Origin of the sequence: Mesorhizobium sp. STM 4661 (assembly GCF_000359125.1) — a bacterium.
Taxonomy (GTDB): Bacteria; Pseudomonadota; Alphaproteobacteria; order Rhizobiales; family Rhizobiaceae; genus Mesorhizobium.
On sequence record NZ_CAAF010000049.1, the window covers coordinates 1 to 111148 of the forward strand.

Annotated in this window: 114 protein-coding genes and 3 tRNA genes (1 of these 117 cut by a window edge); 68 read left to right on the plus strand and 49 right to left on the minus strand. The window is 62.2% G+C overall.

From position 1 onward, the window contains the following. Nucleotides 1-79 precede the first annotated feature (79 nt). The 3 genes from MESS4_RS15695 to MESS4_RS15705 form a co-directional block, all read right to left on the minus strand. Nucleotides 80-724, minus strand: a complete 645-nt coding sequence (locus MESS4_RS15695; RefSeq protein ID WP_006332568.1) for a dihydrofolate reductase family protein — start codon at nt 722-724, stop codon at nt 80-82. 233 nt (nt 725-957) lie between these two features. After that, complete coding sequence (gene hemB, locus MESS4_RS15700) at nt 958-1989, minus strand: porphobilinogen synthase (protein WP_006332574.1); 1032 nt, start codon at nt 1987-1989, stop codon at nt 958-960. Nucleotides 1990-2078: 89 nt separating this feature from the next. After that, complete coding sequence (locus tag MESS4_RS15705) at nt 2079-2579, minus strand: pyridoxamine 5'-phosphate oxidase family protein (RefSeq protein ID WP_006332585.1); 501 nt, start codon at nt 2577-2579, stop codon at nt 2079-2081. Nucleotides 2580-2773: 194 nt separating this feature from the next. Between MESS4_RS15705 and MESS4_RS15710 the strand changes: the two genes are divergently transcribed. From MESS4_RS15710 to MESS4_RS15805, 19 genes are all read left to right on the plus strand, one after another. Further along, nucleotides 2774-3817, plus strand: coding sequence for an enoyl-CoA hydratase/isomerase family protein (locus MESS4_RS15710; RefSeq protein ID WP_006332588.1), 1044 nt, complete (start codon nt 2774-2776; stop codon nt 3815-3817). After that, a complete protein-coding gene (locus tag MESS4_RS15715; RefSeq protein WP_006332590.1) occupies nt 3814-4248 on the plus strand; it encodes a DUF6163 family protein in 435 nt (144 codons plus the stop codon). The genes MESS4_RS15710 and MESS4_RS15715 overlap by 4 nt, the downstream gene beginning before the upstream one ends. A 228-nt stretch (nt 4249-4476) precedes the next feature. Beyond that, nucleotides 4477-4992, plus strand: a complete 516-nt coding sequence (locus MESS4_RS15720; RefSeq protein WP_006332592.1) for a winged helix DNA-binding protein — start codon at nt 4477-4479, stop codon at nt 4990-4992. Nucleotides 4993-5330: 338 nt separating this feature from the next. Next, nucleotides 5331-6584, plus strand: coding sequence for a L,D-transpeptidase family protein (locus MESS4_RS15725; RefSeq protein WP_006332594.1), 1254 nt, complete (start codon nt 5331-5333; stop codon nt 6582-6584). Between the two features lie 142 nt (nt 6585-6726). Then, nucleotides 6727-8367, plus strand: coding sequence for a Na+/H+ antiporter (locus MESS4_RS15730; protein WP_006332596.1), 1641 nt, complete (start codon nt 6727-6729; stop codon nt 8365-8367). A 117-nt stretch (nt 8368-8484) separates the two neighbouring features. Continuing rightward, nucleotides 8485-9798, plus strand: a complete 1314-nt coding sequence (gene glyA, locus MESS4_RS15735) for a serine hydroxymethyltransferase (RefSeq protein WP_006332598.1) — start codon at nt 8485-8487, stop codon at nt 9796-9798. Nucleotides 9799-9859: 61 nt separating this feature from the next. Then, the gene (locus MESS4_RS15740; protein ID WP_036241447.1) at nt 9860-10444 is read left to right on the plus strand and encodes a hypothetical protein; all 585 of its coding nucleotides are present in this window, start codon (nt 9860-9862) and stop codon (nt 10442-10444) included. Nucleotides 10445-10585: 141 nt separating this feature from the next. Further along, complete coding sequence (gene nrdR, locus MESS4_RS15745) at nt 10586-11065, plus strand: transcriptional regulator NrdR (protein ID WP_006332602.1); 480 nt, start codon at nt 10586-10588, stop codon at nt 11063-11065. Between the two features lie 2 nt (nt 11066-11067). Next, a complete protein-coding gene (gene ribD, locus MESS4_RS15750) occupies nt 11068-12198 on the plus strand; it encodes a bifunctional diaminohydroxyphosphoribosylaminopyrimidine deaminase/5-amino-6-(5-phosphoribosylamino)uracil reductase RibD (protein WP_006332604.1) in 1131 nt (376 codons plus the stop codon). Nucleotides 12199-12210: 12 nt separating this feature from the next. Continuing rightward, nucleotides 12211-12828, plus strand: a complete 618-nt coding sequence (locus MESS4_RS15755) for a riboflavin synthase (protein ID WP_006332606.1) — start codon at nt 12211-12213, stop codon at nt 12826-12828. 52 nt (nt 12829-12880) lie between these two features. Next, the gene (locus MESS4_RS32295) at nt 12881-13180 is read left to right on the plus strand and encodes a DUF1778 domain-containing protein (RefSeq protein ID WP_006332608.1); all 300 of its coding nucleotides are present in this window, start codon (nt 12881-12883) and stop codon (nt 13178-13180) included. Nucleotides 13181-13183: 3 nt separating this feature from the next. Further along, complete coding sequence (locus MESS4_RS15765) at nt 13184-13696, plus strand: GNAT family N-acetyltransferase (RefSeq protein WP_006332612.1); 513 nt, start codon at nt 13184-13186, stop codon at nt 13694-13696. 249 nt (nt 13697-13945) lie between these two features. After that, nucleotides 13946-14440, plus strand: a complete 495-nt coding sequence (ribH, locus tag MESS4_RS15770) for a 6,7-dimethyl-8-ribityllumazine synthase (protein WP_006332614.1) — start codon at nt 13946-13948, stop codon at nt 14438-14440. Next, complete coding sequence (gene nusB / locus MESS4_RS15775; RefSeq protein WP_006332616.1) at nt 14437-14937, plus strand: transcription antitermination factor NusB; 501 nt, start codon at nt 14437-14439, stop codon at nt 14935-14937. Before ribH ends, nusB begins: the two co-directional genes overlap by 4 nt. Beyond that, the gene (locus tag MESS4_RS15780) at nt 14934-16154 is read left to right on the plus strand and encodes an MFS transporter (RefSeq protein ID WP_006332618.1); all 1221 of its coding nucleotides are present in this window, start codon (nt 14934-14936) and stop codon (nt 16152-16154) included. Before nusB ends, MESS4_RS15780 begins: the two co-directional genes overlap by 4 nt. Nucleotides 16155-16310: 156 nt before the next feature. Further along, nucleotides 16311-17222: an ABC transporter substrate-binding protein gene (locus MESS4_RS15785; protein ID WP_006332620.1), complete on the plus strand. Its 912-nt coding sequence runs from the start codon at nt 16311-16313 to the stop codon at nt 17220-17222. Between the two features lie 360 nt (nt 17223-17582). Next, on the plus strand, nt 17583-18746 hold the full coding sequence (locus MESS4_RS15795; RefSeq protein WP_006332624.1) for an ABC transporter permease: 1164 nt from the start codon (nt 17583-17585) through the stop codon (nt 18744-18746). Continuing rightward, complete coding sequence (locus tag MESS4_RS15800) at nt 18743-19681, plus strand: ABC transporter ATP-binding protein (RefSeq protein ID WP_006332626.1); 939 nt, start codon at nt 18743-18745, stop codon at nt 19679-19681. Before MESS4_RS15795 ends, MESS4_RS15800 begins: the two co-directional genes overlap by 4 nt. Then, entirely contained in the window at nt 19678-20427 is a 750-nt protein-coding gene (locus tag MESS4_RS15805) for an ABC transporter permease (protein WP_006332628.1), read from the plus strand. Before MESS4_RS15800 ends, MESS4_RS15805 begins: the two co-directional genes overlap by 4 nt. Nucleotides 20428-20450: 23 nt before the next feature. Here MESS4_RS15805 and MESS4_RS15810 read toward each other — a convergent pair whose 3' ends face one another. Next, a complete protein-coding gene (locus tag MESS4_RS15810; RefSeq protein WP_157385603.1) occupies nt 20451-20765 on the minus strand; it encodes a hypothetical protein in 315 nt (104 codons plus the stop codon). Between MESS4_RS15810 and MESS4_RS15815 the strand changes: the two genes are divergently transcribed. Further along, nucleotides 20764-21264, plus strand: coding sequence for a DUF2165 domain-containing protein (locus MESS4_RS15815; protein WP_006332632.1), 501 nt, complete (start codon nt 20764-20766; stop codon nt 21262-21264). The genes MESS4_RS15810 and MESS4_RS15815 overlap by 2 nt on opposite strands. Before the next feature lie 234 nt (nt 21265-21498). Then, a complete protein-coding gene (locus tag MESS4_RS15820; protein WP_006332634.1) occupies nt 21499-23640 on the plus strand; it encodes a sodium-translocating pyrophosphatase in 2142 nt (713 codons plus the stop codon). Between the two features lie 100 nt (nt 23641-23740). On the opposite strand, the gene MESS4_RS15825 is transcribed toward MESS4_RS15820, so the two are convergent. Then, complete coding sequence (locus MESS4_RS15825; RefSeq protein WP_006332635.1) at nt 23741-24265, minus strand: outer membrane protein assembly factor BamE; 525 nt, start codon at nt 24263-24265, stop codon at nt 23741-23743. Between the two features lie 115 nt (nt 24266-24380). Between MESS4_RS15825 and MESS4_RS15830 the strand changes: the two genes are divergently transcribed. From MESS4_RS15830 to MESS4_RS15860, 7 genes are all read left to right on the plus strand, one after another. After that, nucleotides 24381-24923 (plus strand): ubiquinol-cytochrome C chaperone family protein, encoded by a 543-nt coding sequence (locus MESS4_RS15830; RefSeq protein ID WP_006332637.1) that lies wholly within the window; start codon nt 24381-24383, stop codon nt 24921-24923. A gap of 11 nt (nt 24924-24934) precedes the next feature. Continuing rightward, nucleotides 24935-25483, plus strand: coding sequence for a YceD family protein (locus tag MESS4_RS15835; RefSeq protein WP_006332639.1), 549 nt, complete (start codon nt 24935-24937; stop codon nt 25481-25483). A 130-nt stretch (nt 25484-25613) separates the two neighbouring features. Then, the gene (gene plsX / locus MESS4_RS15840; RefSeq protein ID WP_006332642.1) at nt 25614-26684 is read left to right on the plus strand and encodes a phosphate acyltransferase PlsX; all 1071 of its coding nucleotides are present in this window, start codon (nt 25614-25616) and stop codon (nt 26682-26684) included. A gap of 9 nt (nt 26685-26693) precedes the next feature. Next, entirely contained in the window at nt 26694-27665 is a 972-nt protein-coding gene (locus MESS4_RS15845) for a beta-ketoacyl-ACP synthase III (protein WP_036241429.1), read from the plus strand. Between the two features lie 103 nt (nt 27666-27768). Beyond that, complete coding sequence (locus MESS4_RS15850) at nt 27769-28092, plus strand: integration host factor subunit alpha (RefSeq protein WP_006332646.1); 324 nt, start codon at nt 27769-27771, stop codon at nt 28090-28092. A 259-nt stretch (nt 28093-28351) separates the two neighbouring features. Continuing rightward, nucleotides 28352-28894, plus strand: a complete 543-nt coding sequence (locus MESS4_RS15855) for a MerR family transcriptional regulator (RefSeq protein ID WP_006332648.1) — start codon at nt 28352-28354, stop codon at nt 28892-28894. A gap of 121 nt (nt 28895-29015) precedes the next feature. Then, the gene (locus tag MESS4_RS15860) at nt 29016-29318 is read left to right on the plus strand and encodes a hypothetical protein (protein WP_006332650.1); all 303 of its coding nucleotides are present in this window, start codon (nt 29016-29018) and stop codon (nt 29316-29318) included. Between the two features lie 75 nt (nt 29319-29393). Here the strand turns inward: MESS4_RS15860 and MESS4_RS15865 are convergent, their stop codons facing one another. The 3 genes from MESS4_RS15865 to MESS4_RS15875 form a co-directional block, all read right to left on the minus strand. After that, nucleotides 29394-29669 carry a hypothetical protein gene (locus tag MESS4_RS15865; protein WP_006332652.1) on the minus strand — a complete coding sequence of 92 codons (276 nt, stop codon included), beginning with the start codon at nt 29667-29669 and terminating at the stop codon, nt 29394-29396. A gap of 269 nt (nt 29670-29938) precedes the next feature. Beyond that, entirely contained in the window at nt 29939-30133 is a 195-nt protein-coding gene (locus tag MESS4_RS15870; protein WP_036241431.1) for a hypothetical protein, read from the minus strand. Nucleotides 30134-30302: 169 nt separating this feature from the next. Continuing rightward, nucleotides 30303-30917: a hypothetical protein gene (locus MESS4_RS15875; RefSeq protein WP_006332658.1), complete on the minus strand. Its 615-nt coding sequence runs from the start codon at nt 30915-30917 to the stop codon at nt 30303-30305. Nucleotides 30918-31224: 307 nt separating this feature from the next. Between MESS4_RS15875 and MESS4_RS15880 the strand changes: the two genes are divergently transcribed. Further along, nucleotides 31225-31506 (plus strand): helix-turn-helix transcriptional regulator, encoded by a 282-nt coding sequence (locus MESS4_RS15880; protein ID WP_006332659.1) that lies wholly within the window; start codon nt 31225-31227, stop codon nt 31504-31506. 154 nt (nt 31507-31660) lie between these two features. Continuing rightward, nucleotides 31661-31737 (plus strand) — tRNA-Pro (locus tag MESS4_RS15885). A gap of 33 nt (nt 31738-31770) precedes the next feature. Here the strand turns inward: MESS4_RS15885 and MESS4_RS15890 are convergent. The 4 genes from MESS4_RS15890 to MESS4_RS15905 all read right to left on the minus strand — a co-directional run bounded on the left by MESS4_RS15890 (nt 31771) and on the right by MESS4_RS15905 (nt 36370). Then, complete coding sequence (locus MESS4_RS15890; protein WP_006332660.1) at nt 31771-33033, minus strand: O-antigen ligase family protein; 1263 nt, start codon at nt 33031-33033, stop codon at nt 31771-31773. Next, nucleotides 33030-34565 carry an undecaprenyl-phosphate glucose phosphotransferase gene (locus MESS4_RS15895; protein WP_006332661.1) on the minus strand — a complete coding sequence of 512 codons (1536 nt, stop codon included), beginning with the start codon at nt 34563-34565 and terminating at the stop codon, nt 33030-33032. Before MESS4_RS15895 ends, MESS4_RS15890 begins: the two co-directional genes overlap by 4 nt. A 95-nt stretch (nt 34566-34660) precedes the next feature. After that, entirely contained in the window at nt 34661-35797 is a 1137-nt protein-coding gene (locus tag MESS4_RS15900) for a glycosyltransferase family 4 protein (RefSeq protein ID WP_036241434.1), read from the minus strand. Between the two features lie 9 nt (nt 35798-35806). Then, nucleotides 35807-36370, minus strand: a complete 564-nt coding sequence (locus tag MESS4_RS15905; RefSeq protein WP_006332663.1) for a polysaccharide biosynthesis/export family protein — start codon at nt 36368-36370, stop codon at nt 35807-35809. Between the two features lie 300 nt (nt 36371-36670). Here MESS4_RS15905 and MESS4_RS15910 point away from each other — a divergent pair, with 300 nt between their 5' ends. Then, nucleotides 36671-38848: an exopolysaccharide transport family protein gene (locus MESS4_RS15910; protein WP_006332665.1), complete on the plus strand. Its 2178-nt coding sequence runs from the start codon at nt 36671-36673 to the stop codon at nt 38846-38848. Between the two features lie 63 nt (nt 38849-38911). On the opposite strand, the gene MESS4_RS15915 is transcribed toward MESS4_RS15910, so the two are convergent. Beyond that, nucleotides 38912-40141 (minus strand): GNAT family N-acetyltransferase, encoded by a 1230-nt coding sequence (locus tag MESS4_RS15915; protein WP_006332666.1) that lies wholly within the window; start codon nt 40139-40141, stop codon nt 38912-38914. A gap of 90 nt (nt 40142-40231) precedes the next feature. On the opposite strand from MESS4_RS15915, the gene MESS4_RS15920 reads away from it, so the two are divergent. Next, nucleotides 40232-41290, plus strand: coding sequence for a polysaccharide deacetylase family protein (locus MESS4_RS15920; RefSeq protein ID WP_006332674.1), 1059 nt, complete (start codon nt 40232-40234; stop codon nt 41288-41290). A gap of 4 nt (nt 41291-41294) precedes the next feature. Here the strand turns inward: MESS4_RS15920 and MESS4_RS15925 are convergent, their stop codons facing one another. Then, nucleotides 41295-41510 (minus strand): DUF2842 domain-containing protein, encoded by a 216-nt coding sequence (locus MESS4_RS15925; protein WP_006332675.1) that lies wholly within the window; start codon nt 41508-41510, stop codon nt 41295-41297. Nucleotides 41511-41663: 153 nt separating this feature from the next. On the opposite strand from MESS4_RS15925, the gene MESS4_RS15930 reads away from it, so the two are divergent. Next, nucleotides 41664-42755: a COX15/CtaA family protein gene (locus MESS4_RS15930; protein ID WP_006332676.1), complete on the plus strand. Its 1092-nt coding sequence runs from the start codon at nt 41664-41666 to the stop codon at nt 42753-42755. Here MESS4_RS15930 and MESS4_RS15935 read toward each other — a convergent pair. Genes MESS4_RS15935 through speB form a run of 3 tightly spaced genes read right to left on the minus strand, consistent with a single transcriptional unit; the run spans nt 42745 to nt 45566 of the window. After that, nucleotides 42745-43590, minus strand: a complete 846-nt coding sequence (locus MESS4_RS15935; protein ID WP_006332677.1) for an aminoglycoside phosphotransferase family protein — start codon at nt 43588-43590, stop codon at nt 42745-42747. The two genes, MESS4_RS15930 and MESS4_RS15935, sit on opposite strands and share 11 nt — an antisense overlap. Before the next feature lie 11 nt (nt 43591-43601). Further along, complete coding sequence (gene argC / locus MESS4_RS15940) at nt 43602-44534, minus strand: N-acetyl-gamma-glutamyl-phosphate reductase (RefSeq protein WP_006332678.1); 933 nt, start codon at nt 44532-44534, stop codon at nt 43602-43604. A 30-nt stretch (nt 44535-44564) separates the two neighbouring features. Beyond that, the gene (gene speB / locus MESS4_RS15945) at nt 44565-45566 is read right to left on the minus strand and encodes an agmatinase (protein ID WP_006332679.1); all 1002 of its coding nucleotides are present in this window, start codon (nt 45564-45566) and stop codon (nt 44565-44567) included. Nucleotides 45567-45923: 357 nt separating this feature from the next. Between speB and MESS4_RS15950 the strand changes: the two genes are divergently transcribed. Further along, nucleotides 45924-46982: a glycerophosphodiester phosphodiesterase family protein gene (locus tag MESS4_RS15950; RefSeq protein ID WP_006332685.1), complete on the plus strand. Its 1059-nt coding sequence runs from the start codon at nt 45924-45926 to the stop codon at nt 46980-46982. A 265-nt stretch (nt 46983-47247) separates the two neighbouring features. Here MESS4_RS15950 and MESS4_RS15955 read toward each other — a convergent pair whose 3' ends face one another. After that, the gene (locus MESS4_RS15955; RefSeq protein WP_006332687.1) at nt 47248-48120 is read right to left on the minus strand and encodes an aldo/keto reductase family oxidoreductase; all 873 of its coding nucleotides are present in this window, start codon (nt 48118-48120) and stop codon (nt 47248-47250) included. 95 nt (nt 48121-48215) lie between these two features. On the opposite strand from MESS4_RS15955, the gene MESS4_RS15960 reads away from it, so the two are divergent. Then, nucleotides 48216-49124 carry a LysR family transcriptional regulator gene (locus MESS4_RS15960; RefSeq protein ID WP_006332689.1) on the plus strand — a complete coding sequence of 303 codons (909 nt, stop codon included), beginning with the start codon at nt 48216-48218 and terminating at the stop codon, nt 49122-49124. A gap of 159 nt (nt 49125-49283) precedes the next feature. On the opposite strand, the gene rpsI is transcribed toward MESS4_RS15960, so the two are convergent. The 5 genes from rpsI to MESS4_RS15985 form a co-directional block, all read right to left on the minus strand. Then, a complete protein-coding gene (gene rpsI, locus MESS4_RS15965) occupies nt 49284-49766 on the minus strand; it encodes a 30S ribosomal protein S9 (RefSeq protein ID WP_006332691.1) in 483 nt (160 codons plus the stop codon). A 1-nt stretch (nt 49767) separates the two neighbouring features. After that, nucleotides 49768-50232: a 50S ribosomal protein L13 gene (gene rplM, locus MESS4_RS15970; RefSeq protein ID WP_006332693.1), complete on the minus strand. Its 465-nt coding sequence runs from the start codon at nt 50230-50232 to the stop codon at nt 49768-49770. A 280-nt stretch (nt 50233-50512) separates the two neighbouring features. Next, complete coding sequence (locus MESS4_RS15975; RefSeq protein WP_006332697.1) at nt 50513-50911, minus strand: type II toxin-antitoxin system HicB family antitoxin; 399 nt, start codon at nt 50909-50911, stop codon at nt 50513-50515. 20 nt (nt 50912-50931) lie between these two features. Then, complete coding sequence (locus tag MESS4_RS34555) at nt 50932-51099, minus strand: type II toxin-antitoxin system HicA family toxin (RefSeq protein WP_244441142.1); 168 nt, start codon at nt 51097-51099, stop codon at nt 50932-50934. Between the two features lie 55 nt (nt 51100-51154). Then, nucleotides 51155-51610, minus strand: coding sequence for a PaaI family thioesterase (locus MESS4_RS15985; RefSeq protein ID WP_006332701.1), 456 nt, complete (start codon nt 51608-51610; stop codon nt 51155-51157). A 169-nt stretch (nt 51611-51779) separates the two neighbouring features. On the opposite strand from MESS4_RS15985, the gene MESS4_RS15990 reads away from it, so the two are divergent. The 7 genes from MESS4_RS15990 (at nt 51780) to MESS4_RS16020 (ending at nt 56880) form a co-directional block, all read left to right on the plus strand. Next, nucleotides 51780-52595: an enoyl-CoA hydratase gene (locus tag MESS4_RS15990; RefSeq protein WP_006332703.1), complete on the plus strand. Its 816-nt coding sequence runs from the start codon at nt 51780-51782 to the stop codon at nt 52593-52595. A 19-nt stretch (nt 52596-52614) separates the two neighbouring features. Next, entirely contained in the window at nt 52615-53037 is a 423-nt protein-coding gene (locus tag MESS4_RS15995) for a VOC family protein (protein ID WP_006332704.1), read from the plus strand. 10 nt (nt 53038-53047) lie between these two features. Beyond that, nucleotides 53048-53824 carry an AAA family ATPase gene (locus tag MESS4_RS16000; RefSeq protein WP_006332705.1) on the plus strand — a complete coding sequence of 259 codons (777 nt, stop codon included), beginning with the start codon at nt 53048-53050 and terminating at the stop codon, nt 53822-53824. Then, nucleotides 53821-54582 (plus strand): GNAT family N-acetyltransferase, encoded by a 762-nt coding sequence (locus MESS4_RS16005; RefSeq protein ID WP_006332706.1) that lies wholly within the window; start codon nt 53821-53823, stop codon nt 54580-54582. The genes MESS4_RS16000 and MESS4_RS16005 overlap by 4 nt, the downstream gene beginning before the upstream one ends. Beyond that, nucleotides 54579-55100, plus strand: a complete 522-nt coding sequence (locus MESS4_RS16010; RefSeq protein WP_006332707.1) for a CoA-binding protein — start codon at nt 54579-54581, stop codon at nt 55098-55100. The genes MESS4_RS16005 and MESS4_RS16010 overlap by 4 nt, the downstream gene beginning before the upstream one ends. A gap of 143 nt (nt 55101-55243) precedes the next feature. Next, entirely contained in the window at nt 55244-56524 is a 1281-nt protein-coding gene (locus MESS4_RS16015; RefSeq protein ID WP_006332710.1) for an O-acetylhomoserine aminocarboxypropyltransferase, read from the plus strand. After that, a complete protein-coding gene (locus tag MESS4_RS16020; RefSeq protein ID WP_006332711.1) occupies nt 56524-56880 on the plus strand; it encodes a cupin domain-containing protein in 357 nt (118 codons plus the stop codon). The genes MESS4_RS16015 and MESS4_RS16020 overlap by 1 nt, the downstream gene beginning before the upstream one ends. A 22-nt stretch (nt 56881-56902) precedes the next feature. Here the strand turns inward: MESS4_RS16020 and MESS4_RS16025 are convergent, their stop codons facing one another. From MESS4_RS16025 to MESS4_RS16040, 4 genes are all read right to left on the minus strand, one after another. After that, the gene (locus tag MESS4_RS16025) at nt 56903-57622 is read right to left on the minus strand and encodes a transporter substrate-binding domain-containing protein (RefSeq protein ID WP_006332712.1); all 720 of its coding nucleotides are present in this window, start codon (nt 57620-57622) and stop codon (nt 56903-56905) included. 23 nt (nt 57623-57645) lie between these two features. Further along, a complete protein-coding gene (locus MESS4_RS16030; protein WP_006332713.1) occupies nt 57646-58884 on the minus strand; it encodes a cytochrome P450 in 1239 nt (412 codons plus the stop codon). 94 nt (nt 58885-58978) lie between these two features. Beyond that, entirely contained in the window at nt 58979-60358 is a 1380-nt protein-coding gene (locus MESS4_RS16035; RefSeq protein ID WP_006332716.1) for an aminotransferase class V-fold PLP-dependent enzyme, read from the minus strand. Nucleotides 60359-60462: 104 nt separating this feature from the next. Next, complete coding sequence (locus tag MESS4_RS16040; protein ID WP_006332717.1) at nt 60463-61011, minus strand: hypothetical protein; 549 nt, start codon at nt 61009-61011, stop codon at nt 60463-60465. A gap of 376 nt (nt 61012-61387) precedes the next feature. On the opposite strand from MESS4_RS16040, the gene clpP reads away from it, so the two are divergent. The 4 genes from clpP (at nt 61388) to MESS4_RS16060 (ending at nt 66758) form a co-directional block, all read left to right on the plus strand. Further along, nucleotides 61388-62017, plus strand: coding sequence for an ATP-dependent Clp endopeptidase proteolytic subunit ClpP (clpP, locus tag MESS4_RS16045; RefSeq protein ID WP_006332718.1), 630 nt, complete (start codon nt 61388-61390; stop codon nt 62015-62017). Between the two features lie 294 nt (nt 62018-62311). Beyond that, nucleotides 62312-63586 carry an ATP-dependent Clp protease ATP-binding subunit ClpX gene (clpX, locus tag MESS4_RS16050; protein WP_006332719.1) on the plus strand — a complete coding sequence of 425 codons (1275 nt, stop codon included), beginning with the start codon at nt 62312-62314 and terminating at the stop codon, nt 63584-63586. A 270-nt stretch (nt 63587-63856) separates the two neighbouring features. Further along, on the plus strand, nt 63857-66268 hold the full coding sequence (gene lon / locus MESS4_RS16055) for an endopeptidase La (protein WP_006332720.1): 2412 nt from the start codon (nt 63857-63859) through the stop codon (nt 66266-66268). A 217-nt stretch (nt 66269-66485) separates the two neighbouring features. Then, nucleotides 66486-66758 (plus strand): HU family DNA-binding protein, encoded by a 273-nt coding sequence (locus MESS4_RS16060; protein WP_006201846.1) that lies wholly within the window; start codon nt 66486-66488, stop codon nt 66756-66758. A gap of 79 nt (nt 66759-66837) precedes the next feature. On the opposite strand, the gene MESS4_RS16065 is transcribed toward MESS4_RS16060, so the two are convergent. After that, nucleotides 66838-67860: an aldo/keto reductase gene (locus MESS4_RS16065; RefSeq protein ID WP_006332726.1), complete on the minus strand. Its 1023-nt coding sequence runs from the start codon at nt 67858-67860 to the stop codon at nt 66838-66840. A 188-nt stretch (nt 67861-68048) separates the two neighbouring features. Between MESS4_RS16065 and hxlB the strand changes: the two genes are divergently transcribed. Together hxlB and MESS4_RS16075 are read left to right on the plus strand one after the other, a co-directional pair. Then, on the plus strand, nt 68049-68615 hold the full coding sequence (hxlB, locus tag MESS4_RS16070) for a 6-phospho-3-hexuloisomerase (protein ID WP_036241452.1): 567 nt from the start codon (nt 68049-68051) through the stop codon (nt 68613-68615). Nucleotides 68616-68621: 6 nt separating this feature from the next. Next, nucleotides 68622-69365, plus strand: coding sequence for a creatininase family protein (locus MESS4_RS16075; RefSeq protein WP_006332731.1), 744 nt, complete (start codon nt 68622-68624; stop codon nt 69363-69365). 240 nt (nt 69366-69605) lie between these two features. Here MESS4_RS16075 and MESS4_RS16080 read toward each other — a convergent pair whose 3' ends face one another. From MESS4_RS16080 to MESS4_RS16090, 3 genes are all read right to left on the minus strand, one after another. Beyond that, nucleotides 69606-70523 (minus strand): carbohydrate ABC transporter permease, encoded by a 918-nt coding sequence (locus MESS4_RS16080; protein ID WP_006332732.1) that lies wholly within the window; start codon nt 70521-70523, stop codon nt 69606-69608. A gap of 11 nt (nt 70524-70534) precedes the next feature. Then, a complete protein-coding gene (locus tag MESS4_RS16085; protein ID WP_006332733.1) occupies nt 70535-71659 on the minus strand; it encodes a sugar ABC transporter permease in 1125 nt (374 codons plus the stop codon). Nucleotides 71660-71777: 118 nt separating this feature from the next. Further along, nucleotides 71778-73442 carry a hypothetical protein gene (locus MESS4_RS16090; protein ID WP_006332734.1) on the minus strand — a complete coding sequence of 555 codons (1665 nt, stop codon included), beginning with the start codon at nt 73440-73442 and terminating at the stop codon, nt 71778-71780. A gap of 292 nt (nt 73443-73734) precedes the next feature. On the opposite strand from MESS4_RS16090, the gene ugpC reads away from it, so the two are divergent. The 3 genes from ugpC to rbsK are packed head-to-tail and all read left to right on the plus strand — an operon-like array spanning nt 73735 to nt 76210. Continuing rightward, entirely contained in the window at nt 73735-74793 is a 1059-nt protein-coding gene (gene ugpC, locus MESS4_RS16095) for a sn-glycerol-3-phosphate ABC transporter ATP-binding protein UgpC (protein WP_006332737.1), read from the plus strand. 36 nt (nt 74794-74829) lie between these two features. Continuing rightward, entirely contained in the window at nt 74830-75282 is a 453-nt protein-coding gene (locus MESS4_RS16100; protein WP_006332738.1) for an RbsD/FucU family protein, read from the plus strand. A gap of 4 nt (nt 75283-75286) precedes the next feature. Continuing rightward, nucleotides 75287-76210: a ribokinase gene (gene rbsK / locus MESS4_RS16105; protein WP_006332739.1), complete on the plus strand. Its 924-nt coding sequence runs from the start codon at nt 75287-75289 to the stop codon at nt 76208-76210. Between the two features lie 58 nt (nt 76211-76268). Here rbsK and MESS4_RS16110 read toward each other — a convergent pair whose 3' ends face one another. Then, a complete protein-coding gene (locus tag MESS4_RS16110; RefSeq protein ID WP_006332740.1) occupies nt 76269-77054 on the minus strand; it encodes an ion transporter in 786 nt (261 codons plus the stop codon). Nucleotides 77055-77286: 232 nt separating this feature from the next. Beyond that, nucleotides 77287-77363: transfer RNA gene (locus MESS4_RS16115), tRNA-Asp, on the minus strand. A gap of 217 nt (nt 77364-77580) precedes the next feature. On the opposite strand from MESS4_RS16115, the gene MESS4_RS16120 reads away from it, so the two are divergent. Continuing rightward, nucleotides 77581-77656: transfer RNA gene (locus tag MESS4_RS16120), tRNA-Val, on the plus strand. Between the two features lie 16 nt (nt 77657-77672). Here the strand turns inward: MESS4_RS16120 and MESS4_RS16125 are convergent. Beyond that, on the minus strand, nt 77673-78488 hold the full coding sequence (locus tag MESS4_RS16125) for a hypothetical protein (RefSeq protein ID WP_006332741.1): 816 nt from the start codon (nt 78486-78488) through the stop codon (nt 77673-77675). A gap of 31 nt (nt 78489-78519) precedes the next feature. Between MESS4_RS16125 and MESS4_RS16130 the strand changes: the two genes are divergently transcribed. Beyond that, on the plus strand, nt 78520-78717 hold the full coding sequence (locus MESS4_RS16130) for a hypothetical protein (protein WP_006332742.1): 198 nt from the start codon (nt 78520-78522) through the stop codon (nt 78715-78717). A 9-nt stretch (nt 78718-78726) separates the two neighbouring features. Then, entirely contained in the window at nt 78727-79383 is a 657-nt protein-coding gene (locus MESS4_RS16135; protein ID WP_006332743.1) for a hypothetical protein, read from the plus strand. 25 nt (nt 79384-79408) lie between these two features. Here MESS4_RS16135 and MESS4_RS16140 read toward each other — a convergent pair whose 3' ends face one another. The 10 genes from MESS4_RS16140 to MESS4_RS16185 form a co-directional block, all read right to left on the minus strand. Beyond that, nucleotides 79409-80596 (minus strand): ATP-binding protein, encoded by a 1188-nt coding sequence (locus MESS4_RS16140; RefSeq protein WP_006332744.1) that lies wholly within the window; start codon nt 80594-80596, stop codon nt 79409-79411. A 218-nt stretch (nt 80597-80814) separates the two neighbouring features. Next, on the minus strand, nt 80815-81399 hold the full coding sequence (locus MESS4_RS34560; RefSeq protein ID WP_244441143.1) for a hypothetical protein: 585 nt from the start codon (nt 81397-81399) through the stop codon (nt 80815-80817). Further along, complete coding sequence (locus tag MESS4_RS16150; RefSeq protein ID WP_006332750.1) at nt 81338-82108, minus strand: SDR family oxidoreductase; 771 nt, start codon at nt 82106-82108, stop codon at nt 81338-81340. The genes MESS4_RS34560 and MESS4_RS16150 overlap by 62 nt, the downstream gene beginning before the upstream one ends. Nucleotides 82109-82121: 13 nt before the next feature. After that, nucleotides 82122-83117, minus strand: coding sequence for an ABC transporter permease (locus MESS4_RS16155; protein ID WP_006332752.1), 996 nt, complete (start codon nt 83115-83117; stop codon nt 82122-82124). Between the two features lie 155 nt (nt 83118-83272). Further along, nucleotides 83273-84310 (minus strand): sugar ABC transporter substrate-binding protein, encoded by a 1038-nt coding sequence (locus MESS4_RS16160; RefSeq protein WP_006332754.1) that lies wholly within the window; start codon nt 84308-84310, stop codon nt 83273-83275. Between the two features lie 39 nt (nt 84311-84349). After that, on the minus strand, nt 84350-85114 hold the full coding sequence (locus MESS4_RS16165) for an ATP-binding cassette domain-containing protein (protein WP_036241445.1): 765 nt from the start codon (nt 85112-85114) through the stop codon (nt 84350-84352). Nucleotides 85115-85152: 38 nt separating this feature from the next. After that, entirely contained in the window at nt 85153-86319 is a 1167-nt protein-coding gene (locus MESS4_RS16170) for an ROK family transcriptional regulator (protein WP_006332756.1), read from the minus strand. A gap of 171 nt (nt 86320-86490) precedes the next feature. Continuing rightward, on the minus strand, nt 86491-86694 hold the full coding sequence (locus tag MESS4_RS16175; protein ID WP_006332758.1) for a hypothetical protein: 204 nt from the start codon (nt 86692-86694) through the stop codon (nt 86491-86493). A gap of 119 nt (nt 86695-86813) precedes the next feature. Continuing rightward, nucleotides 86814-88118, minus strand: a complete 1305-nt coding sequence (locus MESS4_RS16180; RefSeq protein WP_006332759.1) for a M23 family metallopeptidase — start codon at nt 88116-88118, stop codon at nt 86814-86816. A gap of 161 nt (nt 88119-88279) precedes the next feature. Beyond that, on the minus strand, nt 88280-88777 hold the full coding sequence (locus tag MESS4_RS16185) for a peroxiredoxin (RefSeq protein ID WP_006332760.1): 498 nt from the start codon (nt 88775-88777) through the stop codon (nt 88280-88282). 94 nt (nt 88778-88871) lie between these two features. On the opposite strand from MESS4_RS16185, the gene MESS4_RS16190 reads away from it, so the two are divergent. Then, a complete protein-coding gene (locus MESS4_RS16190) occupies nt 88872-92255 on the plus strand; it encodes a DUF3971 domain-containing protein (protein ID WP_006332762.1) in 3384 nt (1127 codons plus the stop codon). Here the strand turns inward: MESS4_RS16190 and MESS4_RS33575 are convergent. Further along, the gene (locus tag MESS4_RS33575) at nt 92230-92502 is read right to left on the minus strand and encodes a hypothetical protein (protein WP_006332764.1); all 273 of its coding nucleotides are present in this window, start codon (nt 92500-92502) and stop codon (nt 92230-92232) included. The two genes, MESS4_RS16190 and MESS4_RS33575, sit on opposite strands and share 26 nt — an antisense overlap. 92 nt (nt 92503-92594) lie before the next feature. On the opposite strand from MESS4_RS33575, the gene MESS4_RS16195 reads away from it, so the two are divergent. The 3 genes from MESS4_RS16195 to MESS4_RS16205 all read left to right on the plus strand — a co-directional run bounded on the left by MESS4_RS16195 (nt 92595) and on the right by MESS4_RS16205 (nt 97272). Beyond that, complete coding sequence (locus tag MESS4_RS16195; RefSeq protein ID WP_006332765.1) at nt 92595-93038, plus strand: hypothetical protein; 444 nt, start codon at nt 92595-92597, stop codon at nt 93036-93038. A gap of 170 nt (nt 93039-93208) precedes the next feature. Then, a complete protein-coding gene (locus MESS4_RS16200) occupies nt 93209-94339 on the plus strand; it encodes a YcaO-like family protein (protein WP_081609754.1) in 1131 nt (376 codons plus the stop codon). 155 nt (nt 94340-94494) lie between these two features. Further along, on the plus strand, nt 94495-97272 hold the full coding sequence (locus MESS4_RS16205; protein ID WP_081609755.1) for an adenylate/guanylate cyclase domain-containing protein: 2778 nt from the start codon (nt 94495-94497) through the stop codon (nt 97270-97272). Between the two features lie 11 nt (nt 97273-97283). Here the strand turns inward: MESS4_RS16205 and MESS4_RS16210 are convergent, their stop codons facing one another. After that, nucleotides 97284-98603, minus strand: coding sequence for a M14 family metallopeptidase (locus MESS4_RS16210; protein WP_244441144.1), 1320 nt, complete (start codon nt 98601-98603; stop codon nt 97284-97286). Between the two features lie 341 nt (nt 98604-98944). Between MESS4_RS16210 and MESS4_RS32315 the strand changes: the two genes are divergently transcribed. Next, a protein-coding gene (locus MESS4_RS32315; RefSeq protein ID WP_085987821.1) for an IS5 family transposase occupies nt 98945-99705 on the plus strand; the annotation gives its coding sequence in 2 pieces (ribosomal slippage) (nt 98945-99278 and nt 99278-99705; 762 coding nt in all). A 49-nt stretch (nt 99706-99754) separates the two neighbouring features. Here the strand turns inward: MESS4_RS32315 and tyrS are convergent. Further along, on the minus strand, nt 99755-101008 hold the full coding sequence (gene tyrS / locus MESS4_RS16225; protein ID WP_006332776.1) for a tyrosine--tRNA ligase: 1254 nt from the start codon (nt 101006-101008) through the stop codon (nt 99755-99757). A gap of 257 nt (nt 101009-101265) precedes the next feature. Here tyrS and MESS4_RS16230 point away from each other — a divergent pair, with 257 nt between their 5' ends. The 4 genes from MESS4_RS16230 to MESS4_RS16245 are packed head-to-tail and all read left to right on the plus strand — an operon-like array spanning nt 101266 to nt 104922. After that, nucleotides 101266-101994, plus strand: coding sequence for a glycosyltransferase family 2 protein (locus MESS4_RS16230; protein WP_006332779.1), 729 nt, complete (start codon nt 101266-101268; stop codon nt 101992-101994). Continuing rightward, nucleotides 101987-102319 (plus strand): lipid-A-disaccharide synthase N-terminal domain-containing protein, encoded by a 333-nt coding sequence (locus MESS4_RS16235; protein WP_006332780.1) that lies wholly within the window; start codon nt 101987-101989, stop codon nt 102317-102319. The genes MESS4_RS16230 and MESS4_RS16235 overlap by 8 nt, the downstream gene beginning before the upstream one ends. A 38-nt stretch (nt 102320-102357) precedes the next feature. After that, the gene (locus MESS4_RS16240; RefSeq protein ID WP_006332788.1) at nt 102358-104001 is read left to right on the plus strand and encodes a glycosyltransferase family 39 protein; all 1644 of its coding nucleotides are present in this window, start codon (nt 102358-102360) and stop codon (nt 103999-104001) included. Nucleotides 104002-104055: 54 nt separating this feature from the next. Then, a complete protein-coding gene (locus MESS4_RS16245) occupies nt 104056-104922 on the plus strand; it encodes a phosphatase PAP2 family protein (protein WP_244441145.1) in 867 nt (288 codons plus the stop codon). 92 nt (nt 104923-105014) lie between these two features. Here the strand turns inward: MESS4_RS16245 and MESS4_RS16250 are convergent, their stop codons facing one another. Continuing rightward, nucleotides 105015-105692 (minus strand): FMN-binding negative transcriptional regulator, encoded by a 678-nt coding sequence (locus tag MESS4_RS16250; protein ID WP_006332790.1) that lies wholly within the window; start codon nt 105690-105692, stop codon nt 105015-105017. Nucleotides 105693-105704: 12 nt separating this feature from the next. Beyond that, on the minus strand, nt 105705-106379 hold the full coding sequence (locus MESS4_RS16255) for an alpha/beta hydrolase (protein WP_006332791.1): 675 nt from the start codon (nt 106377-106379) through the stop codon (nt 105705-105707). 238 nt (nt 106380-106617) lie between these two features. Here MESS4_RS16255 and MESS4_RS16260 point away from each other — a divergent pair, with 238 nt between their 5' ends. The 5 genes from MESS4_RS16260 to sufD all read left to right on the plus strand — a co-directional run. Next, nucleotides 106618-107781 (plus strand): cysteine desulfurase family protein, encoded by a 1164-nt coding sequence (locus tag MESS4_RS16260; RefSeq protein WP_006332795.1) that lies wholly within the window; start codon nt 106618-106620, stop codon nt 107779-107781. 240 nt (nt 107782-108021) lie between these two features. Continuing rightward, nucleotides 108022-109539, plus strand: coding sequence for a Fe-S cluster assembly protein SufB (gene sufB, locus MESS4_RS16265; protein WP_006332796.1), 1518 nt, complete (start codon nt 108022-108024; stop codon nt 109537-109539). Next, nucleotides 109536-109733, plus strand: coding sequence for a hypothetical protein (locus tag MESS4_RS16270; RefSeq protein WP_006332797.1), 198 nt, complete (start codon nt 109536-109538; stop codon nt 109731-109733). Before sufB ends, MESS4_RS16270 begins: the two co-directional genes overlap by 4 nt. A gap of 33 nt (nt 109734-109766) precedes the next feature. Then, complete coding sequence (sufC, locus tag MESS4_RS16275) at nt 109767-110522, plus strand: Fe-S cluster assembly ATPase SufC (RefSeq protein ID WP_036241455.1); 756 nt, start codon at nt 109767-109769, stop codon at nt 110520-110522. Nucleotides 110523-110547: 25 nt separating this feature from the next. Then, nucleotides 110548-111148: the beginning of a Fe-S cluster assembly protein SufD gene (gene sufD, locus MESS4_RS16280; protein ID WP_081609758.1), read on the plus strand. The gene runs 668 nt beyond the window's last position; the window shows 601 of its 1269 coding nt (coding positions 1-601); its start codon is at nt 110548-110550; its stop codon lies off the right edge, out of view.

Consider the following 111148-nt stretch of genomic DNA (forward strand, 5'->3'; position numbering starts at 1 on the left):
GCCGTGCGGGGGAGATGTCCGGCAGGACAGAGGGGGGCGCGAAGGATCGCGGCGCGGAGGGCTGCGCCCGCAATGAGAACTACGCGCGCTCGATGATGACATGCGTGGCATTCGGTGTCGCGATCTGCTCGCTGCAGCGGTAGCCGAGCCTGGGCATGTCGATGCCGGCAAAAAGGCTCTCGCCGGAGCCGAGCAGCATCGGCGAGATCGCCAGATGCATGTTGTCGATAAGCTTTTCCCTGAGGTATTGCCGGATGGTGGCGACACCACCGCCGAGCCGTACATCCTTGCCATCAGCCGCTGCTTTCGCCTTTTCCAGTGCCGAGTGGATGCCGTCGGTCACGAAATGGAAGGTCGTGCCGCCCTCCATGACGACGGGATCGCGCGCATGGTGGGTGAGCACGAAGACCGGCACGTGATAGGGCGGGTTGTCACCCCACCAGCCTTTCCAGCTGTCATCTGGCCATTCGCCGCGGATCGGCCCGAACATGTTGCGGCCCAGGATCCATGCGCCGACATTTTCGAAGCTGCGCGCCGCAAACGCCTCGTCCGTGTCCGTAGTCCCGCCTTCCTCACCGACCATTTGGCGGAAGGTGCGGGTGCCGACCATCCATTTGTGCAGGGCTTCCCCGCCGACACCCAGCGGGTTCTTCAGATCCTGGTCGGGACCGGCGCCGAAGCCGTCGATCGACAGCGTGAAAGCGTTGACGCGTAGCTTGGACATGATCGCCTCCTAAACCAGTTGTAATTTGCAAGCAGTTTCCTTTTAGCAAACCGATTGTGAATTGCAAGCGGTATTTTTTCGGCCAAACGCCAGAGGCCGGCAACAATTGTTGCTCGTCGCAGGTCGCAGCGGGCTGGATGGCAGCGCGCGGCCGAATTTCTTGAGGAGGCGTGGTCAGCAGCCCGAGGCTGCAGACCATCCGCTTACCGGGAACTGAGCAGGTAGCTGGCGGGCTATTCCTTCAGCATCGCCGCCACCTCAGGCGCGAAATAGGTGAGAATGCCGTCGCAGCCGGCGCGCTTGAAGGCGAGAAGCGATTCAAGCATCGCCTTTTCGCCGTCGATCCAGCCATTGGCGGCTGCCGCCTTGATCATCGAATATTCGCCCGACACCTGGTAGGCGAAGGTCGGCACCCGGAACTCGTCCTTCAGCCGCCGGATGATGTCGAGATAGGGTAGGCCGGGCTTGACCATCAGCATGTCGGCGCCCTCGGCGAGGTCCTGCTCGGCCTCACGCACGGCTTCGTCGGAATTGGCGTGGTCGATGTAATAGGTCTTCTTGTCGCCCTTGAGCAGGCCGGCGGTGCCGACCGCCTCGCGGTAGGGACCGTAAAAGGCGGAGGCGAACTTCGTTGCGTAGGACATGATCGCCACGTCGGAAAAGCCATTGGCGTCGAGGGCGTCGCGGATGGCGCCGATGCGGCCGTCCATCATGTCGGAAGGCGCGATGATGTCGGCGCCCGCCGCCGCCTGGATGACGGCCGCCGCCGTTACCTGTTCCACCGTCTCGTCATTGACGATGATGCCGTCGCGCAAAATGCCGTCATGGCCATGCGAGGTGAAGGGGTCAAGCGCGGCATCGGTGATGATGCCGATCTCCGGCACCGCGTCCTTGATGGCGCGGGTGGCGCGGTTGATGATGTTTTCCGGGTCGAGAATATGCGAGCCGGTCTGGTCGCGTAGCGAAAGCTCCACATTGGGGAAGGTGGCGATCGCCGGGATGCCGAGCTTCGCGGCGCGTTCGGCTTCCTTCACCGCGAGGTCGAGCGATAGGCGGAACACACCAGGCATGGCCGCGATCGGCTCGCGCACTTGTCTGCCGTCGACGACGAAGATCGGCCAGATCAGGTCGTCGACCGTGAGCCGGTTCTCCTGGACGAGGCGGCGCGACCAGTCGGCCTTGCGCATGCGCCGCAGACGGCGGCTGCCGGTGATCTCGTCGACGCTGCGCGCGCCGGCAGCCTTTGCGGGGGTGAATTTGTTCATCGCCTAAACTCCGGATCAGCAGCTTTTATCACGTGCCCATGCGGCTGACCAATGCGACACGTTTGTGCCAGGCCGTGGCTCGCTGGCAGCTACGGATTTGGCGGCCACGCAAGGTCGGGGCCGGTTCTGAAGAACGAGACGTTGTTGGTGAAAATGCTGGCCGGGGCAAGCCTGATCATGCGCCCGTCCGGATGTTCGATCTGCGCCACATTGTCGATGAACCATCGGTTCCAGCTTGCTTCTGGACCAAGATATTTGTGAAGCAGCCGTTTGAAGCGGTCTGGCGACATCGGTTCGATGGTGGCGGCGCCGCGCAGTCCGAGATGGAGCAGGATGCCGGCCTCGTTGTCGAAGTGGACGATTTCCACCGCGCAGCGCGGGTGCCGTTCAAGGTGTTTTACCGCGCTGGCTTCCGACGATCCGAGCAGCCAGATCGCACCGTCCTCCCAGATGAACCACATCGGCGCGTTGCGCGGTGCGCCGTCTGTGCCAACGGTCGCCAGATTCGCCATCAGCGGGCGGCTGAGGACATCGTCCGGGTCGAACTTTCGCGGCATCTCCCAGGCGTATCCCGACGTTTCAACGATCATGCGTTCGTCCCTGATTGCTGCATAGATAGCTGTCGCCTGCAATTCTGCGCCCGTTTGGCTCGGGCGCAAAGCATGACCTCTTTGCGCCCGTGAAAATCCAGATCGGCCTGCCGGCGTTTGGCCCGCCATTGACGGACCCATGCGCCAACCTTTAGCACTTCAGTCCCGCAGGCGCGGGGAGGGATTCTCTGGCGATGGATTTTGACGGAGGCGATGAAATTCGCTTCGAACATTTGGGCCGGGCTGGCATCGTCACGCTGACGCGGCCGCAGGCGCTCAATGCCGTCACGCATCGCATGGTCAAGGCGCTCGACAGGGCCTTGCACGCCTGGGAGCGGGATCACGAGGTCGATGTTGTCGTCGTCAAGGCCGAGGGCAGGGCGTTTTCCGCGGGCGGCGACATCCTCGACATCTACGAGGCCGGTCGCGCGGGAAAGCCGCCGGTCGAATTCTTCGCCGACGAATACCGCCTCAACGCCCGTATCGCCCGGTTCAAGAAACCCTATGTCGCGCTGATCGATGGCATCGTCATGGGCGGCGGCGTCGGCGTCTCGTTCCACGGCTCGCAGCGGGTCATGACCGAGAATGCCCAGTTCGCCATGCCGGAAGTCGGCATCGGCTTCTTTCCCGATGTCGGCGCCAGCCATCTCCTGCCGGACCTTGGCGGCAGCTTCGGCATGTATCTGGCGCTCACCGGCAACCGCATCCGCCATGGCGATGCGCTGTGGTCGGGCCTGGCGACGCATACGATCAAGGCGCTGGACCAGGCCGCATTTCTCGACCGGCTGGCGGCGTCCGGCGATCCGGAATCGGTGCTGCGCGGTTTTTTTGTCCCGGCCCGGCGCGAGACGGACAGGCCGGTGCTGGAAGCGATCGCCCGCCATTTTGCGCAACCCTCGCTGGCCGACATTGTCGGCAGCCTGGAGCGGGCAGCCGTCGCGGACGACTTCGCGGCAAAGACGCTGGCGACGATCCGCACCCGTTCGCCGACCAGCCTGCATGTCGCCTGGCGCCAGATCAGCGCCGGGCTGACGCTGTCCATGGACGAATGCATGAAGATGGAGTTCCGCATCCTCAACCGTATGCTGTCGGGCCATGATTTCTACGAAGGCATTCGCGCCGCCATCATCGACAAGGGCTCGACGCCGCTCTGGCGGCCGGCAAGCCTCGATGCGGTCGGCGCTGCCGACGTCGATGCCTATTTCGCGCCGCTCGATGAACGGGAACTCAAGCTGTGAGCGAGGTCACGTCGAGACGCGTCGTGCTGCAGCCGACGACGGTGGAGGTCATCTTCGCCTGGTTCCAGCGCATCATCGCCGGCTACTGCCTTCTGTTCGGCATATTGTACTGGATCCGGCTGATCGGCTTCTACCAGGGCCCGCTGTGGCGCTTCGACCTGATGCCCGTGCACTGGCAGGTGGCGGCGGTGATGCTCGCCGTTTTCTTCCCCTTCGCCGCCGCCGGCCTGTGGATGCTGGCCTCCTGGGGGCCGGTGATCTGGTTCATCTGCGCGGTGACCGAGACGGTCATGTATGCCGGCTTTCCCGAGCTCTTCGGCCACCGGCTGCTGATCGTCGCATCGCATGCGGCGGTGGCGCTGCTCTATATCGTCTTCCGCGTGGTGATCTGGCTGCAGAAGCGGCAAGCGCTGGCGCCGCGCGTTCCATAGGACGCGCTGAAACTTTGAATCGGCCAATTTCCGCCCGAAATCAGTGGCTAAATCTTTAGGTTAATTATCCTTGCTCGGGTGACCGATCGTTAAGCCTCTTTCGAAACCTCTTACCGGTAAGCTCTTGTTAGCCCTAGCGTTTAAGTCGAATTTTATGAGTATTCGATAGTGTCGCGATCAAGGTGAAAAACAAAAAATCACCAGGGCGACAAACGAGAGGCAAAGACAATGATCAATTCGCGTCCGGCGGCGAAGACCGCCAACGTATCCGACGACCGCCGCGAGGCAATCCGTTCGCTTTACATGGAATCGCTGCAGCTCGTGGAGCGTCTGCACCGCCGTCTGCTTGACGTGATCAAGGACGAATTCGACCGCAACGGCCGTTCCGACATCAACGCCATCCAGGCACTGCTCCTCTTCAACATCGGCAACGCGGAGCTGACCGCCGGCGAACTGCGCTCGCGCGGCTACTATCTCGGCTCGAACGTTTCCTACAATCTGAAGAAGCTGGTCGATCTCGGCTTCATCAACCACCAGCGCTCGCGCATCGACCGCCGTTCGGTCCGCGTCTCGCTGACGCCGAAGGGCAACGAGGTGGCGGAAGTTGTCGCCGGTCTCTACGAGCGCCATGTCGGCTCGATCGAGCAGGTCGGCGGCATCAACACCGACGAGTTCAAGCAGATGAACCGCGCCCTGCAGCGGCTGGACCGCTTCTGGAACGACACCATCGCGTATCGGATGTAATTCATCCGCCGCGTTCGAAGCCGCGCCACAGAAGCGCGGCCGGGGGCGCAGCCAATCAGGGACCGGTGCCGAAAAGCACCGGTCCTTGCGTTTCGTATGGGCCAGCCGATCCAAATCGCTGATAAGGCCACGTTGCCGCCATATTCCCCAGTGAAAGCGAGAGTGCGGGTGACGCTTGAGGTCAAAGCCATGAATTCACCTCGAATGCGCGTCACACTTTGCCTGTTTCACATCGAAGTGATGGGAGCGCTGGTTGGCTAATTGTTAACAATGCCAACTTTAGAGTGTGGGCGAGATCGCCCGGTGAAAAAATTGCTACAAGAATGTCTGGAACGTCCATGAGAACCAGCCGCCGTTTTTTTCTTTCCGGAGCCTCCGCGCTCGCAGCCGCAGTTGTCGCCGGCAGTGCCAGCGCGCAGGACGTGATCGGGGACATCCTGAAATCCTCGGGCCGCGGTAATTGGGACGACCAGTTCGACGCCCGCCCCAGCCAGGGCGGCAAAGTGGCCTCGACGCTGCCGATCTTCAGCCTGCAGACCGTTTCGTTTACCGAGCAGGCGGTGGCGCAATATCAGAACATCGTCGCCCAGGGTGGCTGGGAGCCGGTTCCCGATACCAAGAAATTGCAGCTTGGCGTCGATGACCCCGACGTGGTGCCGCTGCGCAAGCGTCTGATGATTTCGGGCGATCTGGCGCAGAGCGCCGGCATTTCGACGGCCTTCGATTCCTACGTCGACGCCGCGGTCAAGCGCTTCCAGGCGCGCCATGGCCTGCCGTCCGACGGAACGCTCGGCCAATACACCTTTGCGGCGATGAATGTTTCGGCACCAATCCGGCTCGGCCAGTTGCAGACCAATCTGCAGCGCCTGCGCGAGCGCGCCGGCACGCTGGGCAACCGCTATGTTCTGGTTGACATCCCGGGCGCCCAGATCGAGGCGGTCGAGAACGACCGCGTCGTGCTGCGCCATACGGCGATCGTCGGCAAGGTCGATCGCCAGACGCCGATAGTCAATTCCAAGATCAACGAGATCGTCGTCAATCCCTACTGGAATGCTCCGGTGTCGATAGTGCGCAAGGACATCATTCCGCTGATGCGCAAGGATCCGAACTATCTCAAGGACAGCAACATCCGCCTGTTCGCGCCGGATGGCAGCGAAGTCGATCCGCTGACCGTGGACTGGTCGACAGACGACGCCGCGAAATACCGCTTCCGCCAGGATCCGGGCGCCGGCAATGCGATGGCCTCGGTCAAGATCAATTTCCCGAGCCCCGATGGCGTCTATATGCACGATACGCCGCAGCAGAGCCTGTTCGGCAAGATGATGCGCTTCGATTCCTCGGGCTGCGTGCGCGTCCAGAACGTGCGCGATCTCGTCACCTGGATCCTGCGCGACACGCCGGGCTGGAACCGCCAGCGTTTCGAGGCGACGATCAAGAGCGGCGAGAGCGTCCCGGTGCAAGTCACCAATCCGGTGGCGGTCTATTTCCTCTATCTGTCGGCCTGGTCGACGGGGCCGGGCGTCGTGCAGTTCCGCGACGACATTTATGGCCTTGACGGGGCCAACGAGCTGCAGATCACCTCCGCGCTGTAACCAACTGATTCTTTTGCTGAAAAGGCCGCCATTGGGCGGCCTTTTTTGCTTTCAAGTTTCCGCCAACGCGTCTGTTATGTGCCTAGCTGGACGTTCCACCCGGTTTTGCGCATGGTCCTGAAACCTCGTTCGGAATCGCATCATGCAAGTCGCCGTCTTCATCCTCGTCGTGCTCGTCTTCGTTGCCCTTTCCGGCGCGCTGGTACGGCTCGTGCGCGTGCCGCTGCCGGTACTGCAGATCGCCATAGGTATAGCCCTTGCCTGGCCGGTGCGCGGCATCCATGTCGAGATCGATCCCGAGCTGTTCCTGCTGGTGTTCATCCCGCCGCTTTTGTTCGGCGACGCCGTTGCCGCGCCGAAGCGCGAACTGCTGGCGTTGCGCGGCCCGATCCTCGACCTTGCCATCGGGCTCGTCTTCTTCACCATCGTCGGCTTCGGCTATGCCTTGCATTGGCTGGTGCCGAGCATCCCGCTGGTCGTCGCCTTCGCGCTTGCGGCGGTGCTGTCGCCGACAGATGCTGTGGCCGTCTCCTCGATCGTCGACCGGAACGTTGTTCCGGCGCGGCTGATGCATATTCTGGAAGGCGAGTCGCTGCTCAACGACGCCTCGGGCCTGGTCATGTTCCGCTTCGCCGTGGCAGCGGTGCTGACCGGCAGCTTTTCCTTCGCCGCCGCATCGCTGGGCTTCCTCTACGCCGTGGCGGCCGGCATCCTGGCCGGCGTGGTGGCGGTGTTCGCCGCCGCCAAGGCGCTGCAATTGCTCAACCGCATCGGCGGTGTGCCGGCCGAGGCGCAGGTTCTGGTGATGATACTGATCCCCTTCATTGCCTATCTCGGCGCCGAGCATGCCGGCGCGTCCGGAATCCTGGCCGCCGTCACCGCCGGCGTGCTCACCAGCGGGTCCGGCATCTTCCGCTATCTCGGCGTCTCGGCGCGCATGCAGACCATGTCGCTGTGGACGACGCTATCCTTCATCTTCAACGGCGCGCTCTTCATTCTGCTCGGCCTGCAACTCCCCGACATCATCCGCAACGTGCCGCCCGAACTCACCAGCCGGCATTGGCTGATCGAGCCGGTTGCCACGGTGCTGATCCTCACTTTATGCCTGATCGCGCTACGCTTCCTATGGATATGGGTTGGCGACATAGCGGCGCGCCTTGCCGCGCGGTTTGGCAAGCGCAAGGCCGAACCGTTCGGCCTGCGCGTGCGGCTCGCCGGCTCGGTGGCCGGCGTGCGCGGCGCGATCACGCTGGCCGGCATCCTGTCGCTGCCGCTGGCCATGCCGGACGGTTCGCCGTTTCCGGCGCGCGATGTGGTGATCTTCCTCGCCGCGGGCGTCATCATCTGTTCGCTTGTCATCGCCAGCCTTTCCTTGCCGAAGATCGCGCGCGGGCTGGTCGAGCCGGGCGAGCATCCCGGTGCCGCCGAGGAACGCCGGGCGCGCGTCGGCGCGGCCAATGCGGCAATCGCCCGCATCGAGAGCGTCGCCAATGACGGCAGCGAAGGGGAGGAGGCCGGCGCCCGCCTGGCGGTGGCCGACAGCATCGTTGCCGGTTATCGGCGCCGCATTGCCGCCTCCGACGAGGCGGATGAAGCCCGCGCCGAGGCCCGTGAAGCCGGCCGGCTGGAGCTTGAGCTCAGGCTCGCCGGCATCGAGGCCGAGCGCGCCGCCGTGCGCGCCATGTTTCGCAGTCGCGAGATCAACGACCATACGATGCAGGCGCTGTTTGCCGAAATCACGCTCACCGAGGCCCTGCTGAAGGGCCGGCAGGCGAGAAAATAGGGCCTGCGGACCGGCGCTGGCGCAATCCGGCCAGCAAATTTCGCGCTGCAAACGTGGCGGGGGCAAAGCAACTGTGTTAATGGCGCGGCAGGCCCCCCGGATCAAGGATTTCAAGCCATGGCAACAGCAGCGGCAGTGTCGAACAAATTCGAATCCTTCTTCGAAACCACGCTTGAGGATGCCGATCCGGAGATCTTCGGCGCCATCCGCAACGAACTCGGCCGTCAGCGCCACGAGATCGAGCTGATTGCGTCGGAAAACATCGTCTCCCGCGCCGTGCTGGAAGCGCAGGGATCGATCATGACCAACAAATATGCCGAGGGCTATCCGGGCAAGCGCTACTATGGCGGCTGCCAGTTCGTCGACGTGGCCGAGGAACTGGCCATCGAGCGCGCCAAGAAACTGTTCGACTGCAACTTCGCCAACGTCCAGCCGAATTCCGGCAGCCAGATGAACCAGGCGGTGTTCCTGGCGCTCTTGCAACCCGGCGACACCTTCATGGGCCTCGATTTGAATTCGGGCGGCCACCTGACTCACGGTTCGCCGGTCAACATGAGCGGCAAATGGTTCAAGGTCGTCTCCTACGGCGTGCGCAGGGAAGACCATCTGCTTGACATGGACGCCATCGAGAAGACTGCCCATGAGACCAGGCCGAAGCTGATCCTGGCCGGCGGCACCGCCTATTCGCGCGTCTGGGACTGGAGGCGGTTCCGCGAGATCGCCGATTCGATCGGCGCCTATCTGATGGTTGACATGGCGCATATCGCCGGCCTGGTCGCGGGCGGCGTGCACCCGTCGCCGCTGCCCCATGCCCATGTGGTGACGACGACGACGCACAAGTCGCTGCGCGGCCCGCGCGGCGGCATGATCCTGTGCAACGACGAGGACATTGCCAAGAAGATGAACTCGGCGGTATTCCCGGGCTTGCAGGGCGGGCCGCTGATGCATGTCATCGCCGCCAAGGCGGTGGCGCTCGGCGAAGCGCTGAAGCCGAGCTTCAAACTCTATGCCGAGAGCGTCGCCGCCAATGCCAAGGCGCTGGCCTCCAGTCTGCAGGAAACCGGCCTCGACATCGTCTCCGGCGGCACCGACAATCATCTGATGCTGGTCGACCTCAGGCCCAAGAACGCCACCGGCAAACGCGCCGAGGCCGCACTTGGCCGCGCCAACATCACCTGCAACAAGAACGGCATCCCCTTCGATCCGGAAAAGCCCTTCGTCACCTCGGGCGTACGTCTGGGCACGCCGGCCGGCACCACGCGCGGCTTCGGCCGGGCCGAGTTCCGCGAGATCGGCAAGCTGATCGCCGAGGTGCTGGATGGGCTCAAGGTCGCCAATTCCGACGAGGGCAATGCGGCGGTGGAAGCCGTGGTGAAGGCGAAAGTGGCCGCATTAACGGATCGTTTTCCGCTCTACCCGTATCTCGGTTGACCTGAACGTCATTCGTTGTCGAGAAGCACCATTCCGGGCGGTTCGTGCGGGAGTCCTGATGATGTCGATGCGAAGTCTTGCCGGCGCTGGCGTCCTTTGTGCCCTGGCCATAGTGGCTGTCTTGCCGTTGTCCAGCGTCACCTGGGCGCAGACCACGCCCGCGACACCCAAGATGGAAACCTTCGGCAAGTGGTCGACCCTCGTGGATGAGGTCGACACCGGCGAGGATTTGCGCAAGACCTGCGCCGCCTCGACCGCCTTTCTCGACCCGAACGGCACCAGCGGCACGCTGACGCTCGCCATATCGAACGGCGACGCGCTGCCGCCCGATGGCTATCCGACCGTCGTTATTGCCATCAGGAACAATGACCTGCCGAAAGGCGACAACATTCCCGCAGTGTTCGGCGACGACAAAGGCAAGGTCAAGGCAAGCTTTCATCTCAGCGCCGATGCCGGCGGACAATGGATGATGAACAACAAGACCGAGACCACCCTGGCGCTGTTGCGCGCCATGCGCCGCGCCAGCGCGCTCGATGTCAGCTTCGCCGACATTCCGGTCGCGACCGTCTCGATGGACGGCTTCACCAAGGCCTATCGCAGCCTCGGCACATCATGCGGCTTCGCGACCGCCGACGTCGCGCCCTGACTGGTCGGCATTGACGGGCCTCGCAATTTTGCTCGCGCCTCGCTATCTCTGGCGCGCGAGAGGCCGTTCCCGACACTTTGCCATCGTTGCAAAAAGCTCTAAGCCTTTCGCTCCACGAGAATCGCGAACCGAAGGCTCTCCATGCGCTGTCCCTACTGCCAGTCCGAAGATACGCAGGTGAAGGATTCGCGCCCCGCCGAGGATGGCGCGGCGATCCGCAGGCGGCGCGTCTGCCCCGACTGCGGCGGCCGCTTCACCACCTTCGAGCGCGTGCAGTTGCGCGATCTCGTGGTGGTGAAGAAGTCCGGCCGCAAGGTTCCGTTCGATCGTGACAAGCTGCTGCGCTCGGTCGAGATCGCGGTGCGCAAGCGCAATGTCGATCCCGAGCGCATCGACCGCGCGGTGACCGGCATCGTGCGCCAGCTCGAAAGCTCGGGCGAGACCGAAGTCGCCTCCGGCGAGGTCGGCCGGCTGGTCATGGAGGCGCTGAAGTCGCTCGACGACGTCGCCTATGTACGCTTCGCCTCGGTCTATCGCAATTTCCGCGAGGCCAAGGATTTCCATGATGTGCTGGGTGAACTGAAGGGCGACGAGCTCAAGGGTGACGAGGACGCCGGCTGAGCATGGCAAGGCCCGAACGCAGCAAAACCGAACAAGAGAGCCTTGATCGTCGCTTCATGGCGGCGGCCCTCCGGTTGTCGCGGAAAAATGCTGGGCGGACCTCGACCAACCCTTCGGTTGGTACGCTGATCGTGCGCGATGACGGCGCTGGCCCCATGATTGTCGGCACCGGCGTCACTGCGGTCGGTGGCCGGCCGCACGCCGAGACCGAGGCGCTGGCCGAGGCAGGCGAACTGGCGCGCGGCGCCACGGCCTATGTCACCCTGGAGCCCTGCGCCCATCATGGCCGCACGCCGCCTTGCGCCAACGCTCTGGTCAATGCCGGTGTCGTGCGAGTGGTTGGGGCTGCCAGCGACCCCGATCCACGCGTGTCCGGCAAGGGCTATGCCATCCTGCGCGCCGCCGGTGTCGAGGTGGTCGAAAAGGTGCTCGCCGCCGAGGCGGCCGAGCAGATGGCCGGCTATCTGATTCGATCCCTGAAAAAAAGCCCGGAAGTGATTCTGAAGCTTGCACTTTCCAGCGATGGCAAGATCGGCAGGGAAGGCGAGGGGCAGGTCGCGATCACCGGTGAGGTCGCGCGGCGCGAAGTCTACCTGATGCGGGCCGAAGCCGACGCCATTCTGGTCGGCATCGGCACCGCGCTGGAGGACGATCCGGCGCTGACCGTGCGTTTGCCGGGGCTGGAGAACCGTTCGCCGGCACGCATCGTGCTCGACCGCCAGATCCGCCTGCCGGAGACCTCGAAGCTGGTTTCCGGCATCGACCGGGTGCCGCTCTATGTCGCCGCTTGCCTGGAGGCCGATCCGCACCGGCGGTCAGCACTCGAACGCGCCGGCGTTCGCTTCATCGGCACGGAAACGCATGAGGGCGGCATCGCGCTGCCTGAACTGCTGGAAGACCTGGCGGCGCTCGGCATGGCGAGCGTGCTGGTCGAGGGCGGCGCCAAGGTCGCCAAGACCTTCCTCGCCGAAGGACTGGTCGACCGCATCGTGCTGTTCCAGGGGCCGGACGCGATCGGCGAGGGCGGCATTGCGTCGCCCATCGACGCCGACCATATCCCGGCAGGATTTCGCAAATTGCGCGACATGCGTTTTGGCGAAGACAGCTACGCCGAGTGGGTAAGAGATATCTAGGATCGGGTCGCGATGTTTACTGGGATTGTTACCGATGTCGGCACCGTTGCCGCCGTTAAGCCGCTGAGGGAAGGGGTCGGCCTGCGCATCGACACCGCCTGCGATCCAGAGACCGTCGCCATCGGCGCTTCGATTTCCTGCGGCGGCGTCTGCCTGACGGTGACGGCGCTGCCCGAGCACGGCTCGAACGCACGCTGGTTCGAGGTCGAGGCCTGGGAAGAGGCGCTCAGGCTGACAACGGCAGCGGGCTGGAAATCCGGCACAAGGATCAACCTCGAACGGGCGCTGAAGATCGGCGACGAGCTCGGCGGCCACATCGTATCAGGCCATGTCGACGGCACGGCCGAGATCGTGGCGCGCAAGGAGGAGGGGGATGCCGTGCGTTTCACCCTCGAAGCGCCACGCGAACTGGCGAGGTTCATCGCGCCCAAGGGTTCCGTCGCCCTCGACGGCACCTCGCTCACCGTCAACAAGGTCGAAGGCACCCGCTTCGACGTGCTCCTGATCCACCACTCGCTGACCGTCACCACCTGGGGCGAGCGCCAGGTCGGCGACCGCGTGAACCTCGAGATCGACACCATGGCCCGCTACGCGGCGCGTTTGGCCGAGGCCGCCAAAGAGGGGCTTTAGGTGGCTTGAAGTTTCCGGCCATTGGCCGTACACTATCGGCTGGAGAACAACGATGACAGCACATGCACACTCACGTCGCAGCCGTGTCCGTGGCGAGCGTCTGGAAACGCGCGTCACGGCTGATCAGAAGAGCCTCATTGAACATGCCGCGGCCCTGCAGGGCAGGACGGTGACGGATTTCGTACTGACCAGTGTGCAGGAAGCTGCCCGCCGGGCCATCGAGGAGCATCAGCGTCTCGATCTTTCCGTCCGCGACAGCCGCGCCTTCGTCGATGCGCTTATCAACCCGCAACCGGTCAATGATCGTCTGCGCGATACAGTGCGACGGTATCGTCAGGCCACCGGCACCTGACGAGTGAGCGCTTCGAACGAGGATCCTTTTCGGGTTGAGGTGCTTGGCCCACAGCACGAAAGGACGTCGTTCGAGAGCGGCGTAGAGCCGCTCGATCGATATTTCCGAATGCAGGCTGGGCAGGACGCGCGCAAGAACATCGCGGCGCCGTTTGTTCTTGTCCTGCCGGACGGAGCCATCGCCGGCTACTATACGTTGTCGGCGACTGCCGTGGATATTGGCGAGTGGCCCACGCAGACCATCCGCAAACTTCCTCGCTACCCCCTCATTCCAGCGACGCTGCTCGGCCGCCTCGCCATTGATCGGCGGTATCGGGGGGCAGGCCATGGCCGCTATCTGCTGGCCGATGCTCTGTCCCGTTGTGTCAGAAGCGAGATCGCTTCGTTCGCCGTTGTAGTCGATGCCAAGGACGAAGATGCACGCCGCTTCTATCAACGCGAGAGCTTTCTGCCGTTCCCGGATCAGCCGATGAAAATCTTCCGGCCGATGGCCGATATCGCAGAGCTGTTCAAATGAGGAAGGAGCTTTAATGGACAGCAGGGAATTTCAAGAGGACAGCGGCTGACGCGCGAGGCATTGGCCGATGTGGATGAAGGCCGCGTGGTGGATCACGAAGCCGTTCTTGCCTGGGGTGAAAGCCTCGGTACTGGCCACCCGCTCTCGGCACCTTATCCAAAGATCAGATAGGCCCGCGGGACTCCAGCAATCTTCCGCTTGCGATCAACCCTGCTTCGGCCTAAGTCACCGGCGATCCCGGAGACATTTATGGCTGGCACATCCCAACACGGCAAAGCGTTCATCCGCCCGAAGAAGAAGGCGCACCTTCTCGTCATCGAGGCGCGTTTCCATGACGACCTTGCCGACGCGCTGCTCGAAGGCGCGACGAGTGCGCTCGACGAAGCGGGCGCGACCTATGATGTCGTCACGGTTCCGGGTTCGCTGGAAATCCCGGCGGTGATAACCTTCGCGCTCGACGGCGCCTCTGATGGCGGAACGGACTATGACGGTTTCGTTGCCCTCGGCACCATCATCCGTGGCGATACCTATCACTTCGACATTGTCGCCAATGAATCCAGCCGCGCGCTGATGGATCTGTCGGTGCAGGAAGCGGTCTGCATCGGCAACGGCATCCTGACCACCGAGAACGACGCCCAGGCCTGGACGCGGGCCAGGCGTTCGGAAGGCGACAAAGGCGGCTTTGCGGCGCGCGCGGCGCTGACCCTGATCGCGCTCAAGCAGCAATTGGGAGCGCCATCGTGAGCGAACCCGCTTCGCCCGGCCAGCCCGCGGTGCGCCATGCCAACAAGCGCGGCGCGGCCCGTCTGGCCGCCGTGCAGGCGCTCTACCAGATGGATGTGGCCGGCAGCGGCGTCTTCGAGATCACTGCCGAATATGAATTGTTCAGGCTTGGCAAGGAAGTCGACGGCGCGCTCTATCGCGAGGCCGACGCGCAATGGTTCCGCGCCATCCTCACCGGCGTCGTCGAGAACCAGAAGACCATCGATCCGGTCATCCGCCAGGCGCTGACCGACGACTGGCCGCTGTCCAGGCTCGATTCGACCCTGCGCGCCATTCTGCGCGCCGGCGTCTATGAGTTGATGAAGCGCGAGGACGTGCCGGTCGCCGTCATCGTTTCGGAATATGTCGACATCGCCAAGGCCTTCTACGAGGACGACGAGCCGAAGCTCACCAACGCCGTGCTCGATCGCGTGTCGCGCCGGGTGCGCGGTGAGGGACGCGGCAAGGACGTTTCATGACCGCCACGGCCATCGCCGCCGAGGCCGGCAAGGAGGCGCGCCGAACGGCGTTTATTCTGGCCGCCTCGCAGGCGATCATCGGTTCGGCCGCACCCATCGCCATTTCGCTCGGCGCGCTGGCCGGGCAATATCTGCTTGGCCCCGACAAGTCGCTGGCGACCGCGCCGGTCACCGGATTCAACATCGGCGTTGCGCTCGGCGCTCTGCCCGCCGCCGCCATCATCCGCCAGCTCGGCCAGCGCGGCGGCTTCATGACCGGCACGATCGTCACCGCGCTGGGCGGGCTGGTGGCAACGCTGGCGCTGTTTAATCCGAGCTTCTGGCTGTTTGCTTTCGGCCTGTTGGTGATCGGGGTTGGCGGTGCCTTCGTCCAGCAGTTCCGCTTCGCCGCCGCCGACAACGCGCCGCCCGAATTCAAGGCGCGCGCCATTTCCTTCGTGCTCGCCGGCGGCATCGTCACCGCCATCCTTGGGCCGCAGATCGTCATCTTCACCCGTGAATCCTTTGCGCCAGTGATGTTCGCCGGCTCGTTCGCTTCCATCCTGGTGCTGTCGGCGGTTGGCGCCGTCATCCTGTCGTTCCTGCGCATTCCGGCGAGAGCCGTCGACAATGCGGAAATCGCCGACAGCGATGCCCGGCCGCTCTCCGAGATCGTCACCCGGCCGCGTTTCGTCGCAGCACTTTTTTGCGCTGTCGGCAGCTACGCGCTGATGAGTTTCGTCATGACCGGCGCGCCGCTCGCCATGGTCGGCTGCGGCCTGTCGACGGACGACGCCACGCTCGGCATTTCCTGGCACGTCATGGCGATGTTCGCGCCGAGCTTCTTCACCGGATCGCTGATCCATCGCTTCGGTGCCGAATGGATCGTGGCAGCCGGTCTCGTGTTGCTCATCGGTTGTGCCGTGGTGGCGCTGTCGGGGCTGGCACTGTGGCAGTTCTGGACGGCGCTGATCCTGCTCGGCCTTGGCTGGAATTTCAGCTTCATCGGCGCCACGGCCATGGTTGCCGACAGCTACCGCCCGTCGGAAAAGGGCAAGGTCCAGGGCTTTCATGACTTTGTCCTGTTCGGCTCCGTCGCTTTCGCCTCGCTGATGTCGGGCGCGGTCTACAATGCCTGGGGCTGGGAGATGCTGAACTGGATCATCTTCCCGGTCACGATGCTGTGCTTCGTGGCATTGGGCGCGTTGAAGATGACGGGCTTGCGCCTCGCAAACTAACATCACGCTGTCGGGATGGCTGGCGTGGGATTGGGCCAGCCCGCACAAAATTATTGCGTCCATCCCCCTTGTTATGAAACCGTGTGCCCCGACTGGGGGTTGAAGCCATGCTCATATGCGGCAACCGCATTCCGGTTCACAGCAAGGGATTTCACCATGTTTTCAATCAAGCTTCTGGCCGGCGCGGCACTGGCGCTCGGCATCACAGCAGCGTCCGCCAGCGCCCAGGTGGTGGTGTCGTCGAAGATCGACACTGAGGGCGGCGTGCTCGGCAACATCATCCAACTGGTGCTGAACGCCAACAACATCCAGACGACCGACCGCATCCAACTCGGCGGCACCCCGGTGGTGCGCAAGGCGATCACGGCCGGCGAGATCGATATCTATCCGGAATATACCGGCAATGCCGCCTTCTTCTTCGAGAAGGCCGACGATCCGGTCTGGAAGGATGCCGCCAAGGCCTATGAGTCAGCGAAAAAACTCGATTATGACGCCAACAAGATCGTCTGGCTGTCGCCGTCGCCGGCCAACAACACCTGGGCGATCGCGCTGCGCAAGGAGGTCGCCGACGAGAACAAGCTGGCGACGCTCACCGACTTCGGCAAATATGTCTCTGGCGGTGGCCAGGTCGTGCTGGCCGCCTCGGCCGAATTCGTCAATTCGGCGGCAGCACTTCCGGCATTCCAGACCACCTACGGCTTCACGCTGAAACCCGACCAGCTGATCACGCTATCGGGCGGCGACACTGCCGCGACCATTGCCGCGGCCGCGAACCAGACCAATGGCGCCAACGCCGCCATGGTCTACGGCACCGACGGCGGCATCGCGCCCTCCGGCCTGGTCGTGCTCGACGACGACAAGGGCGTGCAGCCGGTCTACCAGCCGGCGCCGATCATCCGCGAGGCGGTGCTGAAGGAGCACCCGGAAATCGAGGCGCTGCTGAAACCGGTCTTCGCCAAGCTCGACCTGGTCACGCTGCAGGAACTGAATGGCCGCGTGCAGGTCGGCGGTGAGCCGGTCAAGGGCGTCGCCGAGGACTTTTTGAAGAAGAACGGGTTTTTGAAGTAGTCCGCCACCCGTGCGTAGCATTCCTCTCTGGCCTGCCTACCGTCTCCCCCTCAAAGTCATCGAGAGGGAGCGGTTGGCGGAACTGCCGATCTCCCCCCTTGCGGGGGAGATGTCCGGCAGGACAGAGGGGGGTGCTGTCCCGCCGGCCTATCAGCCAATCGTAGCCATGTCCTTTGTCGGGGTTCCTCTCAAGCAAGCCCACGCTCGAAAGTTGGCGATCCTTCCCACCCCCCTCTGCCCTACCGGGCATCTCCCCCGCAAGGGGGGAGATCGGATGGCACTTTGGCTTTCGCCAATCTCCAAGGCTGCTAGACAAGCGTTCTCCAAGAAGCTATCGATCCCCCCGTTCGGGAGGCTCCGATGACCCTCCGCTTCGACAAGCTCGGCGTGGTCATCGCCTTGATCGTAGCCTATGCGGCGTTCCTCGCCCCCTTCGCCACTTTTCGCGCCAATCGCATCGTGCCCGGCGAGGCGCGCTCGATCCTTGAATCTCTGCCGGTGGCGGTCGGCCCCTTGCTGCTGGCGATCGTGGTGATCGCGGCAATCATCGCGCTGCTCAAAACGTCGCTCCTTCTGCGCCTAGCGGCGAGCGTGGTCGCACTCGCAGCCCTTGCGATCCTGATTGGTTTTGCCGGCAGCTTCCTGACGCCCGAGGGCAATACCTTCGCGCGCATTTCGCCCGCCTCAGGGTTCTGGCTGCTCATCTTCGCCTTCACGCTTTTGCTCGCCGATGTGCTGACAAGGCTGAACTTGTCGCCTCAGGCGCGCGTCGGCGTCCTCGTCCTCGCAGCAGCGGCGATCGGCCTTCTGCTGGTCTCGGGAAGCTGGAACAGCCTGTCGATCCTCAAGGAATATGCCAACCGTGCCGACAGTTTCTGGGCGGAAGGCTCCAAGCATGTGACGCTGGCGCTGGGCTCGCTGGCGGCGGCGGTGGTCGTTGGTCTGCCGCTCGGCATCCTCTGCCACCGCGTCGAGAAATTGCGCGCCGGCGTGCTGAATGTGCTCAACATCATCCAGACCATCCCTTCCATCGCACTGTTTGGCCTGCTGATCGCGCCGCTCGGCTGGGTCGCCACGCATGTGCCGGGGGCGGCTTCCCTCGGCATTCGCGGCATCGGCACCGCGCCCGCCTTCGTCGCGCTGTTCCTCTATTCGCTGTTGCCGGTGGTGGCCAACACCGTGGTCGGCCTTGCCGGCGTGCCGCGCGCCGCCAACGACGCCGCCCGCGGCATGGGCATGACCGATCGCCAACGCCTGTTCGGCGTCGAATTTCCGCTGGCCTTTCCGGTCATCCTCACCGGCATCCGCATCGTCTTGGTGCAGAACATCGGCCTCGCCACCATTGCAGCGCTGATCGGCGGCGGCGGCTTCGGCGTGTTCGTGTTCCAGGGCGTCGGCCAGACGGCGATGGATCTGGTGCTGCTCGGCGCCGTACCGACGGTGGCGCTGGCCTTTGCCGCGGCCATCATCCTCGACGCAGTGATCGAAATGACCGCCACCAAGCGCAGGGTTGAAACGGCATGATCGAGATCGAAGGCATTACCAAGCGCTATGACGCGACGACCGTCGTCGACGACGTGTCGATGGTGATAGAACCACGCACCATCGCCGTGATTGTCGGCACTTCCGGCTCCGGCAAGACGACGCTGCTACGCATGATCAACCGCCTGGTCGAGCCGACCTCAGGCGTCATCAAGCTCGACGGCGCCGACAACCGTTCGCTGCCCGGCTACGAGCTGCGCCGCAGCATCGGCTACGCCATCCAGGGCCACGGCCTGTTCCCGCACCGCACGGTGGCGCAGAACATCGCCACAGTCCCGGTGCTGCTCGGCTGGGACAAGGCTCGCATCAAGGCCCGCGTCGAAGAGTTGATGACCCTCTACCAGCTCGACCCCGAGGCGTTCGGGCCGCGCTATCCGCACGAGCTTTCCGGCGGTCAGCAGCAACGCGTCGGCGTTGCCCGCGCGCTCGCCGCCGAGCCCAACGTGCTGTTGATGGACGAACCATTTGGTGCGCTGGACCCGATCATCCGCAACAAGGCGCAGGAGGATCTGCTGGCGATCCAGAAGCGCTTCGGCACCACCATCATCCTCGTCACCCACGACATGGAGGAGGCGGTGCATATGGGCGGCAAGATCGCGGTCATGGATGCCGGCAAGCTGGTGCAATATGCCAAGCCGGCCGAGATCCTGGCGAAGCCGGCCAGCGCCTTCGTCGAGACGCTGGTCGGCGCCAGCGAAAAACCGTTCCGCCTGCTGTCGCTTGGCCGCGTGCGCGACGCGGTGGAGAAGGGGACCGCCGAAGGCGAGGCGATCCCCGGCGACGCCAGCCAGCGCGACGCATTGGCCGAGTTGCTGTGGTCCGGCCGCCCGGCGCTGCCGGTGAAAGGCGATGACGGCAAGCCGCTCGGCCGCGTCACCGTGGACGGGCTGGTAAAGCGCGCGGCGAGGCCGGCATGAAGGCCTGGCTCCCATCGCTGCTCAGGCTTGCGCTGGTGGTATTGCTGGTCGCCTTCGTGACCAATCCAAGCTGGTTCGAACCGCTGCTGAAGCCGCTGACCGAGAACAACGCGCCGGCGATCTACAATCAGGGCAGCCTTTTGACATTGACGCTGCTGCATCTGAGGACGGTGCTGATCGCCACGGTCGCCGCGACCATCGTCGCGGTGGCGCTGGCCATCCTGGTCACCAGGCCGGCCGGCGTCGAATTCCTGCCGCTGTCGCGCAGCCTGGTCAATATCGGCCAGACCTTTCCGCCGGTGGCGGTGCTGGCGCTGGCCGTGCCGGCCGTCGGCTTCGGCGACAAGCCGACGCTGATCGCGCTGTTTCTCTATGGCCTGCTGCCGATCTTCGAAAACGCGCTGACCGGCCTGACGACGCTTCCCGGCAATGTGGTGGAAGCAGCGCGTGGCGCCGGCATGACCGGCTGGCAAAGGCTGATCAAGGTCGAGCTGCCGCTCAGCGCGCCGATCATCCTCGGCGGCATCCGGCTGTCGGTGGTTATCAGCTTGGCTACCGCGACGATCGGCTCGACGGTGGCGGCCAAGACCTTGGGTGAGGTGATCATCGCCGGCCTGCTGTCGAACAATCTCGCCTTTGTCCTGCAGGGGGGCCTGATCGTCGCGGCCCTTGCCGTGCTGATCTATGACGGGTTGTCGGCGATCGAGCGCTATACAGCGCGCCGCATGGGGCAGGAGACGGCGTAGCCTTTCGGCGCGATCCTATTGGTTCATTGTCCGCTCGAACGGGCCGGGTGGTCTAGCGTCAGCTCGAGCCGGACGCCGCCTTCGCCGACGGTCCAGCGGCGGCGGATGATCGCGAAATCATGTCGCGTGCCGGCTTGCACCAACGAGACAAGATCACCCGTGGCGCAATCGCTGCCGAGATCCAGCGCTTCGACAGCCTCGGCGATGCCTTGCTTGCTGGCATAATGTCTTGCGACGGCTGTGAGTGCGATGATCGCCGGCCCCCCCGTTGCGCAATCTTCGGGACTCGGCGATTGATTTGTCCGATGCCCCGATCTTTCTGCAGGAGTTCTCGCCATGACCTTGCGTTTCTCCAAGATCGTCATGTGTCTGTGTCTGGCGGTTTTCGCCTTCCTCGTCGCTTTCGGCAACATCACCGATTACGGTTCAAACTTTGCTTTTGTCCAGCACGTGCTGAGCATGGACACCACCTTTCCCGGCAACGCGCTGATGTATCGCTCGATCACCAACCCGTCGCTGTGGACGGCGGGCTACTGGCTGATCATCCTCGGCGAGGCGCTGACCTGCCTGCTCTATCTGATCGCCGCCTTGAATTTGTGGCAAGCGCGCAATGCCAGCGGGCAGGCTTTCAACGACGCCAAGAAATTCGCGGTCCTTGCCGCCACCCTGGGCTTTCTGATCTGGTACTTCGGTTTCATGGTGGTGGGCGGCGAGTGGTTCGCCATGTGGCAGTCCAGCATCTGGAACGGCCAGCAGAAGGCGTTCATGTTCTACATGACCATGCTGGCGGTGCTGATTTTCGTTATCCAGCCTGACAGTGACCTGCGCAAAAGCTGAGCAGGTCCCAGCTGATTTCAATCGATCTAATCGAGCGGCATCGCCGAAGGGCATGCCGTCCCCTACCACTTTTGGGCGAAAGCCGGGCAAAAACCGAACAATATCTTGACGTTCGCAGCCCTGTTTCGCATAAGCCGATGCGAAGGAAGCGGATTCCGCTTGGCGGAATCCGCTTCCCGTCTCAACGGCCCAGGGAGGGGTTCTTTTGGGCCATCAATCGAGGAAAATTCGGCAATGACCATCATTTCCGCCGTCATCGCCTGCGGCCTGCTTTCGGTCCTTTACGCCATCTGGGCGACACGTTCGGTCCTTGCGGCCGACCAAGGCAATGCACGCATGCAGGAAATCTCCGCGGCCATCCGCGAAGGCGCGCAGGCCTATCTGGCGCGCCAGTACACCACCATCGCCATCGTCGGCGTGGTCGTGCTGCTGCTCGCCTGGTGGCTGCTTTCGATCACCGCCGCCATCGGCTTCCTTATCGGCGCGGTGCTGTCGGGTGCGGCCGGCTTCATCGGCATGCATGTTTCGGTGCGCGCCAATGTGCGCACGGCGCAGGCGGCTTCCAACAGCCTCGCAGCCGGCCTCGAGATCGCCTTCAAGTCGGGCGCCATTACCGGCATGCTGGTTGCTGGCCTGGCCCTGCTTGGCGTTTCGATCTATTATTTGATCCTGACCCACTTCATGGGGCTTCAGCCCAACGACCGCATCGTCATCGACTCGCTGGTTTCGCTCGGCTTCGGCGCCTCGCTGATCTCGATCTTCGCCCGTCTCGGCGGCGGCATCTTCACCAAGGGCGCCGACGTCGGCGGCGATCTCGTCGGCAAGGTCGAAGCCGGCATTCCCGAAGACGATCCGCGCAACCCGGCCACCATCGCCGACAATGTCGGTGACAATGTCGGCGACTGCGCCGGCATGGCCGCCGACCTGTTCGAGACCTATGCCGTGACCGTGGTCGCCACCATGGTTCTCGCCGCCATCTTCTTCGGCGGCACGGCCGTTCTCGGCGCCACGATGCTCTATCCGCTGGCCATCTGCGGCGCCTGCATCCTGACCTCGATCGTCGGCACTTTCTTCGTCAAGCTCGGCTCCAACGGCTCGATCATGGGCGCGCTCTACAAGGGGCTGATCGTCACTGGCCTGCTGTCCATCGTCGGGCTCGGCGTCGCCACCTCGGTAACGCTCGGCTGGGGCGAGATCGGCACCGTCGCCGGCATGACCATTACCGGCAAGAACCTGTTCTTCTGCGGCCTGATCGGCCTGTTGGTGACCGGCCTCATCGTGGTGATCACCGAATACTACACCGGCACCAACAAGCGCCCGGTGAACTCCATTGCCCAGGCGTCGGTGACCGGTCACGGCACCAACGTCATCCAGGGCCTTGCGGTGTCGCTGGAATCGACGGCGCTTCCGGCGATCGTCATCGTCGGCGGCATCATCTCCACCTACCAGCTTGCCGGCCTCTACGGCACTGCGATCGCGGTCACCACGATGCTCGGCCTCGCCGGCATGATCGTCGCCCTCGACGCCTTCGGTCCGGTCACCGACAATGCCGGCGGCATCGCCGAAATGGCCGGCCTGCCCAAGGAAGTGCGCCACTCGACCGACGCGCTCGACGCGGTCGGCAACACCACCAAGGCGGTGACCAAGGGCTACGCCATCGGTTCGGCCGGTCTCGGCGCGCTGGTGCTGTTCGCGGCCTACTCGAACGACCTGAAGTTCTTTGCCGCCAATGGCGACAAATATCCCTACTTCCAGGGCATGGGCGAGGTCTCCTTCGACCTCTCCAATCCTTACGTCGTCGCCGGCCTGATCTTCGGCGGCATGATCCCCTATCTGTTCGGCGGCATCGCCATGACGGCCGTCGGCCGTGCGGCGGGCGCCATCGTCGAGGAAGTGCGCAAGCAGTTCCGCGAGGATCCGGGCATCATGGCCGGCACGTCGAAGCCGAACTACGCGCGTGCGGTCGACCTTCTGACCAAGGCGGCGATCCGGGAGATGATCATCCCGTCGCTGCTGCCGGTGCTGGCGCCGCTCGTCGTTTATTTCGGCGTGCTGCTGATCTCGGGCTCGAAGGCCTCGGCCTTTGCAGCACTTGGCGCCTCGCTGCTCGGCGTCATCGTCAATGGCCTGTTCGTCGCCATCTCGATGACCTCCGGCGGCGGCGCCTGGGACAACGCGAAGAAGTCGTTCGAGGACGGCTTTGTCGACAAGGACGGCGTCAGGCATCTCAAGGGTTCCGAGGCGCACAAGGCCTCGGTGACCGGCGATACGGTTGGCGATCCCTACAAGGACACCGCCGGCCCGGCGGTCAACCCCGCGATCAAGATCACCAACATTGTCGCCCTGCTGCTTCTGGCCGTGCTCGCGCACGGCTGACCACACAGGACTATCGGTCCAAACAAAAACCCGCCGGAGCGATCCGGCGGGTTTTTTGTTGCCTGATTCTGATGCCGCGCGGCGAAGCGCCGGGCAGGGATCACATGCCGGGCGACGATCCGCCGCCGGGGATGCCGGGTGCCAGCTTGCTGGCGCCGTTGATGATCTGGCTGAGGAAGTTCTGGTCCTTGCCGCCGGTCGGCGTGGTGCGCGAGATGAAGTCGAACACCTTGCCGTCCTTCATGCCGTAATTGGCGATCTGGGTGACGCGCCCGTCCTCGCCGAAATACACCGCCAGCACTTTCTGGTCGACCAGACGCGGCTTGTCGAAGGCGACGTAACGCTTGCGCGTCTGCGAAATGTAATAGAAGGCCTCATTGTCGAATGTGGCTGTCGTCGACGGCGTGCCGAGCGCCAGCAGCACCTGTTCGCGGCTGGAGCCGACCGGAACCGAGTCGATCGCCTGCTGGTCGATCACATAACCCTGAGTCAGCGTCTCGCTCGGATTGAGATCGCCGACCATCTTGGACGAATTGCAGGCGGAAAGCGCGGAAGCGACCACCAGCAGCGAAATCACGCTGGCGGACCTGGGCAGAAAAATCGACTTGAATTTCAGCGCGCGCAACAACAACTCCTTCAAACTGCCGCAACTTGCGCTGGGCCGCAAAACCGGTAAACCAGCTTGCTTGCCGATGCAACAAGGCCATTTCAACAAACGGTCCCCGGGAGACCACCCTCAAATGTTCCAGCGCCTTTTTGGTCGCGAACGTCACGCCAACCGCGCTATCACCGAGGCGCTTTACGCACAAATCGTGGCATCCGCGCGGCAAACCGTGTTTTATTCCGACTGGAATGTACCGGACACGCCGCTCGGCCGTTTCGAGATGCTGTCGCTGCACATGTTCCTGCTTCAGCACCGGCTGCGCGGTCAGCAAGGTGCTGCCGGAGAGGTCGCACAGGTGCTGATCGACGAGTTCTTCCTGGATGTCGAGCATTCGCTGCGGGAACTGGGCATCGGCGATGTCGGCGTGCCGAAACGCATGAAGAAACTGGCGAAGATGTTCTATGGCCGCACGGCAGCCTATGACGACGCCCTGGAACGAAACGACGACGACGCGCTTGCCGCCGCTCTTGCCCGCAATGTCAGGCCGGATGCCGGCGTTTGGCCGCAAGCCGCGCAACTGGCAAGCTACGTGGTCGAGGCCGACAGGCATCTCGCGGAACGGCCGGCCGAATCGATCGTTTCCGGTACGGTGACTTTTCCTGTGGCCAAATCAGGCTAAAGGAGAGGAAGATGAAAGATGCTGACACCCATAGCCCCGTGTCCTTCGTGGCGAATGTCGCCCGCCTGCCGCAAAAGGGGCTGCCGGTGGTGATCGACGCCGATGCCGGGCAGCGCGCGGCACTTGCCAGCGAACACGATCTGCTTTCGGTCGAAAACTACCGCGCCGACCTTCTGGTGACGCCATGGAAGCGCAACGGCGTGAAGGTCAGCGGTCGTGTCGAGGCTGACATCACGCAGGCCTGTATCGTCACCCTCGATCCCGTCGAGGCCCATGTCGACGAGGCGGTCGAGGCACTGTTTCTACCGCAAGAGTCCAAGCTCGGGCGGCAGGGTTTCGAGGGTGGCGGCGAAATCCTGCTCGACGCCGAAGGGCCGGACGGTCCCGAAACTTTTTCCGGCGACACGATCGATGTCGGGGCGCTTGCCGAACAGTTCTTTGGACTGGCGATCGACCCCTATCCGCGCAAGCAAGGCGTGTCGCTGGAGGCCGCCGGCGATGCCGAGCCCACGGAGAACGAATTCCAGCAAAAGCTGCGTTCCCTGCTGGGAAAATCCTAAAAGCCACTCCAATCGGAGAAAAGCCGGTTGTGCGGCAGCCCAAAAACGCTATTTTCGCCGAACCTTCGCGAGCCCCGAACCATCGCAAGCGCCAGGCGCTCGCTCAAGCAAAACGTGAGATGAATACCGCGTGATCAGGATTTCCATCGATGCCATGGGCGGCGATCACGGACCAAGCGTGGTTATCCCGGCGCTCATGACGGTCGCGACCCGGCGTCCCGACATCCGCTTCGTCATTTATGGTCGTGAGGAGGCGGTGCGCCCCGAGCTCGCCAAATTCCCCAAGCTGGCGCAGGTGAGCGAGTTCATCCACTGCGAGATATCGGTCAGGATGGACGACAAGCCGAGCCAGGCGCTGCGCCATGGCCGCTGGAAGTCGTCGATGTGGAAAGCGGTCGAGGCGGTCAAATCAGGCACCGCTGACGCCTGTATCTCGGCCGGCAACACCGGCGCCTTGATGGCGATGTCGAAATTCTGCCTGCGCACCATGGCGACGATAGATCGCCCGGCGATCGCCGCACTTTGGCCGACATTGCGCGGCGAAAGCGTGGTGCTGGACGTTGGCGCCACCATCGGCGCCGACGCGCATCAGCTGATTGATTTTGCGATTCTGGGCACCGGCATGGCGCGCTCGGTTTTCGGCATCGAACGGCCGAGCGTCGGCCTGCTCAATGTCGGTGTCGAGGAGATCAAGGGCCAGGAAGAGGTCAAGGAGGCGGGTCGCATGCTGCGCGAGGCCAACATGGCCTCGATGAACTACCACGGCTTCGTCGAAGGCGACGACATCGGCAAGGGCGCCGTCGACGTGGTCGTCACCGAAGGATTCGCCGGCAACATCGCGCTGAAGACGGCGGAAGGCACGGTAAGACAGATCGCCGGTTACCTGCGCACAGCGATGAACAGGACGCTGATGGCCAGGATCGGCTATATTTTTGCCAAGGGTGCCTTCGATCGCCTGCGTGAAAAGATGGATGTTGGCCGCTCCAACGGCGGCGTCTTCCTGGGGCTGAACGGCATTGTGGTGAAAAGTCATGGCGGGGCTGATTCGGATGGCTTCGCGGCGGCGATCGAGCTCGGCTACGATATGGTGCGCAACAATCTGCTCGACCGCATCGAGGCCGATCTCGACCTGTTCCATGCGCGCAATCCGCATGCCCAGACCAACAGGAAATCCGACGTCGTTGCCGACGCAAAGGAATAGGAAAAAGCATTGATCAGATCAGTCGTGCGCGGCATGGGTGCCGCGCTGCCCCGCCGCATCATGAAGAATGCCGATTTCGAAGGCATGGTCGAGACGTCGGACGAATGGATCGCTCAGCGCACCGGCATCCGCCAGCGCCATATCGCGGCCGACGACGAGACGACGGCTTCGCTCGGCGAGGCGGCGGCGCGCGCCGCCCTCGACGATGCCGGCCTGACGCCTGACGACATCGACCTGATCGTGCTGGCGACCTCGACGCCCAACAACACCTTTCCGGCGACCGCCGTCGAGATCCAGAACCGGCTGGGCATGCATCATGGCTTTGCCTTCGACCTGCAGGCGGTGTGCTCGGGCTTCGTCTATGCGGTGACGACCGCTGATCTTTATATCCGCGGCGGCCTGGCCAAACGGGTCCTGGTGATCGGCTCGGAAACCTTCTCGCGCATTCTCGACTGGAGCGACCGCTCGACCTGCGTCCTGTTCGGCGACGGTGCCGGCGCCATGGTCCTGGAAGCGGGAGAGGGAGCGGGCAGCATCGCCGATCGCGGCGTGCTGGCGGCCAGCCTGCGCTCCGACGGCACCCACAAGGACAAGCTCTACGTCGACGGCGGACCGTCGACCACCGGAACTGTTGGGCATCTCAGAATGGAAGGCCGCGAAGTGTTCAAGCATGCGGTCGGCATGATCACCGATGTCATCGAGGCGACGTTCTCGGCGGCCGGCATCACCGCTGAGGATCTCGACTGGTTCGTGCCGCATCAGGCCAATAAACGGATTATTGACGCTTCCGCTAAAAAGCTCGGGATAGCTGAGCAAAAGGTGGTGGTTACGGTCGATTTGCACGGTAACACCTCAGCGGCTTCCGTGCCGCTGGCCCTCTCGGCGGCCGTTGCCGATGGGCGCATCCAGAAGGGCGATCTGGTGCTGCTCGAGGCGATGGGCGGTGGTTTCACCTGGGGCGCGGTTTTGCTCCGCTGGTAAGTGCCGAACGGACAGGTTCGGTCCTTGACCTTGACGGATCAATTACTTAGGCTCTGCCTTTGCTTGTATCGATTTATGTTTTTGAGCTGATGGGACGGTTCGCATGGGGGGAAAGACACTTACGCGCGCCGACCTTGCTGAAGCCGTTTACCGCAAGGTCGGCTTGTCGCGTACTGAATCGGCTGAACTCGTCGAAGCGGTTCTGGACGAAATTTGCGACGCGATCGTCCGCGGCGAGACGGTGAAACTGTCGTCTTTCGCGACATTCCATGTCCGTTCCAAGAACGAGCGCATCGGGCGCAATCCCAAGACCGGTGAAGAAGTGCCGATCCTGCCGCGCCGTGTGATGACCTTCAAATCGTCCAACGTACTGAAGAGCCGCATCCTGCGCTCCCACCAGAGCAGCAAGGCCAAGGGCGGCAGATAGCCCGAAAGCGGCTGGTGTCCGTCGTCGTCGCGGGCTTTCAGATCCCGGATCGCTTCAAGCTTCGGTTGAAAACCGCTGCCCCTTTGACGCCGGGCTTGAATGTTGTTTCATAAACCGCTGAAATGGGGCCCGATTCGGCAGGACGGCCGGATCGGAATGGTTCTTTGTTGAGCATGATCGTGTCCGAAGGCCGGTTCCCCACTTTTTGCTACGCTGACCTTCGGTTCGGGGATCATGCTCTAGCGTGAGGATTTTGCCCATGGACAAGAGCCCCGATGCTTTCCGCACCATCAGCGAGGTCGCGGAAGATCTCGATCTGCCGCAGCATGTGCTGCGTTTCTGGGAAACGCGTTTCAACCAGATCAAGCCAATGAAGCGCGGCGGCGGCCGCCGCTACTACCGGCCGCAGGATGTCGAACTGATCAAGGGCATTCGTCATATGCTCTACGACCAGGGCTACACTATCAAGGGCGTGCAGAAGTTGCTGCGCGAGAACGGCAACCATTTCCTGGTCGCCATCGGCAATGGCGACATGGCGGCCGTCGAGGCGATCTCGCAGCGCAGGCAGGCCGACGCGGTGCCGCTGACGCCAAGCGCCCAGCCGCGCGGCGCGGACGACGAGATGCTTGTCGGCCAACCCAAGGTGAAACCGAGCCGCCGCTTTTTCGGCCTGGGCAAGAGCGACGAGGAAGGCCCGGTCCAGCCGGATACGTCGAAGCTCTCGCGCGACAATCGCGCTTTGCTGCAGGAGGCGCTGTTCGATCTTCTGGAATGCAAGCGCCTACTCGATCAGGTGCGCTAAAGCGCGTCGCATGAATCCGTTTGAGCGCGCCGCGCTTTAAGGGCCGGCGGCCGTCTCCCAAACCGGAACGGTCTTGGAGGTCATGCGTTACGATTCCTTCTGCAAATGAAGGAACCCTGCCATGGCATCGCTTTCGAACATCTCCGACATCGACCTTGAAAAGCAGGTCGCAGCTCTCTCCAGGGAACTGGCGGCGCTGAGGAAAGCCCTGTCCAGACGGGGCGGCGCCTATTACGAGGACGGGCGCGACGCCGCGTCGGACTACTATTCGCACCTTGCCGGATATCTCGGCGACGCTCTGCCCGCGATCAGGAAGCAAGGCAGGGCGATCGAGAAAACGGCGCGCGATCATCCGGCCACGGCAGCCGCCGTCGGGTTGGTTGTGGTCGGGCTGGTTGCCAGCTTGCTGCTCAGCCGACGCTAGCTCAATCCGGTAAAGGGCAAAAAGAAAATGGCGGCCGTCGCGCCGACGGCCGCCATTTCCGTCAGTGACAGTCGATCAGCGAGCGAGCTTGATCTTGCTCTTCGGGTCGACCTTCATCAGCTGGCTGCACTTGCCGTAGACGGTGCCGTTCTTGTCGGTGGCGTCGGTATAGGTTCCCTTGCAGTCGAGCTGCAGCACCAGACAGGGGCCGGAGCCCTTGCACACGGCGCCGCCGCCGCTCGGATGGGTGCCGTTGGCGAAGGCCGCGTTCGGCATGGAAACCGAGCCAAAGGCCGAGACGACGATGGCCGCGGCGAACGAGAGACGCTTGAAGTTCGAGATGTTGGTCATTTGAGCATTTCCTTCTCTGGATCGAGGATCGCCGTGCTGGCGTCCTTCTGGTTGGGGATCGCCTTCTTGGCGTCCATGCCGGTTTAGTGCGGCCCAGAGCGGAAAGGTTCACGCGTCGGTTCAAAAAAATCGCGCGATCGATATCGAGGCGGTTTCTCGGTGTGGAATTGAGGCTCTGCCATCATGCCGTGTTTGATACGGCAAAACCCGTCAGGAAGACCGGCTTTTGTCGAAAACCCAAGGCCGGCCTTCCTGTCGGGAAAGTCGGCTTAAGCCTTCTTCTCCACCATCTTCTTGTGGTGATGGTGGTGCCGGTGATGATGGCGGACGTGGTGGCGATGATGATAGTGGCGGTGATGCTTTGCATGCAGCGGCGCGGCATCGGCGCTGCTGGCGCCGATGATCGGCATCGAGACGGCAAGTGCGACTGCGAGTCCGAGAGCGGACAGAAGGGACTTCTTCATGACTAATTTTCCTTTTTGCGCGGACCGCGTTTCAACGTCACTGATTGAAGTCGGTGACTGAGCGCCGCGGCAGGACTATCGCCCCGGAATTTTTCGACAGTTTTTCCGGAGTGTAGAATTTTGTTTCTGGCTTGTGTCTGAAGGCCCTCCACCTTATGGGAACGACCCCTCACATCGGCGGGACGACACCGTTGTTTCCGACCACGACCCGGCTGGCAACCAGCGTGCCGTCGCTGCCGCGCCCGGCGGTGACGAAGACCATCGCACCGGGTTTGAGATCCGCCGGTGTCGCCGCGGCGAAGGTCACGATCGGCGTCGATTGCGGTATGGCGATCTCTTTCTTCTGGCCATTGTCGTAGGTCAGGGTCACCGTCCGGCCGTTGATTTCAGTCACGTCGGCAATGGTGCCGTTGGTCATCCGGCTGTTGGGCTGAAGATCCCAAGGACGATCGCCTTCGCCGGTCCCTTTGAGGGCAGCGGGGAAGATCACCACTTCGAGCGCCCCGCTGCCGCCATCCGCCTTCGCGACAGAAGCGATGCCGACGAAGTCGCCCTGCTTGATGTCTTCGGCCGACGCCTTGGCGACGCCGGAGATATTCCAGTTCGTGGCCAGCTTGATGGCGTCGGTGCCGCCTTCCCGTGTCTTCACGGTGAGCAGTGACGGTTCGAAACTGACCACCGTGCCGCGCACCCGTACGGTATCGGCCGCCCGAGCGGCGGCCATGGTGCTCCCGGCAAAGCCGGAAATCGTGCCGAGCACCACAACAATTGTCTTCAAGTCCATGGATCCGATCCTTTCAAAAAGCTGGCCGGAAATGGCCAAATCGTTGGCAAGCCAGCGACAATCGCCTAACGAGCGAGCGGCGCAAAACCGTTGAACAATTCGGCTCTCGACCCTTCAAAACAACTTGATCGGCATGGCACTCCATATCGGCGCCATGAGGTCGGTGCCGGCCGATTTTTCGGGCTGGCATCACGATGCCGTGACGGGTTTTTTGGTGCTTGGCAAACTGTCGATAAGAGGGCATTCTCCCGCCGTCTCAGGCAACAACATGATTTGACCAAAACTCTTTCAGCCCACGGAGTTGCCAATGTCCAACATAGCAAAACGCGATACCTTCTCCGAACTGGCGGCAACCGAGATTGCGCCCGATCACAGCGCCCTCCGAGCCATCCGGGAAACCAGGGGATACAGCCTGGAAGAGCTGTCCCTGACATGCGGCCTGTCCATCAATGAGATCGCGGACATCGAGAACGGCAGGGATGCCGACCCATCGAAGCTTCGGCGCATCGCCACAGCACTTCGGCTTCCGGAAAGTGCGCTGATCAATCCGCCCGTGCTGGCGCAACCCCCGGAAAATCGATCCGTCTGATAATTGCGACGCCTGGGGCCGCCTAAAAGCTACCTGCAGCGCTTTTGGATTTGAAGTTCTTTGCGGGGCTTCAAATCCAGCGCTGGACATTGGCGCGACAGGCGCCGAATTTGGTTGACCCCAAGCAGGTTATCAAGATACATCGCGACCGGTCCGGAGTGTAGCGCAGCCCGGTAGCGCACTTGACTGGGGGTCAAGGGGTCGTCGGTTCGAATCCGGCCACTCCGACCATTTTCAAGACTTGGACTTGCCCCCAAAAGTCCATCATGCCCTGGCCGCCACCGGTACCAAGCGCACCGCCGCCCGCAACTGCCGCTGATGGCGGTATTCCAGCGCAATCGCTCCCCAGATCAGTCCGAGCAGCAGATAGACATGGCGCCAGTGGTCGATGTCGATGAAGGTGCCGAGCCCGATATTGCCGATGAAGGCGACATAGGCGCACAGAAGATAGGGTTGCCACGGCCTGTCGCGCAGGAGAATGCGGAAGCCGGCTGATATGGTCCACAAGGTCAGCGTCAGGAACGACACGAAGCCGAGCCAGCCATAGTCCATCAGCATCTTCAGCCAGATATCGTGCGTATCCTCGCCATAAATGGTGCCGAAGACGAGCGGGCCGATGCCGAGCGGATGCTCCAGCGCCATCTGGAAGCCGATCGCGTAGCGGGCAAAGCGGCCGAGGCGGGCCGTGTCATAGCTCTGTTCCAACTGGGCGCGGCTGGAAAACATTTCCGAAACGCCCGGAAGCTGCAGGATGACGAGCATCGCGATGACCAGCAGCGCAATGGCCGCGATGGTCATGACGACGACGCGCAGCCGGAACTTGCCGCTGGCGCTCTGCAGGAACAGGGTGCCGGTGAGCAGGATCGCCGACACGCCGAACATGCCCCAGGCGCCGCGCGAGAACGAGAAAAAGATGCCCGCCGTGATGATCAGCAGCGGCACCGCCAGCAGGGGCATGCGCGAGACCGGCCCGGTCAGCAGGAGATAGAGCAGGTAGATGCCCGGCAGCACCAGGAACGGCCCGAACACATTCGGGTCCTGGAAGGCGCCGGCTGCGCGGTCGTATTTGGTGAAGATCTCCGCGCCGGGGAAGGCATGGAAATAGCCGGCGATACCAAGCAAGGCGGTCAGCACCGCCGAGACGACATAGGCCAGGAAGATCAGCCGGTAGAGGCTGGGCTCGACCGCGGTCACCGAGGCGAAGAACACCGCGGTGAAGGCAAGGAACAGCGAAACGCCGAGATAGAGCGGCGTGCCGGCGAGGTCCGACATCTGCGTCATCGAGATCATGCCGCCGATGTTCATGATCACCAGCAGCACCAGCAGCGGCGCCGCCGCGCGCGATATGCGCAGGCCGAACAAGGCCCATACCACCATCAGCCCGACCATATAGAGGTCGTATGGCGCCGGCTCGTCGATGACGAAGCCGGACAGGAAGACACCGAGGAAAACCGCACCCGACGCGATCAGCGCGATCAGCTTGGCGTTGACCGCGGCCGGCGGCAGTTCATGGGTGACGGCGCTCAATAGGCGTTTTCCGTGTTGAGCAGCCTAACCGGTGTCAGGAACAGGATCCTCAGGTCGAACAGCAGAGACCAGTTCTCGATGTAATAGAGGTCGTATTCCGTCCGCATGCGGATCTTCTCATTGGTGTCCATCTCGCCGCGCCAGCCATTGATCTGCGCCCAGCCGGTCACGCCGGGCTTGACCTTGTGGCGGGCGAAATAGCCGTCGACCACTTCGTTGTAGAGAAGGTTGTGCGACTGGGCGGCAATGGCATGCGGGCGCGGCCCGACCAGCGCCAGCGAGCCGAAGAGAGAGTTGAAGAACTGCGGCAACTCGTCGATCGAGGTCTTGCGGATGAAGCGGCCGACGCGGGTCACGCGCGGGTCGTTCTTGGTCACCGTCTGCTTGGCCGTCGGGTCCGCCTTGTCCGTGTACATCGAACGGAACTTGTAGACCTCGATGATCTCGTTGTTGAAGCCATGCCGCTTCTGGTGGAACAGCACCGGTCCCTTGCTGTCGAGCTTGATGGCGATCGCGGTCGCCAGCATCACCGGCGAGAACACGATGATGCCGATGATCGAGAAGACGATGTCGAAGGCGCGCTTGGCGACCGAATCCCAGTCGTTGATCGGCTTGTCGAAAATATCGAGCATCGGCACGGAGCCGATGTAGGAATAGGCGCGCGGGCGAAACTGCAGTGCGTTCGAATGGGCGGAGAGCCGGATATCGACCGGCAGAACCCACAGCTTCTTCAGCAATTGCAGGACGCGCGATTCGGCGGTGAGCGGCAGCGACACGATCAGCATGTCGATGCGGGCGATACGGGCGAACTCGATCAGCTCGGAAATGGTGCCGAGCTTGGGGTAGCCGGCGACGATGGGCGGTGAGCGCTTGTCGCCGCGGTCGTCGAAGATCCCGCAGATTCGGATGTCGTTGTAGGGCTGCTTTTCGACCGAGCGGATCAGGATCTCCGCCGTCTTGCCGCCGCCGACGATGACGGCGCGGCGCTCCATGCGCCCGTCGCGCGCCCAGCGCCGGATCAGCTTCGACATCACCAGCCTGAGACTGAAGATCAGCACGAAACCGACGACAAACCAGGTGCCGAAAAACAGGCGCGAATAGTCTTCCGACATCTTCATGACGAATGCCGTCAGCGCCATCAGGGCGAAAGTGCCGGCCCAGACCAGCAGCAGACGGCCGAAATTGGCGATCGGCCGCATCAGCGAGACGATCTGGTAGCAGTCGGTCACATCGAACAGCACCACGGCGAGAAGCGAAGCGGCGGCGATCGTCAGCGGATATTGCCAGGCCAGATAGGTGAAGAAGCCGACATAGTGGAAATAGACGCACAGGCCCGACAGCAACAGGAGCGCGAATTCGACCATGCGCAGGACGCCGCTGACCATGATCGGCGACATCGTATCGCGCCTGTATTGCGAAGCGACCTGACGGGCGACGTCATTCATCCCGCCGGGCGCATCGCGACCGGCCGGGCCGTCGAATTTGCGCACCGCGTCTATCGAAAAGCGGCGTGCGGGATCGATCTCGTTCATGGGACATCCGCTAGCTTCCCTCAGGTGAATAGCAAAAGAGAGCTAAGAAACCCTTGAAACAACAGGTGGCTTTGGAGCGGTCTGCGAGACTAGGATCAATGCCGGCGCCCGAGCGCGGCGAAATAGGCCTTCTCGATCTCGGCGGCCATGACGTCGGCGCCGAAGCGCGCCTTGAGGTCGGCGGCATCGGGCATCAGGCGCCTGTAGGCCTTGGGGTCGGCCAGCGCTTCGCTCACCCTGTCGCCAAGTTCATGCGGGTCTGGCCAGATCAGGGCAAGGGAGCCGGCGCCGAAGATTTCCGGTATGCCGCCGACCGCGGTGGCGATCATCGATTTGCCGGCCGCGAGCGTCTCCAGCACGATATAGGGCATGGCTTCCGCCCGCGAGGGAACGACAACCAGCTCGGCCAGCGCGAAGGCGGATCTGGCCGGCATCGGCGGCAGGAAGCGCACATGGCCGTCGAGGCCGAGCCGCTTCACTTGCGCGTGATAACGTGGCAGGTCGTCGCCGTCGCCGACCATCACCGCCTTCAACGGCCGGCCAAGCCGCGCTCCGGCAAGGACAAGGGCGTCGATGAAGATGTCCGGTCCCTTGAGGTCGCGCATCATGCCGATATAGAGGAGATCGGCCGCATTCCGCTCGGTCCGCACTGGCTCGAACTCGGCGGCGCGCAAGCCATTATAGACCAGCCTGTTCGGGATGGGCGGCTCGCCGACCTTCTTGCGGTAGATCCGCCTTTCATAATCGGAGACAAACAGAAGACAGTCGGTGAAGCGCGCCATGGACCGTTCGAGGGCGAAGAACAGCTTTCCCGTCGTAGTCGTCTCGTCATAGTGGAGAGAGCCGCCATGCGGCGAATAAAGGCGGGCTACGCGAGACCTGGATACCCGCAACAATGAGCCGAACAGACGGGCATAGGTGCCACCCTTGGCGCCATGGCCGTGCAGCACGTCCGGCCGCAATTCCTTGATAATCCTGAAGGTGCGCCATGCCGACGCGAGGTCGCCCGGTCCGACATGCCGCTGCATCGGTGTGCGGTGGATGCCGAGCGCCAGACTGTCTTTCATGTTTTCGAACAGGCCTTCCTCGAAATCGCCGCCCGTCGTCGAATCGCAGACGATGCCGACGGAATGACCGGCCGCGACCTGCGCCTCGGTCAGGTCGCGCACATGCCGGAAAATCCCTCCGACGGGTGAGCGAAAGCAGTGGACGATCCTGAGTGTGTCCGCCACGTGGCTGGTCTAGAACAGGCGTTCGCGAACGTAGACTGTGTCGCCGGGCAGAAGCGGATCGGAGGTTACCACGCGTCCGGTTATCACCTTGCCGTTGATGTCGCGGGTGATATCGACGCTTTCCTGGTTAGCGCGCGGCGTGAAGCCGCCGGCGATGGCAACCGCCTTCTGCACCGTCAGGCCTGGAACATAGGAATATTGGCCCGCCGCACCCACTTCACCCATGACGAAGATCGGCCGGTAACGGTCGATCTCGACCGAAACATCCGGATCGCGCAGATAGCCCTGGCGCAGCTTGTCGGCGATCGCGCCTTCGAGCTGCTGGGCGGTGTGGCCGCGTGCGGGAACAGCGCCGACGAGCGGCAATGATACGTAGCCGGACTGGTCGACATTGTAGGTGTTGGTCAATCCATCTTGCTCGAAGACCGTGACGCGGACGCGGTCGCCGGCGCCAAGGCGATAGGGCTGGTCGAGCATCTTGTGGAAAGCCGCTGGCGTCGGCCGGTAGCTGGAGCAACCGGCCAGCATCGACACGGCAAGCAGCGCACGGAAGAGGGAAGCAGTGCTTTTCATGACCGGACACGTACCTTCAATGGCCCGCGACTGTGGGGCAAACCTTAACGATCGAGGTCCGTTATCATCCTGTTAGGGTTAATGGGCGGTAAAGGCCTGCGACCGATACGGCGGCAAATCGACAAAGCAGGTTCGAGTTCACGGCTTTGTTTGCCGCCCGCCAGCAAAGCCTAACAGGTGCTTACCGTGATCTTAACGGCTGAGTTACCATAGTTGTTTACGGTGCGTGCTGACCAATGCATGTCGCGCAAAAGTGAATCGGCTCAAACGCGACGCGCTTCAGTATCGGAGTAGGGATGCATGTCCGTTCAGTCCGCGGCCGCAGATGTCGACGTTGATCTCAGGCAGCTCTTCGCTAGCCTTGCGAGTAACTGGCTGCGTATTCTTGTCGTTGCGCTTGTAGTGACCGGCCTGGCTTACGCGCTCGCCTGGCTCGCCACGCCGCATTACCAGGCCGAAACACGGATTCTGATCGAAACGCGCGAATCGGTCTACACGCGCCCCGACGGCACCAATGACAACGACAAGCCCATCCTCGACGAGGAAGGTGTGACCAGCCAGGTCGAAGTCATTTCCTCCACCGACATCCTCAAGCAGGTTGCGCAAAAGCTGAACCTGTCGCGGCTGGCCGAGTTCGACGAGACGGTGGGCATGTCGACATTGAGCCGTCTGCTCGTCATCGCCGGCCTGAAAAGCGACCCCAACGAGATTCCGCCGGAAGAGCGCGTGCTGAAGACGATGCGCGAGAAGCTCAACGTCTATCGCGTTGAAAAGTCTCGCGTTATCGTCATCGAATTCTCGTCTGAGGATCCCAGGCTCGCCGCCGAGATTCCGAACGCCATCGCCGATGCCTACATTTCGGTCCAGGGCGACGCCAAGACCGAATCCAATTCCGCGGCCACCGAGTGGCTGGCGCCTGAGATCGCCGATCTGTCGAAGCGGGTGAAGGATGCCGAGGCCAAGGTCGCGACTTACCGCGCCCAGTCCGACCTCTTGATGGGCGGCAACAATGCGGTGCTCGCCACGCAGCAACTTTCGGAACTGTCGAGCGAACTGTCGCGGGTGCGTGCTAGCCGCGCTTCGGCGGAAGCGACCGCCGACAGCGTGCGCAAGGCGTTGCAGGGCGGCGGTTCGCTGGATGCGGTGCCTGAGGTCTTGTCCTCGGAATTGATCCAGCGCCTGCGCGAGCGGCAGGTCGAACTCAAGAGCAACATCGCCGATCTTTCCACCACCTTGCTCGACAATCATCCACGCATCCGGGCGCTGAAGTCGCAGCTTGCCGATCTCGACCGCCAGATCCGCAACGAGGCGGAAAAGATCATGAAAGGGCTGATGACGCAGGCGCAGACCGCGCAGGCCCGCGAAAACCAGCTCGTCGCCGAGGTCAACACGCTGAAGGCCGCATCGGCGCATGCCGGCGAAGAGCAGGTCGAACTGGATGCGCTGCAGCGCGAAGCGACCGCTCAGCGCCAGCTGCTCGAATCCTACCTGACCCGATACCGCGAGGCATCCTCGCGCCAGGACCGCAATTATCTGCCGGTCGACGCGCGGGTCTTTTCGCGCGCCGTGACGCCGTCCGAACCTTATTTCCCGAAGATCCTGCCGATCGTCGGCGCGGCCTTCGTCGGCTCGTTGTTGCTCATGGCAATCGTTACACTTCTCAAGGAGTTGTTTTCAGGCCGCGCCATGCGGCCGGCCGCCGGTGCCCATTTCGAGCGGATCGAGCAGGTCGCCATGCCGGTTGCCCGACAGGAGCCCGCGGTTGCCGAAATCGACGAGGCCGGGGATTATGACGCTGAGGCCGAAGCCGAGCCGGATACGGTTTCGGCGGAGGAAGCCGCTGCCGAATACGAGGCTGCCGAACCGCCGCGCGTCACGCTCGGCGAAGTCGACATCGACAAGGCTGCGGAGAAACTGATCTCAACTGGTGCTGCGCGCGCCATATTCGTCTCGCCGGAAGGCGACGAAGCTGCCGCCTCGGCGGTGCTGGTGGCACGCGAAGTCTCCGACGCCGGTCTGCGTGTGCTCCTGCTCGATCTCACCGCTTCGGGCGCCGCCTCGCGGCCGATGCTGGACAGCGGGCTGTTCCCTGGCATCACCAATCTGCTCGCCTCCGAAGCGCAATTCAGCGACGTGATCCATCCCGATCTTTATTCGGACTGCCACGTCATTCCCGTTGGCACCGCCGATCCGGTGCGCGCCATGCGCGCCGCCGACCGTCTGCCGATCATCATGCAGTCGCTGACCACCGCCTACGATCTGGTCGTGGTCGAATGCGGCCCTGCCGATGCTCAAGGCATCAGCCGCCTGGTGGGCGAGGGCAGCGAGGTCTTCCTGTCCATGCTGGAGCCGGACGACGAGGTGGCGCAGGCCGCTGTCAGCTTGATCGAAAGCGGCTATCCCGATCTGACGTTGGTGACGCCGGTCGGCCACGTGACGCCGGGCACGCCAGTGCCGGGACGGCGTTCGGCGGCATGAAACCTCCGATAGTTCTACTCGGAGTGGAGCGAATTTCTGAAAGGTCTCAGATTTTCAGCGGTGTCAGTTATCGTCTTCGTTGGTGACAGGCGCGGCCTGTCCGACTGTCTTGCGGCGAAGCAGCTTGGTCAGCTTCCAGACCGTCGGGCTGTTCTTGATGAAACTCTTCAGCCGCGCGCCTTGCCGCAGCTCAAGCGCCAGCGCACGGCCCTTCAGCGTCAAGGGAAACAGCACCTCGAAATGCTGCGTCTCGATATCGCACCACAGCCGTTTGTAAGGTTCGTCGCCGACCGAAAAATCATAGATTTCGAAGCCCCTCTCACACGCCTCCTCGATGTTATCGAAGAACAGGAAGTCGCCGGGGCTGGTGTGGGCAAGATCGTCCTCGGCGATCGCTCCGAATTCGCAGATCAGGCGTTTGCCCGAGCGGCTCGACCCGGTGACGGCGCGAAGCTTGCCGGCGACTTCAAGCCCATGCAGCAGGAAGAACGACCTTTCCTCGGCAAGCGCTCCGATGAACAGCGCGCGGAAGAAAGCGCGAACCTCGGGCTCGCCGAAGACATTGGCGACACCCATCTTGCGGAAGCGGAATTCCTTCATCTCGAAGAAGGCGTCGAGCAGCCTGTTCGCTTCCTCCGGAGTTTTGGCCTCGATGCGGCGGTGGCTGCCGACGGCCTCGAACTTGCGCATCTGCGAGCGGTGCTTCTTGCGCCTGCGCTTGCCGATCGCGCGCGACAGCAATGCATCGAAACCTCCCGCCAGATCGGCTGCGAGAGACAGATTTGGGCTCGGAAAATGCGGGAAGGATGCAAGCGGATTGGCAATACCGTCCAGGTCTGGCAGCAGGCGTTCCAACGCGACGAGATCGATGTCCGGCCGCGCCTTGGCAATCGCAGTCAGCACCGATCGGATGGCCTCGCCATGCGCACTGGCCAGCCAATGCGGATCGGCGGCGGCAAAATTGCCGTTGGCATGGCGGCCGCCCACGAAACGGGCAACACGAAACGGTCCGCGGCGGGTGACTTCCAATGCCAGCGCAAAAACCGGCCGATCTCCGGAGCTTAGCGTCGCCATGACAATGTCCGGGCCGGTCTCGGCAGCCCAATTCAGGATCCAGGCCGCGCTCTGGGCCGGCGCGAACACGGCCGAACGGCAGAGTTTGGCATAGGCCGCAAGTGCTGCGCCGTCGGCGGCCGAAACGGACAGGTTGATTTTATCAATTGGCAGTGCACGCGGCGACGCCTCGCTGGCCGCGAGTCGATTGCCGTCAAATGACGCAGTGGCGTCAACCATACCTCAATCCTTGGGGCGTATTCATCGCGTTTTGGGGTACGCGCAGGCGCATTCCGTGCTTGGATGAGCCTAGGCGCAAAAGGTGAATGAATGATCGACGGGGGCGAGGCAATACGGAAACTGGCGCTCAACGTCGCGCGCTATAGTGGCCTTGCCCCGCTGGCGAAGCCGTTTGTCGGCGGCATCGGCGCCATATTGATGCTGCACCGGGTCACCGCCACGCCGGAAAAGCCGAATGGCGTCAACCGGCATCTCAACATAGCGCCCGGGTTTCTAGACGCCGTCGTCGCCGATATGAAAGCGAATGGCTACACCTTCGTCGCCATGGACGAGGCGATCGAGCGCATCAAGGCCGGTGGCAAGGGCGGTCAATTCGCCGCGATCACCGCCGACGACGCCTATCGCGACAACATGACCGAGGCGCTGCCCATGCTGGAAAAGCACGGCGCGCCGATCACCATCTATGTCGCGCCGGGGTTGATCGATGGTGCCGCCGATTTGTGGTGGGAAGTGATCGAGGACATCATCAACGCGCGCGATCGCTTGACGCTGATGACGCCGGACGGCCCGGTGACGATCGACTGCTCGACGCCGGGCAAGAAACTCCAGGCCAATGCGCGTCTGCACGCCCTCCTGACGCTGGAAGTCCGCGAGGAAGACCAGCGCAAGGTGCTGCGCGAGCTGGCCCGGTCGAATGGCATCGCGTTGGAAGGATTGCGCTCGAGCACGCTGATGAACTGGGACGAGATCCGCGCTATCGCCGCGCATCCGTTGGTGACGATCGGCGCGCATACGGTCAACCATCGCAATCTGAAGCGGCTTTCCGAAGCCGATGCGCGGCACGAGGTCGACGACGTCAGGCGCATATTGCAGGCGGAACTCGGCGACGAGCCGCGCCATCTCGCCTATCCCTATGGCTATGCCAGCGCCGTCGGCGGCCGTGAAGTCGGCTTTGCCCGCGACGCCGGCTATGTCTCGGCGGTGACGACGCGCCACGGCGTGCTGCGCGCCGAACATTCAGGCTTCCTGCACGCCTTGCCGCGCATTTCGATCAACGGCCGCTACCAGAGCGTCGCCCATATCCGCACCATGCTGTCGGGCGTGACGACGCCGCTGGCCAATGCCGGCAAGATGGTGGTTACGATCTAGCGCTTCAGGCTTTTGGGCGCGGCTCCAGGATCAGCCATTTGATGATGCCCATTGCCGGCAGCACCCAAAGCAGTCCGCTGAACAGGAAGAAAAGGAAATGGACAAGCGGTCCCGATTCCGACAATTGGGCCACCGCAAAGATCGATGCGACCAAGGCATAGACGATGACCAGCGCCACCAGCAGGAAGGTTCCGATCAGCTTTTTCAGGCGAATGGGCATGGCTCAGCCTCTTTTCAAGCGCCTCGAATAAGCCTTGAGACAGGGACGCGCAACCCGAGACAGGCGGCGCGACGGCGTGCCGCGCCGTCTGGTCTTGCCAGCCGGGTTGCGATGGTTCACCAATCCGCGACTTCAACCTGCCGGGACGAGCCCATGGCTGCCATATTAGCTGCCGCGCCTTACGTGGCCCGCGACCGCGACCTGCACAACCGGGCGCTGCTGCGCGGCTGGCTCTATGTCGTGCTTCTGGCGCTGTTTGCGCTGGTGCTGGTTGGCGGCGCCACCAGGCTCACCGATTCCGGTCTGTCGATCACCGAGTGGCAGCCGATCCATGGCGTCATCCCGCCGCTCAACGACACCGAATGGCAGGAGGAGTTCCAGCGCTACCAGCAGATCCCGCAATATGCCGAACTCAACAAGGGCATGAGCCTCGAAGCGTTCAAATCGATCTTCTGGTGGGAATGGGTGCACCGCATTCTCGCGCGCGGCGTCGGCGTGGTCTTTGCCCTGCCGCTTCTGTACTTCTGGGCGACGCGCCGCATCGAGCGCGGCCTTGGCCCAAAGCTCGTCGGCATTCTTCTGCTCGGTGGCCTGCAGGGTGCGATCGGCTGGTGGATGGTGGCGTCCGGGCTGGTCGACAGGGTCTCCGTCAGCCAGTACCGGCTGGCGACCCATTTGACGCTTGCGGCGCTGATCTTCACCGCGACCATGGTCGTCGCACGTGGATTGGCGCCGCACTCCGAACCCGCGGCTGACCGCTCGACGCAGCGTCTGGCCGGCTTCCTGGTGCTTTTGGCGCTGGTGCAGATCTATCTCGGCGGGCTGGTCGCCGGGCTCGATGCCGGCCTCAGCTACAACACCTGGCCGCTGATGGACGGCAAGCTCATCCCCGGCGATCTGCTCCTCCTCGAACCGGCATGGCGCAACTTTTTCGAGAACCCCAAGACGGTGCAATTCGTCCACCGGCTCGGCGCCTATGCGGTTTTCGTCGTGGCGCTGTGGCACATGATCGCGACGCATCGCCGCCATCCAGGTACGACACATGCCCGCCGTGCCACGCTTCTCTTCCTGCTGGTGCTTGTGCAGGCTTCGATCGGCATCGGCACGCTGCTGATGCAGGTGCCGCTGCACATGGCCCTGACGCATCAAGGTTTCGCGCTTGTCCTGCTGGGCTTTGCCGCAGCGCATTGGCGCGGCACCAAGGGCGCCTATCCACTGCCCAACGAGATAACGGTCAGAGGCTGAGCCGCACTGCCCGGATCGCCGTGGCAATGGACAATTCACGGTTCTCCTCGCTCTCGTTGGCATCTTCATAATGCCATGCGGCCGACAGGCAGCCATAGGCGACGGCGTGTTCGAGAATGGCGCGGGGTGTCTGACCGAGCGTCATGGCGAAGATGTTGGCCATGTGGGCAATCCGCTGCGGATCAAGGCAGAGATCGTCGCGGTCGAGCGGATTGTAGAACATGTTCGCCGCATCGAAGCCGGGATCGCCGAGCACGCCCTTCGGATCGATCGCCAGCCAGCCGCGCGGCCCGCGCATGATGTTGTCGTGGTGCAGGTCGCCATGCAGCGGCCTGACGTCATGCGGCTCGGCCAACAGCCGTTCGGCCGTCGCCGCGGCTTCGACATAGAGACTGGCATGCCCGGCATCGCGGTCGGCCCTGGCCTTGCTGAACAGGCTGGCGAACCGTTCCGCGAGCGGCTGAAGTTCCGGCGGGAAAGGGTAGTTCGACGGCGAAAACAGCTTCGTCATCACCTCGGCGGCGATTGCCGTGGTAGCGTCGTCGCCCTGTTCGGCAAGATCATGCGACAGGAGCCTGTCGCCGGCATATTCGAGGAGCATGCTGTGGCCATCGCGACCAAGCAGTCGCACCGTGCCTTCGCCGCGCCGCCAGGCGAGAAAGTGCTCGCCGCGCAATTCGTCAGCGACGTCGTCGAACGGTTTCAGCGCCTTGACGATCGCCGGCGAACCGTCGGCGCGAACAACCTTCCAGATGCGGCTGGAAAAGGTCTCGGCAATCAGCTCCGCGCCGCCGGCGAGCTTCCAGCGGCGCGGGAAGTTCGGCGTCGGACTCAATGCCCCCGAACTCAATGTTTGAGGCCGAGCATCAAATCCATGTTCTGCACGGCGGCGCCCGAAGCGCCTTTGCCGAGATTGTCATAGACGGCCAGCAGCAGCGCCTGCGCGCGTTTGTCATTGGCGAAGACGTAGACCTTCATCCGGTTGGTGCCGTTATAGGTTTCCGGATCGATCTCGGGCACGCGCTCCAGATGCGCATAAGGCGCCACTTCGACCACGCCGCCCTCTATGCCTGAGAAATGATCGGCGATCGCCGCATGAAGCTCGGCGCCGGTCGGTACACGGTCGAGGCCACCGAGTTGCAGCGGCACCACCGTGATCATGCCTTGCGCGAAATTGCCGACCGCCGGCTGCATGATCGGATCGTGCGAGAGCTTCGCGTAAGTCCTGAGTTCGGGCACATGCTTGTGCTGCAGGGTCAGCCCATAGGGCAGGAATTCAGACGCATCCTCGCCCTTGGCGACATAATCCTCGATCATCGGGCGGCCACCGCCCGAATAGCCCGAAATGCCGTTGACGGTAACCGGAAAATCCGGCGGCAACAGCCCGGCCGTCACCAGTGGCCGCAGCGTCGCGATCGGCCCTTGTGGCCAGCAGCCCGGATTGGCGACGCGCTTCGCCTCGGCGATCTTTTTCGCCTGATCCCTGTCCATTTCGGCGAAACCATACTCCCAGCCCTCGGCGACGCGATGCGCGGTCGAGGCGTCGATGACCTTGGTGGTGTCGTTGGCGATCAGCGAAACGCTCTCTTTCGCCGCGTCGTCCGGCAGGCACAGGATCGCGACATCGGCGGCATTGAGGAATTCAGCGCGTGCCTCCGTTTCCTTGCGGCGCTCGGTCGGGATCGAGATGATCTCCAGGTCGCCCCGCTCGGCAAGCAGCGCCCTGATCTGGAGACCGGTGGTGCCGTGCTCGCCGTCGATGAAGATTTTCGGTTTCATTGCCTGATCAAAATCCCTGATATTTCAAAGCTATATGCCGTGTCCGTGATTCACTGCAACATGATTGCCATTGTTCATCTCTTCGAGCCGGGCCTTTCGTTCCGCCAGGAGCCCGAGATAGTGCATGGCCACCATCGATCCGGCGATTGCCGTTATATCGGCGTGATCATAGGCCGGCGCAACCTCCACGACATCGGCGCCGACGATGTCGACCTGGGTGAGCTGGCGCAGCGCCGACAGGATCTTGGCCGAAGACGGACCGCCGGCGACCGGCGTGCCGGTGCCGGGCGCGAAGGCCGGGTCCAGGCAATCGATGTCGAAGGTGAGGTAGGTCTTCTTGCCTCCGGTGCGGTCGACTATGGCATAGGCGATGTCGGATGCGCGCATCTCCTCCACTTCATGACCGTAGAGGATCTTGATGCCGAACGTGTCGGGCGCGTGGGTGCGGATGCCGATCTGGATCGAGCGGTCGGGGTCGATGATGCCGTCCTTGACCGCGCGGCCGACGAAGGAGCCGTGATCGATGCGCTTGCCGTCGTCGGGCCAGGTGTCCTGGTGGGCGTCGAATTGCACCAGGGCGAGCGGCCCATGGATGGCGGCATGCGCCTTGAGCAGCGGCCAGGTGACGAAATGGTCGCCGCCCAGCGATAGCAGGAAGGCGCCGGATTTCAGGATCCTTGCCGCCTCGCGCTCGATCGTGCCGGGCGTCTTCTGGTGATTGCCGCTGTCGAGCAGGCAATCACCATAGTCGACCACGGCGAGGTGTTCGAACAGGTCGCGCGAAAACGGATATTGCGGATCATTGTCGAGGATGGTCGAGGCGCGGCGGATCGCCTGCGGCCCGAAGCGAGCGCCTGGCCGGTTGGTGACTGCGGCATCGAAGGGAATTCCCCACACCACGGCGTCCGCGCCCTTCACGTCCTTCGTGTATCTGCGTCGCATGAACGACAGCGCGCCGGCATAGGTCGGCTCGAAGGATGCGCCCGTCTTCGAGCGGGCAGTGAAGGCGTGGTCGATGTTTTGGTTCGCCATTACGGATCCTCGGTTTGTCGGGCTGCCACAACTACAGAACCGGCACGCAACACGCCAGTCACAGCTTGGCGAGACGAAATCGCGCCTCGCAAGTGCCCTGGCAAAACAGGATTTGTATCATCATGAGGCAGACCGCTTTTCTCCCATCGGCGTCTCGCTCGGAGAGCTGCTGACGTGGTTTCAGCATGATTCCATTGCAGGGGCGCGACAGGCGCCATGCGCCGCAACCGCACCATGCCGATGCGGGTGCGCTCGTCATCTTTGTGCAGTCGCGCAAAAGCCCATAGCCGGCTTCGTTCACCTGCCTGTCACGCGCATCGCCTAACCGGGTTGCGATCCGGAACGGAGTGATTCTCGATGCGGGCTATTTGGCAAGGCCTTCTGTTTTCCGCCGCGCTGGCCGCCTCCCTTGGCCACGCCGCGGCCGGCGAAACCCGCGCCCGGCAGATCCTCGATCGCTTCGAACACGCCAACCAATGGCGTGACCATGTGATGGTGGCCGCGCATCGCGCCGGCAGCATGCAGGCCGGCAAGACGCTTTACCCGGAAAACTCGCTCGCGGCCGTGGAAGGCTCGATCGCCATGGGCGCCGAGATCGTCGAGGTCGACATCAGGCGCTCGAAGGACGGCGAATTCGTCGTCATGCATGACAGCTGGCTCGACCGCACGACGACCTGCAAGGGCGAGGTGGTCGACTACACGCTGGCGGAACTCAGGAAATGCCGGCTGGTCGTGGAAGGCACCGGCGTCGTATCCGGCGAAACGGCCTCGACGCTGCGCGAGATGCTGATGGCGACCAAGGACCGGATCCTCATCAACCTCGACAACAAGCTCGACGTCCAGGCCCTGCCGAGCATGATCGCGATCGCCCGCGATCTCGGCATGGCCGAGCAGGTGATCGTCAAGGAGAATCTGTGGAATGCGGACAGGATCGCCACGGTCAAGGCGGCCATGGATGCGATCGGCGGCGGCTTCCAGTTCATGCCGATCGTCGCCGACGACGCCGTGCGCGACGCTCGCTTCGCCGAAACGGTCAGCCGGGCCTTTTCAGCGCGCGCGATTGAGCTGATCAACTGGCGGGCGGGCAGCGAGACGCTGACCGAGACCGGCGGTCCGCTGTTCAGCCCGCGCATGCGCGCGGTGGCGGTGAGGGGCGACTGGCACATCTGGGCCAATACTTACGCCATCGTCAACAAGCCGGGCGGCTTCCTTGCCGGCGGTCGCGGCGACGAGCTGGCGGTGCTGGCCAGCCTGCCCGCCGAGACCTGGGGTTTCTGGGCCGAGCGCGGCGCCACCATCATCCAGACCGACGAGCCGAAGGCCGCGATCGACTGGCTGGCCGCCAATGGCTACCGCATACCCTATACCGACGAGGCGCGGCCGGCTGAGCCGGCGAATACGGCAAGCATCAACTAGACGTGGGCGCTTCACCCCCACCCGACGCTTCGCGCCGACCTCCCCATCGAGGGGAGGTAGGGTGTCGCGCCTTACATTCAGACCATCGTTGCGTCACCCGGCCGGCCTTTGCAGTTTGCTCGGCGAGCGGGAACTGCCGCGACCTCCTACCTCCCCTTGATGGGGAGGTCGCGCCGCAGGCGCGGGTGGGGTGACAGCCGAGCACCCAAAGGTCGCCCGAAGGCGCCCCTTCGCTCATCAAGCTGCATCGCGTTTCGTCCGCCCCTCAGGCGGCCATAGCCACACCATCCAACTCCTTGACGACATCCTCCGACAGTTCGAGTTCGCCTGCCGCAAGGTTTTCCCTGAGATGCGCGACAGACGAGGTGCCCGGTATCAGCAGGATGTTGGGCGCACGCTGCAGCAGCCAGGCGAGCGCGACCTGCATGGGCGTGGCGCCAAGACGCGCCGCGACACCGGACAAGGTCGACGACTGCAACGGGTTGAAGCCGCCAAGCGGAAAGAACGGCACATAGGCGATGCCGTCGCGGGCTAGCTCGTCGATCAGTTGGTCGTCATCCCTGTGCGCCAGATTGTACTGGTTCTGGACGCAGACGATGTCGCATATGCGGCGGCCTTCCGCGATCTGCGCGCGGGTTACGTTGCTCAGCCCGATGTGGCGCACCAGGCCCTGCCGCTGGAGTTCGGCCAGCACGGTGAGCGGCGCCTCGATCGACCCTTCGGCGGGGCCGTGCGTGTCGAACATGATCCGCAGGTTGACCACCTCCAGCACGTCGAGCCCGAGATTGCGCAGATTATCGTGCACCGCCTCGGTCAGCGCTTCCGGCGAGAAGGCCGGCAGCCATGATCCATCGGCACCGCGACGGGCGCCGATCTTGGTGACGATGACGAGGTCGTCGGAATAGGGTGCGAGCGCCTCGCGGATCACCTGGTTGGTGACATGCGGGCCGTAGAAGTCGCTGGTGTCGATGTGGTTCACGCCGGATGACACGGCCTCGCGCAGCACGGCCAGGGCCGCGTCATGATCCTTGGGCGGGCCGAAAACGCCAGGCCCGGCGAGCTGCATGGCGCCATAGCCGAGCCGCTTCACGGAGCGGTCGCCGAGAGTGAATGTGCCTGACTTGTCGATGCTGGACATGGTCTGTCTCCTTTGAATGATGACACACAGATAGGCGTTGTCCGATCCTGCGATAACTGGGTACAATCGGCACAGGCTGTGCGGAGTAGCGAACAGTGAAGGTCGATCTGGGTGATCTGAACGCCTTCGTGGCGGTGGCGCGCGCCAAGGGCTTTCGCGATGGCGCGCGCGCCAGCGGCAGCAGCGCGTCTGGCTTGAGCGAGGCGGTGCGCCGTCTTGAGGCGCAGCTCGGCGTCAGGCTGCTCAACCGAACGACGCGCAGCGTCGTCTTGACCGAAGCCGGTCATGGCTTGCTGGAGCGGCTCGGCCCGGCGTTGACCGAGGTGGAGTCGGCCCTCGACGTGGTGAATGGCTTTCGCGATCGGGCGGCGGGCTCACTGCGCCTGAACGTCCCGGTCAGCGCGGCGCGGCTGGTGCTGCCCCACATCGTTCCACCGTTCCTCGCCGCCTATCCCGGCATCCGGCTGGAGGTGATCGCCGAGGAGAGCTTCGTTGACGTATTGGCGGCCGGCTGCGACGCCGGCATCCGCTACGAGGAGCGGCTGGAGCAGGACATGATCGCGGTGCCGATCGGGCCTCGCGTCCAGCGCTTCGCCGCCGCTGCTTCTCCGGCTTACCTTGATCGCCATGGTCGGCCCGAACACCCTCGCGATCTGCTGGAGCATGCCTGTCTGCGTGGCCGCTTTCCCAGCGGTGCGATAACGCCGTGGGAGTTCGAGCGCGACGGCGAGGTGGTGCGCGTCGATCCGACGGGACCGCTTCTCGTGACCCTGGGCGGAGGAGCGGATCTCGCCGTTGATGCAGCCATCGCCGGCGTTGGCATCGTGAAGCTGTTCGAGGACTGGCTGCGCCCGTATCTTGATAGCGGCGCCCTCGAACCCGTCCTCGAACCGTGGTGGCAGCACTTCTCGGGGCCGTTCCTCTACTACCCCGGGCGGCGCCTCGTGCCCGCACCGCTGCGGGCGTTCGTCGACTTCATCAAGGCATGGACTTACCAACCTTGACGTCTGCCGTCAGGCGCGCGAACCCACCTACATGGCAAAGCGGCCAGAATTGGTGGTGTGGCGGTTCGGCGCGAAGCGCCGGGTGGGGTGACAGTCAGCCGCCATTCGCAAGAAAGGCCGCCCGGGGCGGCCTTTCGATCGTCTGACGAAGCGTAGCGTTTAGCGCTTGGAAAACTGGAACGAGCGGCGGGCCTTCGCCTTGCCGTACTTCTTGCGCTCGACGACGCGGCTGTCGCGGGTCAGGAAGCCGCCCTTCTTGAGCACGGCGCGCAGCGTCGGCTCGTAGTAGGTCAGCGCCTTCGAGATGCCGTGGCGCACGGCGCCGGCCTGGCCGGAGAGGCCGCCGCCGATGACGGTGGCGACGATGTCGTACTGGCCGGCGCGGTTGGCGGCGATGATCGGCTGGTTGAGGATCATTTGCAGGACCGGGCGCGCGAAATATTCCGCGAACACCTTGTCGTTGACGACGATCTTGCCGGAGCCGGGCTTCACCCAGACGCGCGCGATGGCGTTCTTGCGCTTGCCGGTGGCATAGGCGCGGCCCGACTTGTCGAGCTTCTGGACATGGACGGGTGCCGCGGCTTGCGTATTGGTGTTGCCGGTGGCAGTTCCGAGTTCTGCGAGCGAGGAAAGCTCAGCCATCTTACGAAGCCTTCTTGTTCTTGGCGTTCAGCTTGGCCACGTCGAGGGTGACGGGCTGCTGGGCGACATGCGGATGTTCCGTGCCTGCATAGACGCGGAGGTTCTTCATCTGGCGACGGCCGAGCGGGCCGCGCGGGATCATGCGTTCGACGGCCTTCTCGACGACACGCTCGGGGAAACGGCCCTCGAGCAGCTGGCGCGCGGTGCGCTCCTTGACGCCGCCGGGATGGCCGGTGTGCCAGTAATAGACCTTGTCGGTGAACTTCTTGCCGGTGAACACCACCTTGTCGGCATTCACGACGATGACATTGTCGCCGTCGTCGACATGTGGGGTGAAGGTGGGCTTGTGCTTACCGCGAAGATGGTTGGCGATGACAGTGGCGAGGCGGCCGACGACGAGACCCTCGGCGTCGATCAGCACCCACTTCTTCACCACATCCGCAGGCTTCTGCGAAAAGGTTGTCATGGATTTCTGCTTTCGGTTCGGACCTTCCCATTTTCAAACATAGGAGAAGGGCGTTTCTTGTTGCTTGGATTGGCAATGAGCGCTAGCCCGCCGCCAATAACAAAACGGCGGCCTTTGCGGGCCGCTGCTTCGTGAGGGCTTATAGGAGAGGGCGGTGGTTGCGTCAAGGCACTTGAAAAGCGCATTGGCAAGAAAAGTTAAGCAAAAACAATCGGTTGATAAAAAGGTATTATTTTACCACACCAAAATGATACGACGTGGCTACAAAGCCCTTTCGAGTTTAATGCTTGGCCTCGATTTCCTTGCGAGCCGCACTGGAGAGGAATGCAGATCGCGTTATGCCACGTTCGCGCGCTACGGCATCGATTGCTCGCAAAACACCGCGCTCGAAGGTCACGTTGGCCCTGACGACGGCGCTGTCATTGTCGATGAGCGGCACCGAGACCAGATAGCCGCCTTCAGCAAGCGCACTGCGGATATCGGGAAGCGCAAGGATCGCTTCATGGCTCGACGGTTCGGGAACGGGCATGTCTTCCGCCCACAATTGCAGTGCTTCAACCGCATTCGGTACGATATCTTCCGCTTCGTCCGCAGCCGAAAAGCAGCCGGGAATATCCGGGAAGCGGATGCCGAAGGCACTGTCGGGATCTTTGTCGACCAAGGCGAAATAATTCTTCATTGCATGTCTCTTCGAACGTTTCAGATCGCTCTTATCCAGCCGGCCTGCTTGGCGATTGCGCGAGCGGTGCCGGCTGGCAGATCCTTCTCAGGATGGGGGACAATCAACACGATCGTACCTTTGCGGAATTTGTGATGCGAGCCGCGCACGGAAATCAGCTCGAAACCTTCATCCTTGAGGCGCTTCACGATCTTGCGGCACCTATGCGCATATATATACACATCGAACGAAAAAATACAATTGTCAGGACGACGTCCGTTTCGGCGGGATCGAATAGGTTCCCGTGGCATGCGCCACCGTATGTCCATCCGGCCCGGCGACGATATCGATGTCGAACACCATCAGGCTCTTGCCCAGCTTCAGGATGCGGCAATGGCCGTCGATCGGCCCGGCTTCGGCCTTGCGGACGAAATTGATGTTGAGGTTGATGGTGACCGAAAGCGCGTCCGGCCCGGCATGCGAAAGCACGCAGACATAGCCGCCAATGTCGGCAAGCGTGAACAGTGATGGGCCGGACACAGTGCCGCCGGGGCGCAGATGCCGCGCGCCGGCGTTGAGCCGCACCGTGCAGCCGCCGGGAAACACATCCAGCGCCTCGTAGAAGGTGAACTGATCGTTGATCTGGGGATAGATGGTTGCCATCAGCGCATTGACTTCCGCCGCCGTCAGCACCGGTTCGAGATTGTCTTGGGCGGACATAAGCGGTTTCCTATATGGAGGCGGTACGGGCTCAGGGTGGGGCGCCTGGGCCAATTGTCGGGTTTGAGAAAACACGTCTCGTGGCTGTTCTTCAATCGGCAGCGTGCTAGTTCTTTTGTTCCATGGCCCGCGAATCCGATGCCGCCGGCCGATGAAGAGGTTGGAGAACATGGCCGAAATCGTCGCCATCAAGCCGGCCGAAGGCCCGGTTGCCACCAGGCTGGATAGGAGTGTGCTCCGCCTGACGCTCGCCAGTCCGCCGGCCAATGCCTTGTCGCTGGCGGTGATGGCGGCGCTGACAGCCGAGCTGGACCGCGCGAAGGCTGACAAGTCGGTTCGCGTCATCATCCTGGCGGCCGCCGGAAAAGTGTTCTGCGCCGGCCACGACCTCAAGGAAATAACTTCGCGCCGCGCTGACGCGGACAAGGGCAAGGCATTCTTCGAACAGACATTTTCCGCTTGCGCGGCACTGATGCAGGCGATCGTGCATCACCCCAGGCCTGTGATCGCCGAGGTCGATGGCCTGGCCACCGCGGCCGGCCTGCAACTGGTCGCGAGCTGCGACCTGGCGATCGCTTCGCACGAGGCGACCTTCTGCACGCCGGGCGTCAATATCGGCCTGTTCTGCTCGACGCCAATGGTGGCGCTGTCGCGCAACGTCTCGCGCAAGCACGCCATGGAAATGCTTCTGACCGGCGAGACGATCGATGCGGCGACGGCCAAGGAATTCGGCCTCGTCAACCGCGTCGTGCCACGCGAATACCTGAATCAGATCGTCACCAAATACGCGCAAACCATTGCTTCCAAATCATCCTTGGTGGTCAAGACCGGCAAGGAGGCGTTTTATGCGCAGGCCGAGATGGGGCTCGCCGACGCCTACGCCTATACCGGCCGCGTCATGGTCGAGAACATGCTGGCGCGCGACGCCGAGGAAGGCATCGGCGCCTTCATCGGCAAACGCAAGCCGGAGTGGTCGGACGAGTAGGGTGGATGGACGAGTAGTCATGGAACCGCGCATCTCGATCATCACCATCGCCACCGACGATCTCGACCGCGCCGTGCGCTTCTATGAGGGGATGGGCCTGAAGCGCCATGCCGGGATCACCGACGGCGTTGCCTTCTTCCAGATGGGCGGCGTCATTCTTGGGCTGTTTCCGCGTGCAAGCGCCGAGGAGGATTCCGGCGTCACCTTCGGCAAGGGCATTTCGGCGGTCTATCTCGCCTACAACACCCGCTCCGACGCCGAGGTCGACGAAGTGCTCGCGGCGGCCGAGAAGGCCGGCGGCCGTATCGTCAAGCCGGCCGGCCGCGCCTTCTGGGGCGGCTGGTACGGCTATTTCGCCGATGCCGACGGGCATGTCTGGGAAGTGGCGCACAATCCGGCTTTCCAGATCGCGGAAGACGGAACGATCTCGCTGCCGGACTGATCGCTGCCGCATGGCTCCTCGCAAGCAATTGACGCGACTGAAGGCGCCCTATCTCAAGCGCATCCTGCTGGAGCCGTCGCGGGTCTCCGACTGGGAAAAATACCCCTGGAGCCTGCCGATCTTCCGCAGCCAGGAATTCCAGCTCGAATTCACCACGCCGATCACCATCATCGTCGGCGAGAATGGCACCGGAAAATCGACGCTGCTCGAGGCGATCGGCGCGCTCGCCGGTTACGACGAGGCCGGCGGCGGCAAGGGTTACATGCCGGTCGATCATTCGAACGCCATCGACAAGAGCGGCGCGGCGCTTGCCGGCACGCTGCGCGGCCACTGGCTGCCTAAGGTCACCGCCGGCTGGTTCTTCCGCGCCGAATCCTTTTACTCGGTGGCCCGCTATCTCGACCAAGCCGCGCTGGACGCGGGTGAAGCGCCGCCCGATTTCCTGTCCTGGTCGCATGGCGAGGGTTTTATTCGCTTCTTCGAGGAACGCTGCCGGCGGCAAGGCATCTACATCCTCGACGAGCCCGAAAGCGCGCTTTCGCCGACGCGCCAGATCGAACTGCTCAAGATGTTAAGGCGGATGGACCAATCGGGCATCGCGCAAGTGATCATGGCGACACATTCGCCGCTGCTGATGGCTTGTCCCGGCGCGCGGCTGTTCCGCATCAGCCGCTTCGGCCTCGATCCGACCGATTTCAGCGATACCGATCATTTTCGGATGCTGCGCGACTTCTGCATCGACCCCGAGGCGTTTATGGAGGAAGCGCTGAGGGAAGATGACGAATGACGGCGCGCGACGATGATCTCAACTGGCGAATGGAAGAGGCTTGCCGCGAAGCCTGGCCGGCGACTGCCGAGACTGTCGTCGATGGCTGGCTTCTCAGGCGCTCCGGCGGCAGGATCCGGCGCGCGAATTCCGCCAACCCCTTGCGTGGCAATAGGGGCGCGCCTGACGCGGTGCTCGACGCCGCTGAAACCTTCTACATCGGCCACGGCCAGACGCCATTGTTTAGGGTTCCCGACATCGCCGGTGAGTTGGAGACCGCGCTCGACCGTCGCGGTTACGATTGGGAAGGCGGGACGATCCATCTCCATGCCGGGATAGACGAACTGGCGGGAGGCCGTGACGGCCAGGCCGCGGTTTCACCGACGCCGGGCGAGGACTGGTTCGCGGCACGGTTCCGCATGGGCACCTATGACGATACCGAGCGCCGCGTCTTTCGCGACATGACGGGCCTGATATCAGGCGACAGGGCGTTCGTGTCGTGCGAACACGACAATGAAATTGCCGCCCTGGCCTATGGCGTCATCCGCAATGGGCTGCTTGTCGTGGAATCTGTTGAAACAGATAGCAGGTTCAGGCAGCAAGGGCTGGGCCGCAGGACGGTCGGCGGCCTGATCGACTGGGCGCGGCGGGCAGGCGCGTCGGCGGCGTGCCTGCAGGTGGTTGCCGACAACACGCCGGCCCGCGCGCTCTATGCCTCGCTCGGTTTCAGCCGCGAACTCTATCGATATCACTACCGCAGGAAGGCGATTGCCGCATGAACCACGATGCCTACGACAATGCCTACATCGCCGGCATCCTCAATTCGGTGAAGACCATCGCCATGGTCGGCGCGTCGGCCAATGATGTGCGGCCGAGCTATTTCGTATTGAAATACCTGCTGGCAAAGGGCTTTTCGGTGTTCCCGATCAACCCGGGACAGGCCGGCAAGGAAATCCTCGGCCGAACCGTCTATGCCAGGCTCGCCGATCTCCCTGAGCCTGTCGACATGGTCGACATCTTTCGCGGCACGGCGGCCGTGCCTGGCGTCGTCGACGAGGTTTTGCTACTCGATCCCTTGCCGAAAGTCGTCTGGATGCAGCTCGGCGTGCGCCATGACGAGGCGGCCGCGCGCGCCGAAGCCGCCGGCATCAAGGTGGTGATGAACCGCTGCCCGAAGATCGAATATGGCAAGCTGTCGGGCGAGATCGGCTGGACCGGCGTCAACTCCGGCGTGCTGTCGTCGAAGAAGCCGCTGATGCGGCCGGGATTCCAGAGTTTCGGCGTTCGCCAGAAGTAAGTAGTGAATAGTGAATAGTGAATAGAAGGATTTTTCTGGAAGGCGGGCAAAGCGGCATATGAGCCGCTTGCAATCAGGGTGGGGCTGGCCGACTTTGCCATCACCGTTCACCATTCACCATTCACCATTCAGGGAGGTTTTCGATGACCCGTACGCCCGGTTTCAACACGCTTGCCGTCCATGCCGGTGCCAAGCCCGATCCGGCGACGGGCGCTCGGGCGACGCCGATCTACCAGACGACCTCTTTTGTCTTCGACGATGCCGACCATGCCGCCTCGCTGTTCGGGCTGAAGGCTTTCGGCAACATCTACACCCGCATCATGAACCCGACGCAGGCGGTGCTGGAAGAGCGCATCGCCGCACTCGAAGGCGGCACGGCGGCGCTGGCTGTCGCCTCGGGCCATGCCGCTCAGGTGCTGGTGTTCCACAATCTGATGCAGCCGGGCGACAATTTCGTTGCTGCGACCAGGCTTTACGGCGGTTCGATCAACCAGTTCGGCCACGCCTTCAAGAATTTCGGCTGGCAGGTGCGCTGGGCCGACACCAACGATATCTCGACCTTCGAGAGCCAGATCGACGACAGGACCAAGGCGATCTTCATCGAGAGCCTGGCCAATCCGGGCGGCGTCTTCGTCGACATCGAGAAGATCGGCGACATCGCCCGCAAGCACGGCCTGCCGCTGATCGTCGACAACACGCTGGCCTCGCCCTATCTGGTGCGGCCGATCGAGCATGGCGCCGACATTATCGTCCATTCGCTGACCAAGTTCATCGGAGGCCACGGCAATTCGATCGGTGGCGCCATCGTCGACGGCGGCACTTTCGACTGGTCGAAGTCAGGCAAATATCCGATGCTGTCGGAGCCCCGTCCCGAATATGGCGGCCTCATCCTGCACGAAACCTTCGGCAATTTCGCCTTCGCCATCGCCGCGCGCGTGCTCGGCCTGCGCGATATCGGCCCGGCGATCTCGCCTTTCAACGCGTTCCTCATCCTGACCGGGCTGGAAACCTTGCCGCTTCGCATGCAGCGTCACTGCGACAATGCCGTGAAGGTCGCCGGCTGGCTGTCCGATCACCCCAAGGTTGCCTGGGTGAACTATCCTGGCCTGCCCAGCGACAAGAACAACGCGCTGCAGAAGAAGTACTCGCCGCTTGGCGCTGGCGCGGTGTTTACCTTCGGCCTGAAGGGCGGCTATGAGGCCGGCGTCAAGTTCGTCGAGGCGCTCGAACTGTTCTCGCACCTCGCCAATGTCGGCGACACCAAGTCGCTGGTCATCCACCCGGCCTCGACCACGCACCGCCAGTTGTCCGACGAGCAGAAGGTCAAGGCCGGGGCGGGGCCGGATACGGTCAGGCTTTCGGTCGGTATCGAGGATGTCAACGACATCATCGCCGATCTGGAACAGGCCCTGGCCAAGGTCTGATGGCCATGACCGCGCCGAAATTTCTGTCCGTCGATATCGAGAGCGTCGAGCCGGAACTTGGCGCACCGGCGCCGGATCGCCTGATTTCGGGCGATCCGAAGTTCCGCACCTGGAATGTCGAGGAACAGGGCGACGCCCTCTACGCCGGAATCTGGGAAGCGACACCGGGCAAATGGCGCATAGAATATGACGAGTGGGAGTTCTGCCACATCCTGTCGGGCGTCTCGGTGATTTCCGAAGAAGGCGGCGAGGCGCGCACCGTCAAGGCCGGCGACAGCTTCGTGCTGAGACCTGGCTTCAGGGGAAGCTGGGAAGTGCTTGAAACGACCCGCAAGGAGTATGTGATCAAGCTCTGATCACATACTCCTGCCGCCGAACTCACAAAAGCCGATCGACATCGGCGTCGGAAAATCCGTAGCCACGCATCATTCCTCTGTGCCAGGCGCTGCCAAGCAGATCATCCAGACATGAATCGATGCGCTGACGAAGAACGGCATTGTCCTTCGCGAGGGCAAATGCGCCGGCGGCCGGTTGTTTTTCATCGGCCGCAACGTCGATGACCTCGAGCGGCGCATCGGGCCGCCTGGTCAGGTAGCCTCGGTGCGCCATGGCGACACTTGCATAGGCATGCACCGCACCGGCCGCGACCGCGTCCGCCGCGCCTGCTTGCGTGGCGAATATCCTTATCCGCTCGGGCGCAACGCCATTTTGCAGAGCCGTCTGGTGTTGAACCTGGCCTGATATGACGCCGATCAACGCCCCCTCGTCCTTGGCGATGGATCGATAGCCCTTGAATTCGCGCGGATTGCCTTTCGCGACCAGCAGCCCGTCCTGCAACACCCAGATCGGTCGCGTGAAGTCGACGGATTTTTTGCGTTGGTCCGAAACGAACAGACCTGTCGTCATGTCCCACTGACCTTTGGTCAATCCGGGAAGCAGTTTGGCGAACTCGGTCTCGACAGGCGAAAAGTCTTCCAGCCCCAACGCCTGGCAAACCTTCCGTGCGAGCTTGGCGTCGCAGCCGGAGACATCTCCGGAAGCGTCAATGAAGCAGAAGGGCGGCTCCTGCAGAAAAGCGAATGTCATTTTTTCAGTCATGCGGTTCAGCCTAGGATCGCCTCTCAGAAGCCCACGGTGAGCGCTTCCAGCCCATGAAAATGATAGCTGTCGCGCAAGCGCGGCTCCTCGGCAAGATGGAGCCGCGGCTGCCGCTCGAACAAGGTCCTCAGCGACACCTGCAATTCGAGCCGGGCCAGCGGCGCGCCGATGCAAAAATGGATGCCGGCGCCGAACGACAAATTCTTCTGGTCGGCACGGCCGGGCCGGAAAGCAGCGGGTTCGGCAAAGGCCCTGGGATCATGATTGGCCATGCCGAGCAACAGGCCGATCATTTCGCCCGGCCGCACGGTAATCCCCGGCGCGGCCTCGATCTCCTCATAGGCATAGCGCAGGAACATGTGCAGCGGCGCGTCGAAGCGCAGGCATTCTTCGACAGTTGCGGCGGTTGCTTCCGACGAGGTGAAGAAGCGGTGGGGGTCGCCACCTTGCGCCAGGATCGAGCGCACGGCATTGCCGGTCTGGTGGACGGTTGCCTCATGGCCGGCATTGAGCAGCAAGATCGCCGAGGACACCAACTCGTCCTCCGAAAGCCTCTGGCCGTCCTCCTGTGCCGCGATCAGCAGCGACAGCAGATCGTCGCCGGGTTGCTTGCGCCGCTCAGTGACATAGCCGCGCAGAAAGTCGGAAAAATCCCGTGCGGCGCGATTGGCTGTCTCTTCCGTCTCGCGCGTGCGGCCATGCATGTACATGGCCACCATCCGGTGCGACCAGTCGAGCAGTTGCGGTCCCATCGCGACGGGAACGCCGAGCATTTCGGCAATGATGGTGATCGGCAAGGGCGAGGCGAAGGCAGGCAGCAGGTCGACCTGGCCCGGCTCGAAACGGTCGATCAGCTCGTCGGCCAGCGCCTCGACACGCGGCCTGAGACGCTCGACCTGGCGCGAGACGAAGGCGCGGTTGACCAGCATCCTCAGCCGCGTGTGCACGGGCGGCTCCAACTCAAGCATCGAATTGGCCTCGATGCCGTCGAAGGCGGTGAGATGCGAGCGGTCCTGGTCGATGCCGCGGCTGTCGGGGATGCCGGCCGGGTTCTGGCGCCCGAAGCGGCGGTCGCGCAGCAGCCGGCTGACGTCATCGAAGCCGCCAAAGCACCAGAAGCCATAGTTCTCCCAGAAGAAGGCGCTGGATGCGCCGTGCAGGAAGGCATAGGCCTCGTAAGGATTTTGAACGAAGGCCGGCTCGTGCGGGTCGAGGCGCAGACGCCGCGTGGCGGGATCGAAAACGAGATAGTCTGGCATCATCCTTGACCAATAGCGCATGACCCCGAAAACCGGAATCGGTTTTCGGAAAGGATCATGCGCAGATTCTAATTGTTAGAGCGTCCTTTGCGGCGGCTCAGCGATTGAGCTCGTCGGCGGCGGCAATGACTTCGGACACAATCGCCCGCACATCGTCTGTCGTGGTCCGGTGATTGACGAAACACGCCCGCAGCGCGAATTGGCCGTTGATCGTCGCATTCGACAGATACACCCGGCCGCGCGCAATCACGCGTCGCAAAATCGCTTGATTGTCTTTCGAGCGGTGGCGGAAACAGACCGCGCTCAAGGGAACGGGCGCAAGCAGTTCCATCTCGGGATGTGAGGAAATCATGCCAGCCAGCATCTGCGCATGGCGGAGATCGCGCGCGATGGCGTCGCGAAAGGCACGCCGTCCGTGATATTGTAGCGACATCCAGAGCTTCAGGGCACGGAAACGTCGCGACAGCTCGATCGATTCCTCGAAAAAAGCAAAAGCTTCCTCCGGGTCCTGGCTGAATATCTTCACATAGTCGCCACTGTGCGAAAAAGCTGCCTGCGCGATGCTTTGATCGCGATAGAGCAGGCAACCGCAATCGAGCGGCTGATACAGCCATTTGTGCGCGTCGAGCGACAGCGAATCCGCCAAGGACAATCCCTGGAATTTCTCCGGCACCGCCAGGGCCGCCAATCCTCCATAGGCGCCGTCGACATGCAGCCACAGCGCTTCCCTCCGGGCAATGTCCGCAATGTCTACGAGGGGATCGATCGCTCCGGTGGCGACCGCACCGACAGTGGCCACGATGGCGATGGGCGTATGTCCTGACCTTCGGTCGTCGGCAATGGCGGCCTCGAGCGCGCCCGTCCGCATCCGGAGCTCGTCGTCGACCGGGATCAAGCGAAGGTTCTTTCTGCCGATGCCCAGCAGCGCGACGGCCTTCGGAATGGACATATGCACCTGCTCCGAGGCGTAGATCACACCGGGCCGTGCGCCCGTTTCGTTGGCAGGGAGCTTGGCTTCGCGTGCCATCGCCAGTGCCATGAGGTTCGCCGTCGAGCCGCCGCCGCACAGGCTGCCGGTGAATCCGGCACAGCCGACCGCTTGCGCCAGCCATCCGATGACGGCTCGCTCGATCGACGTCGCCGCCGGAGCGGACCGCCACGACGTGACATTCTGATTGAGCACCGCGGCGAGCAATTCTCCGAGCGCAGCCACCGGTTCGCCTGAACCGACAACGTAGCCGAAGAATCTCCCGGTGGAAGGCCGCGCATGCTCGGTGACCAACTTGAAGTCCTGGAAGACATCACGACCCCGCCCATCCTCCGGCCAAGGCCGCGAGAAAAGCTCCTTCGTCTGTCTGGCGCTGGTCGAAGGATAGGCCGGGCGGTCCTCAAGCGACGTCCAGTAGCCTTTGGCGAGACTGAGCGCGTCGTCCGCCAAGTCTGACAGGTCCTGATTGGAGATTTCCAGTTCGCGCATGCCTTCAACCCAACGGAAGCTTCGCTGCGAAGCAGGCTATTCTCCTGGTTGAAGTCCAGCAATCCGCATTGTTGGATGCATTGTGGATGCTATCGGTATGCGCTCTAATACCGGCAATGCCGTGGGATATGCACCCGCCGCCAACTGGTCGAGCCTTCCTGCACCATCACCCGGCGCGCCACCCTCTGGTATGACGGCGCGATCTCAGTGATGCGCCGCCGCTCCGGTCGCACCAGCACTTCACGGGCAACGCTCTCATATTCGGCTGGGAGGACAACCCGTCGGGTGCGCTCGGGTTCAACGACGACTGTTTCGGCGACACGCGCGTAGCGGGCCTTGCGCCAGACCTTGCACAGCACCTTGCGGCCGTGGATGACGCGCCATTCCCAGGCATAGCCGCCATCGTCGACCTTGACCGTGAGGTGGACGGTGCGGGTGATGGCTGGAACGACCTCATAGGTGACGCGGGGCGGTGCGATCTGCTCGACGCGCTCAACCGTGCCATAAATCGGCGGGTCGTAGTCGACCACCTGGCCGCCGGGGCTTACCAGCACATTTTCATGGACGGTATCGTAGACGGCCGGCCTGTTGACCGGCTGATAGCATTCGACGGCGCGGCCACCGGCCGCCGTTTCCGACATTGTGCCGAGCATGGTCAGGCCGGCAATGGCGAAGGAAGAAGCTTCCTGGTCATGGCACTCCCCCTGTTTGAACTGCGTGAAGCGGGTTCAACGTTGAATTGTAGGGGAAGCCATATCGGGGGAAAGCGGATTCGCCATATTTCGTTAAGCGATGCGGTTAAGAAATTGCTACACTGTCCCAGACGTTTGAGACTGGACGGAGCCACCGGCATTGGCGCCGGGCTAGCCTTGCACGGAAACCTTGATTCCACTTAACCAGGTGGCTAGGAGAGGCGGCCTTGCGCTAGGGTGAGCCGGCATCCTATTTACATCCTAACGATCCAGAACCGATTCTGCCCGACTTGCTCATCTCCGGCGCCGGAATCCCACCTTCAATAAGGGATAGTCCATGAAGAACCCCGTCGAAACCTACATGAACCTCGTTCCGATGGTGGTCGAACAGACCAATCGTGGCGAGCGGGCCTACGACATTTTCTCTCGGCTGCTCAAGGAGCGCATCATCTTCATCACCGGCCCGGTCGAGGACGGCATGGCGACGCTGGTTTGCGCGCAGCTGTTGTTCCTGGAGGCGGAGAATCCGAAGAAGGAGATCAATCTCTACATCAATTCACCCGGCGGCGTCGTCACCTCGGGCATGGCGATCTACGACACCATGCAGTTCATCAAGCCGGCGGTGTCGACGCTGTGCATCGGCCAGGCGGCCTCGATGGGCTCGCTGCTCTTGACCGCGGGCGAGAAGGGCATGCGCTTCGCCACGCCGAATGCCCGCATCATGGTCCACCAGCCTTCCGGTGGCTTCCAGGGCCAGGCTTCCGACATCGAGCGCCACGCCCAGGACATCATCAAGCTGAAGCGCCGCCTCAACGAGGTCTACGTCAAGCACACCGGCAAGAGCTACGAGGAGATCGAGAAGACGCTGGACCGCGACCACTTCATGACCGCTGACGAGGCCAGGGATTTCGGCCTCATCGACAAGGTCATTTCGTCGCGCGAGCCGGCTGAGGTTGCCGCCGCATAGGGCCGAGTGGCAGTGGGATGGCGGGATAACGCGCTTTTGGCGCGGCTTGCGGCATTTCGGCCACAATTGGCTGTTCCCTCGACGAGGACGATTGCCTACGTTAAGCCTATGTTGATTTTCGACGGCTTAGCTTTGTGTGGGGTTGCTGCGAATCATTGCCACGTTTTCTGATTTGTGTTTCGTACGGGATGCGTTGCGGGAGCCGGGACACTGGCGGCGGCGATTTTCCGCGATAGATTGAATATGCGCCCTTTCAACCAGACCATCGGCGGGCGGCCATGAAAGGACATGAAAATGAGCAAGGTCGGCAACAACAGCGGTGATTCCAAGAACACGCTTTATTGCTCGTTTTGCGGCAAAAGCCAGCACGAAGTGCGCAAGCTGATCGCCGGACCGACGGTTTTCATCTGCGACGAGTGCGTCGAGCTGTGCATGGACATCATCCGCGAGGAGAACAAGACCTCGATGGTGAAGTCGCGCGAGGGCGTGCCGACACCGCAGGAGATCCTCAAGGTTCTCGACGACTACGTCATCGGCCAGCCCTACGCCAAGCGCGTGCTGTCGGTGGCCGTCCACAACCACTACAAGCGCCTGGCGCACGCCGGCAAGAACAATGACGTCGAACTGGCGAAGTCCAACATCCTGCTGATCGGTCCCACCGGTTGCGGCAAGACGCTGCTGGCACAGACGCTCGCCCGCATCATCGACGTTCCCTTCACCATGGCCGACGCGACGACGCTGACCGAGGCCGGCTATGTCGGCGAGGATGTCGAGAACATTATCCTGAAGCTCTTGCAGTCGGCCGACTACAATGTCGAGCGCGCCCAGCGCGGCATCGTCTACATCGACGAGATCGACAAGATCTCGCGCAAGTCGGACAATCCCTCGATCACCCGCGACGTGTCGGGCGAGGGCGTGCAGCAGGCGCTCTTGAAGATCATGGAAGGTACGGTCGCTTCCGTGCCGCCGCAGGGCGGCAGGAAGCACCCGCAGCAGGAATTCCTGCAGGTCGACACCGCCAACATCTTGTTCATCTGCGGCGGCGCCTTTGCCGGGCTGGACAAGATCATCTCGGATCGTGGCCGCAAGACCTCGATCGGCTTCGGCGCCATCGTGGCTTCGCCCGAGGATCGCCGCACCGGCGATGTGTTCCGCCTGGTCGAGCCTGAGGATCTGTTGAAGTTCGGCCTCATTCCCGAGTTCGTCGGCCGTCTGCCGGTCCTGGCGACGCTGGAGGACCTCGACGAACCGGCGCTGATCCAGATCCTGACCGAGCCGAAGAACGCGCTGGTCAAGCAGTATCAGCGGCTGTTCGAGATGGAGAATGTCGACCTGACCTTCCACGAGAACGCGCTCTCGGCGATCGCCAAGCGCGCCATCGAGCGCAAGACCGGCGCGCGCGGCCTGCGCTCCATCATGGAAGCCATCCTGCTCGACACGATGTTCGAGCTGCCGGCGCTGGAAGGCGTGCGCGAAGTGGTTATTTCGGAAGAGGTGGTGTCCGGCAACGCCCGGCCGCTCTATATCTACTCCGAGCAGAAGGAAAAGAAAGGCAACGTCAGCGCCTGACGTGAGCCGGCAATGGAATTTCTCGAAACGGCGCCGTGAGGCGCCGTTTTGCTGTAGCGGCCGTTTTGTTGCGCCGACGGAGTGGATGAACGGACAGTGTTTGCTCTTGATCTTTGGCTCTCGTGCCTCCAACTAACACCAGAAGGCCGTGGTGCCGAATTCTGTGCTGTAAAACTCCCGTCACAAACGGTGGTAGGCGGAACGATCCTCGGTCGTTAAGATGAGATTCGCGGTTGGCCGATTGGCGGCCGCGACATGAAAGGTTGGACAATGGCCAAAGTATCAAAGGCTCCCAGCGACGGCGTCTTCGCAGTCCTCCCGCTGCGCGACATCGTGGTGTTCCCGCACATGATCGTTCCGCTCTTTGTCGGGCGTGAAAAATCGATCAAGGCGCTGGAAGAGGTGATGGGTCAGGAAAAGCAGATCCTGCTTGCGACCCAGATGAATGCCGCCGATGACGATCCCGAGCCCGATGCCATCTTCGACATCGGCACGCTCGCCAACGTGCTGCAATTGCTGAAGCTGCCGGACGGCACCGTCAAGGTGCTGGTCGAAGGTGCTTCGCGTGCGAAAATCGTCTCCTTCACCGACCGTCCTGACTTCCACGAGGCCCGCGCCTCGGCGCTGGTCGAACCGGAGGAGGAAGAGGTCGAGGTAGAGGCGCTGGCCCGTTCGGTCGTCACCGACTTCGAGAACTACGTCAAGCTGAACAAGAAGATCTCGCCCGAAGTGGTGGGCGCCGCCAGCCAGATCGACGACTATTCCAAGCTCGCCGACACGGTTGCCTCGCATCTTGCCATCAAGATCCCCGAGAAGCAGGAGATGCTGGCCACGCTCTCGGTCAAGGAGCGGCTGGAAAAGGCGATGGGCTTCATGGAAGCCGAGATCTCCGTCCTGCAGGTGGAGAAGCGTATCCGCAGCAGAGTCAAGCGCCAGATGGAGAAGACGCAGCGCGAATATTACCTCAACGAACAGATGAAGGCGATCCAGAAGGAGCTCGGCGAGGGCGAGGACGGCCGCGACGAGGCCGCCGAGATCGAGGCGCGCATCAAGAAGACCAAGCTCTCCAAGGAGGCCCGCGAAAAGGCGGAAGCCGAATTGAAGAAGCTGAGGACGATGTCGCCGATGTCGGCTGAATCGACCGTCGTGCGCAACTATCTCGACTGGATCCTGTCGATACCGTGGGGCAAGAACTCCAAGGTCAAGCAGGACCTGGCCTTCGCGCAGAACGTGCTCGACACCGACCATTTCGGCCTCGACAAGGTCAAGGACCGCATCGTCGAATACCTTGCCGTGCAAAGCCGCCAGAAGAAGCTGAAGGGGCCGATCCTGTGCCTCGTCGGACCTCCCGGCGTCGGCAAGACCTCGCTCGGCAAGTCGATCGCCAAGGCGACCGGCCGCGAGTTCATCCGCATGGCGCTGGGCGGCGTGCGCGACGAGGCCGAGATCCGTGGTCACCGGCGTACCTATATCGGCTCGATGCCCGGCAAGGTCATCCAGTCGATGAAGAAGGCCAAGAAATCCAACCCGCTCTTCCTGCTCGACGAGATCGACAAGATGGGCCAGGATTTCCGCGGCGATCCGTCGTCGGCCTTGCTCGAGGTGCTCGATCCCGAACAGAACTCGACGTTCATGGACCACTATCTCGAGGTCGAATACGACCTGTCGAGCGTGATGTTCGTGACGACGGCGAATACGCTGAACATCCCTGCGCCCCTGATGGACCGCATGGAGATCATCCGTATCGCCGGCTACACGGAAGACGAGAAGATCGAGATCGCCAAGCGTCACCTGATGCCCAAGGTGATCCGCGATCACGCGCTGCAGCCGAAGGAGTTTTCCGTCGGCGAGGACGCGATCCGCGGCATCATCCAGACCTACACCCGTGAAGCGGGCGTGCGGAGCCTGGAGCGCGAGCTGATGAAGCTCGGCCGCAAGGCGGTGACCGAGATCCTGAAGACGAAGAAGAAGACGATCAACATCACGGCGGACAATCTCGCCGATTATCTCGGTGTTCCACGCTTCCGCTTCGGCCAGGTCGAGGCCGACGATCAGGTCGGTGTCGTCACCGGACTTGCCTGGACGGAAGTCGGCGGCGAGCTGCTGACGGTCGAAGGCGTCATGATGCCCGGCAAGGGCCGCATGACGGTGACCGGCAATTTGCGCGACGTGATGAAGGAATCGATCTCGGCGGCGGCTTCCTATGTCCGCTCGCGGGCGCTCGATTTCGGCATCGAGCCGCCGCTCTTCGACAAGCGCGACATCCACGTCCACGTGCCCGAGGGTGCTACCCCGAAGGACGGACCGTCGGCTGGCGTGGCGATGGCCACCGCGATTGTCTCGGTGCTGACCGGCATTCCGGTCAAGGCCGATGTAGCGATGACCGGCGAGATCACGCTGCGCGGCAGGGTGTTGCCGATCGGCGGGTTGAAGGAGAAGCTGCTGGCCGCACTTCGCGGCGGCATCAAGAAGGTGCTGATCCCGGAAGACAATGCCAAGGATCTGGCGGAGATTCCGGACAACGTGAAGAACGGCATGGAGATCATTCCGGTCGCGCGGGTCGGTGAGGTACTGCGTCATGCGCTGGTGCGGATGCCGGAGCCGATTGAATGGGTCGAGCCGGTCAATGCGCCGGCTACAGTGGATGCCGGCGACGATGCCAGCAAGTCGCTCGCCCATTAGAAGTCGCTAAAGTTGCATCGCACTTGCTGAAGTTGCAGTGCACAAAGAGAGAGCCGGGCCTTGAGCCCGGCTTTTTCATGTGAAAAACCCCGGATTTCCGGGCTTTTTCCGCTTTATTTGGCGCTTTTCGACTTGGTTGCCGGATCGCTTCTTTCTAAAGTCCGTTTCCTGCCGGATGAGTCGAGTGGTTCCGGTTTTCTCATGGAAGGGAATTTTTATGAACAAGAACGAACTGGTGTCCGCTGTCGCCGATGCCGCGAGTATTTCGAAGGGTGACGCGCAGTCGGCGGTGGATGCGGTGTTTTCCGTGATCACCGGCGAACTGAAGAAGGGCGGCGATGTCCGGCTTGTCGGCTTCGGAAATTTCACCGTGTCAAAACGCGCCGCGTCGACCGGCCGCAATCCTCAGACCGGCGCGGAAGTGAAGATTCCGGCGCGCACCGTGCCGAAGTTTTCGGCCGGCAAGGGTCTCAAGGACGCGGTCAATTAAGCCCCTTTCTTTCAAGATCAGAAAAGCCGGGCTTGCCCGGCTTTTCTTTTGTATTGGGGACCTTTGATGGGACCGGCTTTCAAGCCGTCGGCGCGTCGGCGCGCATGAGGCCTTCCTTTTTGAGATCGGCCCAGAGTGCCTTGGGCAGCTTGGCGTCGAGCAGCGAGCGGTTGCTTTCGACCTCGCTCGGCCGTTGGCCGCCGGGGATCACTGACACGACCGAAGGGTGCAGCAGCGGAAATTGCAGCGCCGCCTCGATCAGCCGCACGCCATGGCGTTTGCAGACGGCCTCGATGAGCGTGACGCGCTCGATGATGTGCCGCGGCGCTTCGGAATAGTTGTAGAAGGCGCCGGGCTTTGGCCCGCTTGCCAGGATGCCTGAATTATACGGGCCGCCGAGAACAATGCCGATGCCGCGCTTCTGGCACAGCGGCAGGAAAGACCGCAGCGCCTCTTGCTCCAGCAGCGTATAGCGCCCGGCAAGCAGGAAAAGATCGAAATCGCCGCGCTCGGCCAGCGTCTGGGCAACCGGCCATTCGTTGATGCCGCCGCCGAACGCCTTGATGACGCCCTGGTCGCGCAGCGAAAGCAGTCCGTAGTAGCCCGAGCGCAGGAACTCCTCGATGCGCTGGTCCGAGGCTTCCTTGCTGCCATGGGTGAAGATGTCGACGTCATGCACGAACAGAATGTCGATGCGGTCGACGCCGAGACGTTCCAGCGAGGCTTCGAAGGAGCGCATGACGCCGTCATAGCTGTAGTCGTAGACCTCCCGGCGCGACGGCGTGTCGAAGAATTTGCCGATGCCGGTGCGGTGTTCGGGCGGGCTGGCGCGCATGATGCGCCCGACCTTGCTCGACAGCACGTAGTCGTCGCGCTCTTTCGAGCGCAGGAAAGGATTGAGCCGCGTTTCCGACAGGCCGAGCCCGTAGAGCGGCGCGGTGTCGTAGTAGCGGCAGCCGACCTTCCACGCGGCTTCCAGCGTGGCATTGGCATCCTCGTCGGAGACGGCGCGGTAGAGATTGCCGAGCGGCGCCGTGCCGAAGCCGAGTTCCGTGAAATCGATGCCGCCATTGCCGATGCGGTCGAAATGCCGTGTCCTCATGTCCTTGCCGTTTCCTAGGTTGATTTGTCTGACATGACACTATCACGCCCGTGGCACAGCAAAAGCGCGCAGCGCCGTTGGACACGGATTTTCGCGGTGATAGCATGAATAAAAACAAGCTGTTCGGGGGAAAAAATGATCAGACAATCCAGACCTTTTTCGGCCTCCGGCAGACTGGCGGAACCGTCATGACACACGCCGGCACCGATCTGTTCAAAATTGCGCTGAACGAGCTTGGCGGCGTGCTGGAGCGAGTGGATGAAAGCCGCATCGACGCCGCCTGCGCCATGCTGGCCGACGCGCAAAAGATCGCCGTCCATGGCTGCGGCCGCGAGGCCTTGCAGGTCAAGGGTTTCGCCATGCGGCTCTACCATCTCGGCTTGCCGGTCTCGGTGGTCGGCGACATGAGCACGCCGCCGCTCGCGGCGGGCGACGTCTTTCTCGTCAGTTCCGGGCCGGGCGAGACCTCGACCGTGCTCACCCTGATGCGGGTCGCCCGCGAGGCGGGTGCGACCGTCCTGCTGCTGACCGCCCAGACCGGGAGCAGTGCGGCAACGCTTGCCGACTTCACCTTGCTCATTCCGGCGCAGACGATGGCCGACGACCAGGGTCCGGAAAAGACATCCGTCCTGCCGATGGGCTCGGTATTCGAAGGCGCACTGTTCCTGCTGTTCGAGGTGATGGTGCTGAAACTCAGGACAATCACCGGCATGTCGTCCGAAGCGATGCGCGCCCGTCACACCAATATGGAGTAGGCGCCCATGCGCTACGAGTTGATGCTGCCGCATCAGATCCGCAAGGCGATCGCCGAAAACTGGCCGGTCGCCCTGCCGCTCGGCGTGCTCGAATACCATGGCGAGCACATGGCCGTTGGCATGGACACGCTTGCCGTCATCAAGACGCTGGAGCTGTTCGAGAAGGACGCCGACATCGTCATCCTGCCACCCTTTTATTACGGCGCGGCAAGCTATGCGGTGGCGCCTCCCGAAGGCAACGGCTCGGTGCAGGTCGGCGGCAACGCGCTGGCGCCGTTCGCGGAGGAATTGTTCTACAGCCTGCTGCGCATCGGCTTTCGCAATGTCCATGCCATCATCCACCACCAGACCGAGAATTTCGCCGCCGGCATGCCGACCGATCTCGCCTTCAAGAGCGCCGGCCGGCAAGCGATCTTCCGCTTCCTCGAAAAGGAGCGCGGCGAGGGCTGGTGGGGCTCGCAGGCGATGGTCGGCTACTATGCCGAGCATGCCGAAGGCGGCAATTTCTTCAACTGGGTGCAGGTGCATCCGCTGATGCCGGCCACGATGAACGGCCAGTATCCGTTCGACCACGCCGGCATCGGCGAGACGTCGCTGATGCTGGCGCTGTGCCCCGAAGCGGTGGACGCCGGCCACTTCGCCGACAATACGGGCTGGTACACGGCGAGCGCGCCGGAAGCCTCGGCGGAACTGGGGCAAAAGGGCGTCGCCATGATCCTCGACCATCTGCGGGCGATACTGTCGGCCTAGCCGTGACGTCAGCCAGACGAAAGCTGCTCGGTAGCGATCCTTCCCACCCCCCCTGTCCTGCCGGACATCTCCCCCGCAAGGGGGAAGATTGGCTGTCATCCCGGCTTTCGCCAATCTCCAGCGCAGGATAAGAGGGCGCGGCCGGCGGAGCTGCCGATCTCCCCCCTTGAGGCCCCTTGAGGGGGAGATGGCCGCCAGGACAGAGGGGGGTGCTGTCCCTCCAGCGTGGCAACCGATCGCTTACTTCACCGCACCCGCCGTCATGCCCATGATCAGGTAGCGCTCCAGCGCGATGCCGATGACGGCGAGCGGTGCTATTGCCGCGGTGGCAAGCGCTGCCATCGACCACCAGTTGATGCCCTGCGATCCGGTCTGGCTCGCCACCATGACGGGAATGGTCTTGGCGTCGGTCGAGGTCAGAAGCGCGGCAAAGAAATACTCGTTCCAGCACAGCACCATCGCCAGGATGAAGGCCGCGACCATGCCGGGCAGTGCGATCGGCATGACGATGCGGAAGAAGGCGCCCCAGATCGACAGGCCGTCGACGAGGGCCGCTTCCTCCAGTTCGACGGGAATGGAGTTGAACTGGTCGCGCATGATCCAGATGACGATCGGCAGCACCATCAGCGTGTAGAGCAGGATCAGCCCGACGCGCGTGTCGAGCAGGCCGACCTCCCGGTAAAGCACGAGGAATGGTAGCGCCAGCACGACCGGCGGCAGGATGAGCTGCGACAGGAAGAAGAAGGAGATATCCTCATTCTTGAACCAGGCGAAGTGATAGCGATAGCGGGTGAGCCCATAGGCGGCGAGGCTGCCGATGACGATGGCGAGGCTCGATGCGCCGACCGAGGTGATGACCGAATTCATGAAGCGTTTGAGGAATTCCTCGCGCACCGTCGAGGTCTGGAAGATCGAGTCCGGCGACAGGCCGAGCGAGCGCCAGCCTTTCCAGTCCGGCTGGAAGTCGACGAAGGGGATGAGATGGCCCTGGGTGACGTCGACCGCGGTCTTGAACGAGGTCGTTATGGTCCAGTAGATCGGGAACAGGCAGATGAAGGCCCAGAAAATAAGCGCGCCGTAGATGAAGACGCGGTTGGCGAGGAAGCTCGCCGGCGAGCGGATTTCGGAAGCGGTATAATCGGTGGTCTGGACGCTCATCGATCCACCCGTCAGTTGACGTTGCGCACGAAGCGGTTGGCGAATTTCAGCAGCCACGTCACGAACACGACGATGATCACGAGATAGGCCATCGCCAGCATGGTGCCGTAGCCGACATTCGAGCGGTCGCGGTACTCGCGGTAGATGAAGCTCGAGACGGAATCGGTAGCACCGCCCGGGCCGCCCGACGTGACGGTGATGATGATGTCGGCAAGCTTCAGCTTGAAGATGATGCGCAGGATCACCGCCGTCACCGACACCGGCAGCATCAGCGGGAAGGTGACCTGCCAAAAGGTCTGCCAGGCCGTGGCGCCGTCGACACGCGCGGCCTCGAGCACTTCGCGCGACATCGCCTGCAGGCCGGCGAGCAGCATGATCATCATGAACGGGATGAAGGTCCAGGCATCCAGCACCATGATCGAGATGCGGGCGGTGATCGGGTCTGAGAAGAAGGCGGGGTTTTCCCAGCCGAGAGTGCGCGCCAGTGTCGCCGCCGGCCCGAACCGGTATTCCATCAACGATTTGCCAATCATCCACGAGACCGCGACCGGCGACAGCATCAAGGGCATCAGGAAGACGACGCGGAAGAATTTTCGCGCCCGGATCTGGGCGTTGAGCAGCAGAGCGAGACCGAAGGCGATGACATATTCGACGAACACGGCGAGCACATAGAGCACCATGTTGAACAGCGCGTTGCGGTAGTAGGGGTCGGCCAGCATCTGCCAGAAATTGTCGAGCCCGTTGAACTTGCGGCCGGAGAAGGAAGAGAGGTTCCAGTCGGTCAGCGCGATATAGAAGCCGAACAGCGTCGGGAAGATCACCATGGCAATGGTGAAGAGCAGCGCCGGCAGCAGGAACAGCGCGCGCTGGCCGTCCTCGCCACGCGTCAGCACCTGGCCGACGCCGAGGGCAACCCCCCACAGCACATAGGCATAGACGACCGGCCGCCAGGTCTCGAAACCGATGGCGTCCACGTCCGACTTGTAGAGGATCTGAAGCGCGATCACTGCCAGAAGGCCCAGCGTCGCGACGGCCATCACCGTCCGGCCGAGCCGCTTGCGGGCCGGCGATATCAGATCGGATGGGACGGCGTTTGCCGGCCACGCATTGGTGGGCAAAGTCGTCTGGTCAGCCACGCGTCTCGTCCGTTCACAACAAGGCTCCATGACCGGCCCCGGTCAGTCAAGATAGGCCGGTCAAGATGGGGTCCGCCAGCTTTTGCCGCCGGACCCCACAGTTCACAATACTATCAGCCTACATGCCAAGCGAGGCCTTGTAGAGCTTGACCTGGCTGTCGCGGCCGATCTGGTCGGTCAGCTTCTCCCAGGCGGCTGCGATGGCGTCGGCGCCTTCCTGCGCCTTCATCTTGCCGGCGAATGTGTTGGCCAGGATGTCCTCGGCGGCGCTGTAATACTGGAAGATGCCGGGGATGCGCGGTTCGATCGCGGCGTTCGGATGGTTGTAGCTGTCGCCCTCAGACTTGAGGTAGGAGGTGATGAACGCTTCGTCATAGCCGGCCGCCACCCATTCGGGAATGTCGAAGTGGGAGTTGCGGTAGGGCTGGAAGCCGGATGGATACATCGCCGTCCAGATCGACAGGTCCTTGCCGCCGAGATGGGCGGCGGCGGACCATGCCGCCTTCTTCTTCATCTCGTCGCTGTCGACGCGGGCCATGACGTAGACGCCCCAGCCGAGATAGGCGCAGTTCGGCGAATGGTTCGGGCCGCTGGCGAGCTTGTCCCAGGCGCCGGTCTTGGAATTGTAGACGTCGTCCGAGCCCGGCAGGATCGAGAAGCCGGTGACGTCGCCGACGACCGAACTGTCGTTGGTCTTGACGTTGGAGCCGACGTCGCCCCACCAGGTGACCATCGAACCGGTGCCGGCCAGGAACTGCTGGAAGGCGGTGGTGTTCGGGTCGGCATTGATCTGGTCGGCTGGCTCGGAAGGCAGCGCATCGATCACGTCCTGGATCGCCCGCACCCAGGCCGGATTGTTGATGCGCGGCTTCATCGTGTCGGCGTCGAACAGCCAGGCCTTGTCGTCGGGATGCTTGGCATAGGCGGTGGCGCGGCTGCCGAGGAAGTAGAAGCCGAAACCGCCCCAGGCTTTGGGCGCGTCGAGATAGCCGAAGACGTCCTGGCCCTGGAACTGCTTGCCCTTGAGGAACTTGGTCACGGCCTGCACCTGCTGCCAGGTCTTGGGCACGCCCCACTCACCTTCGCCGCCGCCGTCCTTCCACGCCTTGGCGAGATCGGCATCGGCGAACACGTCGGTGCGGTAGTTGAAGTTATGCGCGTCGCCGTCGACGGTGACGCGGTACTGCTTGCCGTCCCAGGTGCCGACCGGCGGCTGCAGATAGGCCACGACGTCCTTCATGTCGATCTGGTCCTTGACCCAGTCCGGCATTTCGGAAGTGAGGCCCTTGCCGCAGACATCGCCCTCGAACGGCGCGCCCATCTCGATGATGTCGAAATCGACGGTGCCGGTGGCGATCGACTGCTGCAGGCGGGCGTTGTAGTCGGCTTGCGCTAGGTCGATCCAGTTGATCTTGGCGCCGGTATAGGTCTCCCACGGCTTCAGGAAGCCGCGAAACAGCACATTGTGCAGGTTCTGGTTGTTGAGGCCCATGAAGGTGAGCTCGATGCCGGCGAATTCGCCTTCCTTGACGTTGGCCTTGGTCGCCTCCAGGCAAAGCTCGCCGACTTTCTGGAAATCGGCATCGGTTGGCTGGCCCTTGCCGACACCGGGGATCTGTAGGATCTGCGCGCGCAATTCGCTTGCCGCGAAGGCCGGGCGCGTCAGCACGCCGAGCCCGGTGCCGGATGCGGCTGCGATCGCGGCCATGCTGGCCGCGCCCTTCAGGATATCGCGGCGAGTAGCACCCGCGCACATAAGTTGGTTATAAAGGCTGACTTTCATCTCGTTCCTCCCAGAAGACCAATGGTGATTGTTTCGGATACAGGAGCGCTGATTGTGTTCCCCTTAAGACAGCTGCTCCCGGAATTAGCGGTCCAAACTTCCCTCCCGCGACGCTTCGACCTCCGATGTCCGGACAAGCATGCCGGCGCACGGAATGGGGCCAGGACCCTGGCACCATTCACTATTCTCACAACCAAGTGCCGTGTCAACGAGAATGGGTTTTTATCTATAAGAGACCGACTTGCCCTCGCCGTTTGCGTTGGTTAGCTTCACCGCAACGAAAGGGGGGCCGATGGCTCAAGTCACGATCAGCAATGTGGCCAAGGCGTTCGGAACCGTCAAGGTCCTGCACGATGTCAGCGTCGACATCCCCGACGGACAGTTCGTGGTGCTGGTCGGCCCTTCCGGATGCGGCAAGTCCACCCTGCTCAGGATGGTCGCGGGGCTGGAGACCATTTCCGGCGGCACGATCGCCATCGGCGACCGTGTCGTCAACCATCTGCCGCCGGCCAAGCGCGACATCGCGATGGTGTTCCAGAATTACGCGCTCTATCCGCACAAGACGGTCGAGCAGAACATGGCCTTCGCGCTCAAGCTGCGCAAAACCGACCCGGCGGTGGTCGCCGAGCGGGTCAAGCGCGCCGCCGATATCCTCGACCTCAACCCCTATCTCAAGCGCTATCCGCGCCAGCTCTCGGGCGGGCAGCGCCAGCGCGTCGCCATGGGCCGCGCCATCGTGCGCAACCCGCAGGTCTTCCTGTTCGACGAGCCGCTCTCCAATCTCGATGCAAAACTGCGCGTCCAGATGCGCACCGAGATCAAGGAACTGCACCAGCGGCTGAAGACCACCACCATCTATGTCACGCACGACCAGATCGAAGCCATGACCATGGCCGACAAGATCGTGGTGATGCGCGACGGCCGCATCGAACAGGTCGGCGCGCCGCTCGAATTGTTCGACCGGCCGGCCAATCTGTTCGTCGCCGGCTTCATCGGCTCGCCGTCGATGAACCTGCTCAACGGCGTCGTGCGCAAGGGCGACAAGCCCGTCGTCGAAATTGCCGGAACACCGTTCCCGATTGCGGCGAAAAGTGCGGTGGAGGATGGCCGTAATGTCGTCTACGGCGTGCGGCCCGAGCATCTCGAAATCCACCCCGACGGCGTGCCGGCCAGGATTTCGGTGGTCGAGCCGACCGGCTCCGAAACGCTGGTCTTCCTGCGCTTCGGCGAGGGCGAGATGGTGGCGCTGTTCCGCGAGCGCCACGACTTCAAGCCGGGCGACACGCTGCACCTCAAACCCCGGCTCGACCAGGTCCATCTCTTCGACGCAGAGACCGGCCGCCGTATCTGACTCTACCAACAAAAAGGCCCGTTCGGGAGGAATGCCATGCTCAAAGGGATCAACCCGCTGCTCAATGCCGACGTGCTTCAGGCGCTGAGGGCGATGGGGCATGGCGACGATTTGATCATCGTCGACACCAATTTCCCGTCCGATTCGACCGCGCGCCAGACCGTGCTCGGCAAGCTGCTGCGCATCGACGCGCCGGCGGCCGAGGTGGTCAAGGCGGTGCTGTCGCTCTATCCGCTCGACACATTCGTCGACGACGCGGCCGCCCGTATGGAGATCGTCGGCAAGCCGGACGAGATTCCTCCCGTGCAGAAGGAAGTGCAAAAGCAAATCGATGCGGCGGAAGGCAAGGCCTGGCCGATGATCTCGGTCGAGCGCTATGCCTTCTACGAGCGCGCCAAGAAGGCCTACTGCGTCATCCAGACCGGCGAGCGCCGCTTCTATGGCTGCTTCGCCTTCCGCAAGGGCGTCGTGCCGCCGGACGCGGAGTAACGACATGCCGGCGAAACCGATCGTCATATTGGGCGTCTTCGTCGCCGACACCGCCTATCGCGCTGCCCGGCAGCCGCGCATGGGCGAGACGATCCTTGGCACGTCCTTCACACTAGGCCCCGGCGGCAAGGGTTCGAACCAGGCGGTTGCGGCCGGCCGGCTCGGCGCCGATATCACTTTTCTGACGCGCCTTGGCGTCGATCCGTTTGCCGATATGGCGAGGCGGACCTGGGCGCAGGCCGGTGTCAAAAACGCGGTCATCGACACGCCGGAGAGCTATACCGGTGCGGCCTATATCTTCGTCGAGGAGGCGACCGGCAACAACGCCATCATCGTCAGCCCGGGTGCCGCCATGCTGATTTCGCCTGCCGACATCGAGGCCCACGCCGGTCTGATCGGATCGGCCGGCATCTTCGTCACCCAGCTCGAACAGCCGATCGAGGCAGCACTGCGGGCATTGGAGATCGCACGCGGGGCAGGGGTCACGACCATCCTCAACCCGGCGCCGGCCGCAAGCCTGCCCGAGCGCATCTATACGCTCTGCGACTATGTCACGCCGAACGAGACCGAGGCCGAGGAACTGACCGGCATCAAGGTTGCCTCCATCGACGATGCCCGCCGTGCCGCCGACAGCCTGCTCGGCAAGGGCGTCGGCGCGGTGATCATCACGCTTGGCGAAAGAGGCGCGCTGCTGCATACGGCCAGCCGTTCCGACCATGTTCCCGTGGTTAATGCCGGCCCTGTGGTCGAGACGACGGGCGCGGGCGATGCCTTCAATGGCGGCCTGGCGGCGGCACTCGCCAAAGGCGTGGAGCCGCTGCAGGCGGTCCGCTTCGCCTGCGCCGTCGCCGGCATTTCGGTGACGCGGCCTGGCACCGCGCCGTCGATGCCGTCACTGCAAGAGGTCGAGGCGCTGCTCGCCGGATAGCACTGGCTGCAAGTGTAATGCCCGCAGGGAAATGCCTGTCCGCCGCGGCTGAGGCGATCTAGCCGCGAACGCCGGACAATTCGCGGACCTCTGCCCGCAGCGCCTGTATCTCCGCGAGGATGGTGGCCTGATCGCTGTGCAGCGTTGCCCTGTCGGCTGATTCCACCGCCTCGTGCTCTGCCTCCATCGCCGAAACGATCACGCCGATGAAAAGATTGAGCACGGTGAAAGAGGTCGCGATGATGAACGGGATGAAGAACAGCCAGGCGGTCGGATAAACCTCCATGACCGGGCGCACCACGCCGTCCGACCAGCCTTCGAGGGTCATGACCTGGAAAAGCGTGTAGAGCGATTCCGGTATGCCGCCGAAGAGTTCGGGAAAGGACGCGCCGTAGAGCTTCGTCGCCATCACCGCAAAGACGTAGAACACCAGCCCGAGCAACAGCATGATCGAGCCCATGCCGGGCAGGGCGGTGATGAAGCCGGTGACGACACGGCGCAGCGACGGAACGATGCTGATCAGGCGCAGGACCCGCAGGATGCGCAGCGCCCTCAGCACGGAGAGCGAACCGGTCGCGGGGATAAGCGCGAAACCGACGACGAGGAGGTCGAAGATGCGCCACGGATCGCGGAAGAAATGCGTCCTGAAGACGATCACCCGGATTGCGAGTTCGAGCACGAAGACGCCGAGGATCGCGCGATCGATGGCCGCCAGAAGCGGACCAAAGGCAGCAATCGCGTCGGGCGAGGTCTCGAGGCCGAGCGTGACGGCGTTGATCAGGATCAGGACCATGATCACGAGGTCGAAGCGGCGCGATTCGATAAGCGATTTCAGGGCGTCCAAGGCTTTTTCTCCGGCAGAGCATCGGACCCGAAAGTGGGAACCGGTTTTGGGAAAATCCGATGCTCAAACAAAAAAAGCGGCACGGTTCGACTTGAAAGTCCGCTCCAATACGTTCGAGGCTCCGAAATACATATGGCCGGCTTGCGACGCAACGAATACAAAAAGTTGAAACTCTCAGAAAACTGAAAGTCGAAACTTTTTGTATGAAGGAAACCTAGGCCATTCAAAAGAATGGCGCGAGTGACGGGGCTCGAACCCGCGACCTCCGGCGTGACAGGCCGGCACTCTAACCAACTGAGCTACACCCGCGCATGGACGAGCACGTGTCAGCCGTGTTCGTCGTTGGGCCGCTGGATAAGGGGTAAGCCAGCGGGTGTCAAGCGGAGCGCGACAGCATAACAGCAAACAGGAGAAGGTTTTTTGACAGGGCGAACTTTGTCGCCCAAACCGGCTTGCAGTTGGGGCGCTGCCCGTTCATTTGGCCTTGCGAAGCCGGTCCTGACCGCTTAAAGGTCCGGCCCGGAGCGGGCGATTAGCTCAGTTGGTAGAGCGCTTCGTTTACACCGAAGATGTCGGCGGTTCGAGCCCGTCATCGCCCACCATCCATCACTGTTCTGCCTACCCGGTCATCACCCTTTCCATACGGTACTGTTGAACGACCTTGATTTTGTCGCCGCATTGTTGACAGGCGTATTCGTCCTTGGTGTTCAGCTTGTGCGCCCAGATATGCTGTTTCGATCCGCAATCGGGGTTGGGACAATTGTAGGAATAGCCCTTGGGGGCACAGAGCCGATTCTTGGTTTTCTCATCGAACCAGTGCTCAAAAATCATTCCACAACTAATGCAACTCAGTATCTTGCCGCCTTCAAGGAATCCCTTTTTTCGCTGGATCAAAAAACCACATTGGCATTTGAATTCGTCGAATACGGCGAAATTGACATTGAACACAGGGGAAGAGAGAACGTCGTCTAAAACGCAAACAGTGTCCTCTATCGTCTTGCGCATCTTCTGCGAAAGGTTACCCAAGCCGGCTCTATGTTGAGAAATCGTCGGCTCATGAAGATAGCTGCCAAGTGCATTATGAGCTTTGTTCGCCCACTTCACCCTGAACCTTTTGTCTTCGCCCAATGATTTCATGACCTTGGCGGGCACGCCATATTTCTCTTCTAAGCCAACAGAAATCGATGAAGTTTTATCCGCATTCGGATCGATGTAGAGCAATTCATCCATCACCTGCTTTGGTTGCCACTTCTCCATGACCGAGTTGGAAACCTCAGCGAGATAGGTTTGCAAGAGATCGTAGACGAGGCTTTCGATCGCCATTCGGAGTTCCAAACAGGCAGCGCGGAGCATCGCCTCGTTGTCGGATGCAGCGAATTCCTTCGCCTGTTTGACATGCTCTCGGGCATTGTAGCGAAAATCGATACTGGGCATGGTTCTGCTCCCCACCAGGACAGGCGAATCGATGATCTGGCTTAAGCAATACACGGCAAAGATAGAAGAGCTGCTGAACCAGGACACGCCCGAATCCCTTACCTACGCTGCGTTGGAATGCAGGCTAGCAATCGAGCGCATTTGCTATGAGCGGCTGAGAAATGCCCACGACTACATCTCGCATGATGACCTCAAAAGGTGGCAGCCTCAGTATGTCGTCAACACATGATTACAAGAGGTGGATGAGACGATCGCATCCTCGCTAACACGCTCGATGTCAGAGAAGCCTGTTGATAAAGCGAATCCTCCAGAGACTGCTTCCGGCTACCAGAAGCAAAATTTTGTCGAAATCGGAAATCAAGTAGGCTTTGATCCAAAGCGGATGGGCAAGCTCTGGCAAGCACTATCTTCATTTCTTCACGTCAGCCTTCCAGAATCCAAGAGTGATAAGGTAGAGACCTATGGAGAGATTAGAAAAATCAGCAACAAGATTGGCGAGGCTCTGTCAGAACTAAAAAATCTCCAGAATGGAACGATGGTATCTTCTGGAATCGGTAGCCAAGTTGAATTCGACTGCTATTGCGGTCGACGGAACAAAAGAAAGGAAAAACTCCTATCCGACGGCAAGATCTTCAATTGCGTAAATCCCAGCTGCAAGGAGAGGTGGCGCGCCCATTTGAACGAAGGTTCGTTTGAGTTCGAGTCTGTCACCATTGGCGTTAAGTGTGAATCCTGCGGCGATGAAACGCTGTTTCCAGAACGTTGGCTGTTGGAAATGGACCGAAAGGGCATCGCTGATTTTGATTGCAAATGCGGTCACAAAAATTATGTCCGCTGGCAGCTCGTCCAAGTTAAGCCCGTTATGCCTACTGAGATGCCCCTCTCGGATTCGTGAATTCTGCCTTCGCCACTCCCAGTGGTCATCGCCTTAGTTTCAATTTGCCATCCTCCTCTATAAAACCATGGGATTGCTTTAGGCCGAAGGCATTGTGGATGAGGTCACTTAGTTTTCTCGCGTCCTGAATTTCATAGGTTCCAGTTATGGCGCGGTCAGGTAAAAGCACATTGGGTGATGGCGCGTGATTCCTAGGTTCCCTTATCGTGTCATGTTGCCCATAGTTCAGTCGATAGCCAGCGAGACGGATCAAGCTGACAAGAATGTAGTAGGGCCCCTCGATATTCTCTGTCGCGAGCCGTTCCAGATAGCCAGGAACACTGTAGCAGAGCGTCTCCTCGATCTCAGATGCGTACACAAAACTAGTTTGTTTCGAATAGTGACCTAGGTAATCCACTGCCTCGATAATACCATTCCGGAACAGGAGACCGTAGCTGGCATGATCTCCTTTGTCATTGACGCTCCCTCCTGTGCTTACAAATCCCTCAAGTGAATAGCGGATGTGTCGGCTTTGCGTAGATGTACCCGGTGGTGAAATCCCGGCCTCATTCGTGCCAAAGGCGATTTCAGGCGGAGCTGTAAAGGAGACAAGGGGGACGATGTGGATTACGACCAACGGACCAGCCAAAAGTGGAAATGGCGTCTCTCCACGTTCGATCATCGCTAGGCGGTCTAATCGGAACCTCTTGATCCGCTCGGATATCGCTTCAGAGAAGGTGAACGCCTGACGGAGTTCGGTCACGTCCATCGCGTATTTCCCACTGCTGTGTCGCGCAAAGAACCTGCTGTTCGGTTTGACACGATGAGGGGCAATCCAGCTACGAGGAATCCTGACAACAATGACTACATGGCCATTGTCGAGTCCTATCGAACGAATGGTTATCCCCGATATGGGCGGTTCGAGGTTGTCTCTTAGAATGCTCTCGATCTTCAATTTCTCTGCATCAGGGTCAGCCAAATCTAATCCGACGACATCGACAGCCTTTCCGGCTTCTTCCTTGATGCCGAACAGAAGGTCGCCGCCTCCTGTGTTGGCAAAGGAAGACACATCAGCAAGCAGTTCCTTTTTCTGCTCGTTGTCGAAGGTCCGTGATCGTCCATTGCGCTGGCCATAGTCGGCTTTGAATTCCAGAGTGCGGCTTTCCTCCACCCCGTTCTCAACAAGCTGATGAAGATGATCGGCTGTTATTTCGTCAAAGGCATGTCTGAGCATATACCCTCCGCTTTATTGACCAGACTATCACACCTCTGTCGGAGAACCCGCAACGGCAGCTTTGGGCTACGAGACTGCTGGCGAGCCTAGTTAGCCGGCAATTTCTGAGGCGAGGGTCAATCGCTTAGCGACATAGATGTAATGCTTTGGCAGTCCCGGATCCTGCACCACCTCGAAGCTAATCGCCTTGTAGAAATCCAGCGCACCATGGTTACCCGCTATGACCACAAGGCAAAGTCCCGTTGAGCCGCGCGCGGCAAGGCGCTGCTTGAGAAAAGCCATTGCGCGCCTGCCGATGCCTTTTCCGCGTGCCTCCGGCAAGAGGTCGATATGGCCGTGTGACGGATAGGCGGCCAGCGCTTGGCGAACAGAAAATCGGGATGGTGGATCAGGTGCCGGACCCAATCGCTGCCGCGCCAGCGGGAGCGGTCGGAGCCCGGGTCGCCGACACGCGCCTGGAGGCACGGATACCACTCCGCGGCCAGTCTGGCGTTGAAAGCATGCGTATCGGCTGCGCCCAGCAGATAGCCCGAGGCGCCTGCGGGGCCATCGACAATGAAGGCCAGGTCGGGTTCCAGCACCTGGTAGGGGATGGTGTAGATTAGGCCCAGCAGATCCAGCGCGTCTTCTCGATCGGTCGCATCGTTTCCTGCATCGCCGGTCTTGAGACAGATCGCGGCAAGGGCCGGATGATCGGCCTCGGTTGCCTGGCGGAGAAAAAACCGTTGCCGAAATCGAGGATCACGGCGGCAAGAGCCGAAAATCCTTGCCCTCGGGCAACAACTGCCCGCCATCGACGACAATGGTCGTGCCGGTGATGTAGCTGGCGTCGTCCGAAGCCAGGAACAGGAAGGCATTGGCCACGTCGCGCGGGCTGCCGAGCCGGCCGAGCGGGATGGAGTCTTCCATATTCTTGATATAGGCCGGACCGCGATGCATCTGGATCGCTTCGGTCAGGATGTTGCCGGGCTCGACGCCGTTGACTGTGATGCCATAGCCGGAGAATTCCAAAGCCGCCGAGCGGATGAAGCCGTTGATGCCGGCCTTGGTCGCGGCGTAGTGGCCATGACCGGGGCTGGTAACGTGCGGGCCGGTGATGGACGAGGTGTAGAGCATGCGGCCGAAATGCTGCGCCTTCATCGGCACGAGCGCGGCACGGGTGGCATTGAAGGTGCCGCGCAGATTGACGGCCATCACCCGGTCCCAGTCGTCCGGGCTGGTGTTCTCGATGAGCTGCCAGGGGTAGATGCCGGCATTCTGGACCAGGATGTCGAGCCGGCCGTGATGGTCGAGCGCAAGTGCCACGGCGGCCTCCACATCGGCCATCCGCGAGATGTCGGTGCGGATGAAGGCGGCACCCACTTCGTCCGCGGCCGCTTGCCCCGCCTCGACCTCGGTATCGGCGACGACCAGCTTCGCGCCCTCCTCGGCAAAACGCAGGGCGGTGGCCTTGCCGATGCCGCGGGCAGCGCCAATGACCAGCGCGACCTTTCCGTCAAGTCGCCCGCTCATGCCAGCCCCCCTCTCATGCCAGTCTCTGGCGGATGGTCTGCTTGAAAGCGTCGAGCAGCACGGCCGCGAGCACCAGCAGGCCGTGGATCACCTGGGTGAAGTTGGCGGGCAGGCCCATCAGGTTGATCGCCGTGTTGATGGCCGACAGCAGAAGCACGCCGGCATAGACGCCGGGCAGGGTGCCGACGCCGCCCTTCAGGCTGACGCCGCCGATGACGACGGCGGCAAAGGCATTGAACAGCAGGCCGACGCCGAGGTTGGCGGTGGCGCCGGAGGTGCGGATCGCCAGCAGCCAGCCGGCAAGGCCGGCGATGGCGCCGGCAAGAATGAAGGCAATGACGAGGTTGCGGTTCACGCGGATGCCGGCACGGAAGGTTGCGGTCTCGTTGCCGCCGATCATGACGAGATGCCTGCCGAACGGCGTCCTGGCCATGATCAGCGAAAACACGACGAAGCAGGCAATGGCGATCCACGCCGTGAGTGGCAGGCCAAGCAGGCGCTGGATACCGAACCAGCGGATCGCCGGCGCCAGATCCTGCGCCGAGCGGCCGCCCGAAATGACCAGCACGAGGCCGCGCACCCAGATGTAGGACGCCAGCGTTATGATGAAGGCGCTCATCTTCAGCCGCACGACCAGAAACCCGTTGGAGGCGCCGATGATGCCGCCGACGAGAACGGCGATGAGCAGCGACACCGGAACCATCAGCCATTCGGGACGCAGTTGAATGCCAAGGCCGATGCCCGACGAGCAGAACAGGATGCCGACCGCCATGGCGCTGAGCGCCGCCACGGACTCGACCGACAGGTCCATATGTCCGGCGATGATGACCAGCGCCAGGCCGATCGACATCACGCCAAGCACGCTCGACGCCTCGATGATGTTGGCGAATATGCCGAGTTGGAAATAGTTCGGAACGAAGATGGAGAAGATCACCAGCACGAAGACCAGCATGAACCAGACAAGGTTGTCGAGGACGAACTCGAGGACTTGGCGTGTGCGGGGATTCATGGGCGGATCCGGTTGGCGCTTGATCCAATAATCGATTCTGTCGTCGGATCATGCGCGGATTGAATTGCCACAGCGGCCCTGCGCGTCTGTTCCGACGCGCAGCGCTGTAGAGTGAAAGCTCCGGGCCGATGGCCCGAAGCTCCAGGCAACGGTGTTTATTCGACCGGCTTCACTGTATCCGATGGCGGCTTCAGATTGCCCCAGAAGGCCGGATTGTCGACGTTTTCCTTGGTGATCGCGGCACCCGGGATCTTGATGTTCGGTCCCCAGGCTTCCTTGGTCACGGTCGACTTCAGGCCGAGCACTTCGTACTCGCCCGGCTTGATCTCCTGCTTGTTGACGATCTTGTCCATGAACATGGCTACCGCCGCGGCCTGCGCGTAGAGCGGCTGCTCGACTTCGACGTTGAGCCAGCCCTTGCGGATCAGGTCGAGGCCGACCGGCGCGCCGTTCGAGCTCATCATCATCACGTCGCCCGGCTTCTTGCCGGCGGCCTCGAGCGAGGCGACGGCGGCGACCGAGAGATGCGCGGCGTGGCTGAAGATCAGGTCGATGTCGGGGTTGGCGAGCATCTGGTCGTTGACGATGGTCCCGGCTGCATCCGCCGCCCATTGCATCGCCGGCAGCGAGATGATCTTGACGTCCGGGAACGCCTTCATCTTCTCCTCGAAACCCTTCTGGATGTCGAGCGTGTAGGGGTCGCCGGGATCACCGAGCACCTGCAGGATTTTTCCCTTCACCGAGCCGTTCTTGGCGGTCAGCAGTTTCTCGGCCTGCTCGGCGGCGACGTAGCCGATCTCGACGGTTCCGGCGACCGATGTGAAGTCGGACGGGGTCGAGGTTATCTGGCGGTCGAATTCGACCACCGGGATGCCGGCCGCGCGGGCCGCCTCGATGGATGGCTTCAACGCATTGAAATCGACGGCGGCGAGAATGATCGCCGACGGTTTTAGCGCGATGACGTCGTTCATCTGCGATTGCTGGGCGTCGGTCTTGTTGTCGGCGTTCAGCGTCTTCATCTCATAGCCGGTCTGCTTCAGGAAGAGTTCCAGCGCACTCACCGAGCCGGTCTGGAATTCATCGAGCAGTGTCGGCACCATGTAATAGACGGTGCCCTTGGACTGTGCGAATGCCGGCATGAGCGTGGCAAAGGCCAGTGCCAGGATACCGAAGACGGAAAGAAGTATTTTCATGTCGTTCGCTCCTCTAACGCCGGACCCCTCTTTTGTCCCTCAGCCAGCCGGTCCGGCACCGGCAAGCGTCTCACCGGTGATCATGTTGATCACCGCGTCGGGACTTGTTTTATTGCGCGCGACATCGCCGGCCACGACGCCTTGCCGGATCACCACGATCCGGTCGGCGACCTGGAAGGCCTGTTGCATGATATGGGTGATGATGACGACGCCGATGCCCTGGCTCGCCACCTGGCGGATCATGTCGAGGCCGCGCCGCGTCTGTTCGACGCCGAGTGCGGCGAACGGCTCGTCGAGAAGGACGAGCTTGCCGCCAAAATGCACGAACCGGTTGAGTTCAATAGCCTGCCGCTGGCCGCCCGAAAGATGCTCGACATTGGTGCGCAGCGAAGGGATGCGGGTACCGGCGCTGGCCAGGGCCTTCTGGACGACTAGCTCCATGGCGCGTTCGTCGAGCACGGGAACGCCGAGAACCTTCCTGGTGATCTCGCGGCCCATGAAGAAATTGGCCACCACGTCGACATTGGTGCAAAGCGAAAGGTCCTGGTAGACGGTCTCGATGCCCGCGGCCTTGGCCTCGGCCGGGGACCTGGCCAGGAATTCCTTGCCCTCGAACAGCATACGGCCGGACGTGGGTTCGAGTCCGCCGGCTATGATCTTGACCAGCGTCGACTTGCCGGCGCCGTTGTCGCCCAGAAGCGCGACAACCTCGCCCTTGCCGATCGAGAAACTGATGCCTTTCAGCGCTTCGATGGCGCCATAGTTCTTGGCGACGTTGTCGAGCACCAGCAGAGGTTCGCTCATGCCAGGCTGAGCTCCGATCATGCCAGGCTGAGCTCCGATCATGCCGCCATCCCCTTGCCTTGCAGGAGGTCCCGCCCGCGCTCGCGCTCGGCGGTGAACATCTGGCCGAAGCGCGGCGAGAGCACTCCGGAAACGGCAAGTGCGGCGGCGCCGCGCAACACCGCATATTGTCCGCCGCGTCCGACGATGATGCGGGGGCTGGTGCGGTCCCGTCGGGCTGAGACCGAGTTGGGAAGCTGCGTTGCCGAGCCAGCCAGCCGTTCAAGCAGATCGGTGGACGCAAGTCCGCCCAGGATGACGGTTTCGGGGTCGAAGAGGTTCTCGACGACAGCGATGGCGTTGTGGAAGATCGGGCCGATCTCGGCTACCCAGTCGGCGTCGCTGCCGCTCCAGCGTCCTCGCGCATCGAGCGAAAGATAGCGTTCGAGGCAGCCCCGGTTGCCGCAGGGACAGGCCTCGCCGCCCGGGACGACGGGAATGTGGCCGATCTCGCCGGCATTCCCCCAGGCGCCGCGCAATGCGCTCCCGTCATGCACCATGACGCCGCCAAGACCGACACCGAAATAGAGGTAGTAGTATTCCGAATATCCCGTCCCGAGGCCATAGAGGCGCTCGCCCATGGCCGCGGCGGCCATGTCGGTTTCGAAAAAGGCCGGCAATCCCGTCGAAGCCGCCAGCCGTTCCCTGAGCGCCACGTCCTTCCAGCCGGTCATCGTCGTCGGCCCGACAAAGCTCATGGATTCCACCCCGAACGGGCCGGGCAACGCCATGCCGATGCCGAGAACGCGGCCGCCGGGACGTAAGCCGGTCAAATCATTGACCATTGCCCCGATCAGGTCGAAGGCAAGATCGGGTGTCGCATTCGGCGCTTCACGGTGCGCGCTCTCGATCACGTCGCCGCTGAGGTTGGTCAGGGCCGCGTCGATCCCGAGGGGGGTGATGTGGATGCCGACGGCATAGCCGCCTTCCGGGTTGATCCTGAGCGTTGCCGGAGGCAGGCCGCGACCTCGCGGCTCCTCGCGCACGGACAGGACATAGCCGTGCTCCTCCAACTCGCGAACGATGGTTGAAACCGTCTGGACGGTGAGCCCGACCCGCCTCGCTATGTCGCCGCGGGCAATGGGGCCATGAAGGCGGATGGATTCGAGCACGATGCGCCTGTTGTAAGGCCGCCCGAACTCCTGATTGGTCCCCCGCAGTGCCATGCCTTGCGTCCCTTAGGAGAGCGCAGGTTCGCACCAAAGATTTATTCAGTCAAATGGAATTCAAAAATAATGACCAATGACCGTGGCGCAAGATGCCGGCGCTTCGAGCCCGTCATTGACCATCATCCCGATACCGATCAATCGCTCGCAGCGTTTAGGATGAAGCGTGGCTTATGGGGAGGGCTCTTCCGTGGCGACTTCGCAAACACGGCTGAGATCAGCACGGATATTGTCGGTGTTCAGCAATTCGGCCGCTTCCGGATAGCCTTCGGCGACGAGCATGGCGACGATTTCGGCAGGGCGGTTATGGGCCCCGCTCTCGGCCAGGAAATATGCCCGCAGGTAGATGTGATCGGTCCTGAGTGTTTCAGTCATTCCAGCCCTCCATCGGTCGATTGGTGTGTCACCAACAACTTTTGGGAGGGGATTATGTTCCATGCAACTTATGAGCGATCATGCCTGGTCGAGCGTGGACCGCCGGGTCGGGCAATCGCTCAGAGATATTGCGCGACCTTCTTGCCTACCGTCAGGAAGCGCAGAGGATCGATTGCCTCGCCATTGTGGCGGACCTCGTAGTGCAGATGCGGGCCGGTCGAGCGGCCGCTGCTGCCGGTTTTGCCGATGACGTCGCCGGCCTCGAGCTTCTGGCCGACCTTCACGTCGATTTCGCTGAGATGCGCATAGCGCGTCGCAAAACCCTGGCCGTGATCGACCTCGACCATGCGGCCATAGCCGCCGTTCCAGCCGGCCTTGACGACGACGCCCGGCGCGGTGACTTTGGCGGGCATGCCCATCGGCGCCCTGAAATCCATGCCCGAATGCAGCGCCGCGGTGCCGAGGATCGGATCGGTGCGCGCGCCGAATGGGCTGGTGACGGAACGGCTGGGGGCGGGGTTGGCGAGCGGCAGGCGCCGCGCCTCCTTTTTGAGGTGGTCGAGCGCGTCCAGCGCTTCGTCGAGTTCCTTGACCTTGCTGTCGAACATCATCGAGCTGTCGACGGGGATCAGCGGGCCGCCGACGTCGCGTTCGTCGCCGAAGTCGCTGTCGACCGGCAGGCCAGCCGCCTCGAGCGCCTGCGAGATCGCATCGGCGTTTTTGTAGGCGTTGTCGGCAAACGTGGCGATGCGGGTGAGCTGCTGGGTTTCGATGGCCTTGAGCGATTCGTTGATCGAAACGAAGAGCTTGTCGGCACGGTCGGCAGCGGTGTCGCTGGGCAGCGGATCGGAGCGGGTCGACCATAGGGAGAACGGCCTGCTGTCGCCGGTACCCGAGCTGGTGCCCAAACCGGCACCAAGGCTGGCAACCGTATAGGCCTGTGGCTGCGCAACGGTGGCGTCGGCGCGCTGGTCCGGCTTTGCGGCTGCCGCGGTGCTTGCCGCGGGCGGCGTTCCGACTTCGCTCTCGGCGCGGTCGAGGATCGGTCCGATGCGGCCATGGCGCTGGCTGAGCTGGCTCTGGCGTTCCAGCAGCTCGCCGACTTTGGTTTCCATGAGTTGCTGGTCGAGAAGCTGGCGGCTGGTGATCCGGTCAACCTGGGCGCGCAGCGCCGAGATGCGATCCTCGTAAGCCTGCTGCATGCGCGCCTGCCGTGCGGTGGTGGCGCCGATCAGGTCGTCGCGCAGCACTAGGTAGGAGGTCGCCAGCAGGTAACCTATGACAATCGCCGCCAGCGCCGAGCCGCAAAATGCGGCAACCCATGGCCGTATGGTGAAGTGCCTTATCTCGTCGCCCCGGGCGATGATGACCGTGTGGGGCTCCTTGCGCCTGCCGAAGACCGCTGACTGACCGGTTACGTTCACGGGACCAAGCTTTCGTTACGACACCAACGACGAGCCTCATTACACATCATTAAGGTTAACGGTCGGTTGCTTTCGCACAACCGCTTGCAATTCATGGGTGCAGCCCGATTGGCAAAGCGAGATGAGGCGCCTGTTGTGCTGTCACGCTCCGCGACAGTCTTTTAATGTCCTGGAGCGGCAGACGCCGGCGTTAAAAGCGCGCGCGCCGCCTCCAGCACCGCCTCGGCATGACCCTTTACCCGGACCTGCCGCCAGATCCCGGCAATCCGGCCGTCGCGGCCGATCAGGAAGGTGGCGCGTTCGACGCCCATATATTTGCGGCCATACATCGTCTTCTCGACCCACAGATGGTAGGCCTCGATCGCCTTGCGTTCCTCGTCGGCGACCAGATCGACGGTGAGATCGTATTTCGACTTGAACTTGTCATGCTTCTTGACGCTGTCCGGCGACAGGCCGATCACCACGGCGCCGGACTTCTCGAATTCCGGCTTCAACTGCGAAAAGCTGATCGCCTCGGTCGTGCAGCCTGTGGTGTCGTCCTGCGGATAGAAATAGAGCACGACCGGCTTGCCCAGCAATGCCGCGAGGCTGAGCGAGCCGCCGCCGTCGCGGGGAAGGTCGAACCGTGGCGCAAGATCGCCCACCTTGAGATCAGCCATATCGATGCCCTTGTTTGTGGTTACGCGCGCAGCCTCATCGATATAATGTCGAGCGGGGATTCGTCCACGATCGAGTTCTTAGAACGGAAAATTGGTGGATCAGGAGCAACCGCAGCACGAGAAGATCAGATTCAGGCGTGGTGATATCACCGACCTGGGGGCATTCCCGTCCGCGTGCCGCGTACCGCCACTCGGCCAGGCGTCGATCGGCCGCGGCGTTCGCGTCATAGCGCGGCTGTTCGCCGGCTTTGTCGCCCTTGTGCTGCTGGCCGCCGCCGCGGTGTATATGATCGGCGTATCGGGCGTCGGCTCCGAGCGGTTGCGGGCGGAAGCCGAAACGGCCATCGAGAAACTGGCCGGCGTCGACGTCAATGTCGAAGCCGGACCGGCTCGCCTCACGCTCGATGGATCGAGCTTCATCGCTCTTCAGGTCAACGATGTCAGCCTCAAGACCGCCGACGGCAAGCCGATGGCCGATGCCGGGCGGGTCCGCTTCGGCATCAGGCTGATACCGCTGCTTTCGGGCGAGGTGCGGCTTACCAGCGCCAGGATTTCCGATGCGCATATCGTCATGGCGGCGATGCCGTCGGGCGGCGACTGGACGGCGGCGCTGCGCAATGAAGATGGCCTCATCGATCCGGAAAAACTGTCCGAAGCGGTCTTCTCCAAAATCAACCACGCACTCGACGCGGTGCGCGAGGATTCGATGCGGCAGATCGACCTCAGCAATGTCGACCTCGTGCTGCCGGAGGCCGGATCGGTCAAACTGGTCAGGATCACCGACGCCTCCGTCTCGCAATCGGGGCCGGGCGGCATGGAGTTTTCATCCAACGCCGAGGTCGACGGCAGAACGCTCACCTTCGCCGCTTCCGCCACCCGCGACATCACGACCCGCCGTGTGACCGCGCTGGACGCCAGCGTCAAGATGGCGGATGCCGCCGACGCGGCAGGAGCGTCAGGCGGGAAGATGGGCGCGGTCGCCCTGAAGCTGGCGGGATCGCAAGGGTTTGGCGAGAATGCATCGCGGCTGACGGCCTCATTGACTTCAGCCGGTTCCGTGCTCGATCTCGGCCAGCGCGGCTTGCTTCCGGCCGATGTCGACCTCGATGCGACGCTTGTCGCCGGCTCGAACAAGATCCAGGTCGACAAGCTGCTTTTGAAGACCGGCCGTTCGACATTCGATTTTGCCGGTTCGATCGGCCCGAAGCCGGCCACCGGAACAGCGGGCGAGCAGCCGTCCTACCGTTACGATCTGACCAGCGACGGTTCGACGCTGGCGCCTTCGGAATCGCCCGAACCGGGGCTCAATTTCATCGCCCGCGTCGCCGGCGTCTACCAGCCCGAGAGCCACAAGCTCGTCGCCGAGCAGATCGGGATCAGATCCGGGTCCGCGAGCGAAGCGCTGGGCACGGCCTCGGTGACGTTCGTTGACGGCAAGGCCCCGGGCATATCGGTCGCCTTCAACGTCCACGACATGCCGGTCTCGCATGTCAAGCAATTGTGGCCGTGGTTTTCCGCCAAGAACGCCCGGCTGTGGGTGCTGAAAAACCTGTTCGGCGGCCGTGTCGTCGATGCCAATCTGCAGTTCCAGGTGGTGCCGGGGCGTCTCGGCAACGGGGTGCCGCTTTCCGCCGATGAAGTTTTCGGCCGTTTCCAGATCGAGGGCTCGCGCTTCGATACGGCTGGCCGCATTCCGCCCATCCGCGATGCCGTCGGCGTTGTCTCCTTCCACGGCAACGATGTCGATGTCGCCTTGTCCTCCGGCAGCGTCTATATGCCGAGCGGCCGCACCGTGGCGGCAAGCAATGGCACGCTGACGGTGAAGGCGGCGAACCGCCCGCCGGTGATCGGCGCGCTCGACATCGACGTCGCCGGTGAGGCGCCGGCAATCGCCGAGCTCGCCTCCTACGAGCCGATCAACGCCATGCGCCATGTCGGCCTGCTGCCGGACGACCTGTCCGGCACGGTGACCGGCCACGTCAAGGCGGACATTCCGCTGCAATCCGGCGTCGACACCTCGAAACTCGATTGGCTGGTGGAGCTGGACTACAAGGATCTGTCGCTGGGCAAACCGTTCGAAGGCCAGACCGTCACGCAGGCCGACGGCTCGATCACGGTCGAACCCGATAAGGCCGTCATCTCCGCCAAGGCGCTGCTGAATGGCCTTCCAGCGGAGCTCAACCTGATCGAGCCGCTGAGGGACGATGGGCCGCCGCCGAGCCGGAAAGTGGCGATGGTGCTCGACGACAAGATGCGCGCCACCGCCATGCCTGGCCTGTCGACGCTGCTTTCGGGAACCATCAAGGTTGCGATCGACAAGAGCGGCGGCGGCTACCAGAACGTCTCGGCCGACCTGACCAACGCCAGGCTGGACATTCCCTGGGCCGGCTGGAGCAAGGGGCCCGGTATCCCCGCCAATGTCACCTTCGCCATGACCAAGTCCGGTGACACCACGACGCTGTCGGATTTCAACCTCGACGGAAAGAGCTTCACCATCGACGGCGACGTGGTGCTGGTCAACGGCGCCTTGTCGTCGGCACGGTTCAGCAAGGTCACGTTGAACCGGGGCGATGATGTCGCCGTGTCGGTCAAGCGATCGGGCAAGGGCTATGCGGTCGATGTCATCGGCAATGCGCTGGACGCCCGCTCGCTGATCAAGCAATTCACCTCCGATGTCGACACCGCCACCAAGACCACCGGCTCCGACGCGATTTCCGTCAGCGCCGATGTCAATTCCCTGACCGGTTTCCACGGCGAGGTTCTGTCGAACCTGAAGCTCGACTACAGCGCTGCCGGTTCCAGGGTGAACGGGCTCAAGGTCAGCGCCACGGCAAGCTCCGGCGCCGCCATAACCATCAGCAACACGACCGGCGACGGCAGGCGCGCGCTCAACATGAAGTCGGCCGATGCCGGCGCGATCCTGCGCTTCCTCAACATCTACGAGCACATGGAGGGCGGGTCGATCACGCTGGCGCTCGCCGGGGCCAGCGACGGACCGATGAAGGGTCAGATCGACACCAGCAACTTCTTTGTCGTCAACGAGCCGAAACTCGCCTCGCTAGTATCGACCACGCCGCCCGGCGACAGCCGCAGCCTGAACGAGGCGGTCAAGGCCGACATCGACACCTCGAGGGTAAAATTCGAGCGCGGCTTTGCCGAGATCGACAAGGGCGCCGGCTACGTGAAGCTGGCCAATGGCGTGCTGCGCGGCCCGCGCATCGGCACCACCTTCCAGGGCACGCTCTACGACCGGAACAACAATATGGACATGACCGGCACATTCATGCCGGTCTACGGTCTCAATCGCATCTTCGGCGAGTTGCCGCTGTTCGGCGCGCTACTCGGCAATGGCCGGGATCGCGGCCTGATCGGCGTGACCTATAGGCTCAGGGGCAATGCCAACAAGCCGAAACTGGACGTCAATCCGCTGTCGGTGATCGCGCCCGGGATTTTCAGGTCGATTTTTGAGTATCGATGAGGTCAAACCCAATCGCTCCTAAACGATCGAGTTCGACCCGTAGCGGACGCTCGTTTGCGCGGCCGAATTCGCGCCCATGACCCAGGCGACCTTCCTGAGGCGCTGACCCAACAGCGGCTTTGCGCCTCATATCGTCGGTCATTCCATCGGCGATAACCACCAAGAAGGGGTCGACTGCAGCGACAACATCGATTTGCCCGTCAGTTTTCTTGGTTATGCGTGCTTGGACACCTGCAAATTCTTGCAACGATCCAGCTGCGTATAAGAACCAGTTGTTGAAAAACGCTGGCCATGTGATGCTAGATTTTCAAAGTAGTGGAACAGAGCAGGAGACAGGGCATGGCCGCCATCGTCGTTGACGCAGTTCCAGAAGATATGGGGAGCCTCATTGTCAGACTTCGCTGGGCAAAGGACAACCCAACGTCGCCTGCTCCGTCGGCGCAGGCGGTAAGCGACCTTGCCGCATTTACAAGTAATTGGACCGAGCAAGGCGATGCCAATCGCAAGCAAATTCTTGAAGCCGCGGGGGTGACGGGGAAAATCAATTCTTCTGAAGACTGTGGCCTTATCCCAATCGAGGGCGATGAGGTCGCGGTGACGTTCGACGATGAAGCGGACAGTCAGGTTATTCCTGCTGGCCGGACAGTTGTTGTAGTGCCGACGCGTCGAGATCTTGAGTGCTTGTGGGACCTTACGAACCTCTACGAGGACTTCGTAGCCGAAAGCCTTGATTCGAACGACCTAGTGGCACTCGGACAACAGATCTTTAAGCGATGCCGTTGAACGCAACATAGCGTATTCAGGGACAAGCGGTGGCGCTTCCGATCTCTGGCATTTCGGCGGGATCCGTTGAGTTCATATCTCAGCGCTATCGCTTTGTTTCCTTACCAAATTCGGGGGCGCCCGCCTATTTCGCCGTAGCGCTACCTCATAGCGAATCTGATTCAGGAGCTATGCTCCCTCCCGCTGCCCAGCGAGGGGCGGGGCGGGTCCCGGCCGGTCGCGGGCTGTCACCCGCGTTGGCTCTATGTTCTTGTTTTGGGGAAGCGGTGGAGCTGACAAGTGCTTGTCTTTGGGGGGATGAAGTCTATGTGCGGGCACCCATCGCAAAGGTGCAGAGCAGGGCTATCGATCCTTCTGCTCTTATTCTCTTCAGCGATGAGCAGTATAGGCAGCGATCGTCTTGGAATGCGGTGCAAACGAGGAGTGAGTGGGTACCAAATCCGCTTAACAGCGAGCTATCGCTCGACTGGGTGGAGGCCATGTCGCTGACCCACGGCCGCCGGATACTGGTCCCAGCCGCCGTGGTCTATATCGGTTACGCCGAGGCTGGTGACGAGTCATCCTTCGCAATTTCTGACAGCAATGGTTGTGCCGCCGCGTCAACGTGGGAGGAGGCTGTCGTAGTCGCCTTTTTGGAGCTAGTTGAGCGGGATGCTGTCGCGCTCTGGTGGATGGGGGGCGATCGAAAGCGGCCTGTCGATGTTTCTCATATCAGGGACGCGTCAGATTTGGCTCACTGGATTGGCGATCGTCCGCGTCGATTTGAAGTCCTTGATCTCACAACCGACTTTGGGATACCGGCTTACGCCGCCGTTTCTGCAACTCCAGAAGGGCGCGACGTTGCGTTTGGATCGGCTGCCAACTTTGATCCAGCCTCTGCTATCCTCTCTGCGATTACGGAGATGCTGCAAAGCGAGATAGCCCTCAGACTATCTAGCATAGGTGACGGCGCAAACGACATGTTGCGCTGGATGTCGCTAGTATCCTTCGAAACGGTTCCTCACCTACAGTCAGCTGGCCCCCCCATTCGAAGCATTCTTGACGAGCGCGGTCCTGCTACTGCGTCTGATGCAGTGGAGCGCTGCATACGGGCGTGCAACGACGCGAATCTGGCTATGATTGCAGTGAACTTGACGCGTGCTGCGATCGGTATTCCTGTTGCGCGCGTGTTGGTGCCTGGCCTTAGGCCAAGTCGATGCCGCTTCGCTCCGGGACGTCTCTTCGACGTGCCTACAAAGCTCGGCTGGCGGTCGCGGAGATTGGCGGAATCGGAACTTCATAAGATTCCTCTTTTGCTGTGAAAAACAGCAAAAGAGCCCGACTTTCTGAAGACGCTCTGCGTTCTACGCCTGAGCACGATTGACTATGCTCGAATTCGTGCTGCTTGTGCTCCCCGGACCGCATGATAGTTTCGGAATGTAGGGAAACAACGGGGTGGTCCGATCGAGGCTAGTATATGCTTGAACCGAGAGCCTCTGGCCCCACGAAACGTCGCCCAGGCTCAAGCGCGACCCTCGCCTTTCTTTTTACAGACATAGAGGGTTCGACGGATCGCTGGGAGCGCCTGCCCACGGCCATGCAGGTGGCAATAGAGCGGCACGATCTTATTTTGAGCCGCGCAGTCAAGAATGCTGGCGGGCGCATTTTTAAGAGGGTTGGAGACGCGGTCCACGCAGTTTTCCCGCAAGCATTTGCCGCCCTGTGTGCAGCGATCGAGGCTCAGAGGGCACTGCACGACGACGGATTTCAAGATGTCGAGGATTTGAAGGTTCGGATGGCCATTCATATTGGGGCAGTGCAAACGCGAGATGACGACTTTTTTGGCCCCCCCCTTAACCGGCTATCACGGATGGTAGCGGCCGCTCACGGGGGCCAAATATTGGTGTCTGATGCAGCAAGCATTATGATTGACAACCTTCCCGATGGTGCCGCTCTGCTGGATCTTGGCCAACACTTGCTGAGAGATGTCGCTACCCCTCAGCGGCTGCATCAACTAATGGCACCGGGTCTCGGCAGCAAGTTTCCACCGTTGAAATTAGACTCGCCGCGTCGCACCAACATCCCTCAGCAAACACTAGCGTTGATTGGGCGAGACACCGAGTTGAGAGATATGGAAATACTTGCTCGGAAATTTCGGTTGATCACCTTGGTAGGACCAGGCGGCGTGGGCAAGACGCGTGTGGGCTTGGAATTCGGGAGGGAGGCTATTCTGCGATATCCGGACGGCGTGTGGGTGCTAGAACTAGCTTCCCTCACTGATGGTCAGCTGGTCGCCGAGAGCCTCGCAACCCTATTCGGTGGAGGTATAGCGCTGGGTCGGCTTGCCTTGGACACCGTTGTATCATTCTTACGTGACAAGTCCGTGCTGATAATTCTGGATAGCTGCGAGCATCTCCTTCTCTCTGTAGCAGAGACAGCGGAAGCCATCTTGCGCAATTGCGCTGGGGTGAGTCTCATTTGCACGAGCCGAGAACCGCTGGCCGTTCGCGGTGAGCGCATATATCGCATTCCATCGCTAAGTTTCCCGACGCATCCGGACGCTGCTTCAGCAGAGTCAGCACTTAGGCATCCTGCTGTCAGGCTGTTCGCAGAACGAGGGAGCGCAGCCGGCACAGGTTTTACAGTGGGAAAGGAAAATGTAGCAGCGGTATGTACAATCTGTAAGCGGCTAGATGGCCTTCCGCTCGCTCTTGAAATTGCTGCTTCACATCTGAGAGCTTTGCTGGCCCATGAGTTGGCAGACCTTCTTGAGAAGCATCTTATAGTCCTCGGTGGCGCCTCGCGGACTGCACTGCCACAGCAACAAACGCTCCAATCGGTATTTGAATGGAGCTTCAATCTTTTGGTTGCAGACGAACAGACGCTGTTGAAGCGGCTCGCGATCTTTGCTGGAGGGTTTACCTTAGAGAGCGCCCAGGCCGTCGCCACAGATAGTACGATCATTCACAGTAATGTCTTTAACATGCTTTCTTCGCTTGTCGATAAATCGCTCGTGACCCTTGTCCCAGTCGGTCACCAGACACGCTATCGCTTGTTGGAATCGACCCGTAGCTTCGCACTCGGACGATTGGCTAAAGACGAACACGAGTCACTAGCTCGTCGCCTTTGCAGTTTCCTGATCTCCTTTTATGCCGAGGCTTCGGCCGAGTGGCTTGATGGGTCGACGGACAACTGGCTCCAGATATATGCACCTGATCTCGATAACCTCAGGGCGAGTCTCGAATGGGCCTTCGGCGCGAACGGGGAAATCGAGCTTGGACTTGAACTCGCAAGCCACAGCCTGCGTCTTATGTTGGAGCTATCCCTCTTCCCTGAAATAGACCGCTGGTTCCAAGCCACGTCCGCTCACGTACGAGAAGACACTCCGCTTCTAGTGAAGGCTCGACTTCTCTACGCCACCAGCTATGTGCATCACGCCTGGTTCGGCGGGAGAGACGCTGCGCAACCAGCTCTGGAAGCAGCGGCACTTTTCCGCGCTTCGGGTAGCACGTTGGAACTGGCACAGTGTTTGGTTCGAGCCGGACAAGCGCTATCTTCTCCAACTGAGACAAGACACGCCAGACTGTTGCTTGAGGAAAGCCACATGCTGCTGCCACCTTATGGCGATACGAAGGTACGTGCCACTTGCTTACTTAGCCTCGGAGTCCTTTCCGATTTCGAAGGTAATTTCCTCGACGGATATACACTTCTCAAGGAGTCCGCCGATATCTTTCAAGAGATAGAGGACAATTTTGGGATGCGTTTCGTGCTTATCTGCCTAGCCGAAAATCGTTTCAGCCTGGGCGCAGCAAATGATGCGCTGATGTTTGTCCAGCAAGCAATCGATCTTGCAGTTAAGCACAACCATCGGCACACCTTGTCGCTCGCGCGTATGAATTTGGCAGCGTATCAACTCATTCTCGGTATGACCGGCGAGGCGCGGGAGACCGCGCGAGAGAGCTTGAGAGATGCGAACACACTCGGTCTGTCCAGCTATATAGTGATCCTGGTCGAACACCTTGCGCTGGTTGCAGCCCTTGACGGAAAATTGGATCGAGCCGCTCGCATGCTCGGCTATTCTGACCGCATGCGACTCTTCCATGGGTCGGTTCGCGAAGGAACTGAACAGAAGATCTATGAGCGGCTAGCCCCACTAGTCGCCAGCATTGTACCTCGCGAGAAGCTGATTAGACTCGCCGGTGAGGGGGCTGCCTGGACCGAAGGGCAGGCAGTTGAACACGCCATGGCTATCTGACGTTTAGCCTTCTATTGGGCTGCGACATCCAGAGAGAAAGCGGCCAAGGCAGCGCCCACCTCCCGCATAACCGCTTCTCGGGTTGACAATTCGGGCTGGAACTCACGTCCGCATTCCAGAGTGAAGCTCAAGATGCGACCGGAGGAGGGATTAACGCGGTGCCGGCTATAGGCGTAGTCGTCGCTCGCGCCGGACGTACCGTAGATCGAATAAGCCTGCCTTACCCGATAGCGAACACCGCCTACGCACTGGGCAGCATAACTCATCAACCTCGAAAGTCTGACCGCCTCCTCGAGATCTGCCTTTTCGATGAATTCTCCATACCTACGATCCCAGGGAATTCCCCGCCAACCATCAAAGCTAGGATTAAGGAAGTTCTCGTGGCGGTTTACAGTTTGACTGCTGTCAATGCCCCAACTGTGAAGAACGGCGGGAGCATAGCTATGTACGTCGACGTACCATCGCGTGTCCGGGAACCGATCCAGGAGCCAGACGACATTGCGGGTCTCCGGCTCCGATACAGCCGAGGGCCCAACATAGACATAAGAAGATGGTTTGCTTGAAGCATGCGCGAAGCCACGGGCGAAATGGCGCGCGAAATCCCAAACGACATCAAAATTGCGATTGAGATCAACGCCGTGGCATATCGTGCCATCTTCCATCGAGTACCGAGCCCTATTTTTTCTCCAGTTGGGGTCGACTGTCTGGCTATAGACTCTGCCATCAGGATTTGCGCAGGGCAGGACCAGGAGCTGCAGGTTCTTTATGATTGTGTCGACCCCGCTCGCATCGATCTCACAGTCTCCATATTGGAGCCCTGCACCAAAACGGTATGACTCCAAAAGGTCTGAGCAGAAGCGTACCAACGCATCTGGAGGCACCCATTCCTGAGCGTGCAGACCACCCACCAGAGTTGCGGTCTTTGCATTGGGTCCTTGCGCGCTACCAATCCGGAGGGCGAATATCGGCCGCCCTTCGACGCTTATATTCGGCAGCCTCAACAATTCAGCCGACGTCGGATACGCTTCCGACAGACGTTCAAGGGAACCGACGATTTCGTCGTAGGTCAGATAAGGCCCGCTTGTTAACCCCACATTGGAACTGCCACGCCGAGCGGCTCGAAAGCCGTTGCCATGAGAAACCATGCGAAGTCGAGCTTCCGCACTCGGCATCTCCTGGTCGACGGCGGTGCAAACGCACATTCGCGATGCTTGCAAAGACTGAAATTCAGTGTCGGTAACAAACGCAGTGATGGCGAATCCTGGCGGATTTTTCAGTACGATAGGGCGGCACCCCAGATCGAGCTGCCTCTCGCGCGTTTCGTTAACCAAGGCGTGGAGATCTGCGGACTCTAGCGTTATCTTCCTCATACCGTTCGGCAACCAGCTGAAACTTACTGCAGAATTTCTTCGCCTTGACCGTAAATGACCTTTAAGCGAAAGGCTAGGAACTCTCCCTCGACCTGAAGAGATATTGTTCCTCGACTAGCAATCACTATATTGAGATGGCTTCGCTGGGGTGGAGCGGAGCCGCTACCTGCTCGTTTCGATGAGACGAATGGCAATATTCCACCCCATCTCGGCCATCGGCCGCAGCTAGGGTCAGGACCCATTAAATAGCTTGTGGGGCGCTCAGTACCCTGATTCACTCATTAGTCGATGGAGGTGTCGCAATGAGTGAACTATTGATGTTGTCGCCGGAACAGATGCGCCGCATCGAGCCGTATTTTCCCTTGTCGCACGGCGTGCCGCGGGTAGACGATAGGCGCGTCTTGAGCGGGATATTGTTCGTTATCCGCAATGGGCTTCGTTGGCGCGATGCGCCAGCAGGATACGGGCCGCACAAGACAATCTACAACCGGTTCATCCGTGGGAGCCGGCTCGGCGTGTTCAACCGTATCCTTGCTGAACTTGCGGCGCGTTGCGGCAGATCGGATCAACTGATGATCGATGCGACCCACCTGAAGGCGCATCGCACTGCCGCCAGCCTGTTTAAAAAAGGGCTCTACCCCGATGTATCGGGCGCAGCCGAGGAGGGCTGACCACCAAGCTGCAAGTGGTCTGCGATGGCGATGGCCGCCCGTTGCTTCTTTACCTGGCCGAAGGTCAGGCCAACGATCATAAGGCCGCCGCCGCGATAGTCGAGGCTTTGCCGCCAGCGCGCCATCTGCTCGCCGACCGAGCTTACAGTTCCATCGGCTTCCGCGATGCACTTGTCCAACGCGGTATTACCCCTTGCATCCCGCCTCATGCCAAGCACCGAATCCAGCACAGCTACGACCCAGTGCTCTATCGAAAGCGCCACAAGATCGAGAATCTGTTCGCACGCCTCAAGGACTGGCGACGCGTCCACACCAGATACGACCGCTGCGCTCACACTTTCCTATCGGCAATCGCTTTCGCCGCAGCTTTCATCTTCTGGCTCAATCAATGAGTCCTGACCCTAGCTGATTAAGTTTCTATCGAGACGGATCTGGCTCTTGTCAAACCGCCCGCACCAGCACGTGCTTCTTCTTGCCGAGCGAAAGCTTTGCAACCTGTTCCGAACTGAGATCCTGATGCGTCACCAGCTTGCGGTCATCCGACACCGGCTGGTCGTTGAGGCGCACGGCGCCGCCCTGGATATGCCGCCGCGCCTCGCCATTGGATGCGGCAAGGCCGGCGGTGACGAGCAGCGACAAGATGCCGATCCCGCTTTCGAGATCGGCCCGGTCAACCTCGACGGTCGGCAGCGTTTCGGCGAGCGCGCCTTCCTCGAACGTCTTGCGCGCGGTTTCCTCGGCTTGTTGCGCGGCCTCGCGGCCGTGCACGATGGCCGTCGTTTCCGTGGCCAGAACCTTCTTGGCCTCATTGATCTCGAAACCGCCCAAAGCGGCGAGCCGCGCGATCTCGGCAAGCGGCAGTCGGGTGAAGATCTTCAGGAAGCGCTCGACGTCGGCGTCCTCGGTGTTGCGCCAGTACTGCCAGAAATCATAGGGCGAGAAGAGATCGCCGTTCAGCCAGACCGCGCCCTTGGCCGATTTGCCCATCTTGGCGCCTGACGATGTCGTCAGCAGCGGCGTGGTCAGGGCGTAGAGCTGCGGCGTGCCCATGCGGTGGCCGAGATCGACGCCGTTGATGATGTTGCCCCACTGGTCCGAGCCGCCCATCTGCAGCCGGCAGCCATGGCGACGGCTGAGTTCGACGAAATCATAACCCTGCAGGATCATGTAGTTGAATTCGAGGAACGACAGCGACTGTTCGCGATCGAGCCTGAGCTTGACGCTGTCGAAGGTGAGCATGCGGTTGACCGAGAAGTGCCGGCCGACATCGCGCAGGAACTCGACATAGTTGAGCTGCATCAGCCAGTCGGCATTGTTGACCATGATGGCGTCGCTGGCGCCGTCGCCGAAGCGCAGGATGCGGCCGAAGATGCGCTTGATGCCTTCGATGTTGGTGGCGATCGCCTCGGGCGTCAAAAGGCTGCGCTGGTCATCGCGGAAGGACGGGTCTCCGATCATCGAGGTGCCGCCGCCCATAAGCGCGATCGGCCGATGGCCGGTCTCCTGCAGCCAGTAGAGCATGGTCGCCGAGATCAGATTGCCGATATGCAGGCTGGTCGCCGTGGCGTCGTAGCCGACATAGGCTGTCACCGTCTCCTTGGCGAAAAGCTGATCGAGGCCGGTCTCATCCGAAATCTGGTGGATGAAGCCGCGCTCGCTCATGATGCGCAGGAAATCGGATTTGAAGGCGGACATTTTTTCTTTCCCGAAAGCGCCCGGCCGAATGCGGCCCGGGTATGCCTGAAGGCGGGCGTTTAGCACCGGCGCGCGATCAGCAAAAGTGGAATCCGGCTTTTTGCGTCCGCGTGGATGACGTCCGGCGTGCTTGCGTCATCGTTTCGGCTGGCGTAATGAGGCGCCGCGCCAACGGGTCCTTGCAGCCTTCGCCCGCTGGAACAGCACCGCACGGCATCCACCAAATGCCATATCCTGTGACAGAGCCCCGACGCGACATGCCGGAGATTTCCATCGTCATTCCTTGCAGGAACGAGGCGGCGAACCTGCCGCTCCTGCTCGATGAGATCGGCGCCGCGATGGCCGGCCGCGACTTCGAGGTTATCGTCGTCGACGACGGTTCGACCGACGAGACAGCCGCGGTGCTTGCCGCCGAGGCGGCGCTTCGCCCGTTTCCGCTGCGTCACCTTAGGCACCGGAAATCCGCCGGCCAGTCGCTCTCGGTGCGCTCGGGCGCCTGGGCGGCGCGCGGCGGGATCGTCGTCACGATCGATGGCGACGGCCAGAACGATCCCGGATACATTCCCGTGCTGGTCGACGCGTTGCGGCAGGCCGGTCCCGCGTTCGGTGCGGCACAGGGGCAGCGCCTGAAGCGCCGCGACAGCAAGATCAAGCAACTGGCTTCGCGTTTTGCCAACTGGCTGAGAAACGCCATCCTGCATGACGAGACCCGCGACACCGGCTGCGGCCTGAAGGCGATCCATACGGATATCCTCAGGAAATTGCCGTTCTTCGACGGCACCCACCGCTTTGTTCCGGCGCTGGTCATCCAGGAAGGTTTTCGCGTCGTTCATTGCGACGTCGTCGACCGCTCGCGGCGCCACGGCAAGTCGAATTACGGCATTTTCGACCGCGGCCTGCAGGGCGCGCTCGATCTCGGCGGTGTCTGGTGGCTGCGCCGCCGGCGCCGCGGAATGCCCAAGGTAGAGGAAATCAGGCATGGCTAACGTGCTTCAGGAATTGGCGACCTGGCTTCACCAGGTTTTCATCAAGCAATTCGATGCCTGGATCCTGCTCGGCTTCGTCGCTCAGTTCTTCTTCTCCATGCGCTTCGTCGTGCAGTGGATCGCGTCGGAAAAAGCCAAGCGCAGCGTCGTGCCGGTCGCCTTCTGGTTCTTTTCGCTAGGCGGCGGCGGCCTGCTGCTGGTCTATGCCATCCAGCGGCAGGATCCGGTGTTCATCGCCGGCCAGGCCTTGGGCATGTTCATCTACATCCGCAATCTTTGGCTCATTGCCAATGAGCGCAAGGCGGCAATGACGAAGGTCGATTGAGAAATCCGTCTCATCAGGGCAAGCGATCCGGTGGCTGAATGAACAGGAATATCCTATTTCTCTTCCTGTTCAGCCTGCTGATGACGGTTAGCGGGCTGGCGACCATGCCGCCGCTCGATCGCGACGAGCCGCGTTTCGTCCAGGCCACCAAGCAGATGGTCGAGACCGGCGATTATGTCGACATCCGCTTTCAGCAGGCATCACGCTACCAGAAGCCGATCGGCATCTACTGGCTGCAATCGGCGGCTGTCACGCTGAGCGGCAAGGGCGCCGAAGCGCCGATCTGGGTGTATCGCCTGGTCTCCGCCCTGGGCATTGCCATTGCCGTCGCGGCGATCGCCTGGACAGGCGCCAATCTTTTCGGAACCAGTGCCGGCCTGGCCGCTGGCCTGGTGATGGCTGCGCTCTTTGCGACCGCCTTCGAGGGGCGTGACGCCAAGACCGACGCGATGCTGCTGGCCTGCTGCGTGCTGGCGCAGGGCGCGCTGGCGCAGATCTATGTGGCCTCGCGCCGCAACGAAGCCGTCGCCGGCCATCTGCCATGGATCTTCTGGGCGGCCCAGGGCGCGGCAATCCTCATCAAGGGGCCGATCGCGCCGTTGCTGTCGGCGCTGACCGTCGCCGTGCTGTTCGCCTTCGAACGGGACTGGCGCTGGCTGGCGAAGCTGAAGCCGGCGCGCGGCCTGGCTCTTGTGTTGCTGATCGTGCTGCCCTGGCTCGTCCTCATCACTTGGAAAAGCGGTGGCGCTTTCCTGCAGCAGGCCGTCGGCAAGGATATGCTGGGCAAGGTCGCGCAGGGCGAGGAATCGCACGGCCTTCCGCCCGGCTTCTACATGCTGACCTATTCGCTGTTCATGTGGCCCTTCGGCCTGATTGCCGTCGGCGCCGGGCTTCAGGCCCTCAATCGTCTGCGCGATGATCCCCGGCTTCGTTTCTGCCTCGCCTGGTACATTCCGTTCTGGCTTGTGTTCGAGCTGATCCCGACGAAACTGCCGCACTATGTCATGCCGGCCTATCCAGGCATGGCGCTGCTGATCGGCTGGCTCCTGACATTGCAGCCGCAGGACGCGAATGCACCGCTCAAGCGCTGGCAGGTGTGGCTATGGTGGTCGACCGCCTTCGGTCTCGCCGTGGTCACAGCGGGCCTTGCGGTGGTCTGCATCGCCGCGCCGATCTATCTCGCCGGCACCTTCCTGTGGTGGAGCATTCCAGCCGCCGCCGCGGCGCTCGGCGCTGGCTATCTGGCCTTTTCGCGCCAGTTGCAGGTGTCCCTTGGCCGCATAGGCGCCATCGCGGTTTGCGCCGGCATTGCCTATGGCCTGCTGTTCGGCGTCATCGCGCCGTCATTGCAGCCGCTTTGGCTGAGCCCTCGGATCGAGGCCGCGGTTAGCGCCAACCGCCCCTGCGAGACGACGGTGCTCGCCTCCGCGGAATATCACGAACCGAGCCTGGTGTTCCTGGTGGGCACAAAGACCATACTAACCGATGTCGACGGCGTCGCCAGGCATCTGCTGGACGACCCGGCCTGCGCGCTGGCGCTGGCGCCGGTCGGCGACGAGAAAAAGCTGACCGATCTGCTGACGGGGCAAGGCAAATCGGCGGACCGCGTCGCCGAGATCGACGGCATCAATTATTCGTCCGGCGACAAGCTGTCGCTCGGCCTTTACCGGGTGGCCAGGTGAAGCCGTGTCGAGGATAGCGTCAGGCGTCGAATGCTCATAAGATCGCGCCCCGTGATGCCTGTGACCCCGCGCGCCGTGTTCCGTCGCTCTCTCGGCAACTTCCGCGATACGATGCGGATCGTGGGAAGGCGCTTTGCCGTGCGTCCGGCCAACTATCCGCACATCCCGTGGGCGGTTTGGGCGCTGGCCTGGGTTCTGCTCACGGCAGCGGTATTCCTTCGCCTTGATCGCGCCGCGGGGATACTCTGGGGGGAGTGGCCACGCGGCTTCGTTCACTTCACCGAATTTTTCACGGTTTTCGGCTTGGGCGGATGGTACCTCATTCCGTCGGCGCTGCTGCTCTTGGCCGCAAATCTGACGGACTGGCGCAGCCTTTCCAGGCGATCGCTGATGCTCGTCTACAACTGGACCTGCTTCGCCTTTCTGGTGCTGGGCGCGACCGGCCTTTCCGGCCTGACGGTCAATTTGTTGAAATATGGCATTGGACGGGCGAGGCCGATCTATTTCAATAACCTCGGCGATTTGTCGCTGCATCCTTTCGCTATGGATGCACGCTTCGCCAGCTTCCCCTCCGGCCATGCCACGACCATGGGGGCCGTGTTCGGAATTCTTCTTCTGCTGTTTCCAAAACGCTGGTACGTCGCGCTGGCCGTCACTTCCTGCATCGCATCGACGCGGGTTTTCGTCGGCGCCCACTACCCCAGCGATACCGTCGCCGGCTTCGGTCTCGGCTGCGCCTTTGCCATCGTCTGCGGGCTGGTGTTTGCCCGACTTGGCTTCATCTTCCGCCGGACCTCGACAAAACTGCCTGTCCGCAAAGGCACCTTCAGCCTGCTGCCGCTTGCCGCAGTGAAGCCCAACCGGTCGGCGCGCGAGCGATCCGAACGCGCCGAAGATATTGTTGCTGCCGACAGGCCGTAGGGCCTGATCCCGAGGGAATCGGATGAGACTCTATCTCTTTGCTTGAGCATGATCTTTTCCGAAAACCGGTTCCCACTTTTCGGGATCATGCCCTAGCTCTCGATGCCGCCCCAGGAGCGCACCATGCGGGCCATGTCGCTTGCGGCCGGACCTTCGCTCTCCAGCCCCTCGGCGACACCGACGCGGTCGGCGGTTGGCCGGTTCTGGCTGACCTTCCACTTGCCGCTGATATCCGTGATCTCGATCTCCAGCCCGACAATGCCCTTGATCTGCGACTGGATGAAGGCCGGCGGCGCATCGGTCACGGCCCAGGGCGCTTCGCGTCCGCCTTCCTGCGCCACCGTCAGATCGGAAATCTGCTGCGCCAGCCAGTCCTGGTCCTCGATCACCCTGACCATGCCGCGCACCTGGACGATGGCATAGTTCCAGGTCGGCACGACCTTGCCGGTCTCGCGCTTGGTCTCATACCAGGACGGCGTCACATAGGCGTCGGTGCCCTGGAAGACGACCAGCACGGGTGAGAGTGGATGGTCGGCCAGCAGGCGCCACTGCGGGTTGGCCTTGGCCAGATGCGCGCGCAGCCTGCCCTTCGGCGGCACATCTGCGTTGGGCAGAGAGGGGGCATCGAGCAGGAAGGGTATCGCATTGGCGACCGGCCCCTCGGCGCCCCCCTCGGCGCCGTTGGAGATCAGCAGCCCAAGCGGGTGCGCCCGTACCAGCCCGTGCAGGATCTCCTGCCGCGTCTCCTGGAAATGGGGAGGCTGGTACATCAGGGTCCGCTCCTATCTCAGCCGCTTCGGCCGCGGGTCGGACAATTCGCCGGCCAGCCGGCGATCGAGATAATCCGCGCATTCCTCGAGCAGAAGCTCAGCGTCATTGGAAAAGAAATGGTTGGCGCCGGGCAAGGTCTTCTGGGTGATGGTGATGCCCTTTTGCGTGTGCAGCTTGTCGACCAGCCCCTGCACGTCCTTTGGCGGCGCCACCTTGTCGGCATCGCCATGGATGATGAGGCCGGAAGACGGGCAGGGCGCCAGGAACGAGAAATCATAGGTGTTGGGCTGCGGCGCGATCGAGATGAAGCCTTCGATCTCGGGACGGCGCATCAGCAGCTGCATGCCGATCCAGGAGCCGAAGGAATAACCGGCGACCCAGCAGCTCTTGGAATCCGGGTGCAGCGACTGTACCCAGTCGAGTGCGGCGGCCGCATCCGACAATTCGCCGGTGCCATGGTCGAATTCGCCCTGGCTGCGGCCGATGCCGCGGAAATTGAAGCGAAGCGTGGTGAAATCCCGCTTCTGGAACATGTAGAAGAGGTCATAGACGATCTTGTTGTTCATCGTGCCGCCGAACTGTGGGTGCGGATGCAGCACAATGGCAATCGGCGCGCTCTTTTCCTTGGAGGGCTGGTAGCGGCCCTCCAGGCGGCCGGCCGGACCGGTGAAAATGACCTCAGGCATAAAATACTCCACTTGGCAGACGAATGCGCGGTGCCCGGAACAGCTCCTCTGGCCTTGACGCAGGGCGAGCGTCTTCTTAGAAGCTAGTTTAGAATTGTTCAAAACTGGGTGGCCAAAACATAGTGGCTCGGCCGCCCGCGCCGCAAGCCGCGTAAATAGGACGGCTTGCCTTGCAATTTCAAGGAAATAACACGCTATCCCGGTGGAATGGCTCTTGAAGGGACCGATCGAAACGAAAATGGCAGGGACACGCGCCTATCTCGACTACAATGCCAGCGCGCCGCTGCTGTCCACGGCGCGTGACGCAATGATTGCCGCGCTCGATGTCGCCGCCAACCCCTCCTCTGTCCATGCCGAGGGGCGCGCCGCACGGCGGCTGATCGAGAATGCAAGGCGCGATGTGGCTACATTGGTCAACGCCAGGGTCGAGCATGTCGTGTTCACCTCCGGGGCGACGGAAGCCGCCTCGACGCTGCTGACGCCGGACTGGCAGATGGGCCGCGGCGGTGTCCGCATGAGCCGGCTCTATGTGTGCGAGGCCGATCATCCCTGTGTCCTGAATGGCGGGCGCTTCCCGGCTGCCCAGGTGGCACGGATCGGCGTCGATACAAACGGCATCGTCGACCTCGACGCCTTGGCGGCCGCGCTGGCCGCGCATGACAAGGCAGACGGCCTGCCGCTGGTGGCGATCCATGCCGCCAACAACGAGACCGGCGTCATCCAGCCCGTCGGCCGCATCGCCGAGACCGTCAAGGCGGCGGGCGGCATCCTGGTCGTCGACGCCGTGCAGGCGGCGGGCCGTATTCCGATCGACATGTCAGCGGGTTATGCGGATTGTTTGATTCTGTCCTCGCACAAGATCGGCGGCCCCAAGGGTGTCGGCGCCATCGTCGCGGCCTCCGACCTGATGATGCCGAAGCCGTTGATCAATGGCGGCGGCCAGGAAAAGGGCCATCGCGGTGGTACCGAGAACCTGGCCGCCATTGCGGGTTTTGGCGCGGCGGCGCGGCAAGCTCTTGCCGGATTGCCGGGCATCGCTGCGGTCGGCCGTCGCCGCGATGAGATCGAGACCATTGTGAAGACGCTGGTGCCGGACGCGGAAATCTTTGGAACCGGTGCAACACGGCTTGCCAATACGACATTCTTCGCTATTCCCGGCATTAAGGCCGAGACAGCGCAGATCGCCTTCGACCTCGCCGGCGTGGCGCTGTCGGCCGGTTCGGCCTGTTCGTCGGGCAAGGTTGGCCCAAGCCACGTGCTGAAAGCCATGGGTTTTAGCGACGGCCTTGGCGCCCTGCGCGTGTCCATTGGCCACGCAACCGGCGCCGAGGATATCGAACTGTTCCGTGCTGCGCTGGCAGGTATCGCCTTGCGCCTGGCGGGCAGGGAAAAAGCCGCCTGAGGGTGGCTGGAGCATCGAACCGAAAAGTGTGAAGCGGTTTTCGGAAAAATTCGATGCTCAAAAAAAGGATACGGGCCTTCTGGCCTGGTAGAGCCGTGCGTTTCATGTTGGCCGGGTGAATTTCCGGCGGGAACGCACTATATGGAACTTACGCCGCTTGAGGTGCCTACGGGTACTCGTTGGCGGTGCCATAGTTTGAAAACTGTCGGGCCTTGACCCCGGCGTGGATGGAGAACGCATATGCCTGCTGTGCAGGACACGATCGATCGGGTCCGAAAGATCGACGTCGACCAATACAAATATGGATTCGAGACCGAAATCGCTGTTGATAAGGCCCCCAAGGGCCTGAGCGAAGACATCATCCGTTTCATTTCCGCGAAGAAGGACGAGCCGTCCTGGATGCTCGAATGGCGTCTGGAAGCCTATCGGCGCTGGCTGACGCTGGACGAGCCGACCTGGGCACGCGTCCATTATCCCAAGATCGATTTCCAGGACATCTATTATTACGCGGCGCCCAAGAGCACGCCCGGCCCGACTTCGCTGAGCGACGTCGATCCCGAACTCTTGAAGGTCTATGAAAAGCTCGGCATCCCGTTGAAGGAGCAGGAGATCCTCGCCGGCGTGCAGAAGACCGATGTCTCGGAATTCGAGGAAGCCAGCGACAACATCTACAAATCGGGCCGCGTCGCTGTCGACGCCGTGTTCGATTCCGTCTCCGTCGTCACCACCTTCAAGAAGGAGCTGGCGCAGGCCGGCGTCATCTTCTGCTCGATCTCGGAAGCCATCCGCGAGCATCCGGAACTGGTGCAGAAATATCTCGGCTCGGTCGTGCCGACCTCCGACAATTTCTACGCCACGCTGAACTCCGCCGTGTTCACCGACGGCTCCTTTGTCTTCGTGCCCAAGGGCGTGCGCTGCCCGATGGAACTGTCGACCTATTTCCGCATGAACGAGAAGAACACCGGCCAGTTCGAGCGCACGCTGATCATCGCCGAGGAGGGGGCTTACGTCTCCTACCTCGAAGGCTGCACGGCGCCGCAGCGCGACGAGAACCAGCTTCACGCCGCCGTCGTCGAACTGGTGGCGCTCGACGATGCCGAGATCAAATATTCGACGGTGCAGAACTGGTACCCCGGCGACGCCGAGGGCAAGGGCGGCATCTACAATTTTGTCACCAAGCGCGGCGACTGCCGTGGCGACCGTTCGAAGATTTCGTGGACGCAGGTCGAGACCGGCTCGGCCATCACCTGGAAATATCCGAGCTGCATCCTGCGCGGTGACGATTCCAGCGGCGAGTTCTATTCGATCGCCGTGTCGAACGGCTACCAGCAGGTCGACAGCGGCACCAAGATGATCCATCTCGGCAAGAACACGTCGAGCCGCATCATCTCCAAGGGCATCGCCGCCGGCTTCTCGCAGAACACCTATCGCGGCCAGGTCTCGGCGCACCGCAAGGCGACCAACGCGCGCAACTTCACCAATTGCGATTCGCTGCTGATCGGCGACCAGTGCGGCGCGCACACCGTGCCCTACATGGAAGCCAAGAACTCGACGGCGCAGTTCGAGCATGAGGCGACCACCTCGAAGATTTCCGAGGACCAGAAATTCTACGTCATGCAGCGCGGCATTCCCGAGGAAGAGGCGATCGCGCTGATCGTCAACGGCTTCGTCAAGGACGTCATCCAGCAACTGCCTATGGAATTCGCGGTCGAGGCGCAGAAGCTGATCGGCATCTCGCTTGAGGGGAGCGTGGGGTGACAAAGGCGCCCAAACGCGAATCCGCAGAAAAACACGCCTATCTGCGGGATCGGATGAACGGTTGGTCCGCGGGTCTAGAACTGGCGTTGTGGTTGGGCGCGACGGGCGTTGCGTTGCTCGTCGCGGCCTATTCGCCGGATGGCTTTTGGCACGGGCTTTTGGAAGCCTTGAAGCAGTTGTTAAATCGAGTTTAGCCGGGCAGACGGCTACGGATAGGACGAATGGAAATGCTTGAAATCAGAAACCTGCACGCCCGCATCGTCGATGACGGCACCGAGATCATCCGCGGCCTGAACCTTACGGTGAAAGCCGGCGAGGTCGCCGCCATCATGGGCCCGAACGGCTCGGGAAAATCGACGCTGTCCTACATCCTCGCCGGCCGCGCGGACTATGAGGTCACCGAAGGCGACATCCTCTACAACGGCCAGTCGATCCTCGAAATGGACCCGGCCGAGCGCGCCACGGCAGGCATCTTCCTCGCCTTCCAGTATCCGATGGAGATACCGGGCGTGGCGACGATGGAATTTTTGAAGGTGGCGATGAACGAGCAGCGCAAGGCGCGCGGCGAGGAACCGCTGAAGATCCCGGAATTTTTGAAGCGCGTGAAGGAAGCGGCGGCCTCGCTCAACATGGACATGGCGATGCTGAAGCGGCCGCTCAATGTCGGCTTTTCCGGCGGCGAGAAGAAGCGCGCGGAGATCCTGCAGATGAAACTGCTGGAGCCGAAGCTTTGCGTGCTCGACGAGACCGATTCCGGCCTCGACATCGATGCGCTGAAGATCGTCTCCGACGGCGTCAATGCGCTGCGTTCACCCGACCGCGCCATCGTCGTCATCACCCATTACCAGCGCCTGCTCGAACACATCGTGCCTGACTCGGTGCATGTGCTTTACCGGGGCCAGGTGATCAAGTCGGGCGACAAGTCGCTGGCGCTCGATCTCGAGGCCAATGGTTACGCCGGCGTGATCGGCGAAGCCGCGTGAGATGCCAGCAGGCAAGGCAAAACTGATGAATATGCACACACAACCCCAGCGAACATTAGCCGAGACGGCATTGATCGACGCTTTCGGCGACCGGCTGTCGCTGCTGCCCGGCGATGGCGCGGTCATGCTGAAGCGCGACGACGCCATCGAGGCGATCAAGAACGGCCTGCCGACGCGACGCATCGAATCCTGGCACTACACCGATTTGCGCCGCTTGCTGAATGTGGTGCCGGACTTCGATCCGGCGGCCGTCGCGAAAGCCATGGCGCCGATTGTCGAAGGTTCCGCTGTCTTGCCGGTGCTGAATGGTGTGTCGAGCGCGAAAGTGCCTGATATCGAAGGCGTTGCCGTGCAGCGCCTGTCGGAGAAACTGACCGACGGCAGCATTGCGGCGGGGCTCGATCCTTACGGAACCGACGACGCCATCGGCGCGCTGAACACCGCTTTTGTTGCCGACGGCTATTTTGTCGACATCGCCGACGGCACCAAACTGGACAAGCCGATCGAATTGCAGAACCTGCAATCCGGCGGCCAGACCCATGTGCGTCTGCCGGTTCGTGTCGGTGCCGGCGCCAAGGCGACCATCGTCGAGCGTCAGACGGGCGAGGGGGCCGCACTTGTCAGTT

What these genes read in the sequence shown, in the direction of transcription:
- MESS4_RS15695 (WP_006332568.1), bottom strand. Translation starts at nt 724, where the DNA reads ATGTCCAAGCTACGCGTCAACGCTTTCACGCTGTCGATCGACGGCTTC.
- hemB (WP_006332574.1), bottom strand. Translation starts at nt 1,989, where the DNA reads ATGAACAAATTCACCCCCGCAAAGGCTGCCGGCGCGCGCAGCGTCGAC.
- MESS4_RS15705 (WP_006332585.1), bottom strand. Translation starts at nt 2,579, where the DNA reads ATGATCGTTGAAACGTCGGGATACGCCTGGGAGATGCCGCGAAAGTTC.
- MESS4_RS15710 (WP_006332588.1), top strand. Translation starts at nt 2,774, where the DNA reads ATGGATTTTGACGGAGGCGATGAAATTCGCTTCGAACATTTGGGCCGG.
- MESS4_RS15720 (WP_006332592.1), top strand. Translation starts at nt 4,477, where the DNA reads ATGATCAATTCGCGTCCGGCGGCGAAGACCGCCAACGTATCCGACGAC.
- MESS4_RS15725 (WP_006332594.1), top strand. Translation starts at nt 5,331, where the DNA reads ATGAGAACCAGCCGCCGTTTTTTTCTTTCCGGAGCCTCCGCGCTCGCA.
- MESS4_RS15730 (WP_006332596.1), top strand. Translation starts at nt 6,727, where the DNA reads ATGCAAGTCGCCGTCTTCATCCTCGTCGTGCTCGTCTTCGTTGCCCTT.
- glyA (WP_006332598.1), top strand. Translation starts at nt 8,485, where the DNA reads ATGGCAACAGCAGCGGCAGTGTCGAACAAATTCGAATCCTTCTTCGAA.
- MESS4_RS15740 (WP_036241447.1), top strand. Translation starts at nt 9,860, where the DNA reads ATGTCGATGCGAAGTCTTGCCGGCGCTGGCGTCCTTTGTGCCCTGGCC.
- nrdR (WP_006332602.1), top strand. Translation starts at nt 10,586, where the DNA reads ATGCGCTGTCCCTACTGCCAGTCCGAAGATACGCAGGTGAAGGATTCG.
- ribD (WP_006332604.1), top strand. Translation starts at nt 11,068, where the DNA reads ATGGCAAGGCCCGAACGCAGCAAAACCGAACAAGAGAGCCTTGATCGT.
- MESS4_RS15755 (WP_006332606.1), top strand. Translation starts at nt 12,211, where the DNA reads ATGTTTACTGGGATTGTTACCGATGTCGGCACCGTTGCCGCCGTTAAG.
- MESS4_RS32295 (WP_006332608.1), top strand. Translation starts at nt 12,881, where the DNA reads ATGACAGCACATGCACACTCACGTCGCAGCCGTGTCCGTGGCGAGCGT.
- ribH (WP_006332614.1), top strand. Translation starts at nt 13,946, where the DNA reads ATGGCTGGCACATCCCAACACGGCAAAGCGTTCATCCGCCCGAAGAAG.
- MESS4_RS15780 (WP_006332618.1), top strand. Translation starts at nt 14,934, where the DNA reads ATGACCGCCACGGCCATCGCCGCCGAGGCCGGCAAGGAGGCGCGCCGA.
- MESS4_RS15785 (WP_006332620.1), top strand. Translation starts at nt 16,311, where the DNA reads ATGTTTTCAATCAAGCTTCTGGCCGGCGCGGCACTGGCGCTCGGCATC.
- MESS4_RS15795 (WP_006332624.1), top strand. Translation starts at nt 17,583, where the DNA reads ATGACCCTCCGCTTCGACAAGCTCGGCGTGGTCATCGCCTTGATCGTA.
- MESS4_RS15800 (WP_006332626.1), top strand. Translation starts at nt 18,743, where the DNA reads ATGATCGAGATCGAAGGCATTACCAAGCGCTATGACGCGACGACCGTC.
- MESS4_RS15805 (WP_006332628.1), top strand. Translation starts at nt 19,678, where the DNA reads ATGAAGGCCTGGCTCCCATCGCTGCTCAGGCTTGCGCTGGTGGTATTG.
- MESS4_RS15815 (WP_006332632.1), top strand. Translation starts at nt 20,764, where the DNA reads ATGACCTTGCGTTTCTCCAAGATCGTCATGTGTCTGTGTCTGGCGGTT.
- MESS4_RS15810 (WP_157385603.1), bottom strand. Translation starts at nt 20,765, where the DNA reads ATGGCGAGAACTCCTGCAGAAAGATCGGGGCATCGGACAAATCAATCG.
- MESS4_RS15820 (WP_006332634.1), top strand. Translation starts at nt 21,499, where the DNA reads ATGACCATCATTTCCGCCGTCATCGCCTGCGGCCTGCTTTCGGTCCTT.
- MESS4_RS15830 (WP_006332637.1), top strand. Translation starts at nt 24,381, where the DNA reads ATGTTCCAGCGCCTTTTTGGTCGCGAACGTCACGCCAACCGCGCTATC.
- MESS4_RS15835 (WP_006332639.1), top strand. Translation starts at nt 24,935, where the DNA reads ATGAAAGATGCTGACACCCATAGCCCCGTGTCCTTCGTGGCGAATGTC.
- MESS4_RS15850 (WP_006332646.1), top strand. Translation starts at nt 27,769, where the DNA reads ATGGGGGGAAAGACACTTACGCGCGCCGACCTTGCTGAAGCCGTTTAC.
- MESS4_RS15855 (WP_006332648.1), top strand. Translation starts at nt 28,352, where the DNA reads ATGGACAAGAGCCCCGATGCTTTCCGCACCATCAGCGAGGTCGCGGAA.
- MESS4_RS15860 (WP_006332650.1), top strand. Translation starts at nt 29,016, where the DNA reads ATGGCATCGCTTTCGAACATCTCCGACATCGACCTTGAAAAGCAGGTC.
- MESS4_RS15865 (WP_006332652.1), bottom strand. Translation starts at nt 29,669, where the DNA reads ATGACCAACATCTCGAACTTCAAGCGTCTCTCGTTCGCCGCGGCCATC.
- MESS4_RS15870 (WP_036241431.1), bottom strand. Translation starts at nt 30,133, where the DNA reads ATGAAGAAGTCCCTTCTGTCCGCTCTCGGACTCGCAGTCGCACTTGCC.
- MESS4_RS15875 (WP_006332658.1), bottom strand. Translation starts at nt 30,917, where the DNA reads ATGGACTTGAAGACAATTGTTGTGGTGCTCGGCACGATTTCCGGCTTT.
- MESS4_RS15880 (WP_006332659.1), top strand. Translation starts at nt 31,225, where the DNA reads ATGTCCAACATAGCAAAACGCGATACCTTCTCCGAACTGGCGGCAACC.
- MESS4_RS15895 (WP_006332661.1), bottom strand. Translation starts at nt 34,565, where the DNA reads ATGAACGAGATCGATCCCGCACGCCGCTTTTCGATAGACGCGGTGCGC.
- MESS4_RS15905 (WP_006332663.1), bottom strand. Translation starts at nt 36,370, where the DNA reads ATGAAAAGCACTGCTTCCCTCTTCCGTGCGCTGCTTGCCGTGTCGATG.
- MESS4_RS15910 (WP_006332665.1), top strand. Translation starts at nt 36,671, where the DNA reads ATGTCCGTTCAGTCCGCGGCCGCAGATGTCGACGTTGATCTCAGGCAG.
- MESS4_RS15915 (WP_006332666.1), bottom strand. Translation starts at nt 40,141, where the DNA reads ATGGTTGACGCCACTGCGTCATTTGACGGCAATCGACTCGCGGCCAGC.
- MESS4_RS15920 (WP_006332674.1), top strand. Translation starts at nt 40,232, where the DNA reads ATGATCGACGGGGGCGAGGCAATACGGAAACTGGCGCTCAACGTCGCG.
- MESS4_RS15925 (WP_006332675.1), bottom strand. Translation starts at nt 41,510, where the DNA reads ATGCCCATTCGCCTGAAAAAGCTGATCGGAACCTTCCTGCTGGTGGCG.
- MESS4_RS15930 (WP_006332676.1), top strand. Translation starts at nt 41,664, where the DNA reads ATGGCTGCCATATTAGCTGCCGCGCCTTACGTGGCCCGCGACCGCGAC.
- argC (WP_006332678.1), bottom strand. Translation starts at nt 44,534, where the DNA reads ATGAAACCGAAAATCTTCATCGACGGCGAGCACGGCACCACCGGTCTC.
- speB (WP_006332679.1), bottom strand. Translation starts at nt 45,566, where the DNA reads ATGGCGAACCAAAACATCGACCACGCCTTCACTGCCCGCTCGAAGACG.
- MESS4_RS15950 (WP_006332685.1), top strand. Translation starts at nt 45,924, where the DNA reads ATGCGGGCTATTTGGCAAGGCCTTCTGTTTTCCGCCGCGCTGGCCGCC.
- MESS4_RS15955 (WP_006332687.1), bottom strand. Translation starts at nt 48,120, where the DNA reads ATGTCCAGCATCGACAAGTCAGGCACATTCACTCTCGGCGACCGCTCC.
- rpsI (WP_006332691.1), bottom strand. Translation starts at nt 49,766, where the DNA reads ATGGCTGAGCTTTCCTCGCTCGCAGAACTCGGAACTGCCACCGGCAAC.
- rplM (WP_006332693.1), bottom strand. Translation starts at nt 50,232, where the DNA reads ATGACAACCTTTTCGCAGAAGCCTGCGGATGTGGTGAAGAAGTGGGTG.
- MESS4_RS15975 (WP_006332697.1), bottom strand. Translation starts at nt 50,911, where the DNA reads ATGAAGAATTATTTCGCCTTGGTCGACAAAGATCCCGACAGTGCCTTC.
- MESS4_RS15985 (WP_006332701.1), bottom strand. Translation starts at nt 51,610, where the DNA reads ATGTCCGCCCAAGACAATCTCGAACCGGTGCTGACGGCGGCGGAAGTC.
- MESS4_RS15990 (WP_006332703.1), top strand. Translation starts at nt 51,780, where the DNA reads ATGGCCGAAATCGTCGCCATCAAGCCGGCCGAAGGCCCGGTTGCCACC.
- MESS4_RS15995 (WP_006332704.1), top strand. Translation starts at nt 52,615, where the DNA reads ATGGAACCGCGCATCTCGATCATCACCATCGCCACCGACGATCTCGAC.
- MESS4_RS16000 (WP_006332705.1), top strand. Translation starts at nt 53,048, where the DNA reads ATGGCTCCTCGCAAGCAATTGACGCGACTGAAGGCGCCCTATCTCAAG.
- MESS4_RS16005 (WP_006332706.1), top strand. Translation starts at nt 53,821, where the DNA reads ATGACGGCGCGCGACGATGATCTCAACTGGCGAATGGAAGAGGCTTGC.
- MESS4_RS16010 (WP_006332707.1), top strand. Translation starts at nt 54,579, where the DNA reads ATGAACCACGATGCCTACGACAATGCCTACATCGCCGGCATCCTCAAT.
- MESS4_RS16015 (WP_006332710.1), top strand. Translation starts at nt 55,244, where the DNA reads ATGACCCGTACGCCCGGTTTCAACACGCTTGCCGTCCATGCCGGTGCC.
- MESS4_RS16020 (WP_006332711.1), top strand. Translation starts at nt 56,524, where the DNA reads ATGGCCATGACCGCGCCGAAATTTCTGTCCGTCGATATCGAGAGCGTC.
- MESS4_RS16025 (WP_006332712.1), bottom strand. Translation starts at nt 57,622, where the DNA reads ATGACTGAAAAAATGACATTCGCTTTTCTGCAGGAGCCGCCCTTCTGC.
- MESS4_RS16030 (WP_006332713.1), bottom strand. Translation starts at nt 58,884, where the DNA reads ATGATGCCAGACTATCTCGTTTTCGATCCCGCCACGCGGCGTCTGCGC.
- MESS4_RS16035 (WP_006332716.1), bottom strand. Translation starts at nt 60,358, where the DNA reads ATGCGCGAACTGGAAATCTCCAATCAGGACCTGTCAGACTTGGCGGAC.
- MESS4_RS16040 (WP_006332717.1), bottom strand. Translation starts at nt 61,011, where the DNA reads ATGCTCGGCACAATGTCGGAAACGGCGGCCGGTGGCCGCGCCGTCGAA.
- clpP (WP_006332718.1), top strand. Translation starts at nt 61,388, where the DNA reads ATGAAGAACCCCGTCGAAACCTACATGAACCTCGTTCCGATGGTGGTC.
- clpX (WP_006332719.1), top strand. Translation starts at nt 62,312, where the DNA reads ATGAGCAAGGTCGGCAACAACAGCGGTGATTCCAAGAACACGCTTTAT.
- lon (WP_006332720.1), top strand. Translation starts at nt 63,857, where the DNA reads ATGGCCAAAGTATCAAAGGCTCCCAGCGACGGCGTCTTCGCAGTCCTC.
- MESS4_RS16060 (WP_006201846.1), top strand. Translation starts at nt 66,486, where the DNA reads ATGAACAAGAACGAACTGGTGTCCGCTGTCGCCGATGCCGCGAGTATT.
- MESS4_RS16065 (WP_006332726.1), bottom strand. Translation starts at nt 67,860, where the DNA reads ATGAGGACACGGCATTTCGACCGCATCGGCAATGGCGGCATCGATTTC.
- hxlB (WP_036241452.1), top strand. Translation starts at nt 68,049, where the DNA reads ATGACACACGCCGGCACCGATCTGTTCAAAATTGCGCTGAACGAGCTT.
- MESS4_RS16075 (WP_006332731.1), top strand. Translation starts at nt 68,622, where the DNA reads ATGCGCTACGAGTTGATGCTGCCGCATCAGATCCGCAAGGCGATCGCC.
- MESS4_RS16080 (WP_006332732.1), bottom strand. Translation starts at nt 70,523, where the DNA reads ATGAGCGTCCAGACCACCGATTATACCGCTTCCGAAATCCGCTCGCCG.
- MESS4_RS16090 (WP_006332734.1), bottom strand. Translation starts at nt 73,442, where the DNA reads ATGAAAGTCAGCCTTTATAACCAACTTATGTGCGCGGGTGCTACTCGC.
- ugpC (WP_006332737.1), top strand. Translation starts at nt 73,735, where the DNA reads ATGGCTCAAGTCACGATCAGCAATGTGGCCAAGGCGTTCGGAACCGTC.
- MESS4_RS16100 (WP_006332738.1), top strand. Translation starts at nt 74,830, where the DNA reads ATGCTCAAAGGGATCAACCCGCTGCTCAATGCCGACGTGCTTCAGGCG.
- rbsK (WP_006332739.1), top strand. Translation starts at nt 75,287, where the DNA reads ATGCCGGCGAAACCGATCGTCATATTGGGCGTCTTCGTCGCCGACACC.
- MESS4_RS16125 (WP_006332741.1), bottom strand. Translation starts at nt 78,488, where the DNA reads ATGCCCAGTATCGATTTTCGCTACAATGCCCGAGAGCATGTCAAACAG.
- MESS4_RS16130 (WP_006332742.1), top strand. Translation starts at nt 78,520, where the DNA reads ATGATCTGGCTTAAGCAATACACGGCAAAGATAGAAGAGCTGCTGAAC.
- MESS4_RS16140 (WP_006332744.1), bottom strand. Translation starts at nt 80,596, where the DNA reads ATGCTCAGACATGCCTTTGACGAAATAACAGCCGATCATCTTCATCAG.
- MESS4_RS16150 (WP_006332750.1), bottom strand. Translation starts at nt 82,108, where the DNA reads ATGAGCGGGCGACTTGACGGAAAGGTCGCGCTGGTCATTGGCGCTGCC.
- MESS4_RS16155 (WP_006332752.1), bottom strand. Translation starts at nt 83,117, where the DNA reads ATGAATCCCCGCACACGCCAAGTCCTCGAGTTCGTCCTCGACAACCTT.
- MESS4_RS16160 (WP_006332754.1), bottom strand. Translation starts at nt 84,310, where the DNA reads ATGAAAATACTTCTTTCCGTCTTCGGTATCCTGGCACTGGCCTTTGCC.
- MESS4_RS16165 (WP_036241445.1), bottom strand. Translation starts at nt 85,114, where the DNA reads ATGAGCGAACCTCTGCTGGTGCTCGACAACGTCGCCAAGAACTATGGC.
- MESS4_RS16170 (WP_006332756.1), bottom strand. Translation starts at nt 86,319, where the DNA reads ATGGCACTGCGGGGGACCAATCAGGAGTTCGGGCGGCCTTACAACAGG.
- MESS4_RS16175 (WP_006332758.1), bottom strand. Translation starts at nt 86,694, where the DNA reads ATGACTGAAACACTCAGGACCGATCACATCTACCTGCGGGCATATTTC.
- MESS4_RS16185 (WP_006332760.1), bottom strand. Translation starts at nt 88,777, where the DNA reads ATGGCTGATCTCAAGGTGGGCGATCTTGCGCCACGGTTCGACCTTCCC.
- MESS4_RS16195 (WP_006332765.1), top strand. Translation starts at nt 92,595, where the DNA reads ATGGCCGCCATCGTCGTTGACGCAGTTCCAGAAGATATGGGGAGCCTC.
- MESS4_RS16200 (WP_081609754.1), top strand. Translation starts at nt 93,209, where the DNA reads ATGCTCCCTCCCGCTGCCCAGCGAGGGGCGGGGCGGGTCCCGGCCGGT.
- MESS4_RS16205 (WP_081609755.1), top strand. Translation starts at nt 94,495, where the DNA reads ATGCTTGAACCGAGAGCCTCTGGCCCCACGAAACGTCGCCCAGGCTCA.
- tyrS (WP_006332776.1), bottom strand. Translation starts at nt 101,008, where the DNA reads ATGTCCGCCTTCAAATCCGATTTCCTGCGCATCATGAGCGAGCGCGGC.
- MESS4_RS16230 (WP_006332779.1), top strand. Translation starts at nt 101,266, where the DNA reads ATGCCGGAGATTTCCATCGTCATTCCTTGCAGGAACGAGGCGGCGAAC.
- MESS4_RS16235 (WP_006332780.1), top strand. Translation starts at nt 101,987, where the DNA reads ATGGCTAACGTGCTTCAGGAATTGGCGACCTGGCTTCACCAGGTTTTC.
- MESS4_RS16240 (WP_006332788.1), top strand. Translation starts at nt 102,358, where the DNA reads ATGAACAGGAATATCCTATTTCTCTTCCTGTTCAGCCTGCTGATGACG.
- MESS4_RS16245 (WP_244441145.1), top strand. Translation starts at nt 104,056, where the DNA reads ATGCCTGTGACCCCGCGCGCCGTGTTCCGTCGCTCTCTCGGCAACTTC.
- MESS4_RS16250 (WP_006332790.1), bottom strand. Translation starts at nt 105,692, where the DNA reads ATGTACCAGCCTCCCCATTTCCAGGAGACGCGGCAGGAGATCCTGCAC.
- MESS4_RS16255 (WP_006332791.1), bottom strand. Translation starts at nt 106,379, where the DNA reads ATGCCTGAGGTCATTTTCACCGGTCCGGCCGGCCGCCTGGAGGGCCGC.
- MESS4_RS16260 (WP_006332795.1), top strand. Translation starts at nt 106,618, where the DNA reads ATGGCAGGGACACGCGCCTATCTCGACTACAATGCCAGCGCGCCGCTG.
- sufB (WP_006332796.1), top strand. Translation starts at nt 108,022, where the DNA reads ATGCCTGCTGTGCAGGACACGATCGATCGGGTCCGAAAGATCGACGTC.
- sufC (WP_036241455.1), top strand. Translation starts at nt 109,767, where the DNA reads ATGCTTGAAATCAGAAACCTGCACGCCCGCATCGTCGATGACGGCACC.